Raw genomic sequence first — 115,343 nt, 5'->3', positions numbered from 1 at the left:
CGTCCTCATGCAGCCCGCTGAACACGGAAAACATCGCCTTGCCCGTCGCCGTCGGCCACTGGCGTTCGGTCGGCGGCAGCGGCATGCGGAAGCCGCCGGGTTGGCGAATACGCGCGTTGTAATCGTCGAAGCCGGGAATGGTTTTTTCGATCAGCTCGCGGATCACGTCGTAATCTTCGATCAGCTCATCCCAGGGCACCTTGCTGGCGGGCATCACCGCTTTGGCCATGCCGGCCACAATGGCGGGTTCCGAACGCAGCAGTTCCGACGCCGGTTTTAATTTGCCGGATGACGCATGCACCATCGACATCGAATCCTCCACCGTCACCGATTGCCGCCCGCCGGCCTGCATGTCCAGTTCGGTGCGGCCCAGGCAGGGCAGAATGAGGGTTTCTTTTGCCACCAACAGATGGCTGCGATTGAGTTTGGTGCCGATATGCACGCTTAACTCCAGGGCTTTCATCGCCGGGAAGCTCTGCTCGGGGTCCGGCAATGCTACGGCGAAGTTGCCGCCCAGGCAGATCAACGCCTTCGAGGCACCATCGATCATCGCCTGCATGCATTTCACGGCATCGTGACCATGGGCTTTGGGCGGCGTGAAGCCAAACACCGTTTCCAGCTTTGCCAAAAAATCGGCCGACGGTTTTTCGGTGATGCCGACGGTGCGGTTGCCCTGCACATTGGAGTGGCCGCGCAGCGGGCAGATGCCGGCGCCCGGTTTGCCGATGTTGCCGCGTAGCAGCAGCAGATCGGCGATCAGGCGCACATTGGCCGTCCCTTTATTGTGCTGCGTAATGCCCATGCCGTAGGTCACGATGGTGGCGTTGGATTTTGCGTAGGCGGTGGCGACCCGTTCCAGGTCCTGGCGCGCCAGGCCGCTCTCCGCTTCGATAGCCTCCCAATGGGTGGCCGCCAGATCGGCGGCGAAAGCGGCAAAGCCTTGCGTGTGCTCGGCAATAAAGGCGTGATCCACGGCGTTGCCTTGTGTTTCATCCAGCTGCAGCAGCGCTTTGGCGATGCCTTTGAGCGCTGCGGCGTCGCCGCCGGCCTTGACCTGATAGTAGGTGGACGCGATAGGGGTCGAACTGTAGGTCGCCATTTCGATGACGTTTTGCGGATCGGTGAAACGCTCGAGCGCCCGCTCGCGCAGCGGGTTAAACACGATAATCGGCACCTTTTTACGCGCCAGTTCATGCAGCGTGCCCATCATGCGCGGGTGATTGGTGCCCGGATTGTGCCCGATGGAGATAATCAGCTCCGCGCTGTCAAAGTCGTCCAGCGACACGGTGCCTTTACCGATGCCGATCGACTGGGGCAGGCCAACGCTGGTCGGCTCATGGCACATATTGGAACAGTCGGGGAAGTTATTGCTGCCGAACTCCCGCGCAAACAGCTGGAACAGATAGGCCACCTCATTGGACGCCCGGCCGGAGGTATAAAACTCCACCTGCTCCGGCGGCAGCGTTTGCAAAACGGCGGCGATGCGTTGAAACGCCTCATCCCAGGCCAGCGGGCGCAAGGTGTCCGTCCCGGCGTCATAGCACAGAGGGGTTGTCAGGCGGCCATAGTCTTCCAACTGGTAATCGGTTTTCTGCAGCAGCGACGTTACGGTGTTCTGCGCCAGAAATTCGGGCGTCACGCGCTTGCTGGTCGCTTCCCAGGTCACGGCTTTGGCGCCGTTTTCACAAAACTGGAAGGTAGATCGATGTTCTTTATCCGGCCATGCGCACCCCGGACAATCAAAACCGTCGGGTTGATTGGTGCGCATCAGCGTCACCGGCGCTTCTAAGGTGTCCATCTGCGTGCGCACGGCGATGGCCGTCGCTTTTAGTGCGCCCCAACCGCCGGCGGGCCCATCGTAGGGATGCACCCCGGGTACTGCTCGTCTTTTCGCCATTGTTGATTGCCTCCGACATCGCTTACGATAAATGCAGGTGATTGATTTACTGAAAATATTATTTTTATCGTCCAAGATGGAACGCAAGCGCCGTCGCCGTTAAACGCGAGCCTGTCGATTCAGTATAGATGAGTGAAAAAGGGAGCAACGTCAGTCTGTGCGGGGAGAACGGCGGCCCGGCGTGGCTGAAGCGGGCCGCCGGCGCGTTACTTTTTCACCACCAGTCCGACGCCGCGGCCGCGCGGATCTGATGCGGTTTCCGGCGTGCGGCCATCGATGCGGATAGCCTGAATATCCCCCATGTTCCAGCCCTGGTCTTCGAGGGTGTAACCCATGGCCTTCAGCTCGTCCGCCGGTTTGCCGGTCAGCGGTGCAAAGCTGTCATAGTAGACGGTGTCCTTCGGCAACAGCTGATGGTGCACGCGCTGGGCGGCCACCGCCTGCGCCAGCGGCAGGTGGTAATCGTAGAGGTTGTTGATCACCTGGAAGATCGAGGTGAAGATGCGTGAACCGCCCGGGGTGCCGATCACCAGGGTGACGTCGCCGTCGCGGGTGATGATGGTCGGGCTCATCGAGGAGAGCATGCGCTTGCCCGGCTCGATGGCGTTGGCGTCGCTGCCCACCACGCCGAAGGCGTTGGCGACGCCGGGTTTGGCGCTGAAGTCGTCCATCTCGTCGTTAAGCAGGAAGCCGGCGCCTTTGACCACCACGCCGCTGCCGAAGTCCCAGTTGAGCGTATAGGTGTTGCTGACCGCGTTGCCGGCGGCATCGACGATCGAGAAGTGGGTGGTTTGGTGGGTTTCCAGCCCCGGCAGCACCTTTTCGGTCGGCGAGATCGCCGTCGGGTTGATCTCGGCGGCGCGTTTTTTCAGGTAGTCGGGGGCGATCAGCTGCGCTTCCGGCACCTGGGTGAAGTCCGGATCGCCGAGGTAGTCGGCGCGATCGGCGAACACGCGTTTTTCGATTTCCGCCAGCAGGTGGATGTAGCGCGCCGAGTTCAGCGGCACGCCCTTGAAGTCGGCGGCGCGATCTTCTTTGATCCCCAGCAGCTGCGCCAGCGCGATGCCGCCGGAGCTGGGCAGCGGGGCGGTATACACGGTGTTGCCGCGCCAGCTGATGCGCATCGGTTCACGCCATTTCACCCGATAGTCGGCCAAATCCGCCGCGCCGATCAGCCCGTTGTCGCGCTGCATTTGCGCCACCAGCAGGCGAGCGGTTTCGCCGTGATAAAAATCGTCGGCGCCCGATTTGGCGATGCGCTCAAGGGTGGCGGCCAGCTCCGGCTGCTTGAACACCGTGCCGGGCTTCATGGCGCCGAAATAGTCGCCGAAGTTGGTTTTACCGGCGAACAGCTTGTTGGCGTCTTCACGGTACTGATACTGCTGATCCGCCACGGTGAAACCTTGCCGGGCGTAACCGATCGCCGGCGTCAGCAGCTCGGCCCAGGGCAACTTGCCGAAGCGTTTATGCGCTTCCCACAATCCCAGCACGGTGCCCGGCACGCCGGCGGCGCGGCTGCCCACCAGGCTGAGATTCTCGATCACTTCGCCTTTCTCGTTCAGATACATAGTTTTGCCGGCGGCCTTGGGCGCCACTTCGCGGTAGTCGAGGAAATAGGGTTTGCCGTCGACGTACAGCGTCATAAAGCCGCCGCCGCCGATATTGCCGGCTTCAGGGTAGGTAACGGCCAGGGTAAAGGCGGTGGCGACCGCCGCATCGACCGCATTGCCGCCGGCCTGCAGAATGTGCGCGGCGACCTTGGCGCCATACTGATCCGGGGCGGCGACCGCGCCGGCGGTCAGTTCGGCGGCAAAGGCAGCGGGAACGGTGCAGGCAAGGGCCACGCTCAGAGCTATCGTTTTCAATAAACCGGCAGACATAGAAGATCCTTTTAGCGATGTTCAGTTATCAGGTGAATTCAACTAATGATTTTGAAACAGCAGGTTAGCGCGTTTTCTTCGGGCTGTTGCGACGCTTTATTGAAAGTAGCAGCGGTCAGGCGGGGCCGCCTGACCAGAGTAGCAAATCGTGACGTGGCGCGTTATGCGCCGGCGGGCAGCGCCGACTGCAGCCATTGGCAGAAGTGCCGGGCGAGCGGATTGTGTTCGCTGTCGCGGTGCAGCAGCCACGCCCAGTTGGCGCCGCGCACGCGTTGCTCGGTTAACGGTTGCAGCAGCCCGGCGTCGCGCGCGTGTTGCGCCAGCAGTTGGCTGACCAACGCGATGCCGAGGCCGTTGCAGGCGGCGTCCAGCAGCAGACCAGGATCGGAGAAGTTCAGCCCGCTGTCTCGCTGGCCGACGTGCGCGCCGCCCGCCACTGCCCAGTGGCTCCAATCCATCTCGCGTTCGCCGTGCAAGGTCACGCGCTGCTCCGGCGTCAACGCCAGCAGGCTGGGGTGGCAGGCGGGGTAGAGTCGGTCGGTACAGAGAACGTTAAAGGTGCAGTCCGCCTGCGCGCTGAGATCGTCACGGATCGCCAGATCGATGCTGTCCGTCGCCATATCCGGCGGTTCAAAGCTGGTGAACAGCCACAGATCGATCTGCGGATGCTGCCGATTGAAATCGCCCAGCCGCGGCGTCAGCCAGTGGCGGGCAAAGGCCGGGGTGGTGTTAACGATCAGTTGGTTGGGTTTGCGGTACTGATCCAAACGGCGAATGCCGACGGCCAGCTGTTGCAGCATCACCTGTGCGGTGCTGAACAGATCGTGGCCGGCGTCGGTCAGCGCCACGCTGCGGCCGGTGCGGAAGAACAGCGGTTGCTCCAGAAACGCCTCGAGGCTGCGGATTTGCTGGCTGATCGCCGACTGAGTCAGGTGCAGCTCTTCGGCAGCCTGATGAAAACTGCCCAGGCGCGCCGCCGCTTCGAAACCGCGCAGGGCGCTCAAGGGGGGCCAGTGTTTTAACATTATCGATAAGCCTGTCTAATCAGATATCCGCTAAATATATCGTTTGTCGCGGTGGCAGGGGAAGACTAGCATGGGATTCAAGCGCTGGAGCGTAAAAAAACCGGCTAACAGTTTGAATTTAAATCAATTTAAAGAGGCTATTTATGTCAACGCGTCGCACCTTTATCAAGCAGCTTTCGGCGGTGGCCGGTGTGAGCTTGACGGCATCATTGGGCATCCCGTTACGCGGTCACGCGAAAGCTGCGCTTAATCCGGCCTGGCGGATGCCCGACGAAGGGGAACCGCAACAGCGGGCGTTTCTCGCTTTCGGCGCGCAGCGTGCGATTTGGGGCGGGTTCACCGCGGACGTGCAGGCAGCGCAGGGGCGCATCGCCCGCGCCATCGCCGACTTTCAGTCGTTGACGGTTTTTTGCCGCGGCAATGAACGGCAATTGGCTGAGGCCACCTGCGGCAGTCACAACGTCAGCTATGTTGTCACTGAGCTGGATGATATCTGGATGCGCGACATCGGCGCCAATTTCGTCGTCAATGACGCCGGCGAACTGGGCGCGGTGGATTTCAACTTCAACGGCTGGGGCGATAAGCAGCAACATGCCAGGGATGCGCGTCTGGCAGGGTTTGTCGCCAGGCGATACGGCGTCGCTCAACCGCGCCGCAGCGCGCTGGTAGGCGAAGGCGGCGGCATCGAGGTGGATGGGCACGGCACCGGCATCATGACCGAGAGCAGTTGGGTGAATGCGAACCGCAACCCGGGCTGGAGCCGAGACCGGGTTGAGCAAGAGCTGAAGGCGATGCTCGGCCTGCGCAAAATTATCTGGCTGCCGGGCATTAAAGGCCGGGACATCACCGATGCCCACGTCGATTTTTATGCCCGTTTCGTGCGGCCTGGCGTGGTGGTGGCCAACCTGGATACCGATCCGGCCTCTTATGATCATGCGGTTACCCAAGCGCATCTGGCGATCCTCAAAGCAGCGACCGACGCCGACGGCCGCACGCTGCAGGTACATACGCTTTCGCCGCCGCGGGCACCGCGCGAAAGCCGATTCAGTCGCCGCAACCCCGATTTCGCGGCGGGCTACATCAACTATTTCGTCATCAACGGCGCGGTGATCGCCCCGGAGTTTGGCGACCTGCAGGCGGACAAGGCGGCGTTTGAACTGCTGTCGGCGCTCTATCCGCAGCGCAAGGTGGTGCAGCTGGAGATCGACGCCATCGCCGCCGGCGGCGGCGGCATTCACTGCGTGACCAGCCAATTGCCGGTGCATGGCAAGCCAGACCAGTGAATGTTCAAAAAATGCGCACGCGGTTGTTTGTCGCCATAGGGTGTGATTGGCTGAGTGGAAACATAAGGAGGCCATAATGAACGACTCACCCTTGAGCATTCCCACCTGGTATCGCGATCCGCACGCAGAACAGGCCATGGCCGAAGGCCATGCGCCCATCTGGCGGCATCTGCTGAGCCTGGTGCCGGAACACGAATTGTCCGGCGTCAAGGTGCTGGACTTCGGCTGCAATCAGGGCGGTTTTCTGCGTCTGTTGCACCAAATCCGGCCATTTCGTGAAGGGCTCGGCGTCGATATCGCCCGCCAGTCCGTCGAACAGGCCAACCGCCTGAAAGGAAACCTGCCGATTGGTTATCAGACCGACACGCGGTTGACGGGTTATGAGAACCACTTCGATATCGCCTTCAGTCATGAAGTCATCTACCTGATTGAAGATATCGCGCAGCATGCCGCCGATATGCTGCGGGTGCTGAAACCGGGCGGCGTTTATTATGCGGTGACCGGTTGCCACACCGACAACCCGCTGTGGCCGCAATGGCGCGAAAGGGTGGCTGAACAGACGCATACCGTGGTGCAGGATCGCGCTCTGGACGACTATGCGCGCATTTTCTCCGCCGCGGGATTCCAGGTCTCTGCCCGCCGGCTGGGCTTTTCCGGCTTCGTGCCCTATGAGCCGGACGGCTGGATGCCGAATATCGCAGCGGCGATCGACTACTATTGGCACACCAAAACGGTGTTTAGACTGGTTAAACCCCCAGTGCCGGTGAGTTAACGCGCCGGGCCGATGCCGTAGCGCAGCAGGGCAATGGCGTGGCGGGCGATATCCTCGGCGTTTAGCTGGCCTTTATCCCGTTCGCGCCGCCATTTGGGTGCGGTGGCCAGCGGCAGCAGCGTGATGCCGAACAGCGTAAAGAACAGCAGGGCAGGCTCGAGATCGGGATTGAGTTTACCCTGCGCCTGCCAGCGTGCGATGGCTTGCAACGCGATCTGATGGCGTTCATTACCGAATCGTTCATCCATTCTCTGTTTCAATACGCCACTTTCACTCATGACCTCCCGCAGCCACAGCGGGGCGAACCAAGGGTGTTCCAACGCGATGTCGATAAAACGTTGCGCTAGCTGGGTGAACGCGGTGACGGGATCGTCCGCGTTGGCGTCGAACACCTCGCCGGCCATCTTGCGCACTGGCAGAAAGCGCTCTTCGATCAGCACGTCCAGCAACTGTTCCCGGTTATGAAAGTAGTAGTGCAGCATGGCCGGGGTGACGTTTGCTTCGCGCGCAATGGCATTCAATGAGGTGTCTACGATCCCCTGGCGGGCAAACAGGTTCAGCGCGGTATCAAGCAAATGCTCGCGTTTGTCCGCCCCTTTGGCACCGCCGCTCGGCCGGCCGGGGCGGCGAGGCTTGGCGGGAGTTTGAACGTTTCGTGCTGTCATCGCGATAAGATCCATTGACCGGAAAAAAGGATGACTCATATATTAATTATGCGATTAATTAATTACAAGTGAACTGACTCCGATGACGATTGAAAACCCGACAATCCGGCCCGATCACGGCGGGGCGCCTGCCAAGGCGCCTTCGCTCCCGTTGCTGTTTTCCGCGTTGCTGCTGGTGATGCTACTGGCGGCGCTGGATCAAACCATTGTCTCCACCGCGCTGCCGACCATCGTCGGCGAGTTTGGTGGTCTTGAGAAACTGTCCTGGGTGGTGACAGCCTATCTGCTGTCTTCCACTATCGTGGTGCCGCTGTACGGCAAATTCGGCGATCTTTTCGGCCGCAAGATTGTGCTGCAAATCGCTATTTTGCTGTTTTTGCTTGGGTCGGTACTGTGTGGGCTAGCGCAAAACATGACACAGCTGATTATGATGCGCGCGCTGCAAGGGTTGGGCGGCGGCGGGCTGTTGGTGGTCACTTTGGCGGTGGTCGGCGACGTGATCCCGCCGGCGGAACGCGGCCGTTATCAGGGGCTGTTCGGTGGGGTATTCGGCCTGGCCACGGTGGTGGGGCCGTTGATCGGCGGCTTACTGGTGCAGCATTTTTCCTGGCGCTGGATTTTCTACATCAATCTGCCGCTGGGCCTGTTCGCCCTGCTGGTGATTGGCGCGGTATTTCAGTCGCAGGTTAATCGAGTGCGACATGAAATCGACTTCCTCGGCGCCGGTTACCTGGCGATGGCGCTCACCTGTATCATCCTGTTCACCAGCCAGGGCGGCACGGTAATGGCCTGGTCGGACGGCCAGCTGTGGTGCATTCTGGCCTTTGGCCTGGTGTCGCTGGGCGGCTTTATCTATGAGGAACGTCTGGCCGGTGAACCGATCATTCCCCTCGGGCTGTTTCGCAACCGCACCTTCGTGCTGTGCGGCCTGATCGGCTTTATCGTCGGCATGTCGCTGTTCGGCTCCGTAACTTTCCTGCCGCTGTATCTGCAGGTGGTAAAAGGCTCGACGCCATCGCAGGCCGGGATGCAGCTGCTGCCGTTGATGGGCGGCCTTATGGTCAGCTCGATCATCAGCGGGCGGATCATCAGCAAACGCGGTAAATATCGCCTGTTCCCGATCGTCGGTACCCTGTGTGCGCTGGGGGCGATGACGCTGCTCGGCACCCTGACCAATAACACGCCGGTGCAACAACTGTATCTGTACCTTTGCCTGCTGGGATTGGGGCTTGGCATGGTGATGCAAGTGATGATTTTGGCGGCGCAAAACAGCGTGGAGCCCCGACATATCGGGGTCGCGACGTCCAGCGCCACGCTGTTCCGCTCTATCGGCGGTTCGATAGGCGTGGCGGTGTTCGGGGCAATTTTCACGCAGGTGTTGCACACCCGTTTGGCGGCGCTGTTGCCGGAAGGCGCGCAGCTGCCGCGCGCGCTCGGCGCAGAAGCGGTGCACCATTTGCCGGCGGCGCTGCAGCAGGATTACCTGCAGGCCTTCGGCGGGGCGATCCATTCGGTGTATCAAATTGCCGCCGGGGTGATGGCGCTGGCTTTTGCGCTGACCTGGCTCTTGAAAGATGTGCCGCTGCGGCACAAATAATCCCGATACCGGCCGCTCCGGCCGGCTCAGCCCGACGGACTTTTACCGAATCCTTACGCAACCCTTTCAGAAGCGAATGTCTGCATTCGATATATTGAGAATAGTCATTCTCAATGGGATCGTATTGCAATGCAGAGAAAAACGCTTTTGGTGCTTGGGCTGTCGCTGTTGCTGGCTGCCTGCGATGGGCAAAACGCCGGTGCGCCGACGGGCGCAGGCGGTGAGCAGGAGGTCGGCGTCGTCACGCTGCGCGGCCAGTCAGTGACCCTGAGCAGCGAGTTGACCGGCCGGGTCAACGCCACCATGACTTCCGACGTGCGGCCGCAGGTCGACGGCATCATCAAGCAGCGGCTGTTTACCGAAGGGGCCGAGGTGAAAGCCGGGCAGGTATTGTACCAAATTGACCCCGCCAGCTATCAGGCCAGCTACGATCAGGCCGCCGCCCAGCTGAAAAACGCCCAGGCCACGGTGCAATCCACCCGGCTCAAATCACAGCGCTATGCGGCGCTGGTGAAAGAGAACGGCGTTTCTCAGCAGGATGCGGACGATGCCAAAGCCGCCTATTTGGCGGCCGTGGCGTCGGTGGCCCAGTATCAGGCAGCGCTGGAGACGGCGCGCATCAACCTCGCCTATACCCAGGTGCGGGCACCGATCGCCGGCCGCATCGGCATCTCATCGGTGACGCCGGGCGCGCTGGTCACCGCCAGCCAGACCGATGCGTTGGCCACCATCCGCGCGTTGGATCCGATCTATGTCGATCTGACCCAGTCCAGCGCCCAGTTGCTTAAACTGCGCCGTCAGCAGGCCGCTTTGCAGCGCGGTGCGGTCACGCCGGTCGCCATCAAGCTGGAGGACGGCACGCCTTATGCCCACGCCGGCAAGCTGGAGTTGACCGAGGTGGCGGTGGATGAGGCCACCGGTTCGGTCACGCTGCGTGCGGTGTTCCCCAACCCCAAGCATGAGCTGCTGCCCGGTATGTACGTCCACGCCACGGTGGATAACGGCGTCGATCCCAAAGCCATTCTGGCGCCGCAGCAGGGCATCACCCGCAACGCCAAAGGGGAAGCCACCGCGTTGGTGGTGGACGAGCAAAACAACGTGGCGCAGCGCACCGTCAGCGCCGAACGGGTGGTGGGCAGCAACTGGCTGATCGGCAGCGGGCTGAACGAAGGCGATCGCCTGATCGTCGAAGGCACCGGCAAGGTCACGATCGGCGCCGCGGTGAAGCCGGTTGAGGTTTCAGTCGACAAAACCGAACGCGGGGAGCAGTGATATGGCGCAGTTCTTTATCCGGCGGCCGGTATTCGCCTGGGTGATTGCCATCATCATCATGCTGTGCGGCCTGATGTCGATCAATTCATTGCCCGTCTCGCAGTACCCGGATGTCTCACCGCCGCAGATTTCCATCTCCGCCACTTACCCGGGCGCGGACGCGGAAACGCTGGAAAACAGCGTCACGCAGGTGATTGAGCAGCAGCTCACCGGCCTGGACGGCCTGCTGTATTTCTCTTCGACCAGCAGCTCCAGCGGCTCGGTCAGCATCAACGTCACCTTTGATCAGGGCACCGATCCGGATATCGCTCAGGTGCAGGTGCAAAACAAGGTGCAGCAGGCGGAAAGCCGTTTGCCGAGCGCGGTCACTGCGCAGGGCGTGACGGTCAAGAAATCCCAGAGCAGCTTCCTGCTGATCGTCGGGCTGTATGACGAAAGCGACAAGGCGACAATGGCCGATATCTCCGACTATCTGGTCAGCAACCTGCAGGATCCGCTGTCGCGCATCGAGGGCGTGGGGGACGTGCAGGTGTTCGGCTCGGAATATGCGATGCGTATCTGGCTGGATCCGACCAAGCTGGCGAGCTATGCGCTGATGCCTTCCGACGTGCAGACGGCGATCGAAGCGCAAAACACCCAGGTGTCTGCCGGCAAGGTAGGCGATCTACCGGCCGCCGCCGATCAGCAACTGACCGCCACGGTAAAGGCGCAGTCGCGGCTGCAAACGCCGGAACAGTTTCGCAATATCATCCTGAAAAGCGACAGCAGCGGCGCGCTGGTGCGGCTGGGTGACGTGGCACGGGTTGAGCTGGGCAACGAAGACTACTCCGCCAGCGCGCACCTCAATGGCCACCCGGCGGCGGGGATCGCGGTCAAGCTGGCGGCGGGCGCCAACGCCCTGAGCACCGCCAAACTGGTTAAGGCCAAGGTGGCGGAATACCAAAGCGCGATGCCGCAGGGCTACAAGGTGGCCTACCCGAAAGACAGCACCGACTTCATCAACATCTCGATCGAGGAGGTGGTGAAAACGCTGTTTGAAGCGGTGGTGTTAGTGGTGGTGGTGATGTTCGTGTTCCTGCAAAACCTGCGCACCACGCTGATCCCGACCATCACCGTGCCGGTGGTGTTGCTGGGCACCTTCGGCGTGCTGGCGGCGTTCGGCTATTCGATCAATACCCTGACGCTGTTCGGCATGGTGCTTGCGATCGGGCTGTTGGTGGACGACGCCATCGTGGTGGTGGAAAACGTCGAACGCGTGATGCGTGAAGATAAACTGCCGCCGCGCGAGGCGACGGAGAAATCGATGCGCGAGATCACCGGCGCGCTGGTCGGCATCGCGCTGGTGCTGTCGGCGGTGTTTCTGCCGATGGCGTTCTTCGGTGGTTCCACCGGGGTGATCTACCGTCAGTTTTCAATCACCGTCGTTTCCTCGATGGTGCTGTCGGTGGTGCTGGCGTTGACGCTGGCGCCGGCGCTGTGCGCCACATTGCTGAAATCGACGCATGAAGAACAGACCGACAAAGGGCTGCTGGGTAGATTCAACCGCGGTTATAACCGGCTGCAGGAGAAGTACGCCGACAAGGTCGGCGCAGTGATCCACCGGCCAACGCGCTATCTGCTGCTGTACGGTCTGCTGCTGATCGCCGCGGCCGTGATGTATCTGCGTTTGCCGACCGGTTTCCTGCCCAATGAGGATCAGGGTTCGGTGATGGTGCAGTACACCTTGCCGGCCGGCGCCACCAACGCGCGCACCTCGGCGGTGAGCGAGGCGGTGACCGCCTATTTCCTCGATCAGGAAAAGGCCAACGTCAGCACCATTTTCACCATCAACGGTTTCGGTTTCAGCGGCAGCGGGCAAAACGCCGGCATGGCGTTCGTCAGCCTCAAAGACTGGAGCCAGCGCAGCGGCAGCGAGAACACCGCCGACGCCATCGCCAAACGCGCCATGGCGCACTTCGCTTCGCTGCGCGACGCCCAGGTGTTCTCCATGAGCCCACCGGCGATCGACGGTTTCGGTCAGTCCGACGGCTTCACTTTCGAGCTGCAGGCCAAAGGGGCGACCACCCGCGCCGAGCTGCAGGCGATGCGCGACCAGATCGTCGCCGCCGCCGGCAACAATCCGGCATTGCTGGCAGTGCGCGCCAACACCTTGCCGGACACCCCGCAGCTGCAGGTGGAGATCGACAACAGCAAGCTGCAGGCGCTCGGCCTGAGCGCCGGTGACGTCAACAGCACCCTCAGCAGCGCGTTCGGCAGCACCTACATCAACGACTTTATCGACCGCAACCGGGTGAAAAAAGTCTATATGCAGGGCGACGTGCAGTACCGCGCCAAGCCGGAAGACCTCGACCGCTGGTTTGTGCGCGGCACCAATGCGTCGGGCGCCAGCAGCATGACGCCGTTCTCCGCCTTTGCGTCTTCGCACTGGATCTACGGGCCGGAGAACCTGTCGCGCTATAACGGGCTGTCGTCGTTCGAGATCACCGGGCAGGGCGCCGCCGGCGTCAGTTCCGGTACGGCGATGAGCGAGATGGAGAAACTGGCGGCGAAATACTCCGCCGGCAGCAGCTATTCCTGGAGCGGGCTGTCCTATCAGGAACGGCTGACCAGCGGCCAGGCGTCGTCGCTGTACGCCATTTCGCTCATCGTGGTGTTCCTGTGCCTGGCGGCGCTGTATGAGAGCTGGTCGATTCCATTCGCGGTGATGTTGGTGGTGCCGATGGGCGTGGTGGGCTCGCTGCTGGCGATCACGCTGCGCGGGCTGGAAAACGACATCTACTTCCAGGTGGCGCTGCTCACCATCATCGGCCTGTCGGCGAAGAACGCCATTTTGATCGTCGAGTTCGCCGAGGAGATGCACCAGCGGGGGGAAACGCTGATTGGCGCGGCGGTCCACGCGGCACGCATGCGCCTGCGGCCGATCCTGATGACCTCGCTGGCGTTCACCGCCGGGGTGCTGCCGCTGGCGGTATCCAGCGGCGCCGGCGCCAACAGCCGAATCGCCATCGGTACCGGCATTATCGGCGGTACGATCACCGCCACCGCATTGGCCATCTTTTTCGTACCGCTGTTTTATGTGTTGGTGCGCCGCATGTTTACCCGCCGGCCCACCAACTCGCCGTCTCAGGCAGGAGAATAACGTGTTGCAACGAGTCATGATGTTAACTTTACCGCTGCTGCTGAGCGGGTGTCTGTCGCTGGATCCACACTACCAGCGCCCGGCGGCGCCGGTGCCCGCCAACCTGCCGCAGGGCGAGGCCGCCGGCAAGCAGGCGTTGAGCTACCCGGACGTCGCCTGGCGCGACTATGTGCAGGACGCCAGGCTGCGGCAGGTGGTGGCGCTGGGGCTGGACAGCAGCCGCGATCTGCGCGAGGCGATCGCCAATATCGCCTCGGCGCGCGCCCTGTACGGTGAGCAGCGCTCGGCGCTGTTCCCGACGATCAACGCCACCGCCGACGGCAGCCGCGGGCGTTCGCTGAACGGTAGCGGCAATGCCACCGCCATCAGTCAGAGTTATGAAGCGCAGGCCGGCGTCAGCGCGTTCGAGCTGGATCTGTTCGGCAAAAACGCCAGCCTGTCGCGCGCGGCGTTCGAAACTTACCTGGCCAATTCGGAGGCGGCAAAAAGCACCCGCCTGACGTTGATCGCCGATATCGTCACCGACTGGGTTGCGGTGGCGGCCGAGCGCAGCAATTTGGCGGTGGCGCAGCAGACGATGGAAAGCGCCAAACGGTCGCTGGAGGTGACGCGCAAGAACCAGCAGCACGGCATTGCGTCGCGGGTTGACGTGGCGTCGGCGGAGACCGTTTATCAACAGGCGCGATCGGACGCCGCCAGCTATGCGACCAGCGCCGCGCAGGCGAAAAACGCGCTGGATTTGGCGGTGGGGCAAAGCGTGCCGGAAAATCTGCTGCCGAGCGGTATCGATGGGCTCGGCGAAATCATGCGCAATCTGCCGGCTGGGGTGTCTTCGCAGGTGCTTCTGACGCGGCCGGACGTGCTGCAGGCTGAGCATAACCTGAAATCCGCCAACGCCAACATCGGCTCGGCGCGGGCGGCGTTTTTCCCGTCGATCAGCCTGACCGCCAGCGGCGGCGTGGGCAGCGGTGAACTCTCGTCGCTGTTCAGCCACGGCGCGGGCGTCTGGTCGTTCACCCCGAGCATCAGCCTGCCGATCTTCAGCGGTGGCTATAACACGTCGCAACTGAACTACAGCAAAGCGCAGAGAGATCTGTATGTCGCCACCTATGAGAAAGCGGTGCAGACGGCATTTCAGGAAACCGCCGACGCGTTGGCGCGTAAAGCGACTCTGCAGGAACAGCTGGCGGCGCAAACCGGCTATGTGGCGGCGGCGCAGCAATATTATCGCCTGGCCGAGTTGCGTTACCGCCAGGGCGTGGACAGCTACCTGACGCTGCTGGACGCGCAGCGCACGCTGTACACGGCGCAGCAGTCGCTGATCGCCGCGCAGCAGACCGCGTACGACAATCAGGCCACCCTGTATAAAGTGTTGGGCGGCGGCATTGCCGCCGAGCGGCAGGGGGACGGCGTCATCGCCGACAAGACGACGCTCAGCCGCTAACCATCGACCGCGCGCGCCAGAAGTGTGGCTGCGCGCGGTTTTTTATGGAAAGTGTAAAGAAACAGAAAACCCGCGCGGCGGCCCGAACTCGCCGCGGCGAGCAGAGTCAGACAGAGAACCGCATTCATCTTTATTCATACCGGCTTGAGGTCGTCATGGCAGAAGACATTCAGCAACAGGTCATCGCGCTTATCGCCGCATTCAACGCGCCTGGGCGGCAGAAGAAGGGCGTGGTCATCACCCCGGAAACCGAGATCAACACCGCGCTCAGTCTGTCGTTCAGCGACTCCAACACGCTGATGCGCCGCTACTTCGATACCTTCGGCGTCGACAGCAGCAATTACAACCACGAGCTGTATTTCCAGCCGCCGGCCAACACCGGGCGCTGGTTTTCCCCCTCCGCCTGCAAAGAACACCCCCGGCCGCTGTGCGTGTCGATGCTGGTGCGCTCGGCGCGCGCCAAACGCTGGCTGTACGACATCCATTTCCTGATCGAGCAATTGCGCTAAGCCTGATGCGGCGCTTAATCCGCCTCGGCCGGAGGAAAACCGGCTTCGTCCAGCGCGGCGATGAAGGTAGCGCTGTGTAACAGACTCTCGATGAGCACTTCCCGTTTGGCCGGCTCGGTTTGAATGCGCGCCTGCGGGTCAACGCTCAGCAGCGTCTGGGTGACGGATTTAGCGCAGCCGCCGCAGGTCATGGCGGGAATATGAAAACGAATCATTTTACTCTCCTCGTCGATTACGGTGTTTGATAACGGTAAAGCTTGCCAGCATGGCAGGGTCAAACTCTTTTTACGGCGATTCACGCAGACGCCTTGGTTTCGGCTCGCGCATCAGCCCGAAACGCGGCGTTTGGCGCGGTATGGCGGCGGCTTCCGGCTCCGCCAAATCGGCCAGAATAGGGCAGTCGGGGCGCGCATTGCCGCGGCAATGGCCGGCAAGGCGTTCCAGTGTTTGCGCCATCGCCTGCAGTTCAACAATCTTGGTTTTCAGCACCGCGATATGTGACAGCGCGACGGCTTTAACATCAGCGCTGGCACGTTCGCGGTCGTGCCACAGCAGCAGCAATGCAGATATCTGCTCAACGGAAAAACCCAGGTCGCGTGAGCGCCGGATAAAGCGCAGGCTATGCACCTCAGGCATACCGTAGTGGCGATATCCCGCATCGGAGCGAGCCGCTCTCGGGATCAGGCCTATTTGCTCGTAATAGCGAATCATCTTCGCCGAAACGCCGGATAATTTGGCGGCTTGTCCGATATTCATCCTGTCCTCCTGTTACGATGATGCCGATATCCCGGTGGGGGGGCTGTTTCTGCCACCGCTGCTGCGCGGCTCTCGACGGCCATCGGCGCGTGGAAACGTTTTAGCCGCAGCGCATTGCCAAGGACGAACACGCTGGAAAGCGCCATCGCGGCGGCGGCGAAGATCGGTGAAAGCAACGTGCCGTTCAACGGATAGAGCAGGCCCGCCGCCACCGGGATCAGTATGGCGTTGTAGGCGAAGGCCCAAAACAGGTTCTGCTGAATGTTGCGGATCGTCGCCTGGCTGAGCGCAATGGCGTTCGCTACGCCGCGCAGATCGCCCGACATCAACACCACGTCGGCCGCTTCTATCGCCACATCGGTGCCTGTGCCGATAGCCAACCCAACGTCCGCTTCCGCCAGCGCCGGCGCATCGTTGATGCCGTCGCCGACGAAGGCGACTTTCGCGCCGCGACTGCGGAAGGATTTCAACGCTGCCACCTTGCCCTCGGGGAGCACTTCGGCCGCGATTTCATCAATCCCCAGTTGCCGGGCGATCGCCGCCGCCGTTGCGGCGTTGTCGCCGGTGATCATCGCAACCTTGAGCCCGAGCGCATGCAATGCCGCGATGGCTTCCGGCGTTGTTTCCTTAATCGGATCGGCAACGGCGATCACCGCAGCCAAACGGCCGTCGATGGCGGCATAAAGCGGGCTTTTACCTTGGGCGCCGAGGCGTTCGGCGACGGACTGAAAACTTGTCACATCAAGCCCGAGCCGTGTCATGAAGCGATCCGCACCGACGGAAACCGCCCGGCCGCCGAGGCTGGCCGAGACGCCGAAACCCGGTACGGCATCAAAACTGTCGACGATGGCGAGCGTGAGATCACGCTGTTTTGCCGCCGCGACGATCGCTTCCGCGATGGGGTGTTCGGATCGCGTCTCGACCGCGGCAACCAGGGCCAACACCTCGTCATAGTCGAAGCCCTCTGCGGGTTCGAGGTCGGTCAGCTCCGGGCGGCCTTTGGTCAGCGTGCCGGTTTTATCGAGAGCGATAACGCTGACATCGCGCAGCGCCTGCAGAGCCTCACCTTTGCGGAACAATACGCCCAGTTCGGCGGCGCGCCCGGTGCCGACCATGATCGAGGTTGGCGTCGCCAGGCCCATGGCGCAAGGGCAGGCGATGATCAGCACCGCGACCGCATTGACCAGTGCGAACGTCAGCGCCGGGGTGGGGCCGAGGACCAGCCAGATCAGGAACGTCAGCGCCGCAGCGGCCATCACAGCAGGAACGAACCACATGGTGACCTTATCGACCAGCGCCTGAATCGGCAGCTTGGACCCCTGCGCTTCTTCCACCAGTCGGATGATTTGCGCCAGGACGGTATTCGCGCCGACTTTTGTCGCCCGGAAACTGAACGCGCCGGTTTTGTTGATGGTGCCGCCGACCACGTCGGCCCCCACGATTTTCTCGACCGGCACCGGTTCACCGGTGATCATGCTTTCATCGACATAAGACGCGCCTTCGATGACCTCGCCATCCACCGCGATTTTCTCCCCCGGCCGGACGAACACCACATCGCCGGCAACCACCTGCTCGAGTGGGATTTCGACCGTTTCGCCATGCCGCTGGACGCGCGCGACCTTGGGTTGAAGGCCGACGAGCCGTTTGATGGCCTGCGAGGTACGCCCCTTGGCGCGCGCCTCCAGCACGCGTCCGAGCAGGATCAGCGTGATGATGACGGCGGCGGCTTCGAAATAAACGTTGGCGGTGCCCTGCGGCAACACCTCGGGGGCGAAGGTGGCGACCAGCGAATAGCCGTAAGCCGCCGCCGTGCCGACCGCAACCAGCGAATTCATATCGGGGGCGCCGCGCAGCAGCGCCGGAACGCCTTTGCGGAAGAAGCGCAGGCCGGGGCCAAATAAAACCAAGGTGGTGAGGACAAACTGGATGTACCAGCTCGTCTGCGCGCCCAACACCTGCATGACCCACTCATGTATGGCGGGAATGAGGTGCGAGCCCATTTCCAACAGGAATACCGGCAGGGTAAACAGGGCGGCACCGAACAGGGCGCGCCGCAACGCGCGCGCCTCGTTTTCGCGCTGTTCGGCGGCCTGGTCGCCCGCGCTGGCGCTATCCGCCGTCAAGCGACGAGACGTATAACCGGCACGGGTGACGGCGGCTTCCAGATCGCCTGCGGATACGGTGCCGGCCAGGTAGCGCACCCGCGCGCGTTCGGTCGCCAGGTTGACATTGGCCTCGATCACGCCGGCAACCTGGGCCAACGCTTTCTCCACCCGGCCGACACAGGAGGCGCAGGTCATGTTTTCGATCGCCAGTTCGGCGGTTTCCTCTCGCACCGTATAGCCGGCGCCTTCAATAGCGCGAACGGCTGCCTGCGGATCGGCCTGACCGTTGAACGTGATGTCGGCGCGTTCGGTCGCGAGATTAACCGTTGCCGCCTGTACGCCTTGAATCGCGGTCAAGGCACGCTCGACGCGCCCGACGCATGAGGCGCACGTCATGCCTTCAACCGGCAGGCTCAGACGCGCGGACGAAGGCTGAGGTAAGTGGGTATGGGATGAGTTCATGTTACGTGCCCTTAAAAGAGTAACGGATATCAAAAGGCTAGAGCTTCCCATCGCGGGAAGGTCAAGGTTTACCGCCAACTTTTTTCGCTATGGCCGAATTGCCTGCGCCGCGGCAGTCGCTCATCGCCGTTGCGCACACTTCCCAGCCACCGCCGAGCGCTTTATAGATGCTCACCACGGCAAGCCGCTGCCGGGTGTGTGCGAGCTCCACCGCCCGCCGACTGCTGAAGTCGGCCCGTTCGGCTTCGAGCACCTCCAGGTAAATGCCCTGTCCCGCCGCAAAGCGCAGCCGTGAGAGCCTTGCCGCCTCGCGGTTCGCCGCCGCTTCGAGCAACCGCAGAGCAAGCAGGTCGGCCGCTTCGGCGTAGGCTTTGAAGGCATCATCCGTTTCACGCAGCGCACGCAGCACCGTCTGGTCATAAATCAATAACGCCTGTCGCGCCTGCGCCTCGCTGGCAGCGATCCTGGCGCGCACGCGGCCGATATCAAGAAATGACCAACGAATGATTGGCGCGATGAAGCCAGACAGCACGCCGGCGCCATTTATCGCATCGAGATTGCCGGCGACCAGCCCGATCGAGCCTCGTGCCTCAACATGCGGGTAGAGATCTGCTGTTTCAACGCCAATCCGGGCGGTGGCCGCGGCCAGCTCCCGCTCCGCCGTCGCAATGTCGGCGCGTCGGGCAAGCAGGGCGCCGGGCGTACCCACGGCGATAGTCCGCAGCGCAGGCAGCTGACTCCCCCGTTCGGTGGCCGGAGGACGGAATGTTTGGGGCGTTTCGCCAAGCAGCGTCGCCAATACGTTGACGGCGGCGGATCGGCGGCGTTCCAGTTCCGGCGTCGTCGCCTCGACGCTGAGCAAGAGCGCCTCGGCGCGCAATCGGTCAACTTCGCTGGCGACGCCGGCGCGCATTTGTCTTTCAACCTGCGCCAGGCTTTCACGCTGGCTTTGGTTGATGTCGGCGACCACCTTAAGTTCGGCCTCAAAACCGCGCAGTTCGAACCAGGTGGCGGCCACTTCGGCGGCGACGCCCGCCTGAACGCCCCGCAGCACTGCTTCACGGCTCCCTGCTTGCGCCTGAGCGAGTTCAACCGAGCGCCGAACGCGCCCAAAGAGGTCGATTTCCCATGCGGCGTCAAGCGCGCCGCGGTAGGTTTCCGCATGGCGCGGCTGGGCGGCCATTTTTTCTGCCTCCCCCCGTCGACGCGTCTCATAACTCAACGCGACGTCGCCGCGCGGCAGGAAATCCTGCCGTTGTTCACGCAACAGGGCCTTGGCTTCGTCTAACCGGGCGACGGCGATGCCGACATCATGGTTCGCCGCCAACGCGCGCCGAATCAATTCGGTGAGCGCCGGATCGTCGAAGATGCGCCACCATGCGATCTCGACATCGCCGGCGCCGAGTCCCACCGGCGATGGGCCGAAGCCGGAGAGAGCCCGGGGGGCGGGCGGCGAGTAATCTGGACCGACCGCTGCACACCCGGCTAACAAGGCGATCGCACTCAGCGGCAATAAAAAGGTTCTACGAAGATTTCTCATCAGACTCGCTCCTTACGTTGGCTTTGCCTTTGGTACGGTATTGCTCGAATCGCGCCGTCAGGCCGCGAATCACCACATAAAATACCGGTGTCAGGAACAGGCCGAACAAGGTCACGCCCAGCATGCCGGCGAATACCGCAACCCCCATGGCATGGCGCATTTCCGCACCCGCGCCGCTGGCGAAGATCAACGGAATGACGCCGGCAATAAACGCGATCGAAGTCATCACGATCGGTCTTAACCGCAGCCGGCAAGCCTTAATCACCGCCTCGAGCGTGTTTGCACCTTCATCCTCCAGACCGCGGGCAAACTCGACGATCAGGATGGCGTTTTTGGCGGCCAAACCGACCAGCACAATGAGGCCTATTTGCACGAAAACGTTGTTGTCGCCCCCCAACAGCCAGACGCCAATCATGGCGCTCAACAGACACATCGGCACGATCAGCAGTACGGCCAAAGGCAGCAGCCAGCTGTTGTATTGCGTGGCCAGAATGAGATAAGCGAGCAGTACGCACAGTGGGAAAATGAACAGCGCCGCGTTGCCCGCGAGCTTTTGCTGATAGGTGAGATCGGTCCATTCGACGGTCATGCCTTCCGGCAGCGTCTCTTTTGCCAGTTGCTCCATCAAGGCCACCGCTTGACCGGAACTGACACCTATCGCCGCGCCGCCCGAGATATCAGCCGATGGGTAGCCGTTGTAACGGATGATGCGATCCGGGCCGGAGCCGGGCGTCACGGTAACAAAGGAAGACAGCGGCAGCATGTCACCGGCCGCGTTGCGCACCTGCAGTCGGCCGATGGCTTCCGCCTGCATGCGATGGTCGGCATCGGCCTGGGCGGTCACCTTGTAAGTGCGGCCAAATCGGTTGAAGTCGTTGATGTAAAGCGAGCCGAGGTAAATTTGAAGCGACTCGAACACATCCGCCAGGCTGACACCCTGACTTTTCGCCTGCGTACGGTCGATAACCACATCAAGTTGCGGCGCATTGATGTCCAGGCTGGTCATCAGACCGGCGACCTGTCCCGATTCGGTGGCTTTCACCATCAGGAGCCGCGTGTGCTCAACCAGAGACTCAAGCCCCACGCCGCCGCGATCTTCCACCTGCATCTTGAATCCGCCGGTGGCGCCGAGACCGGGGACGGGCGGTGGCGGAAATACGCCGAGGAAACCATCGGGAATGTCGGCGAACTTCGCCTGCAGCCGACCCGCTATGGCTGACGCGGCCAGATCGGGCGTGGCGCGCTCTTTAAACGGATCGAGCATAACGAACATCACGGCGGCGTTCGGCACATTGACGAAGCCGTTGATAGACAGCCCCGGAAAGGCCACGACGCTTTCCACGCCGGGTTCCGCCAGCGCGATCTTCGACATCTGTTTAACGACCGCATCGGTGCGATCCAGCGAGGCCGAGTTGGGCAGTTGGGCGATGCCGACGAGATAGTACTTATCCTGCATGGGCACGAAGCCCGGCGGTACGGCCTGGAAGCCGAAAAACGTCAGAACGAGCAGCCCGCCGTAAATGGCCAGCGCCACGCCGCTGACGCGCACCGTTTTACGTACGGCATTGGCATACGCGTCCGGCGCGCGTTGGAAAGGCCGGACGGCGGCTTGCAAGATACGCTGAATGCGGCCGGGAGCGCGATGTTTCGCCGGGTGCGGCCGCAGCAGCAAGCCGGCCAGCGCCGGGCTGAGCGTCAGGGAATTGAGCGCCGACAGCAGGGTAGAAATGGCGATAGTCAGTGCGAACTGCCGGTAAAATTCCCCTTGTAAACCGCTCAGGAACGCCGTTGGGATGAACACAGCCGCCAACACCGAGGTGATGGCGACGATCGGCCCGGTGACTTCATCCATGGCGAGCCGTGCGGCTTGCTGCGGCGTTTTACCGTTTTCGATGTGCCGTTCGACGTTTTCCACCACCACGATCGCGTCATCGACGACGATGCCGATAGACAACACCAAACCGAACAGAGACAGCGTATTGAGAGAGAAGCCCATCAAATGCATGATGGCGAACGTGCCGACCAGCGAGACCGGCACCGCGAGCAGCGGAATGAGCGAGGCTCGCCAGCTACGCAGGAACACCACCACCACGATCACCACCAGCAGGATCGCTTCCAACAGGGTCGTCACCACCGACTCGAGCGATGCCCGCACGAAAACCGTGGGATCATAGGCGATTCGTGAGCTGAGCCCGGCTGGGAAGTCGCCTTCCAGGCGTTTGACGGTCGCTCTGACCGCCTGAGCGACGTCCAGCGCGTTGGCGCCCGGGCTCTGAATGATTTGCAGCGCGACGGCCGGCTCGCCGTCGAGCAGGCTGCGCAGCGCATACGCATCGGCGCCCATGTCTATACGGGCGACGTCGCGCAAGCGGGTCACCTGGCCGTCGCTGCCGGTGCGGATGATGATATCGCCAAACTGTTTCTCATCGGCCAGCCGCCCCAGGGTATTGACCGTAACCTGAAATGCGGCATTGGAATCGGGCGCCTGACCGACGGAACCGGCCGCCACCTGCACGTTTTGCTCGCGCACCGCAGCGATCACATCGCCGGCGGTTAGCCCGCGTGCGGCGATCAGATCCGGATCCAGCCAGAGCCGCATGCTGTATTCGCCGGCTCCCCAAACCTGGACATCGCTGACGCCCGGAATACGGGACAACTCATCACGAACCTGCAGGTAAGCGTAATTCGAGATATACAGCGGATCGTAGCGTTGGTCGGGCGACAGCAGATGCACCACCATCAGGATGTCCGGTGAGGTTTTCTGCGTCACCACGCCCTGATGCTGCACCTCTGCAGGCAACCGGGGTAACGCGCGCGCCACCCGGTTTTGCACCTGGATCTGCGCCATGTCGGCATTCGTTCCTTGCGCAAACGTGACGGTCAACGTCATTCGGCCGTCGGTCGCCGCCTGTGAAGACATATAAAGCATACCTTCGACGCCGGTGATGGCTTGCTCCAGCGGCGCGGCCACCGTTTCCGCGATCACATTGGGATTGGCGCCGGGGTAAGAGGCGGTCACTTGGACGGTGGGCGGCGTGACCGCCGGATATTCGCTCAGCGGCAATTGGAACAGCGCCACGATGCCGGCGATCAACGTCAAGATGGAAAGAACAATGGCGAAGATCGGGCGTTTGATGAAGAAGCGGGGAAACGTCATGTCGCATCTCCCATCGTGTTCGGTTGTGTTGCAGGCGTGCCGTCAATCATCGAAGGGCGGGGTGTGATCGCCATGCCGGGGCGCACCAGCCCTTTCACCACGATGCGTTCTCCCGGTTGCAGCCCTCGCTCTATCACGCGCATCCCATCAACAACCGGGCCAAGTTCTACCGGGCGGTATTCGGTCTGGTTGTTTTTATCGACGACCAGGACATAACGACGGCTTTGATCGGTGCCAATCGACAGATCGGCGATCAACACCTTGGCCTGTGGCGCGCCGGTTTCCAGCTTGATCTTGGCGAACAGCCCCGGGGACAGCCGTCCATCGGGGTTATCGATCACCGCGCGCAGGCGTACCGTGCCGGTCGTCCGTTCAGCAGCATTGGCGATAAAGTCTACGCGGCCGGGACGTGAGTATGTTTTGTCGCCGATCAACGCCGTCATGACCTTGATCTCATGCGTTGCCGTCTTGTCGCGCCAGGCGGCCAGCGATTGCAAATAGGTGCGTTCATCGACGTCAAAGTAGATGTGGAGTGGGGTGACGGAAACGATGGTGGTGAGCGCCGTGACGCCGCTGGCGACATAGTTGCCTTCGGTGATGAGCGTCCGCCCGACTCGCCCGGTGATTGGCGCGGTGACGCGCGTAAAGGTCATGTCCAGTTGCGCCGCCGTCAACGCCGCCTTTGCCGCGTTGACCTGCGCTTTACTCACATTCATCGCGGCAGTGGCGGCATCAAAACGCTCGCGGGCGATGACTTTTTGGTTGAACAGCGTTCGGGCGCGCGCAAAGTCGGCCTGGGCGAGCATAGCGGTGGCTTCAGCCTCTTGCAGCCGCGCCGCTGCGGCGTCCAGCGCCGCCTGGAAGGGCCGCGGATCGATACGAAAGAGCGGATGGCCTTTTTCAATGACGCGCCCTTCAGGGACGTTCACGGCCTGTATGTACCCGGCGACCCGCGGCCGCAGCTCAACGCGCTGGACGGCGGTCAGGGAACCGCTGAATTCGACAAAAGGGGTGACCGGACGCATCAGCACCTCGGCCACCGGTACGGCGGGTGGCGGCGGTGCGGTGGCGGACGGTGCGCTGTCGTTGCATCCGGCAACGGCGAAAGCGATGCTTACCGCCGCTGCCGTCGAGAGGAGAGTTTTAGCTTTCATCATTTGACCTTTTCTACCGACGTCGACTGTGGAATTGACTGCATAGCTGCAGCTCATCCTGCGTTATCCGGCTTCCAACGTTGGCAAGGTCAAGCGATTTAGGGCGGGGGCGCTGATACCCGCATGACGAGTGACAATAACCTCGTGCCGCAAGAGCGGTACGAGGTTGCGCGTTTATTGCTGCAGTACCTCGGCGAACTTCGCCAGCCACTGCGGATGCGCCGGCCAGGCCGGGGCGGTGATCAGATTGCCGTCGACGTGGGCCTGATCGATGCCGATCTCCGCATAATGGCCGCCGCCGAGCCGTACCTCCGGCGCGCAGGCCGGGTAGGCGCTGCAGGTGCGGCCTTTCAACACCCCGGCCGCCGCCAGCAGCTGCGGGCCGTGGCAAACGGCGGCGATCGGTTTTTTCGCGGCGTCAAACGCCTGCACCAGCGCGATCACCTCGGGGTTCAGGCGCAGGTATTCCGGCGCCCGACCGCCGGGGATCAAGAGCGCATCGTAGTGCTCTTCTTTGGCGGCGGCGAAGTCGGCGTTCAGGGTGAAACGGTGGCCGGGCTTCTCGCTGTAGGTCTGCGCGCCGTCAAAGTCGTGGATCGCGGTCTGGATGTAGTCGCCGACGGCTTTGCCGGGGCACACGGCGTCCACCCAATGGCCGATCATCTGCAATGCCTGAAACGGCACCATGGTTTCGTAATCTTCGGCGTAGTCGCCGACCAGCATCAGGATTTTTTTCTTGCTCATGATCACAACTCCTGCAGGAGGGGGAATGCCTAAGGTATAGCCCAGCGCCCCTGGGAATGCGAACCGCAAAGTGCTGTGGAATACACGATTAAAAAGCGTAAAAATTGAGTTGACTTTCTTGGCAAGAATAAAGGCCATAATTATCTTGGCGGTCTAATCAGTAATGAATTTGATTTTCGTTTGTTTCCTATGGTAGAAAAACGGCTCCCCACTAAAATGGAAGAGAAATCTGTTAGCACGCTTCATACGAATACTTCAGAGTTCTGTGATTATGACCATTGCGTAATAATGGAAAGCACTTGTTTAATTTTTTTATTATTTTGAAGGAACAAAAAAATGCCTATTTTAAATCGCTGTGCCACAGCCTGCGCACTGGCGCTGAGCCTGCTGGGGAGCTCGGTTGCAGCACACGCTGGGGAACAAGAGGAACTTACCCAAAAACTCGATGAGTCGGTAATGACGTATGCTTACTCTAAGAGTAGTAGCGATATGGACACCATTAATGAACTGATAAAAAATGGCGCTCACCCTACTATTCAAACGTTATGGTATGCCGCCTATTACAAACAGCCGGCGCTGCTCGATCGTTTTCTTGATATGTCGGTGAATGTGAATCAAGCCATCAGTGACAATGGAGAAACCGTATTGTTGTCAGCGTTGGGAAATACCGACAAGTCTGAATTATCCGATGATGACCTTCACATTTTACAGAGCTTGCTAAAAGCAGGTGCCAATACCAACGTCATTGCACAAGGGGGGACTAATACACCACTTATTGCCGCCACCCAAAGCCAAGGAGCCGCGCCCGCGCTGGTGAAACTGTTGCTGCAATTTGGTGCGGATGCCAAGCAGGTTACCCCGCAAGGATTCTCACCGATAATGGGGGAAGGGGCGGCTAATCTGGAGGTCATCAAACTGCTGGTAGCCGCCGGAACAGACCCTTATGGCGTCAGCAAGGTAGGATCAACGCCTTTACACTTTGTTTGCACGCGGGACTCTTCCCAGGACGGCCAGCCGGACCCGCAAGCGGCACAGCGTATCGCCTTGTTGCATAAACCCGGAACCTCTATCGATGCTCAACCGCCCCAGCAACAGGCCTGGCCTGTTGGCACACCACTGCTGGAAAGCCTGACCAGCAATAATCCTGACTGCGTCAAGGCGTTGTTGGCTGCGGGTGCCGATAAAGATGCGCTGGCTTTCCCGGCAGAGTATGTGGCAGCAGATCCAAGCGTAAAAGGTAAAACGGTTCGTCAGAATATACTCGGGTCGGCAGAAAAATATCCCGACCTGTATTCGCCAGAAATCGTGGCCTTGTTTCAAAAATAGGTGAAACGAAAAAGGGGGCTTTCGCCCCCTGAAACAATGGCCCGCTCGCAGGCCAAATAAGCCGGCATCAACCTGGGTAGATGCCGCGCTCTTTACGTGCGGTCAGGATGCGCTCACAAGCCACGATGTAAGCCGCGGTGCGCAGGCTGCACTCTTTCTCTGCGGCCTTGTTCCAGACGTGGACCATCGCGTCGGTCATGATCTTGTCCATACGCTCGTTGATCTCGGACTCGCTCCAGAAGTAGCTCGCCATGTCCTGAACCCACTCGAAGTAACTGACCGTTACGCCGCCGGCGTTACAGATAACGTCCGGAACCACGGTGATGTTACGGGAGCGCAGAATGTCGTCCGCTTCTGGGAAGGTTGGGCCGTTAGCCCCTTCCAGCACCAGCTTGGCGCTGAGGATTTCGGCGCGTTGACGGGTGATCTGGCCTTCCAGCGCCGCTGGGATCAGAATGTCCATGTCAACCGACCAGAACGCTTCGCTCTCGATCTCGCTGGCACCCGGGAAGCCGGCGATCTGCTTGTGCTTGGCCTGGTATTCGGTCAGCGCGACCAGATCGATACCGTTGGCGTTGAACAGGGTAGCGGAGTGGTCCTGGATGGTGACGACGCGCGCGCCGACGCCGACGAACAGACGGGCCGCTTCGCTGCCCACGTTACCGAAGCCTTGTACCGCCACTTTGGCGCCTTCGATCTGCACGCCCAGACGCTTGGCCACTTCGCTACCGGTGACGAACACGCCGCGGCCGGTCGCTTTCTCACGGCCCAGGGAACCGCCGAGGTGGATTGGCTTGCCTGTCACTACGCCGGTGATGGTGGTGCCGTGGTTCATGGAGTAGGTATCCATCATCCAGGCCATCACTTTGGCGTTGGTGCCGACGTCCGGCGCAGGGATGTCTTTCTGTGGCCCGATGATGAAGCCGATTTCGCTGGTGTAGCGGCGGGTCAGTCGCTCCAGTTCACCTTCAGACAGTTTGAACGGATCGACGCGGATGCCGCCCTTGGCGCCGCCGTACGGCAGGTTGACCGCGGCACACTTGATGGTCATCCAGGCGGACAGGGCCATCACTTCGTTCAGATCGACGTCAGGGTGGAAGCGGATACCGCCTTTACCCGGCCCGCGCGACAGGTTGTGCTGTACGCGGAAACCTTCGAAGTGACGGATGGTGCCATCGTCCATCTGCAGCGGGATATCAACAATCAAAGCGCGTTTAGGGTGACGCAGCGTATCAACCCAGCGTGAGAGGTCGCCGAGGTAAGGGGCGACGCGATCGATTTGTTGCAGATATGTAGCCCAAGCGGTGGTGCTGCTGTCTGAAGCGTAGGATAGCTTTTCCATAACCAACCTTTATATTTTAGAGGTATTTATTTCGTTTAACCGTGGATTAGCAAGCGCATAACACTTTGCGACGCTAAATTTACCACTAATTATGCCGGTTGTTAGCCCCCCTCTCATCGGGCCAGCGGACGGTTTTTCGCCGCCTGCAGGGCGGCAAATGAATAGTTAATTACTTTTTGTCGACGGTGAGCGAGCTCATGCATATTTTATGCATATAAAGCGCATAAAAACCCTTTTTATCTATTTTTCAGAAGCTTGAATGTGATCAAAAAGTTTCATTTTATTTAACTGCCATGTTGACAATGGCATTTCCCCTCGCCAGAGTTAAATTAATGTTAAAACGACTCCGGCGTCGTTTTTTTGTTGCACAAGGGAAAGCATAACTATTTGATATTGTAGTATTTACCCACCACGCTCAGGCTATGTTCGCCAAACGTGGGCGATACGACGGCTCACGAGAGCATTTTCTCGGTACCCATTATTATTACCTCCCTGTTACAACGGGGCGGGCAGCGTTCGGTCTCACTTTTTTGCCGGTTAGAACGCTCACGGGCGTTTCACTCCTGCTGCAGCCGCATATCGGTTGCTTAATCGCCTTAATGACGGACAGGTAACACCATGACAAAAAATCACTGCGATCGGCTGAACCCAGGTTCAGCCGAGGGGCCAAACTGTGCCCAAACCTTGCAGCGCGGGCTGAGCGCGCGCCACATTCAACTGATTTCGATCGGCGGCGCCATCGGCACCGGGCTGTTTATGGGCGCCGGGAAAACCCTCGCGCTGTCGGGCACCTCCATCGTACTGACTTACGCCATCGTCGGCTTTTTCATGTTCATGGTCATGAGGGCGATGGGGGAGCTGCTGCTCACGCGGCTCGATTACCGTTCGTTCGCCGATTTCGTCTCCGAATACCTGGGGCCGCGCGCCAGCTTTTTTCTCGGCTGGTCCTACTGGCTGAGCTGGGTCGTGACCTGCATTGCCGACGTGGTGGTGTGCGGCGGCTACGTGCAGTATTGGCTGCCTAACGTCTCGCCCTGGCTGCCGGCGCTGCTGACGCTGGGGTTTCTGTGTCTGTTCAATATGCTGTCGGTCAAGATGTTCGGCGAAGCCGAATTCTGGTTTGCGATGATCAAGGTGGTGGCGATCGTCGCGTTGATCGCCACCGGCGCCTGGATGGTGTTCAGCGGATGGACCTCGCCGGATGGCGTGACCGCTTCGCTGTATAACGTCACCGATCCCGCCATTTTCATGCCGCACGGCATCTTCGGCTTTTTCGCCGGGTTCCAGATCGCCATTTTCTCCTGTACCGGCATCGAGCTGCTGGGCACGATGTCGGCGGAGACCAAAAACCCGCAGAAGGTGTTGCCGAAGGCGATCAACGCGATCCCGGCGCGCATCATCGTCTTCTACGTGTGCTCGATGCTGACCATTATCGCCGTCACCTCGTGGAGCCACATCTCGCCGGACAGCAGCCCGTTCGTGATGCTGTTCGATCGGGCGGGGCTGCCGGCTGCCGCCGCGGTGATCAACTTCGTGGTGCTGACTTCGGCGATGTCCTCGGCCAACAGCGGGGTGTATTCCAGCACCCGCATGCTGTACAGCCTGTCGATGGAAAAGCACGCCCACGGTCAGTTCCGCATTCTGTCTCGCACCACGGCCATTCCGATCCGCAGCCTGCTGTTTTCCTGCTTCTGCATGGTGGCCGGCACCTTGCTGCTGATACTGGTGCCGAACGTCATGACGCTGTTCACCATCGTCTCTACCGTGGCGGCGATCCTGGTGGTCTACAGCTGGGGCATGATTTTGGTCGCCTACCTGGTGTATCGCCAGAAGCGACCGGATCTGCACGCCGATTCCAATTTCAAAATGCCAGGCGGGGTCGCGATGGCCTGGCTGACGCTGGCATTCTTCGCCTTTACGCTGGTGCTGATGGTGTTCGATAGCGATACGCTGATCGCGCTGTGCAGCATGCCGCTGTGGTTTACCACGCTCGGGCTGATCTGGCGCTATCGGGTCCGCGACAGCGTGGCGCGCGAGAGCTACGTGTTTTATCGGCGTGGCACCGAGGCGGAATAACCGGCAAAGGATACGCCGCTTGCTGCCGCTCCACTCGGCAAGCGGCGGCAACTGCGGTATGCTAAGCGGCTGAACAGCAAACCAAACCGGGCCATACGGAGACCCCCAGCGTGCCGAACTCTTCTTCTCAACTCGAACTTTTGCGCTCGGTCGCTGACGGCATCGCGGCGCTGTTTTTCCCGAATGCGGAAGTGGTGATCCACGATCTGGCCACCAACAAGATTGCCTATCTGGCGAACAACCTGTCGAAGCGCAAACCGGGCGACGACGCCGGGCTGGAAGACTTCGAGCTCGATGGCGGCGCCGGCGTGACCGGCCCCTATGAGAAGCTGAACTGGGACGGCAAAAAGATGCGTTCGGTGAGCATTGCCGCACGCGACGAACAGGGCAAGCCCAGCTATCTGCTGTGCATCAACCTGAGCACCGCGATGTTCGAGGACGCCCGCAACGCGCTGGACATGTTCCTGTCGGTCACGCGATTGCAACCTCAGCCACAAGAGCTGTTCAAAGACGACTGGCAGGAGAAGATCAACACTTTCCTGCACGATTGGCTGCGGCGCGAAAACGCCGCGCTCGGCGCGCTGAGCCGCGAACAAAAACGGCGACTGGTCAGCGATCTCTACCATCAGGGCGCGTTCAAGGCCAAAAGCGCCGCGGACTACATCGCCAATGTGCTGTCGATGGGGCGCGCCACGGTGTACAAGCACTTGCGGGAATTGAAGCAGGAGTAAAGGCGGCGGGAAAGGGCACGACGCCCCAGGGCGAATGCCGAGGTAGCGCAATAGCTGCGATGATCGTTTATGAACGGTCTGAGACGACGTCCTGAAGAAGCCAGTCGTGGAAAATTTTCACTTCATCACGCATGACATGTTGCTGCGGGGTGACCAGATAGTAGGACCATCTAAGTGGCCAGCGATGGTCGGGATGGAGATGAACCAACTGCTCGGTCTCGATAAGCTGCTTTACCAGAGCGTTTCGAACGATGGCCACGCCCCTGCCGCTCAGCGCCGACAGGATCACTGCTGAAGTAGAATTGATATGCAGCCCGCTTTCCCGCGTTTCGGGCGCACCGACCGCTCTCAGTACATCACCCCATGATGGAAAATCCGCACCAGGATGCGGCGTGTCATCGTGAATGAGTTTTTGCGTGGCGAGCCATTCACTGCAGGCCATTTTCTCGGGGGGAGCCAGGCGTGGACTGCAGACCAGCACGGCTTCCTCATCCATTAGCCAGGTTTTACTCACGCCGGGCCACTCTCCCTGTCCACAGCGAATGCCGATATCAGCCTCGCCATACGACACGTCCATCAGCTTTTCCGTGACGTTAAGCCGCAGATCGATATTCTCATGCGTTTCCGCAAACCGGTTCAGGCGGTCCATCAGCCAGTTCATCATCAGTACCTGGGACGCCGTCACCACGACCACCGAGCGTGACCGGCGACCACGAAGCTTACTTAAACCGATTTCCAGTTTATCGAGACCTTGAGTGATATCTTGTAGGGCCTCCTGCGCTTCGTCTACCAGCGTCAGTCGCTCCTTGCCGGAGCGGGTGCGGTGAAGAAGCGGGTGTCCGACCCAGTCTTCCAGCGAACGGACCAACTGACCTACGGCGGCGGGTGTGACACCCAGCTCCTGTGCCGCGCCGGTAAAACTGCCATGCCTGGCGGTGGCTTCAAAAGCGTGCAGCCATTTAAGTCGGTTTAACGATCGCATTGTGATCATCCTGATTCATTCTTTTCCTCAGTATACGCCGGCGAGAAAGATTTTCTTTCCTGTGTCGCAATTTCTTCTCAGTCGTCAATCGGTTTTCAGGGTGGCAATCTGGTTTCACACGATGAGAAGCCAGGCTTCTTATTAATGACAACCAGATGAATGTAAAGAGGTTAGCGATGAATACATCTTTTGCTGGCAAAAAACTGTTAGTGGTCGGCGGTACAAGCGGTATGGGCTTCGAAACGGCGAAGCGGGTCCTGAAAAGCGGCGGCAGCGTGGTGCTTGTTGGCCATCGTCAGGACAAAGCCGAGCAGGCCCGTCAGGCGCTGGCTGCAGACGGCCAGGTTTCCGTCATCGTTGCAGACCTTATGAAAGAAGAAGGTCTGCAGCATGTAGTGAACATCATTAACGCCGAACACAAAGATATCAGCCTGCTGGTCAATGCGGCTGGCGTGTTCTTCCCGAAACCGTTTACAGAACATGAAGCGTCAGACTATGACATGTACATGAGCATTAACCGCGCCACGTTTTTTATCACCCGCGACGTAGTGCGCAATATGGTCGAGGCCGATATCAAAGGCGCTATCGTCAATATTGGCTCTATGTGGGCACGACAGGCCATCGGTGCCACACCGTCTTCAGCCTACTCAATGGCCAAAGCCGGTCTGCACGCGCTGACCAAAAACCTGGCTATTGAACTGGGTGAAAAAGGGATCCGTGTGAATGCGGTTTCTCCAGCTGTCGTTCACACGCCGATTTATGAGGGCTTCATTCCGAAAGACGACGTGAAGGATGTGATGAACAGCTTCGACAGCTTTCATCCGATCGGACGCGTGGGTTCACCGGTCGACATCGCGGAAACCATCACTTTCCTGCTTTCTGACAAGACTGGCTGGGTGACCGGCGCTATCTGGGATATCGATGGCGGCGTGATGGCGGGGCGTAACGCCTGATGACCATGCCGCACGAGTTAACCCGCGTGCGGCATGGGGATTGGACAAAGGCGTGGGTTGCAAGGGGCAGCATCTTACGGCCCCTTGCTCATTTTCATTTATCGCCCGAAAACGTCATCAATACCTTCAGAAAAACGCTAACTGACAAACATTACGATGTTGGCCACCCCTTTTTGTTACCAGCGGTAGTTGACCGAAGCGATGATGCTGCGGCCGCTGCCGTAGAAGCAGGCGTACTCGCCGCTGCAGGATGAGACGTATTTCTTGTCCGTCAGGTTCTGCACGTTGAGCTGGAGCGCCGCACCGCGCAGCGCCGACGAAGCCTGGCCGAGGTCATATTTCACCATGGCATCGTACAGCGTGTAGTGCGGCACGTCGTACTGGCCGGTGGCGTCGGCCGGCGCATCGCCGATGTAACGCACGCCGCTGCCGACGGTCAGGCCGTTCAGCGCACCGCTCAGGACGCTGTAGCTGCCCCAGGCGGAGGCCGCGTGGCGCGGGATGCCCGCCGGGCTGTGGCCAATTTCATCCGCCGAGTTGGAGTCTTTGGTCACTACGTCGGTGTAGGTATAAGCGGCGGTCAGCGTGATCTCCGGCGTAGGCTGAGCGTGCACTTCCGCCTCAATCCCTTTGGATTTCACCTCACCGATCTGCTCGTAGGCGGAGGTGAGACGGTTATAAGACGCCACATTGCGCTGGGTAATGTCGAACCAGGAGAGGGTCAGTAGGGTGTTGCCGCCCGGGATCTGGTACTTCACGCCCACCTCGGTTTGCTTGCCGGTGGTCGGCTTGAGCGGATCGGCGCCCGCGGCACTTGGGTACAGGTTAGGATCGAACGAGGTACTGTAGCTGACATACGGTGAAATGCCGTTGTCGAAGGCGTAGAGCAGGCCCGCGCGGCCGGTGAACTGGGCATCGTTATAGGTCTGCTCTTTGCCGCCGCTGGTGCGATCGCGGGTGTTGACCTGCGACCAGTCCTGACGGCCGGACAGCAGCAGGTTCCAGTTATTCCACTCCAGCTGGTCCTGCAGATACACCCCGACCTGATTCAGCGTCTTCAAATCGCTGGAAGCCAGCGCCAACGTGCTGCCATCGATGCTGGGGCGAACCGGGTTGGCCCAGTCGATCGGGTAATCGTTACCGCGATCGCGATACATCTTCGAATCGATATGGCTGTAGCGGTAATCCAACCCGCCCAGCACCGTGTGCTTCACCTCGCCGGTGTCGAACAAACCCTTCAACTGGTTATCCACGCCAAACTCGTTGGTCATCTGCGTTTCATGCTGCGCCATGCGGGTGACGGTGTGGTCGTTGACCGTCGAGTTTACGTTATAAACCAGATATTTATAGTCTTCATCACGGTGGGTGAAGCGCAGGTTCTGGGTAAACGACAGCGCATCGCTGAAGTTATGCTCGAGGCTGTAGCCGATCGACGCCTGTTCGCGCCGCGACTTGTTGAAGCTGGGTTCGCTGACGTTGAAGTCGTAAGGCACGTAGCCCGCGCTGGTCGGGAACAGCGTGCCGGAACGCGGCAGGAAGTTACGCGATCCGGCTTTCGGATCGTTCTGGTAGCTGGTCAACAGCGTAAAGCTGGTATCTTCGTTCGGCAGCCAGGTGAAGGCCGGGGCGATGGCCACCCGTTGCTGCTTGCTGTCTTTGACAAACTCATGTTCGGTTCGGGCGATACCGTTCAGGCGGTAGAACAGGGTGTTGTCGTCGTTAAGTTTGCCGCCAAAATCAAACGCCGTTTCCGCCAGATGGCGGTTGCCGGTGCTGAATTTGACTTCGTGAATGCTCTGGGCGGTGGGGCGTTTACTGGTCATCACCACCACGCCGCCGGGGCTGACCTGGCCGTACAGCACGCCGGCCGGGCCGTGCACCATCTCCACGCGCTCCAGCAGCCAGGGATCGATCTGCCCGGCGCCGCCGTTTTGGCTCGAGAGGCCAAAGTGCAGGCCGTCGAGCAGCTTGGGCGCATAACGGAAGCCGCGGCTGATCACTTCGTCATTGCGGTTGGAGTTGCCGCGGTAGGTGGTGATCACCCCGCTGGTGTAGTTCAGCGCGTCGGCGACCGACGCCGGCTCCTGATCGTTCATCTGCTCGCGCGTGACCACCGAGATGGACTGCGGCGTCTTGCGCAGAGCGGTGGCGGTCTTGGTGCCGGCAGCGCTCTCTTTGGCGACGCTCCCTTTGACCGGCGCGGTCACGCTGTTTTGCGCGTCGGCGGTCACCAGAATCGTCTCGTCCGCTGCGGCGGACGCGTGTGGCGCCAAGGGCAGTAAGGCCAGCGCCGATCCCAGCAACAGACGCTTGGCGGACATCGCCTCCGCGTTCGCGTTTTCTATCCCTTTGTTTTTAGTCTTCATTATCTCTCCTGAATACCTGCTTTTGTGTGTCATGCCACCCTGATAAACCCCGAAATGCCGACAAGCGGTCTTGTCCCGTCGACGTGGAGACGTCGTGTTTGCACGACGGTAAAAATCCGACAAATAGTATTGAAAATGATAATGAGTATCAATACGATTGTCAGGTTTTGTAAAAGACACTCATGTTATGTAAGGGGCGCTATGGAGTTTTTGCCGGAAAAGAGGCCAGAAAACGGTCGTGAGGGATTGGCGGCGCAGTGGCTGCGTGAAGAGGCGGCAGGGCAATCCGCGTGGTGGCAGAAGGTTGCCGCTCAGGGCACGCCTGTCGTCGAACCGCACGATGACAGTCACGTCAAAATGACCTGGCTATGGCGCGATCCCGCCGGCGATGAACGGCACTCGCCGATATGCCGCGTTTACGCCGATATCAACGGCATTACCGATCACCACAGCACGTCCCCCAGCGGCCTGACCCGGCTCCCCGGCACCGACGTTTGGTACGGCTCGGCCGTAGTCGATCGCCGCTGGCGCGGTAGCTACAGCCTGATCCCCATTACCGACCGGGATCTTCCCCCCGCATTCAGCGACGACGAAACGTTGCGCGACCGCCAGCAGCGTGCCTGGTGGGTATCGCTGTCCCCGTTGGCGATTGCCGATCCGCTGAATCGTCTCTCGTTGGGACCGTCTCATCGCCCGCGGCCCGTATCCCTGGCGCAAGGGCCGGATGCCGACGATCAAAGCGCCTGGCAGGCCGTCGATCGGCCACTGGAGGAGGCGCGGCTGCAGCTTTTCCAGTGGCAGAGCGAACGGCTGGATAACCAGCGGCGAGTTTGGCTGTATGCCAGCGGCGACGCGGCGATGAAAGCGAATCGCCCGCTGGTGCTGCTGCTCGATGGCCAAAACTGGATCGAAAAGCACGCGCTGTTGCCGGTGATCGAGCACGAAACCGCACAAGGGCACCTGCCGGCCGCATGTTGGCTGCTGATCGATGCGATCGACGGCGAACACCGGGAAAACGAGCTGCCTTGCAACGCCGCGTTTTGGCAGGCGGTGATCGACGAACTGTTGCCGCAGGCGCAGCGGCGCGAACCGTTCAGCGAGGCAGGGGCGCGCACCGTCGTCGCCGGCCAGAGCTACGGCGGGCTGGCGGCGTTATATGCCGGTTTGCACTGGCCAGAGCGCTTCGGCCACGTGCTGAGCCAGTCCGGCTCCTTCTGGTGGCCTACGGTGCAATTCGTTACCCAGTTCGAAAAACGCCACGAGCTGGAAGAAGGCTGGCTGATACGCCAGGTTCGGCAACGCAGCCCGGCGGCGCCCAAGCTCACCGTGATTCAGCAAGCCGGCGATCGAGAGGCGGACATCGAATTCGTTAATCGCCAGATGCATCAGGCGCTGGCGGCGGCAGGGCACCGCGCCGAATACCGCGTGTTTTCCGGCGGACATGATGCGCTCTGCTGGCGTGGCGGCCTGGTGGACGGCGTGCGCCAGCTGCTTTCCGCAATGAAGTAATCCCACATTTTGACAGACAGGTAAGGCAAATGACTCAGGAACAACAGAACCCGTTCGATGACGAAAATCTCCGTTTCTCCGTGCTGATCAACGCGCAACAGCAGTACTCGCTGTGGCCGCAGTTTGCCGATACGCCGCAGGGGTGGCGCGTGCTGATGGGGCCGGCGTCGCGCGGCGAATGCATCGACTACATCGAAACGCACTGGCAGGACATGCGGCCGGCGGCGCTGAAAGCGGCGGATGCGGCGCGTTAAGCGCCAGGCAGCCACATCGATACATTCCGTTTGAGGGAAAGGACAGACACCATGTCAGAAACGCTTTCTTTACCGGATACTCAGGTCGAGTATCGGGATTATCCGCTGGTTGCGGCGCAACCGGGGATCTGGATCGCCGACCAAATCGCGCTGCGGCGCAACAGCTTCGCCGTGGCGCACTACACCGAATTGCACGGCGCTATCGATCGTTCGGCGCTGGAGCGCGCGATCTGTCAGGGGCTGGCCGAAGCGGATACGGTTCAGGCGCGGTTCTTTGAGGCGCAGGACGGCCAGCCGGTGCAGCGTCTCCCGTTGATAGCCGACCCTGCGCGCGTACAGGCGCCGGAGTGGTTCGATTTCAGCGCGCAGCCGGACGCCGAACAGGCGGCGCTGGCGCTGATGAACGACGATCTGGCGCAGGATTTGCCTGCGGACGGCGAACGGTCGCTTTATCGCCATGCGATAATCCGCGTCAGCGCCGATCGTTGGTTTTGGTACCAGCGCTTTCATCATCTGACCCTGGACGGCTTCAGTTTCGAAGCCATCACCCGCCGGATCGCCGATATCTATCGCGCGCTGCGCCACGGGCTGTCGCCGGTGGCCTCGCCGTTTACCCCGTTCGGCAAGGTAGTGGAAGAGTTTCAGCAATGGCAAACGTCGCCCGCACGTGAGCGGGCGGCCGAATTCTGGCGCCAGCATCTGCGCGAACTGCCGTCGCCGCTGTCATTATCGACGGAAAGCCGGGAGGTTGAACCGGGCGCCCGGCCGCTCAAACAGGTGCTGGTGCTGCCGGAGTCACTGTTTGACGAAGCGCTGCGCGACGACGCGTTGCAGGCGCTGCAACCGGCCGACATCGTCACGGCGGCGCTGGCGATGTATCTGGCGCGCATGAGCGGCGAAACCCGCTTCTCAGTCGGTTTTCCTTTCATGCGGCGGATGGGGTCGCAGGCGCTGGCGGCGGTCGGCCCGGTGGTCAACGTGCTGCCGCTGCTGCTGAACGTGACGCCGGAGCTGTCGCTGGCGGACGTCTGCCAGGCGACCGTAGCGCAGATCAAACAGGCGCGCCGCCATCAACGCTATGAGGCGGAGCAGATCAAGCGCGATCTCGGCCTGGTCGGTGGCCATCAGGAACTGTACGGGCCGGTGATCAACGTCAAGGTCTACCACAGCGCCTTGTCGTTCGACGGCCAAGCGGCCGTTACCCATACGCTGGCGATGGGGCCGGTCGATGACCTGGAGTTTGAGATCGGCTTTCGCAACGGCGTGCTGACGCTGTCTTTGGTGGCCAACCCGGCCAAATACTCGCCGCGCACCTTGCATCATCACGCGGAGCGCATCGGCCATTGGCTGCAGCAGTTGGCGCGACAGCCGCACCAGCCGAACGCTCAACTGGCGCTGATCGGCGAAGGGGAGCTAAGGCAACTCGCGGCCTGGGGGCGCGGCGCCGATCTGACGCCGCCGACGGGCATGGTGTCAATCTTGGATGCGTTCCAGCGCCAGGTTGAACGCCAGCCTGAGGCATTGGCGGTGGCCTGCGGCGACGAGCGCCTCAGCTACCGGCAGCTCTCCGAACGGGTGATGCAGTTGGGGCGAGTGCTAATCGAAAGCGGCATCGGCGCTGAAGACGTGGTTGCCATCGGCATTCCGCGCTCGGTGGACACGCTGGTCGCGCTGTTCGGCGTGTTGGCCAGCGGCGCGGCCTATATGCCGCTCGATCTGGATTACCCGCGTGAACGCCTGGCGCTGATGTGCGACGACGCGCGGCCGGTAATGTTGCTGACCCACCGCGCGACGCAGCTCAATATGCCGGATCTGCCGCAGGTATTGTGCCTGGACGACGCAGCGTGCCTGGCGCGCTGCGCGGCTGCCGAGGCCACGCCGATAACGGACGACGAACGGCGTGCGCCGCTGAACGAGGCGCATCTGGCCTATATGATTTACACCTCCGGTTCGACCGGCAAACCCAAGGGCGTGATGTCCACGCACCGCGGGCTGCTGAACCTGTTCCTGTCGCACCAGGCCTCTCTGTTTGGCCCGGCGATCGAAAAATTCCAGGCTCGCCACGCGCGCCGCTTGCGCGCCGGCCATACCGCCTCGTTTTCTTTCGACTCCTCCTGGGAACCGCTGTTCTGCATGATGATGGGCAGCGAACTGGTTATCTTCGACGAGGAGCTGCGCCGCGACCCCTGGGCGCTTCTGGAACAAACCCAACAGACGCCGATCGATCTGCTGGACATCACGCCGTCGTTCTTCTCACAACTGGTGGACTGCGGCCTGCTGAAGGGGCAGTTCCCGCTGCCGGCGTTCGTGATGATCGGCGGTGAGGCGGCAACGCCGACGCTGTGGAACCTGATGCAGCAGCATCCGGAGGTGGAGATCCACAACTATTACGGCCCGTCAGAATATACCGTCGATACCCTCGGCGCGCCGGTCACGGCCGCCGATCAGCCGGTGATCGGGCGTCCCCTCGCCAATACCGCCGTCTGGCTGCTCGACAGCCGGCTGCAGCCGGTGCCGATCGGCGCGGCGGGCGAGCTGTACATTTCCGGCAAAGGCATCGCGCGCGGTTACCTGCGGCGCCCGGATCTGACGGCGGCGCGCTTTGTCGCCAACCCGTTCGCCGAAGGCGAGGTGATGTACCGCAGCGGCGATCTGATGCGCTGGAGCGCGGAGGGTCAGCTGGTATTCATTGGCCGGACCGATCACCAAATCAAGGTGCGCGGCTTCCGCGTCGAGCTGGGTGAGGTGGAAAGCGCCTTGGCCGCCTTGCCGGACGTGGGGCGGGCGGTGGTGATCGCCGAGCCGATCGGCGCCACCTATCGTTTGATCGGTTACTGCTCGGTGCAGGATGACGCGCGTCGCGCTTCGCCAACGTTGCAAAGCGAGCTGCTGGGGCAATTGGCGCAGCGTCTGCCGGATTATATGGTGCCGGCGATCCTGGTGGTGATGCCGGAGCTGCCGCTTAACGTGAATGGCAAGATTGACCGCCAGGCGCTGCCAAAACCGCAGGAGACGCTGGCGCAAAGCATTCGCGAGCCGGCCACCGAGCAGGAAAGGCTGATTTGCGGCGCCATGGCGCAGCTGCTGGGGATGGATCGCGTCGGCGCCGACGACGATTTCTTCGCGCTCGGCGGCGACAGCATCTCGGCGATGGGGCTGGGTACCGCCCTGCGGCGCAAAGGGTATCTGTTGCGGCCGCGCGAGATCTTCGCGCTGCACACCCCCGCGCGCATGGCGCAGGCGATGCAGCCGCTGGCCGTAGACTCTCAGGCTGCACGCAGCGTACAGCAAGGCCCGATCGACGGGCTGCCGATCCTGCACTGGTTTGCCGAGACGGGCGATATGCATCGCCGCTTCGCGCACGGCGTTTTCCTGCGTGTACCTGCCGAGCTGCAGCCGCAACAGCTGCGTTATGCGTTGGAACAGCTGCACACGGCACACCCGGCGCTGGGCGCGCGGATCCGCGACGGTCAGTTGGTGGTTGAAACCGCCGCCGCCGGTGAGCTGATGCAGGTTAATACCGTGTCCGGTGAGCTGGAATCAGCGGCAGAACAGGCGTTTGATGCCGCGCTTGACCATCTCGATCCGGCGGCCGGCGCCATGATGCAAGCCATCCTGCTGCAGCGCGACGAGCAGAGCCTGGGGCTGGTGCTGGCGATCCACCATCTGGTGGTCGACGGCGTTTCCTGGCGCATCTTGCTCGACGAACTGCGGCAAGTGGCCGACAGCGCCATGCAGGGGCAGCCGATCATGCTGCCGCCGGAAGAAACCTCGCTCTATGAGTGGTCTGCACGCCTACGAGCCGACGTCGAACGCCGCGAAGCCGAGCTGCCGTTCTGGCGGCAGATGCTGGCGGACGACGTGCCGCGTTTGGGCCGGCGCGCGCTGGATCCGCAGACCGATCGCCTCGCCTCGGTGAGCGAACGGCGCACGCTGATCGACAGCCGGCTGACCGCCGCGTTGCTCGGCACCTTGCCGCAGAACTATCGCGCCCAGGTTGAAGAGATCATGCTGTGCGCGCTGGCTCAGGCCTGTCGCCAGCGTTTCCAGGCCGCTTCGCTGCGTTTCTCTCTGGAGTCGCACGGCCGCGCCGAACTGGACGACGGCCTCGATCTGGCCCGCACCGTCGGCTGGCTGACGGCGGAGTATCCGCTGCGCATCGAACTGCATGACGCTGAGCACAATGAGGCCGTGCGCGCGGTGAAACGGGCGACGCGTGCGGTAGCCGATCGCGGCATCGGTTACGGCCAGCTGCGTTATCTGCATCCGCGGCGTGACGAACTGGCGGCGCTGGCGCAGCGCAATGCGCCGGAGATTTTATTCAACTACCTCGGGCGCTTCAGCCAGGACGAGGGGAACTGGGCGCCGCAACGCAGCCAAACCCGCTTCCGCGACGCCTTCGCCGTGGCGCAGGATGCGCAGCAGGCGCTGTCGTATGGCCTGGAGGTGAATATCTTTGTCGAAGAGCGGCGCGACGGCGCCTGCCTGGCGATCAACTGGAGCTGGCTGGAGGGGATTTTCAGCGAGAGCGACATTACGCAGCTGCACAGCGACATCGAGCAAGCGGTGCGTGCACTGTGCGAATTTGCCGAACGGCATCCCGATCGCGCGGCGGCAACGTTGGTGGCGGCCGAGATCGCCCAGCCGGGCGCCGACGATGAGGCGGTGCGCGCCTGGGAGCGGGAGTGCGGGCCGTTAGCCGCGGCGCTGCCGCTGTTGCCGTTGCAACACGGCCTGCTGTTCCATGCACAGACGGCGCAGCAGGGCGGCAGCTATAACTCGCTGACGCGCCTGAGCCTCTGCGGAGAATTGGACGTACATCGCCTTCAGCAGGCGCTGGATGCGGTGATCCGCCGCCATCCGCAGCTGGCCGCCCGATTCAACAGCGAGGGCGAACCGCTGCAGCTGATACCGCAGGAAAGCCATTGGCCGCTGGACAGCCACAGGCTGCTGCCGCTGTCCGACGAGCAAGAAATGCAGGCGCTGAATGAGCTGGAGCAGAAAGAGCTGCAGCGCGATCTGTTCAACCAGCCGGGCGCAATGTTGCATGCGCTGTGGGTCAAACACGGCGATAGCGAACGCCACACGCTGTTCCTCAATGCCCATCACTTGATCGTCGACGGCTGGTCGACGCCGGTAGTGCTCAACGATCTGATGCTGGCCTTGCGTGAAGGCGAGCAGGCGCTGCCGACGCTGCGTTCGAACTACGCCGATATCGTGCGCCGCCTGACCGCGCGGGATGCTGAAGCTTCGCGCCGCATCTGGCGTGATACGCTGCAGGATGTGCGCCCAACGTTGCTGTTCGGTGAAGTGCAGGACGATCGCGTGCATGAGCTGGAAATGACGCTGCCGCCGGCCGAGGAAAGACGCTTGCTGACCCTGTGCCGCGAACGCGGGTTGACGCTCAATACCGTGATGCAGGGCATTTGGGCGCTGCAGCTGGCCAGCTATTGCGGCCATCAGGACGTGGTGTTCGGCTCGCCGGTTTCCGGCCGCTTTGGCCAGATAGAAGGGGTCGAGGAACACGTTGGCCTATTCAGCAACACGCTGCCGGTGCGGGTTCGTCTGCAGCATGACCGTTCGTTGACGGAACAGCTGACCGAACTGCAGCACCGGCAGATTGAACTGCTGGAGCACGACGATTTGGGGTTGGGGGAGATCCAGCACCTGGCCGGGGCGGGCACGCTGTTCGATACGCTGTTGGTGGTAGAGAACTACCCGGACAACGACGCTCTGCTGGGCGGCGAAGGGTCGCTGCGCTGCGACGCCATCCGCAACAAAGGCTATACCCACTATCCGCTGACGCTGTTGGTGCTGCCGGGCGAACGTCTGCGCCTGTTGATGGAGTACCGCGCCTCGGTGCCGCAGCCTGAGCGCTTCGCCGCGCGGCTGATGGCGCTGCTGCAACAGTGGATCGCCCAGCCGGATCTGCCGCTGCCGCGCTGGCAGTTGCAAACCCCGCAGGAACAGGCGCTGATCGCGGCGGTCAACCGCACTGGACAGGCGGTGGCGGACACCACCTTGCATCAGGCGATCGCCGATCAAGCGCGGCGCACGCCGGAACGCATCGCGCTGCAGGATGCCGGGCACAGCCTCAGCTACCGTGACATGCAGCGCCAGGCCGCGCTGTTGGCCGAGCGGCTGACGGCGGCCGGCATTCAGCCGGGCGATATTGTCGCGGTGGCGTTACCACGCTCCGTGCGCCTCAGCCTGGCGCTGACGGCGATTGTGCAGACCGGCGCCGCCTGGTTGCCGCTGGACACCGGCTACCCGGACGAGCGGTTGGCCTACATGGTGGAGGACGCCAAACCACGGTTGATTATCACCGAAAGTGCGTTGGACGCCCGCTTTGCCGCACTGGCGCCGACGCTGCGGTTCGATGTGCTGGACGACAGCGGGCGCGAACCAGCGCCGCGCCCACCGGCGGGGAACGGCGATTATCCCGCCTACGTGCTGTATACCTCCGGCTCTACCGGGCGACCGAAAGGCGTGGTGGTGAACCACCGGGCGATCGTCAACCGCCTGTTCTGGATGCAGCACGAGTATGCGCTCGATGCGCAGGACGTGGTCTTGCAGAAAACGCCGTGCAGCTTCGACGTTTCCGTCTGGGAGTTCTTCTGGCCGCTGATGGTCGGCGCGCGTCTGGTGATGGCGCCGCCGGAGGCGCACCGCGATCCGCAGGCGCTGACGACGTTGATTGACGACTATGGCGTGACCACGCTGCATTTCGTTCCATCCATGTTGGCTATCTGGGTGGAGGCCTTGAACGAGCGGGCGCCACAGCGCGCCGCCGCCAGCCTGAAACGCGTGTTCTGCAGCGGCGAAGCGCTGTCGTGTGAACTGGCCTCCCGCTATCAGGCGTTGGTTACCGCACCGCTGCACAACCTGTATGGCCCGACGGAGGCGGCGGTCGATGTCACCTATCAACCGGCGTCCGGCGCGGCATTGGCGGCGGTGAACGGCGCCGGCGTGCCGATCGGCAAACCGGTCTGGAACACCCAACTGAGCATTCTCGATGCCATGCTGCGGCCGGTACCCGTCGGCTGCGCCGGCGATCTCTACCTGCGCGGCATTCAGCTGGCCGACGGCTATCTGCATCGGCCGGGATTGACGGCGCAGCGGTTTGTCGCCGATCCCGCCGGCAACGGCGCGCGCATGTATCGCACCGGCGATATCGCCCGCTGGCTGGAAGACGGCAGCGTCGAGTATTTGGGGCGCAGCGACGATCAGCTGAAGATCCGTGGCCAGCGTATCGAGCTGGGCGAAATCGAGCAGGCGCTGCTGGCACAGCCGGGGGTAGCGCAAGCGGCGGTGCACGCCATCGAACTGGGCGAGGGCGCGACGGGGCTGGGCGGGGCCGATATGCGCCAGCTGGTTGCCTGGCTGATCGCCCAACCGGGCGTGACGCTGGATACCGGCGCGCTGCATCAGGCGCTGGAGCAACGTTTGCCGGCGCACATGATGCCGGTCAGCTATGTCATGACCGACAGCTTCCCGCTCAGTGCCAGCGGCAAACTGGATCGCAAGGCATTGCCACGGCCGCAGCTGAGCCACCAGAGCGGCCGCACGCCGGAGAGCGACAGCGAGCGCCTGCTGGCAGCGCTGTTCGGGGAACTGCTGGGGCGTGAGACGGTGTATGCCGACGACGACTTCTTCGCGCTGGGCGGCCATTCGCTGCTGGCGATGCGTCTGGCGGCGGAGCTGCGTCGGCGCGTCCCTCGGCCACTGAGCGTCGGGCAGATCATGTTTGCCCGTAGCCTAGAGAAGATGGCGCACCTGCTCGATGACGCGCAGGCCGCCAACTCGGCCGAGAGCCGTGGCGTCGGCGAGTGCCTGCAGCTGCGGGCGGGTCAAGGCCCCGCGCTGTTCTGCCTGCATCCGGCTTCCGGTTTCGCCTGGCAGTACTCAGGGCTGAGCCGTTATCTGCCGGGGAACTACCCGATCATCGGCCTACAGTCGCCAAGGCCGGATGGCGCTATCGCCACCTGCGAGGACATTGAGCAGATGGTCGATCGTCATCTGGCCAATCTGCGCCGCCTGCAGCCGCAGGGACCTTATTACCTGCTGGGCTATTCGCTCGGCGGCACGCTGGCACACTCGATGGCCGCGTGCCTGCAGCAGCAGGGTGAAGAGGTGGCGTTCCTCGGCATGCTGGATACCTATCCGCCGGAAGGCCAGGATTGGACCGGCCCCAGCGAGGAGGACGCGCAGAAAGAGGTGGCGCAGGAGCAGGCCGAGTTTATGGCGGAAGATCATGGCGATCCGGCGCTGATGGCGGAGAAGGCGGCGATGTTCGACAGCATCGTCGCCAACTACCGCGATGCGGTGCGCATTCTGTCTCAGGCGCGCAGCCGGCGCTTCCACGGCACGGCAACGCTGTTTGTCGCCGACCAGACGCTACCGCCGGAGATGGATATCGACGCCGTGTGGGCGCCGTATCTGGATGGATTGATCTGCCATCATCAGCGCTGCGAACACGCGGACATTCTGTCGCCGGCCTCGCTGGAGACGCTTGGGCCGCTGTTGCATTCGCTGCTGACGCGGCAATACGGGTTGGTATAACGCAACCGGGCCGGGGGGCGTGCGTCCCGGCCCGCACTAAAACATGACATGCAGGACACTATGGCCAGACCTTCTTTTTTTCTTGATTTCAGTTTGCTGAGAAGCAATGCGCATTTTCGCGCGATTTTCTGCGCCCGCATGCTGTCGGTGTTTTCCCTCGGCATGTTGGCGGTGGGGGTGCCGATTCAGATCCAGGCGATGACCGGATCCACGTTGCAGGTGGGCGTGGCGGTGGCGCTGGACGGCGTAGGTATGTTTATCGGCCTGATGCTGGGCGGGGTGCTTGCCGATCGCTACGATCGCCGCAAGCTTATCCTGTTTGCGCGCGGCACCTGCGGGCTGGGTTTTGTCGCCCTGAGCCTGAACGCCTTCGCACCGGCACCGTCGTTGTGGGCGCTCTACCTGCTGGCGGCCTGGGACGGCTTCTTCGGCGCGCTGGGTATGACGGCGCTGATGGCCGTGATCCCGCTGCTGGTCGGGCGCGAAAACCTGGCGGCGGCGGGGGCCTTGAGCATGGTGACGGTGCGCATCGGCGCGATCCTCGCACCGGCGCTGGGCGGGATTATCATCGTGTTCGGGGGTGTCGGTCTCGCCTTCGCCGTCGCGGCGGCAGGGACGCTGGGCACCCTGGTCCCGCTGGTGCGCTTGCCGACGCTGCTGCCGCAGCAGCAGGAGCCGGAACACCCGCTGCGTGCGCTCGCCAGCGGCTTCCAGTTTGTCTGGCGCAATAAGGTGGTCGGCTCGGTGGTGCTGCTGGGGATGCTGATGAGCATCGTCGGCGCCGTCAGGGTGCTGTTCCCGGCGCTGGCGCAGGACGCTTACCACGTTGGCGCGTCCTCTATCGGCCTGATGTACTCCGCGGTGCCGCTCGGTGCGATGCTGGGCGCGCTGACCAGCGGCTGGGTGGGGCGATACGCTCGCCCTGGCGTGCTGATCCTGGTCGCCGCTATCGTCGCGTTCACCGCCATCGCGTCACTGGGGCTGTTCAGCCACCTGGCGCCGGCGCTGCTGGCGCTGGTGTGCTACGGCTACGCCAACGCTATCGCCTCACTTCTGCAGTTCATGCTGATCCAGAGCAACACGCCGGATCATTTGCTTGGGCGGGTGAACAGCCTGGGCACCGCGCAGGACGTGACCGGCGACTCGATCGGTGCGCTGGGGCTCGGCGTACTGGGCAGGGTGTTCACCCCGTTGATGAGCGTGCTGTCGTTTGGTGCATTCGCCGCCGTGCTCGGCGTGCTGGTGGCTTTCAGCGTACGTACGCTGCGCCAGTGCCGGCCGGCGGACGCGTTGGTTGAGCACGACGATCCCGCTCCGGCAACCTCAGCGGCGGCGGACAACTAACCCCTCACGGCGCCGGCTGTTCCGGCCGGTGCCGCTCTCCCCAGTCGCACATCATGTCGATCACCGGGATCAGCGAACGCCCGCGCTCGGACAGGCTGTACTCCACCTTGGGCGGGATCTGCGGATACTCCTTTCTCACCACTAGCCGATCTTTTTCCAGCTCTTTCAGCGTCGAACTGAGCGTTTTATACGAAATGGTGCCGATGCAGCGCTGCAGTTCGTTGAACCGCAATACCGGCTTATACAGCGCCAGCCAGTAGAGAATTATCATTTTATATTTGCCGTTGATCACCGACAGGGTGTAGCCATAGCCGGTGTCTTCGAGACTGATGCCCGTTGGGCTGCAGTGAGATTCGGCGGTCATTTTATACTTTCTCCAAGGTAAGTATGTATCGTGAGTGTGCGTATTTTACATTCTGTCAGCATACCCTAAGATGCGCCGAAACACCTGACTGGAGAAATCAGTATGAAAACCTTGGTGATCGTGGCCCATCCCGATATGGCGAACTCGGTGGTTAACAAACGTTGGCTGGAGGAACTGCGTCGCTATCCGGAGCGGTATACCGTGCACGAATTGCATCAGGCCTATCCGGACTGGCAGATCGACGTCGCCAAAGAACAGCAGTTGATTGAAGCGCATGACAACATCGTGCTGCAGTTCCCGATTTACTGGTTCAGCAGCCCGCCGCTGCTGAAAAAATGGCTGGACGACGTGCTCACCTACGGCTGGGCCTACGGTTCCCGCAGCGGCTATAAGATGCAGAACAAGAAACTGGCGCTGGCGGTCACGGCGGGCGTGCGCGCAGAAGATTACGCGCGTGAAGGGCGTTATCGCTACTCGCTGGAGGAGATCTTCCGGCCGTTTGAAGTGACCGCCGATTACGTGCGGGCTGATTATGCCTCGTTCTTTGCCTTTTACGGCAAGGAAGCCGCTTCGGACGGGACGGTGGAACCGCTGCAATCCCACGAATTGGATAGCAGCGCGCAAGGCTATCAGGCATTTCTCGCCGCCCTGAGTTAACGACACTCCCCGGATGCGTCTGATAGTGCTGTTGCGAATGTCCGGGGAGGAATATGATTGCCGTATCCTTTGACTCGCCGGTGATAACCCCATGCCTTCAGCCGAAACGTTTATTGCTTTTCTTGTTGCACTCACCCTTCTGGAACTCTCTCCCGGACCGGACATGATGCTCACGCTGGCCCGGGGTATCGGCCAAGGCCGTCGCATCGCGCTGCTCAATGTTTTCGGCATGGTTTTTGTCGCCGGTATGGTGCAGGTTTCCATGCTGGTGCTCGGCCTCGCCACGCTGCTGCATAGTTATCCGCTGGCGTTGGACGTATTGCGTTGGGTTGGGGCCGCCTATCTGGTCTGGCTGGGGATAAAAATGCTGAAGGTAAGCCGGCAGCGTTCCGATGCCGTGCTGAAACCCCGGATGATGACCGGGTGGCAGGCGGTGAAAGAAGGGGCAATTAACAGCCTGACCAACCCTAAGTCGCTGCTGTTCATGTTTGCTTTCCTCCCGCAGTTTGTTAACCCTGAAACCGGGCCGGTTTGGTTGCAATTGCTCGTTTTAGGTTCCATTCAGAAGCTGGCCGGGATCCTTTCGCTGGGCTCTGTCGCTATGGCCTCCGGCACCGTGGGGCAATGGCTCGCCCGCAATCCTCGGTTGTTGGTGTGGCAGCAGAGATTTACGGGCTTGGTCATGATGGGATTGGGCGCCAAACTCCTCCTCGGGGGCGGCGCTGCGTCAGCGCCGCGATAAGAGGAGCGGTTCGCGCTATTTCAGGTGAATGCTAAAACCGTCTTGCCCCGGCGCGAGATGTGCTTTCAGCGTCAGCTGCGGGATCAGGTAGTCACCGGCGTTCTGCCGCCGAAACGGAATCGGCTCAGTGTGCCACAGATTGTCGAGCCGCTGTCCGAGCTGTTCACACAGGGCGGCGAAGCGCGTCTCGTCGGTCTTTCCGGCACGATAGGTGACAAACGGCGGTAACACCTCGAATCCCGGGTAATGCAGTATGCCGTGCTGGATCGGAAACAGGATATCGTCGATCGGCCCGTTGACACCGCGCGGGGCGTAATGGGATTCCCACCCGCCGGCGCTGACGATCAGCATCGCCCGTTTGCCCGCCAACATACCCTCGCCGTAACGGTCGCCCCAATGCGTATCGGAATGCTCACCGACGCCATAGGCAAAACCATAGGCATAGACACGCTCGAACCAGCCTTTCAGAATCGCCGGCATCGAGAACCACCACAGCGGAAACTGTAGCAGCACCGCGTCCGCCCAGCGCAATTTTTGCTGCTCCCGTTCGATATCGGCGCTCTGCACGCCGTTGGCAAACGCGCGCTGGGAATCCAACGAAGGATCGAAACGGGGCCCTGATGCACCTTCCAGGCTGTCGTTGGCGTCAAGTGCCGCTTTCCACTTCATGGCGTAAAGATCGGACACCTGTACCTGATGACCGGCCTGCGTCAGGCGCTCAACGGCGAAGTTTTTCAGTGAGCCGGTCAGCGACTGCGGCTCCGGGTGGGCGTAAACAATCAGCACATTCATAGCAACTCTCCTTGGTGTGAGAGCTGCAGGTTAGGGCGTCACAAGGTATATTAGAAATGAATTACCGTTATCCCAGGTATAACCATGAATAATTTAAGGCGGCTGGATCTCAATCTGCTGGTGACGCTCGACGCGCTGCTGGCGGAGCACAACGTGACGCGCGCGGCGCAGCGGCTCAATTTCTCTCAGCCGGCGGTCAGCGTGCATCTCGCCAAACTGCGGGCGATCTTTGACGATCCGCTGCTGTTGCCCGGCCCGCGCGGCATGCGTCCGACCGCCAGAGCGGAGCAGTTGCGGGAACCGCTGCGCCAGGCGCTGGCGGCGCTTGAGTTGGCGGTAACGCCGGCGACGCCGTTCGATCCCGCCGTGGCGACCGATACCTGGCGTGTGGCCGCCTTCGACTACGGCGAATCCACCATCGTCCTGCCGGCGCTGAACGGTTTGCGCACGGCGGCGCCCGGCACCCGGCTGGCGGTGCTGGAAACCGCGCCGTCACGCATCGCCAAACTGGCGGAACAGGGGGAGATCGATCTGGCGTTTCACACCCGCGAGGGGTCGCCGCCCGGTTTGCGTCAGCGCACGCTGTTCAGTGAACGCTATGTGCTGGTGGGCAGAGTCGGCCATCCCAAGCTGCATGAAAACCTGACGCTGGCGCAATTTTGCGAATTGGAGCAGGTGATGGTTTCGCCGGACGGCGCCGGTTTCTACGGCATCACCGACCAAGCGCTGGCGGACGTGGGGCTGACGCGGCGCGTGGTGCTTTCTGTGCCGCATTTTCTCTTCGTGATCTCGGTGCTGGCGCAGTCCGATTTGGTGGCGATGCTGCCGGAGCGGCTGGTGCGCAACCAGCCTTTATTGCAACAACTCGAGCCGCCGCTGGCGGTGCCGGGGTTTGAAATGACCATGCTGTGGCACGAACGATCGCATCGAGATCCCGCTCACCGGTGGCTGCGCGAACATATCGTGCGGTCAGTGTAAGCGGGTTAAACAGCGCGGGAAATTACATGAACAGGAAGCGGTCGGCCAGCGGAACGCCGCGTTCGAGGCGCGGTGGCAACGCGTCGTCGCGATCGTCTGGCTGAGTAGCCTGTGGCGCGACATCGTCGGCTTTTTCGATCATCAGCTCGCCGAGCAGGGCCAGAAAACGAGTGAGCTTTTGCATATTCCCTCCGGATCGTTGATTACGTTGAGGGTGATAGTAATCGCCGCTAAACCGAATGGGAAAAACTTAAAACTCATATCCTAAGAACCGGATCGCATATCGCATGACCGGGCGACGGTTGCCCATCGCCCGGTGGATGGCTTAGAAGGTGACGTTAACCTTGGCCCACAGGGTGCGGCCCGGTTCATTCACCGCGCTGTTGGCCGAATAGCCGAAGGCGCTGTTGCCCGCCAGGTTAAGGTGCTCGCTGTAGGTCTTGTTCAGGATATTATCCAGACCGGCGCTCAGCTTGACGTTTTTATTCACCTTGTAAGCGGCGTTGGCGGAGAGCACGCCGAAGCCGGCGCTTTCGGCAAAGTCTTTGCCCACCACGTTGCCTTCGTTGATCGCCACGCGGTTTTGGCTGCTGACCAAACGCCACAGCCCGGTGCCGCTCCAGTCGCCGTACTCATAGGTGAGCCCCAGACGTGCCTCCAACGGCGGGATCTGCGGCAGCGGGCGGCCGTCGCTGGTGTTTTTACCCCAGGAGTAGGCCAGGCTGGCGTCGGTTTTCCAGTGCTCGCTCAGTTGGTAACCCATGCCCATTTCGCCGCCCATGATGTCGGCGTTGACGTTATCGGCCTGGCTGAGACGCGCATTGTGCGGATCGTATTTGAACAGGATGAAATCATCGACGCGGCCCACATAAGCGGAGACCCAGCCGTTGAAGCGCTTGCCGTTGTATTGTGCGCCGATGTCGAGCTGCGTGGTTTTCTCGCTCTTGACGCTGGAGAACGGATCTTTGCTGCCGTTCGGGCCGAGCTTCGGCGAGAATAACTCCCAGTAATCCGGGAAGCGCTCGGTATAACCGACGCCGGCATACAACATCAGCGGCAGGTCGGCCAGCGTATGCTCAAGACGCATAAAGCCGCTAGGCAGGGTGTCTGAACGCTCCCCATCGCTACCGCTGCGGAAATTCTCCACCAGGGTGCGGTCAAGACGCGCGCCGCCGATCAGTTTATCCTGCTCGCTGGTGGACCAGGTCAGCTCACTGAAGGCGCCGTAGCTGTTGAACTGGGCGTCTTTTTCCCAACTGCCGCGGCTCATGCTGCGGTGGGTGTTGGTCTGCGTGTCCAGGCCGCTTTCAAGCTTCACGTCCTGCCACTGCCAGGTGCCCATCACGCGGCCGCCGACGGTGCGGCGATCGAGCTGCATCGTCATGCCGGAAGACATCATGTGCCCGCCGTGACCGCCCATGCTCATACCGCCATGGCCGCCGTGCCCCCCCATGCCACCGCTGCCCGGCGAGCGCAGGGTGACGTTGTCCATCACGTGGTTGGCGTAGTTGTAGTAGACCTGCGCTTCCAGCTTATCCAGCACCTCGCCGATGTTGGATTTTTCCACCCGCATGCCCAGGCTTTCGCGCTTGAACTGCGAACCGTCCATGCTGCGGCCGGCATAGCGCGCTTCGCCGTTGCCGCGGCCCATGGTCACTTCCAGCAGCGTATCGTTGTCCGGCGTCCAGCCGAGCGCCAGATCGCCGTTCCACTTGTCCCAGCGCGACGGCACGCGTGTATTGGTGCCGTCCTGATAATCGTTGGAGCGGGATTTGTTGGCCATCACCCGCAAGTAACCTTGCTCGGCGCCGAGGCTGGCGTCGATATTCTCGTCCCAGCGGCCATTGGAGCCGGTCAGCACGCTGGCGTTGCCCTTGATACCCGGCTCGTCGAAGCGCGGACGTTCACGTTCGAAACGCACGGTGCCCGCCGACGAACCCGGCCCCCACAGCACCGTCTGCGGCCCTTTGGTGATGGTCAGCAGATCGAAGCTTTCCGGCGAGATGTAAGAGGTGGGCGCATCCATTCTCGATGGGCAGGCGCCCAGCATTTCCGAACCGTCGGTGAGGATCTTCAACCGCGAACCGAACATGCCGCGGAACACCGGATCGCCGTTGGTGCCGCCGTTGCGGATCTGAGAAAAGCCGGGAATGGTTTTCAAGTAGTCCGAGCCATCGCTGGCCGGCACCGGCTGGCGCGGAGTTTTCGGTGACGTCACGATGGTCAGCGGAGAGTAGAGCGGTGCGGTAACGGTGATCACGTCGCCATCATTAACCTGGGCGCCGGTAGGGGGTTGATGCGCCTGCGCCGCGTGGCCAGCCAGCAGGAACAACGGCATGGCGGTGGTAATGGCGCGGGTGACGGCGTTCTTTTTATAAGTCGGTTTAAACATCATCTTTCCTTAAGCTAACTCTATTCCGTTCTTGGCCGAGGGATTATTCAGGCGTAGGGCGGCCTGGCGAAAATCACCATCGGTAAATACGGGAGGTTAATTCCATCGACGTGGAAATAACCGGACTAATAATGTCGTCTCGATGATTAACCGTTGGGCGAGTTAATTCCGCCGGGTTGAAGCAATCAACGGCAATACAGAGAACGGCAATGGGTTTGCGGTTAAATCAGAGGAAAGAGACGGGGGGCGCGCGCGGCTGTAATTCGGTGTGAACGACGTGGGCAAACAGGGGAACGAGGTAATGGATCGGCGGCGGGCGTGAAGCCAGCGACTGGGACCAGAACAGCGGGGCGTGGCTCACGTCCAGCAGCGGCGCGTGCAGCAACAGCACGCAGTAGCCGCAGGCGCTGTCGTCCATCATCATCGCCATGTTGTGGTGGCCGCCGCCGTGCTGCATCAGCGCCTGCGAGGCTTTTTCAGGTTCAGACGGCGGCGAGTGCATCCCGTGATGCATCGGCATATCCATGCCGCAATCCGCCATGGCGGTCGTTCCAGCACTTCCGGCGCGTACATGCTCCAGAGATCGCGAGACCACCGGCGCAATGAACAGCATCAGAATGGCAAACATCCCTAACCAGGCGGCGGCCCGATTTCGCGATGCAGAGGGCTGAATTAACGACACAATCAACCTAAAAAAAGGGTTAACACAGGGTAGGGAATTGTACTGGTTTATGTCGAAATGTTAAAACCTTTTATTTCTGGTCAACGCTCTGTTGATGAATATATTATCGGATAAGCGCTTTAATTCTGACCAAAGGCTATTTTTTTGCGCCAATGACATGACGGGGACAATATTAATGACGGAAAAACTGGCGAGCACGATTATTCCGCTTTATGACAATCTGGCTGGCGCAGAGGGATGAGTGACAATGTCACGGGCGAGTTCACCGGAACCCGCCCGTAACCTTACTTCGCGCTGACGCGCCAGACGGTGTTGCCGACGTCATCCGCAACCAGCAAAGCGCCGGTCTTGTCGATCGCCAGGCCCACAGGGGCGCCATAGAGTTCCTTCTCATCATCGGAGACAAAACCTGTCACCACGGCTTTGAGCTTGCCGACCGGCTTGCCTTGTTCAAACGCCTCGTAGCTGACTCGGTAGCCGTTCAGCGGCGAGCGATCCCAGCTGCCGTGCTCGCTGACAAAGGCGCCGCCGCGATACTCGGCCGGCAGAGCGCTCGCGGTGTAGAACAGCAGCCCCAGCGGTGCGACGTGCGAGCTGAGGGCGTAGTCCGGTTTGATGGCTTTCGCCACCAGATCCGGCCGCGCCGGCTGCACCCGACGATCGACGTGCTGGCCGAAATAGCTGTAAGGCCAGCCGTAGAAGCCGCCGTCCTGCACCGAGGTCAGGTAGTCCGGCACCAGATCGGCGCCGATCTCGTCACGCTCGTTGACGATGGCCCACAGCTTGCCGCTGTGCGGTTCCCACTGTAGCCCGGTCGGGTTGCGCAGCCCGCTGGCGAAGATGCGGCTGGCGCCGGAGGCGGTGTCCACTTCCAGTACCGCGGCGCGCCGGTACTCTACGGCCAGGCCATTTTCGGTGATGTTGCTGTTGGAGCCGACGCCAACATACAGCTTTTTGCCGTCCGGGCTGGCCAGCAGAGCTTTGGTCCAGTGGTGATTGATAGTGTTCGGCAGATCGGCCAGCTCTTTACCCGGATCGCTGATGCGCGTTTCGCCCGGTTGATAGGCGTACTGCATGATATTGCCGGTGTTGGCCACGTACAGCGTATTGCCAATCAGCTGGACGCCGAACGGGGAATCGAGCCCCTCGAGGAAGACATGCTTTTCCCAGTTGCCGCCGGCGGTCGGGCGCAGAAGGGTGATACGATTGCCCCCTTTACCGCCTTTACCGGACTGGCCTTTCACCAGGCCGGCGATCAGCTGCTTGGGCGTGCTCACCGCTTCCGTGCCCGGCCCGTTGGCCTCCACGACCAACACATCGCCATTGGGCAGCGCGAGCAACTGACGCGGATGAAGCAAATCGTCCGCCACCTTATCGATTTTCAAGCCTTCCGCCACTTTCGGCGTCTGATCTTGTTGCCAGCCAACGCCCTTAGGCACCTGCATCGGCGGCATCAGAAAGTCTTGCGCCGCCGGCAACGTCGGGTCCGGGCCCATTTGTTGCTCTGGCGAAATGACGGCGCTGTTATCGCAGCCGGCCAAGGCCAATACGGCGGAAAGGGTGAGCGCCAGAGATGAGAGCTTCATGAAAACCTCCTTATTTTGCGCGGGCGCCAAGGGCCAGCAGAATATTCGCCAGGCTGAGCAGCGCGACCACGATCGCAGACAGCACCAGGCCTTGGGGCACCACGGCATACGCATCCCGGCTATGCACGAAAGCGTTGATAATGGCGAGAACGATGGCCAACAGGTTCAGCCAGAAATGGAGTTTGACCGACGAACCCAGCAGCCGGCCGCTGCCGAACCATACTTGCACCAGGTTAATCAGGCGAGGAATGATGGCAAAAATCAGGCCGATGGCGATTAGCCAACTGGCGCCATTAACCCACTGAATATTGGCAGTGCAGGCATAAATGATGTCGAAAATTAGCGCCGCGGTGAAAAATCCATAAGGTATCGGGTTGAGCCATTCATAGACGGCCACTGCGGCCGCTGAGGGCCTTGCTGTCGTTTGCGTGGTCATGCAGGCATCTCCATGAAAAATGATGGGTAAAAAGGCCATTGGCCCCTTAAAGCTTTGTTCAGATCCAGCGATTTGAACAATTTTGATTCTCATTTTTAGCATGCGATGTTAAAACCGAAACCATCACTGCGGCATTATCAATGGCTTAGCAATATCAGGAGGAAGGGCATGAGTATAGAGCGCGTTCAGCGATTTCTGGCCGAGCACGCACCGGAGACGACGGTGACGGTGCTGGCAAAGAACACCGCGACGGTAGCGCTGGCGGCGGAAGCCTTTGGCGTGGAGAGCGGGCAGATCGCCAAGACGCTGTCGTTTCGCGTGAACGATGGCGTGGTGCTGCTGGTGATGGCGGGAACCGCCAGAATCGACAACAAGAAGTACAAGCAATTCTTCGGCGTGAAGGCGCGTATGCTGCCGGCGGAAGAGGTTGAAGCATTAACCGGCTATCCGCCCGGCGGCGTTTGCCCCTTTGCCGCACCGGAAACGGTGAGAATTTACTGCGACCGCAGCCTGTGCAGTTACGGTGAAGTGCTTCCGGCAGGCGGCAGCGATAACTCAGGCGTGAGAATTGCGCCGCAACGTCTGGCCAGCATCACCGGAGCGGAGTGGATTGACGTGACAGGGTAACTATATGTGACCGCGTCACAATTACGTTATGTTAAATAGATTGTATCAATTCTTAATTAATAGACTGTTTTAACAGGGAAAATTACTAATCCATCGGGTGATGGCAAACCGCCTCGATATTGTGGCCATCCGGGGCGATCACAAATGCCGCATAGTAATGGGCATGGTAATTGGGCCGCAAGCCGGGCGCGCCATTGTCTTTGCCGCCGGCGTTTAACGCGGCGTGATAGAACGCATCGACCTGTTCACGGCTGCTTGCGGCAAATGCCAGGTGCAGATGCGCCGGTTTTTCATCGGTCTGAAACAGGCATAATGACACGTTATCTCGATCGCGGCACAGCTCAACGCCATAGTCGGGTTCGCCTTCGGCAACGATCTTTACGCCCAGTGGCGCCAGCGCATTGAGGAAAAACGCTTTGCTGAGGGCAAAGTCGCTGACGCCAAATTTCACATGATCAAACATGGGGAGGCTCCTTGAGCGTGAAAGAATGTTCCCATTCAGTATAGCCAACGCCGTGTTGGACGCAGAAAGCGATGCAAACGCACGCCAATGCGCATTTAACAGGCAAATACTGCCCGTTTAAGTGACGCGTTTGGATGAAATCTGCAGTATCGTAGCCGCCACGTTTTATCAGATTTCACGTAGCGCGATCAAAAAAGCAGAGGATTTCTGGCCAATACCGGCAGGTAGCCGCCATAGAAAATCATGTCCGGTCATCATTACTGGAGCGGGAAATGGCAGAGCGCATACCGGCCGGCATGTTAACGGCAATTCATCAGCAGGCCGGAGCTGCCGGCCAAACCAGCGATTGATACCTTGCTAGAAGTTGAAAGCCTGGCGGCGTTGGATGGTTTGAATGACAGGATGCATGATATGAGAGCTACGCCGCGCGGCGAGAACGGCATAGCCGGCAGGCGTTACTACATCAAGGGAAACGGCAATCATGTATTTACTGCAGTAAGTGAACAGGCGATCCGACATTTGGTGTTCAGAGATTATCTGCGCAAGCATCATGGTGTTGCTCAGCAATATGCGGCAATCAAACGTCAGGCAGCAGAAGACAGTCGGCAAAACCCGGCGGCTTATGGCAGGTTGAAAAACGAATTTGTTCAGCGGCATGAGCAGCTGGCGCTGATATGGTTAACCGCAGGAGAAAGCCCATGATCAGGCCTGGACGGCAGAATCCACATATCACCACCTAGGTGCGCATAATGTATATTATGTTAAATGTAATTACTGGGTACGCACCGGGGTTATCCTGCCCGTCCTTTCTCACCTCACCTTCAAGGCTTATCAGGCTGACATCCTTTTTTATGTTTTAAGCCCATCTGTCAACCCATCTCAGTTTAGCCCTTAGTCGGCGTACCTTGATGAAAGCGCATCTGCCAACCCGCCTTTTCCGTCAGGAGCCAAACCGATGAGCGTTCGGTGCAACGAACGACGCGGCCCTGCGCGTCACGCTGAAAACTTTTATACGTCAGCAACACGGCGCCTTCACTGATTTTCGCCAGCTTAAACCCTTCGGCGAAAATCGGCGGATAATCCGTTTCCATCTCCAGCGCCGCAACGGTTTGGCATTTGTCATAACGTAGGCCTGAACGACCAATCTCTTCAAAGTCTTCATGCAACAATGCCGCGACATGTTTCGGATCGCAGCGCGTTGTTGGCTGGTGCAGTTCAACCTCAAGCGCCTGAATTTGGCTAAGCCACTGTGCAAAATGGGTCAAAATGCCCTCCTTTTTTGATCGCGCTACGTGAAATCTGGCAAACTTCGGCAGTCAATCTACACCAGAATGACACTCGTGAAACCTGACTATTCCCAGGATTCCTTCTCATAGGGTTTTTGCCAGTTCTTTTCCGTGACGGGTACGAGTTCCCCGTTGAACGTATAGGTACAACAGCGGCATCTCACCGGCACATCTTCTGCGGTGAATGCCGGGTTCACTTTCTGCAGTATCCCGTGATCATCTATGCATAGTCCGCTGTAATAGCTCGACTCACCACAGCGGACATAGCTCTGCCAGTTTTTACGGTGCAGCGCCACCAGGTAAAAAATAGGCGCTTCTTTATCCAACCGACTTACCGCTTCGCTATGTACTTCATTCCAGGGTTGGCCCACTTTACTGAGCAGAAATTGAAATAGCGGCGTGTAATCCATGCCATGTTGTATCTGCCCATGCATACTTTCACGCAGTGGCAACTGCTCATCGTCTGCCTGTTTACCATGGCGTTCCCAGCGGTACTTACCACCGCTGGCGATGGGCCCTCTGGATGTAACGCTTTCTCTTCTATAGAGTTTCTTCTTTACATCTCGATGTGCTCTCATCAAGCCTCAATAGTGACATTGTCACACAAAAAGAAATCCTTACGCCGGTTTCCCAGCCAAATGCGACCGCCGAACTCGCAACTCTCCATGCCGCCAGGCGCCGTCTGCCGTGGTGCGATTGTCGATCAGGCGATTCAAGGCCTCCTCGACTAACCGGTCAATGCGTTGGCTGTAGCTGGTCAGCGCCCAATTGGCTGAGCCGGCTTCGTCGATATCGTCGAAACCTACCACGGCCATGGCTGACGACGGTGCTACTTGCCTGAGCGCTTCGAGCGCCCCCAGTGCCAGCACGTCGTTCTCGCAGAACAGCGCTTCAACCCGCTCACTTTCCGGCGTTGCCTGCAGGTATTCACTCATCAGTTGGAAACCGCGCTGGCGATCGTAGTGGCCAGCGGTGAGCACCCGATCCAGCTGAAAACCGGCGGCCATCAGTTTGTCGCGGTAGCCTTCCATACGCAGCAAATGGCTGCTTTGCGTGTCTGGCCCCTTCATGTAGCCAAAGCGCCGATGCCCTTGTTCTATCAGCAACCCAGCGATCTCTTCGCCGGCGCGGTAGCCGTCGATGTTCACCACATCAATGTGTTCACTTTCCGTATTGCGGCACACCTGCACCAGCGGGATCTGATGCAGATCTTGCGCGATCGCCGCCCACTCTTGGGTTAACACCGTCGCCAGGAACAAAATGCCATCGACCTGCAGCTGATCGGCCATCGCCATCACCGCCCGGTAGTTTTCCCCCGCGGTGATGTTCAGCAGCAGCGCCATATAGCCGCGGGTTTGCAGCTGTTTGGTGACCATATCGAGCATCATCATCGAATGCGGGTTCTTCATTTCGTCGATGGCCACGCCGATGATGTGCGTGCGTTTTTGCGACAGGCTGCGCGCCAGCAGATTGGGTCGATAGCCCAGCTCGGCCGCCGCCGCCAGTACGCTTTCACGCGCGCTGTCTGAGATCGACGCGCCGGGCGTAAAGGCGCGCGATACCGTCCATTTAGAGACGCCGGCCTTTTCGGCGACATCGCTGGCGGTGGCTTTGTGGTGTTTCGTCATGGTTGCGTCGATCTCTGCTTCGGTGAAGTCACACTATACCCTGCTCGCTCAGATCCCCTAAGCGCCTGCCGGCATACCTGCTGCGATTATGTCCCGTTTTTGCACCCGATTGCAATTTGTTATGCAACCGGGTGCAAAAGGTAAAGAGTTTGTGATCGTCCGCGCTGTTTTCACCTTTCCCCTGTTGACCAAATTTTCTTCATGGCCGACATTCACGGTGGCATTCAGAGACTCATCGCGGTTTTGTCTCCTGCTTTGCACCCGGTTGCAAAAGAACTGTTTTTACATAACACCTCTCTTCTCAACAGGATACCGTAATGAAAAAAACCAGACTGCTGTTGATGTTAGCCTGCTCGCTGTTTGTCGTGACCGCCCAGGCCAAGACCTACCAGGTCGGCGTGGCGCTGGCCAACTTCGATCTCAACTTCGTCTCCATCCTGCGCAGCCAAATGGCGCGAGAACTGGCTGCGCAACAGCTGCAAGGCCAGTTCGTCGATGCCAAAGGCGATGTCGCCCTGCAGGTGCAGCAGGTAGACGATCTGATTAATCAGGGCGTGGACGCCATTATCCTCAACCCAGTCGATACGCAAGGCGTCCAGCCGATGATAGCGGCCGCCCAACGCGCCGCGGTCCCCCTTATCTTCGTCAACCGCAAACCCGAAGTGCCGCTCAGCGGCGCGACGGCCTACGTCGGCTCCGACTCGGCGCTCAGCGGCCGCCTGCAGATGGAGGCCCTGGCGAAAAAAATGAATTACCGCGGCAATGTGGCGATCCTGATGGGCGCCCTCTCCAACGAAGAAACTCGCGAACGCACCCGTGCAGTGGAAACGGTGATCGCCAAATACAAAGACCTGAAAGTGGTAGAGAAACAGACCGCCAAATGGCAACGCAATGAAGCGGTCGACGTGGTTTCCGGCTGGTTGCTGAACGGCGCGGCGATCGATGCGATCGCCGCCAACAACGATGAGATGGCCATCGGCGCGATCATGGCGCTGAAACAGGCCAAAAAGCGCGACGTGCTGGTTGCCGGTATCGACGGCACACCCGACGGCCTGCAATTTATCAAAAATGGCGACCTGGCGGTGACCATTTTCCAGGATGCCAAAGCCCAGGCGATCGGTGCGGTGCAGGTGACCCGAGCGATGTTGGATCACGCCAAAACCGAGCCCTATAACTGGGTACCCTACGCCACCGTGACGCGAGAAAACTACCCGCAATTTGCACAGATGAATCAGAAATAAGCCGTTGCCACTCTCTTTTTCAACCCACTTTGCACCCGAGTGCAAAACCACAGTATTAGGAGTCAGCATGTTAAATGGTGAAAGAAGCATCCCTCGCCCGCTGCGTTGGGCGATGATCGGCGGCGGCCGCCTCAGCCAGGTGGGCTACAAACACCGTTCCGGCGCACTGCGCGACAACACCGCCTATCGGCTGGTTGCCGGCGCCTTTGATATCGACGCGGCGCGCGGACGTGAGTTTGGCGTCAATCTCGGCGTGCCCGCCGAACGCTGCTATGACAACTATCAACAGCTGCTGGAGCAAGAAGCTAACCGCGAAGATGGCGTTGAGGTGGTGACCATCGCCACCCCTAACGGCACCCACTATGAAATCACGCGCGCCGCGCTGAATGCCGGACTGCATGTCATCTGCGAAAAGCCGCTGTTCTTCACCACGGCGGAGGCGAGAGAAATCAAGGCGCTGGCGGCGGAGAAAGGCCTTATCGTCGGCGTAACCTACGGCTTCTCCGGCCATCCGCTGCTGATGCAGATGCGCGCCATGATCGCGAACGGCGACATCGGCGAAATACGCATGGTCGAATTGCAGTACACCCACGGCTTCAATGCCAACGAAAGCGCGGACACGTTCGAGGCACAAAAGTGGCGCGTCGATCCGAAAATCGCCGGCCCCTCTTTTGTGCTGGGCGACATCTCCACCCACACCTTCTACATCTCGCAGCTGGTGATGCCCGATATGAAGATTGCCTCCCTGCTGTGCGATCGCCAGAGCTTTATTCCTTCCCGCGCCCCGCTGGAAGACAACGCCATGGTGCTCATGCACTACGAAAACGGCGCCGTCGGCCGCATGTGGGCTTCTGCCATCAACGCCGGCGCGATGGACAGCCAAAGCATCCGCGTGGTGGGCTCACGCGCCAGCCTGCAATGGAGCGATTCCACGCCCGGCGAATTACGCTATGAGATCCAGGGGCGGCCCAGCCAAACGCTGCACCACGGCATGCCCTATCTGGACGACAGCGCGCTGGCCGAAGAGCGGCTCGGCGCGCTGCATACCGAAGGGCTGGCCGAATCCTGGGCCAATATCTACCTCAAGTTCGCCATCGCGATCAGCGCCAGTCAGCGCGGCGATCGGCAGACGCTGGCCGCGCTGATCTATCCGGATATCGATGCCGGATTGGAAGGCGTACGCTGGATTGAAAACTGCGTTCGCTCCGCCGACAACGGCGCCACCTGGGTCAATTACCAATAAGGAAAGCACCATGAAACTTTCGTTCTGTACCGACAGCCTGGGCCATTTACCCTTCGAGCCGATGCTGGATCGGCTGCTGGAGCTGGGGGTGCGCGGCGTGGAAATGACCACCGGCGGTTGGTCCCCGGCGCCCCATCTGGATGCCGACGATCTGCTGGCCAATCCCGCCAAACGCCGGCAGCTGCAACAGGCGCTGGCCAGCCGCGGCATGGAGATTGCCGCGCTCAATGTCTCCGGCAATCCGCTCGATCCGGGCGAGCTGGGGCAGCGCCATCTGCGCCAAACCGACAATACGCTGGAACTGGCTGGCCTGTTGGGGGTGAAGAAGATCGTCATGATGAGCGGCCTGCCGCCGGCCAGCCCGCATGACACCATCCCCAACTGGATCACCTATACCGTCAGCTGGCCGCCGACGGTGAAAAACTGTCTGGATTATCAATGGAATGAGGTGGCGATCCCCTATTGGCAGGCACTGGTCGCCCGAGCCAAAGCGTGCGGCGTTGAGCGCTTTGCGCTGGAAAACTTCAGCGCCATGCTGGTGTGGAACCCGGAAACGCTGTTCCGGCTGCGCGAGGCCGTTGGCCCGATGGTGGGCCTGAACCTCGATCCCAGCCATTTGATCTGGATGGGCGCGGATCCCATCGCGGTCGCTCGCGCCCTTGGTCCCGCCATTCACCATGTACACGGCAAAGACGTTCGCCTGGAACGCGGTGTCGTCGAAGTTAACGGACTGCTGGAAACCAAACCGATCGACGAGGTGGCCGGCCGCGCCTGGAACTATGTCGCCGTCGGCTGCGGCCGGGATCTGCAGTGGTGGAAGGAATTCTTCTCGGTGGTGCGCATGATAGGCTACAACGACTGGGTGTCGTTGGAAATGGAAGACTTGACCATGTCGGTCGATGCCGGCATCGTCTCTTCCGTTCAGGCGCTACAGCAGACGATCAGCCAATAACACCCTGCGCGGCGGCCACGGCCGCTGCGCAGAGTTCATCACGTTACGGGGTTATCGCCAACTTAATCACGCCATCGCGCTTTTCGGAGAACAGGTGGTAAGCCTCGGCAATATTCTCCAGTTGAAAACGATGCGTCACGAACGGCGTGAGATCCAAACCGCCATGCTGAATCACGTTCATCATTCTGCGCATCCGTTCCTTGCCGCCGGGGCACAGAGCCGACCGAATCGTATGATCGCCAAGACCATAGGCAAACGCCTCGACAGGCAATTGAATATCGTCGCTATAGACGCCAAGGCTGGACAATGTGCCACCGGGTTTTAAGACTCGCAGCGCCTGATTAAAGGTGGCCTGCGTCCCCAAACACTCGATGCTGGCATCCACGCCGCGCCCTGCCGTAATCTTGAATATTTCATCAATCACATCGGTTTCCTTGTAATTCAACAAGACGTTTGCCCCCATTTTTCCCGCCATCATCAGCTTTTCGGGAGAGCTGCTGATGGCAATAATCAGGCTGGCGCCCCGCAGGCGAGCCCCCGCGGTGGCACATAAGCCGATCGGGCCCTGGGCGAAAATGGCTACCGTATCGCCAATGTTAATGTTGGCATTTTCTGCCCCTTTGAAACCGGTAGACATCACATCCGGGCACATCAGCACCTGTTCATCCGTCAGACCGTCGGGGATGAGCGCCAGATTAGCTTCCGCATCAGGCACCAAGACATATTCAGCCTGAGTGCCGTCGATAACGTTGCCGAAGCGCCAACCCGCCGTGGCTTTATAGCCATGGCAGCGGCATTCGGGTAAATAGGAACCGTCCTGCGCGGGAAAGCCGTCCTGACATGAATAGGAGGTAAAAGAGGGGCAAATAGCCCCAGCCAATGCCCGCTGCCCCTCTTGAAAGCCTTTAACATTGCTTCCCAACTTTTCAATAATGCCGACCGGCTCATGGCCAATGGTCAACCTACGCGGTACCGCATACTCTCCCTTGAGGATATGAATATCCGTGCCGCAGATTGTCGTCGTGGTTATTTTGAGCAAGGCATCGTTGGGACCAGGGGAAGGAATAGGTTTTTCAATGAGTTCTATTCGCCCCTTTTCGATAAAGGCAGCGGCTTTCATCATGCGCATGGCGGAAGATCCTTTGGTTTCTGCCGAAGTGGCTACAGAAAAGAATAATCCAATCGGTCATTTTTTCCGATTTTACCGCCTTGGGAAATAATTAAACACGCCAGTAATCTTTATCGGTAAATAATATAAAAAATATAATTCAATAAAATAACATCCAATAAAATCTGCTTTGTCACGCTGCCGAAAAACACGGTCGATTTATATCGACAGACGCTGCATCATTTCTCTTTCCAAATACTCTACGCTCAGCGAAAATATACGTTATCTGATTGATAAGTCCTGCAGGAAATGCCATGTCACGACTCACCCTCCTCCCGCTGAGCCTGGCACTTGCCGGCTGCGTGCCAATGCAGCCTGATGGCTGTGAAAAAGCCAGTGCGGTGAATGATTGCGTTTATGCCTGGCGTGCAGGCAGCGATGTTCCAACGGCAAAGCAACCGCCTAACTTGGGATGCGACGGACAAGTTTTTTATGAGCGGCCGCACTATTCCGCCTCTGCGAAGGCAGAAAAACGCGAAGGCGAAGTGAGCGCAACGTTTGATGTTGATGATAAGGGTAAAGCCAGAAATATCGTGCTGACGGGCACCCCAGAGTTCTATCGCGACACCAAAAGCGCCATCGCACGCAGCTGCTGGACACCGAGCCGTGTTCATGAAACGGCGTTGTTTACTTTTAAACTCTCTGGTGATGCAGATGCCAACCGATAAGCGAATCTCGGCCGGCGATCAACGCCCTGTTCACTTCGGCGCGTAAATCTCTCTGAGCGTGGCGATCACTTTCGCCACGTTTGGGTTATCGATGCGGTAAAACAAGGTTTGCGCTTCGCGTCGGTACGTCACCAGACCTTCATTGCGCATTTTCGCCAGGTGCTGCGACAGCGCCGATTGGCTTAGCGGCACCAATTGTTGTAGCTCCCCCACGGCAATCTCATCGTGTTTCAATAGCAGGCAAAGCACCAGCAAGCGGTGTTCGTTGCCTATCGCTTTCAACAGCCTGGCGGCTTCAATCGCCCCTTCGATCAGAAAGGGATCTTGGTTAGCTTTTGCATTCATGGTCAATCACGGCCCCGTCATCATTCAGCCGCATTATAGCGGCTTTCAGACGCTGGCACAGCATTATATTAGCACCCTTTAAATTAGATATTGCTAATTTATATAAATCTAATATAACCTTGTATTCATGCCAAGTGGCTCTCCCTGAGGCCGCAGGCCTTCCCCAACACAAGTGAGAATGCATTATGAATATGCCAACCCTGGTACTGCTGGCGTTTGCCGGCTGGACCTTATTGATTCTATTCGGCACCGTCGGCGTTTATCGCTGGTCCAGAATTTTAACCGGCCGTGCCACGGTGAGCGAATGGCAAGCGAACAAACCACAGGGCAGCGATAGCTACCAGCGCGCCATTGCGGCGCATCGCAACTGCATTGAAAATTTGCCGGTTTATACGGCCCTCGTCGTGGCGATAGCTGTATTTCAGGTGGAAAGCACGACGCTGAATGTCTTGTCTCTGGTGCTGCTCGGCGCGCGCATGGCGCAGAGTCTGGTTCACATCGGTTTCGAGCAGACGGAAAACGTCGCCACATGGCGTTTCGCTTTCTTTTTCACACAAATCGTCACGATGTTTTGGATGGGGATAGAGATCGTCGGGAGCCTGCCATGACGATAACGAACCTGGCAGAGCCCCATGAGGTGGCCCATTTCCTCTATGATGCGGATAAACCCAAGGGGCAGCGGGCCATCCTCTACTTTTCCGCCTCCTGGTGTCGCCCCTGCCAGAATATGCAGGGGATCGTTGAACAGCTGCACCGTCACGCCAACGAGATCGCCTTCGGCAGCATTGACGTCGCGCAGGCGCCGACGCTCGCCCCTGCATTCGGTATTAAATCCGTGCCCTCCCTCGCCCTGTTTGAGGATGCGTGCCTCATCGCGATCATTGCGGGCGAGGTTCCCTTGCAACGGCTATCTCACCGGGTGGCGGCGGCATTCGCCGGCGTTACAACATCCACTCAATAGGCAGCCAGCCGGCCACGGTAAGAACGATGCGTTTTACCCAGCCGGCGCCGGGTTCTTGCTGGTGCACCTCGGTATGGCCGTCTTCGAAGGCTTCTTTCCACACCATTTTGCCTTCGGGCGTCAATGCCGGCCGATAGGCGGCGTACTCGAGCGGGCCATCAAACAGTTGGCGGGTGTCGGCCGCCAGCGCCGGGCTGTCGATCAAGAATCCCATTTCGCAGTTCAGGTGCGCCGAGCGCGGATCGAAATTGAACGAGCCGATAAACACCCGCTTATCGTCGATGGCGAAGGTTTTGGCATGCAGCGCCGCGCCGGACAGCCCCAGCGGCTTGAGCTCCTTGCGCCCGGTCGGTTGACCGGCGCGCAGCTTCAGCTCGAACAGTTCGACGCCCGCCTGCAGCAGCTCACGTCGGTATTTGGCGTAGCCCGCATGCACCACCAGCACGTCGGTGGTGTTCATCGCGTTGGTCAGCACGCGAATGGATTTCCCCTGTTTGGCAAGCGATTCAAAGAAAGTCGCCCCTTCTCGCCCCGGCACGAAATAGGCGGAGACCAGATCCAATTGCTGGCTGACGCCGCCGATGATCTTACCCAGTTGCGTCACCATCAAACGATCGCGCGAAGCCTTGCCCAACCCTTTCGCCGGATCGTCGGCCACCAGCTCTACCTGGGTGAATTCCGGCTGTATGGCGCCATCGCGAAAGCGCACCGCGCTGGTTTCCAGCTGCACCGCCAGTTTACGGGCGCGCTCGCTGGTTTCGGTGGCGGCGGCCTGCGTCAGGAAGGCGGAAAGATCGCCTTTTCCCCGGATAATCTGCTCAACGCCGAACACCGAGGCGCTGTTCCAGTAGCGATCGAAGACCTCGGCGGTCTCCGCCACCACGTTGCCGACGCTCAACACGTCGAGATCGAGGAAATAGTTTTCGTCACCGACCTGAAAATACTCGTCGCCGATGTTGCGGCCGCCGATGATCGCCACGGCGCCGTCAACGATGTAGGACTTGTTATGCATGCGCCGGTTCATGCGCATAAAGTCGAAGGCGTAACCGGCCAGTTTCGGCGTACGTACGGTGGACGGATTGAACAGACGGATCTCGACGTTTTCCTGGGCGTTCAGCGCCGCCAGCGTCTCATCCATGGCGACGCCGTTATCGTCCAGCAGCAGCCGCACGCGCACCCCACGTTGGGCCGCGTCATACAGGGTTTTCAGCAGGATCTGCCCGGAGGTGTCGTTATGCCAGATGTAGTACTGAGCGTCGATAGACCTTTCCGCCATCCGCGCCAGCGCCAGGCGGCTGGCGAACGCATCGTGGCCGCTGACCAGCGGCACCACGCCGCTCAGGCCGGAATGTGCCGCCATCTGTTCGGCGGCCCGCGCCGGCAATAGCGCGGTAGGATCAGCCGGCAATGCCGCCTGCGGCAGACGCTGCGAAATATCCGGCAAACGAAAGATGACTCTTGCCGCAATAATGGCGATCGTCACGGCGATAATCAGATACACGACAATTTTTATCACGGGAGGCGGCCTCGGAGGTTGACTGCTTTGCTTTATACGTCATTAGGTTGCTTCAATCTATAGGAGAAGCGCGCTATGCGCGAGGTCCGCTTGGAAAACGAAAAATATCTTACGTTACTATCCAAATCATGCCAGTTGCGCCGTATTGCGCAACTGGCATATCTATCGGCTTTAATTTATTCCAGCTTAGGCATGATGCTTAAATGACGAACATCCATTTCTGTCAGCGCAACGCCATTCAACGGCGAAGCGCCATTGATATCCCTGACGGTACCAACCTCTGGCTTTAAGGGCCAAGGCGGCAGCCCTGCCAATGCCTGATGAAACGCCGGCAATCAGAACAGCTTTATATTCAGACATTTTTTAATCCTTCAGACGTGGAATGGCTTTCGGTTGGCAAGGTTGCCGTTGGGCTCTTTATCCGGAACCAGATAGCATACATAGCAGGCAGGAACACCAGCGTAATAATGGTTCCACCCAGTGTCCCGCCTATCAGGGTATAGGCCAGGGTTCCCCAGAATACCGAGTGGGTTAACGGGATAAAGGCCAGAATGGCCGCCATCGCCGTCAGCAGTACAGGCCTGGAGCGCTGTACCGTTGCCTCAATGACCGCATGATAGGGTTCAAGCCCTTCCTGCTCGTTGTGATGGATCTGCCCAATGAGGATCAGCGTGTTACGCATCAAGATCCCTGACAGAGCAATCAAACCAACCAGCGCGTTGATACCAAAGGGCTGGTTGAAGAGCAGCAAGGTTGGCACCACACCGACCAGCCCCAGAGGTGCGGTCATAAAGACCATCACCATCGCCGACATCGAACGCACCTGAAGGATAATGATCAGCAATGTCATGGCTATCATGATAGGGAATAACGGCACCATCGCTTGGGTAGCTTTCCCTGACTCCTCAATAGAGCCCGCCTGTTCAACCCGGTATCCATTCGGAAGCGTTGTGATGATGGGCTGCAGTTGTTTAAAAATCGCAGTGGAAACATCAGGTGCCTGAAGGGATTCGGCAATATCGCCTCGCACGGTAATGGTTAGCATACGGTCACGACGTCGCAGGACCGGGTCTTCCATGCGCACTTCGACCTCGCCAACCTGCGATAACGGAATACGCTGCCCTGCAGAACCGACCAGGGTGAAACCCTCTATTTTCGCCGGATCAAGTCTGATATCGCCGGCAGCGCGTCCCACGACCTGCACCGAACGGATATCTTCGCGCACCGCGGTGATAGGAACACCCGAAAGCAAGAATTGAAGCTGCTGGGCCACGGCATTTGACGTCAGCCCCACGGCCTGCAGGCGGTCCTGATTCAGGGTGAAATGCAGTGTTGGCACGCGTGAGCCCCAATCCGTGTTGACCGTTCTCATCAGCGGGCTGGCCTGCATCAGCATTTTCACCTTGTCCGCGATGTCTCGTAATACCGTCGGATCAGGCCCTGTGACACGGAAGGCAACCGGATAGGGTGAGTAAGGGCCAAACACCAGTTGGGTCACGCGAACTCGCGCCTCAGGAGCCAGTCCATCAGCCGCAGCCTGGCGAAGACGGAACTTGAGCGCCTCACGGGCTCCCTCACTGTCCGTCAGGATAACAATTTTCGCAAAAGAGGGATCAGGTAGCTCGGGTGCCATGGCGAGATAAAAACGAGGAGCCCCTTGCCCGATATAAGCCGTCACGATTTTTGCTTCTTTCTGGTGCTTCAGCCAGTCCTCAATTTTCGTCACGGCGGCGCTGGTTTGTTCAATGGACGAGCCATACGGCATTTGGACGTCCACAAGGACCTCTGGCCGGTCAGACGTCGGGAAAAACTGTTTTTTCACCAGCGCCATGCCGAGAACAGCAACGGTGAATACCGCAACGACAGAAGCCGCGACCAGCCATTTTCGCGCGATGACCTGCGCCAGCAACTGACGAAAACGGTTGTAGCGGCGGGTGTTGTAGATAGCTGTGTGCCCCCCTTGAACCGTTTTGATATCCGGCAGCATTTTCACCCCAAGGTAAGGGGTGAACACCACTGCCACCACCCAGGAGGCAATCAATGCAATTCCCACAATCCAGAACATATTGCTGGTATATTCACCCGCCGTGGATTGTGCAAAACCGTTGGGCATAAAGCCAACGGCCGTCACCAGGGTGCCTGCCAGCATCGGCGCAGCAGTGTGGCTCCATGCATAGGCTGAGGCTTTGATTCGGTCGTACCCCTCCTCCATTTTCACCACCATCATTTCAATGGCAATGATGGCGTCATCCACCAACAACCCCAGGGCCAGGATGAGCGAGCCCAGGGTAATACGGTCGAAGTTTTTACCTGACGCCTCCATGACCACAAAGACGACAGCCAGCGTCAGGGGCACAGCAGCAGCGACCACCACACCCACACGCCAACCCATACTGAGAAAGCAGACCACCATCACGACCAGCAACGCGACGAAAAATTTGATCATGAACTCATCTACGGCGGAACTGATGTTAACTGACTGATCGGTGACTTTCACGAATGTCATGCCGAGTGGCATGTCCGCATTGATGCTGGCGGCTTCCTTATCCAGCGCTTTACCCAGCTCCAGACCATTCCAGCCCTCACGCATCACGATACCCAGCAGAAGTGCAGGTTCGCCCTGATTACGCACCATAAAGGTCGCCGGATCTTCGTAGCCACGCTCGACCGTCGCCACATCGGAAAGCTTCAGCGTCCTCCCTTGCACCACAACCGGCGTTTCACGAATTTTTTCCAGTGTGTCAAAAGCCCCATCCAGACGGATAAAAACCTGCGGCCCACGGGTATCTATCGAGCCCGCAGGTGTCAGCACGTTCTGGTTGTTCAGGGCTGCAAAGATATCCTGGGCAGAGACCCCCAGGGTTGCCAGACGGTCATGGGAAAATGAGACAAATATCCGCTCGGCCTGCTCACCGATAATATTGACTTTTTTTACCCCGGGAACATGTAATAAGCGCTGGCGTAATGACTCGGCATCGCGCACCAGTAGCCGCTGTGACTCGCCTTTTGCCTTCAGCGCAAAGAGCGCAAACGTGACATCCGAAAACTCATCGTTAACCATCGGCCCAGACACCCCTGCCGGCAAGTTTTTAGCCTCGTCGCTGAGTTTTTTGCGTGCCTGATAGAACGCTTCCTGGACCTCTGAGGGGGGAGTGCTGTCCAACAATGAGAGCATGGTAAAAGCCAGACCGGGACGCGTGTAGGTCTCTGTGCGGTCATACCACTTGAGCTCCTGGAGACGCTTCTCCAGCGGTTCGACCACCTGATCCTGCATTTCCTTAGCCGTTGCTCCAGGCCAGGCGGAAATGATGGTCATCTGCTTGACCGTAAAAGGCGGGTCTTCTGCGCGCCCCAGCCCAAGGAACGAGAGAATACCGGCAACGGTGATCAACAGGATAAGAAACAGCGTAACGGAACGCTCGCGTACGGCGAGCGCGGAAAGATTGAAACGTCCGCGACTCATGGACGACTCCCGACGACACGGATATCGCTCTGCTTCGCCAGCCGGACTGTCTCACCATCATGCAGTAGATGAGCGCCCAGCGCTACGACCTGTTCGCCAGGCTTAAGGCTGCCGGTTACGCTTGCTGCATCATCCCCGAGGCTCACGACCTGCACGGACCGCCAGGTCACTCTGGCGGGATTTCCTGAAATGCTCCAGACCCCCGGACCTTTACCCGCGTCAAAAACAGCCGCTAAAGGCACCTGCAGCAACGGCTGCGATGCTCTGCTCTGCGCAATATGGATGGTGACAGTGGCCCCCAGAGGGGCACCAGACAATGGACCGTCGAGCACGTACCTTGCTTCAAACGTGCGCGTCAGCGGATCGGCTGCATCAGAGAGTAACCGTAGCTTCGCGGAAACAGAGGGTGTATCGCTGCCGTACAGAGAGGCCTGTGCCACGCTTCCAATTACCGGGCGCAGCGTCTCAGGCAGTTGGACGACCGCTTCGCGTTGTCCAGCCCTCGCCAGCCTGATAACTGGCTGTCCGGCACTGACCACCTGACCTGGCTCGGCCAGCGTGTCCATCACCACTCCGTCGGCGTCAGCGACCAGGACTGCATAGCCCATGGCGTTTTGCGCCACATTCGCCTGCGCCTGGGCGGCACTGAGGTCAGCCCTGGCCGTCTCTGCGGCAGCCTTAACCTGATCGTAAGCGGATGCCGACACAGCACCTGTAGTGACCAGACCGCGATAACGCGATTCATCATCCGCTGTCTGTCGGGCTCGCGCTTTTGCTGCGGCGACTGCCTGCTGTTGAGCCTGAGCCTGTAGGCTCAGATCAACCGGATCCAGACGCATTAACGGCTGGCCACGTTTCACGGCCTGGCCGGTATCGACGAGACGTTCCAGGATTTTGCCTTGAACCCTGAAACCAAGGTCGCTCTGAATTCGTGCAACCACCACCCCCGTAAAAGCACGGGAAAAGTCGGTTGCATTGATCGCTGCGGCAGACCTGACCAGAGGTGGCAGACTGCGTGGATCGCGGTTATCGGAAGCCTCACCGCAGGCCACAAGGGCAAACGGCAACAGACAGACAGCAAAGGTGACAGGTTTAAGTCCGAGCATGGGTTCCCTTAATTAATTAACAGGACAGGACAGGAACCCATACTTATACTTGTGACCATTATTGTCAATGGTCACAAAGTCAGGGTGACAAACTTCTCAAGATCAGTGATGGCAGCAACACCGCCGCTGCTTGGATGGTGTCCAAATTATATTGCAGCTGAACCGGGCTGATATAGGGACGCATGACCATAAAAATCGCATCCGCCGCCTCATCCAGTGGCGTTTTTCTTTCGAACTCACCTGCCTGGCGCCCTTCAACAATGATCTGCTCGATTAGCTGCCGCAGGTGCTGCTCATGAGCTTGTGCTGAGGGCCATTTATCACGCACAGCAACAGCCGCAATATCGTGCAACTTACGGTCATGAAAAAATAAATCGCAGCCAGATTCTGACAATGCCTTGAATAACCGCCTTATTTTCTCTGCAGCTGTCGGCGCATCCGCAATCGCTGCGTGGACAATATCCCTTATGATCGCCAGCCGATTAGCGCAGATCACTTCTCCAATCGCCTGCTTGGAATCGAAAAATTTATAGATATAAGCTTTTGAAAAACCAATTGCTTTGGCGAGGTCGGAAACCGTTGTTTTTTCGTAGCCATAGTGACCGAAATGCTCAGTGGCCGCGTCAACGACCTGATCGCGGACACTGTGGTCGGAAGGTCCCCTGGAAGGGGTTTCATTCATCTGTTTAGTCATTTTCCCATCCTAGCTCAATGAAGCCCGGCTGACAACGAGTGACCAATTGGTAATGTGGTCACAATTCAAATTCGGTTCAAGGCTTCTTCCTGTTTGCCCTAAATACACTTGCACTCTGGCAAACTTTTCGCCGGATGATACAGCGCCGCCGGGCACTCCCCTTAATCAACAAAACGGAACATCTCACCATGAATAATGACGTCATCATCATCGGCGGCAGCTTTGCCGGTCTCGCCGCAGCCCTGCTATCAATATGGTTAATGCCCGCGCGGACAGCCTCTCTGATACTCCCTCAGTCACCACGGCGCGATGGCGTGTATCTTCGCTCAGCAGTCGATGCTCACCTGAGTGCAAGCAACAACAATCTCCAAGCGGATCACTGCCATAAGGCTATAGCGTAAAGCGCGAAGGCGAAACGCCAAACAGTTTTTTGAACGCCACCGAATAGGCGCTGTGGCTCTCATAACCGCTTTCGAAGGCGGCGTGGATGATCGAGTTGCCCGCCAGCAGCAGCGGGATGGACGACAACAGCCGTAGACGCTGTTTCCACTGACCAAAGGTGATGCCGGTTTGTTGAGTGAAGTGACGCTGGAAGGTTTTCGCGCTGATCGACAATGAATCCGCCCAGATCTCAATGCCGCGATCGTCGGCCGGCGTGATGACCAACTGCCGGCAAATGTCAGCCATTCTCGCTTCCATCGGCCAAGGGAGATGCAGCGCCAGCTGCGGCTGCAGGCTCAGTTCCTCGAGGAACAATGCTCTGAGCAACGCGTGGCGTTTGGTCTCCTCGCCCTCGGGCGCCAGCGTCGCCAACTGGGCGATCAGCTCGCGCAGCAGCGGCGACACCTGCAAGACGCCGTCGCGCAACGGCAACCGCGCGGCGGTGAATTCATCAACAAAAATCCCGTAAACGCAAATGTTGCTCTGCATGACCAGCTGATGTTCTACCCCCGGCCGCAGCCAGACTGCGGTGGTAGGCGGTACGATCCAGCGTCCGCAGCTCGCCTCGACCGCCATAACACCCTGTTGCGAATAGAGCAAATGGCAGCGTTTATGCGAGTGGTAAGGAATGACAAAGCCCGCCGGGTAGTGTTTCACCAGCCCCGTCACCTCGAACGCAGAGTTTTCGTGGCTGCTGAGGTCGATGCGTTTCGTTTCGGCGTTGTCGACGTCGAATCCCATGGTCGTTTGTCCCTTTTGATAACGCGAATGTCTTTTATTTGATAGAGAGGCCGCATGATCCTCCATATAGTGACGTTCTCGCAAGCCACACCAGGGGCCTTATGCGAAGAAACTCACTATTTACACCAAAATTTCATCGTTCTGCTTAAAACGAAGGCGATGACGTTGCGCATGCGCTGCGCAATGGCGGCTCGTTGCGGGGGCGACGCGGCCGAAAGTGATGGAAAGGGAAAGCGCGGTGGCTTAAATCAGGAGGTATGCGCATCAATCAGCAGGTAGCTCAGCCTGGGGGGCGGCTTAATGCTAAAGGGATAGGGAGAGCGCCTAGGCTCTCCTCCATCCAGAATGGTTATCTCGTCAACGGGCCAACTCGGCGCCGTCCAGCTCGGAAATCGCCAGACAAATCACTTCCGTGATGGCCTGTACCGTATAGGCGGTCTTGGCAGGAATGATTAACATCTCATGGGGTTGCAACGTCTGATCGTCAACCTTCAGTTCACCGCTCAGCACCATCAGTTTCACCCAGCCCGGATGAAAACGCGCCGGTTGTTGGCTGCCCGCATCGAGCTTCAGCAACGCCGTATGGCCAGGCGTCTCCCGTTTCAAAATGTGAAAGTGTACCCCATCGTAAGGCATGTTTTCGTAATGCAGTGACGCCAGTGTTCTCTTATGCATGGTAAGTGTCCTCGTGACCTGTGAGTAGCTGCTCCGCCTTCGGTCGCCGTAAAAACGATTGGCGGCTGTCCCTACCGAAAGCACCGGCTCGCAGCCTCTTGGCGAACGGATTAACTGTCGTACTTGCAGCGGCCAGATCGACCGCCGTTTCATGCCTAACCTGCCTCAGGCATGCTACTAAATATATAAGAGCCTCGCCGACGGCGCAAAAAACCGCTGCAGGGTTGAGCGTATTACGGTGCTGATCCGTAGTCGGGAAACCTGAACGGCGAGACCAAGGCGCCGTCTGCCGGAGATCGCGATGGTCTCCCCCTTCACACCCCATCATTAATAAATCGCGCCGGGCGATAAGCGTGCGGAATGGCGGAATTGACGCCATGCAGCAGCTCGTCGCCGATCAGCCGGCCAAGCGTCGGTGCGCACATCACGGCCGGATGCATCACCGCCACATAGAGGCAGGTGGCGCCCAGCGGCCCAACGATGGGATAACCGTCGCGCGGCCGGGGGCGCATCCCCACCGAACACGCCTGCAGTTGCAAGGGCGCCGTGCCTGGCAGGCGCCCTTCAATCGCCGATTGCGCTTCGCCCTCCACGCGATTTTCATCGCTGTGCGCAGGATAATCTTCCGCCGCCAGCAGATCGCCATTTTGCGCATGACGCACTTCGATGTCGTCGCCCGCAATCAGCGTGTTCACCACCTGCGCCGCCGCGTGATAGCGTAACAAAATGGCCGGCGACGCCTCGATCGGCAGCGAGAATCCGCTACCGTCCAACAGCGCCGAGATCCCCGTGCCACAGGCGAGCACCACCCGATCGGCGGTAATCGCGCCTTCCTCGGTAACGATGCCGATTATCTTCCCGTCTTCACGCAAAAATCCGCTGACGGTTCGCCCCAGGAACAACTCCCCGCCCCACGCGCGAACGCATTCGAGCAACCGCTGTGTCACCTCTTGCGGATCGACGGCGCCGTCACGCGCCGCAAAATAGGCTTGACTATCGGGCTGCCTGAGCCCCGGTTCCAGCGCGGTCACCTCGGCGGAGGGCAAAAGCCGATTATCGGGGTTTTGCGTCGCCGGCGCCTGACCATAGCTGAGCGCGCCGGACCAATTCACCCAGAGATCCGGGATCTCCTGCGCCAGGCGTATCCAGTCAGCCACGATCTCGCGCCGCAGAAACGCGTCGGGCGCGCCCTCAGGCACGCCTTCGCTGATCCAGCCAAACGAGCGGCCTGTGGCTCCCGCCGCGGGATGCGCCTGCTCAACCACGATAACGTGCTGCCCTTGGCGCGCGAGATGATAGGCGATCGATGCGCCGACAATCCCGGCGCCCACGATAACCATGCGTGATGATGTTCCATTCATTTAATGATGTCCGAACCTCATTTCAAGTGTTGTCGCCAAAGCAATCCTGCCGCCAGGCAGGCTACCCCGCCGCCGCAGGCCAACACGGCATAAGACGTGCCCCAGCTCTGGGTGGTATCCATCACGATGCCAAAGGATAACGGGGCGAACGAACCGATGCCGAACCCCAGCAACGATCGCCAGCCCATCACGCTGCCGAGCTGTTGCGGCGGCACGTTGTCCGCCATCGCCGCCGACAGCACGCCGGAGTCGCCAAGAATAAAGAAACTGCCGATGCTGACGAACAGCAGCGTCCAGCCCGGCCCCCAGTTCGCCGACCACCCCATCAGCAGCGATCCCAACGCACCGGCGGCGCCCACAAACGTCAGCACCGAGGCACGATTGAAATAGTCGGAAACGGTGCCGACAATCAGCGTGGCGATCATGCCGGCCAGGTGGATCACCGCCGCGGCGATCAATCCGGCGCTGAGCGGATCCAGAGAGAAACCGCTCAACGCCTCGCTGACCAGGCTGGGTGCCCAGGCCCAGTTACCGAGCAGTTCCCAGCTGTGAGCGATATACCCGATCAGCAACAGCAGGGTCGCATAGGTGATAGCATAGCTTTCTCGTTTCGTCTTCCTCCCCAGCGTGCGCGGTTGCGGTTCCTGATAACCGACCAGGGCCAACGAACCCGCCAGCGCCCCCAGTAGCGCACCGGCGGCGCACAGGGCAAACGCCACGCCGGCGCCCCAGCGCATGGCGCTCCAACCGGCGATGAAAACCGACAGAAAATACCCCAATGAACTGGCCGCCAGGATCATGCCGATGGCGTAACCGCGTCGGGCCGGGCCGTTCATCCCCATCGCTAACAGCAGCGCCGGCGTATAGGCGCCGCCCTGCGTCAGGCCGACGAAGGCCATCAACACCAGTGCGCCGATATACGAATGGGCAAACACGGCGAACAGCATCAGCGCACCGGCACCCAGCCAGGAAAACAGCAGATACACCCGACGCGCGCCCAGCGAATCACACCACCAGGAAGCCACCAGCAACGCCAGGGCGTTGGTCAGGCTGAACACCGTCTGCACTGTACCGGCGGAGGCGGCGTCGAGCTGCCACTCGCTTCTGATGGTCGGCAGTGCGCCGGCGAACATCATGGTGCCCAGGCAGAGGCCGGCCCGGCTCACGCAAAGCAAAAAGAAAGCTCGCATCTCAGGGGCGCCTCCCTGTCAACCGCAGGGTGAGGATAACGCCATTAACACGCATGACCGATAGGCAAAAGATCCGCATCATAAACTCAGCAATCAGAAGGAGATGCCTCATCATAGTGAGCAAAATCAACGGCTGACAAACGATCTTTCCTCCCTCACTTGGTTGAGCTAGACTCAACCTATGAAAAAAATTCACTCCCTGCCGCACCTGTCCGCTTTCGAAGCCGCCGCCCGTCTCGGCAGCTTCAGCGCCGCTGCGGATGAGCTGTTTCTCACCACCGGCGCGGTCAGTCGCCACATCCGCAGCCTGGAAGAACAGCTGGAGCTCAAACTGTTTTATCGCGGACACAAGTCCGTGCGGCTGACGCAGGCCGGCGAGAATTTTTCCCGCACTGCGTCCCGAGTGATAAGCGAATTGTTTTCGGCGGAAAGCGCACTGAAAGCGAGCGTCGGCCGGCAGCGGCTGGTGGTACACAGCCTGCCGACGTTCACCATGCACTGGCTGATGCCGAAATTGGCAGCGTTCAACGAGATTCATCCGGAGGTCGCGATTGATATCACCACCGCCACTGGGGCCGTCGATCGCAATATGCCGTTTGACCTGGCGATCCGGCGCGATCCCGCGCACTTCTCCGGACTGAAAGCGATCCCTTTTTTGCAGGAAGACAGCCTGCTGGTCTGCAGCCAGAGCTATTTGCGCACCATGCCGATCAGCGCGCCAGACAATCTGGCCGGGCATACCGCCATTCGCATCCGCGCCCGTGAGGATTTATGGCACAGCTGGTTGAATACCTATCCGACGGCACTGGACGCCTCGCCGCCGCCGCTGACGCTCGACCATACCTTCGCCGCCATTCAGGCGGCCGAAGACGGCCTGGGACTGGCCGTCGTGCCTTACCTGTTCTGCGCCAAACATCTGTCGTCTGGCCGGCTGGTGTCGCCTTTCCCAGCGTTGACTATCCGAACCGGCGTTTATTCCCTGCTGCTGCGCGATCGGGACGATGAGGTCGTGAGCCAATTCGCCGCCTGGCTGCAGACGTTCCAGGCGTAAGCGCCGTATCGGAAACGCGTCACCCTCCTGGACATGCGCGAGCGTTTCGCGCGTCCAGTCGGTAAACCAGGCAAAGACATTCTCAGGCGTGGAGCGTCAGGCCTTTTATCGCCTTATCCACCGCTTTCTTCGGCCCGCGCAGCGCCAGGCCGACCAAATCCAGATTGTCCGCGTCTTCAGCGAGAAAAACCTGCCGGTTGGCTGCATCGTGCCCGGTCGCAAACATGGCGTACACATAGGGAACCAACGTCAATTCCCGCTCCAGCCCTTTGCGATGCACATTTTGCAGGCCCGGCAGATCCGCGGCAAAAATCAGCATCGGCTGCCCGGAAATGCCGCCGTAGCGTCTGCCTTGCGCATCCACATAACACTCGCCGATGATTTCCGGGGCGGCGGCGGCGATGCCCGTCGCCAGAAAGGCCACCACATTCAGCCGCTGCCAGGTCTGCAGATCGTCGCGTACGATAAACGCTATCTTGGTATCAAACATGTTTCGCTCTACTCCGTTGTGCTCTTAAAATAAAAGCGCATCATCGGCGATGGGCGAATCAGCGGTATAGAACGTTTGTGCACTGACGTTGATAGGCCGCCGGCGATAAACGGTAGGCGCGCTGGAACCAGCGGCCCAAGTGGCTCTGATCGGCAAAGCCCACCTGCATCGCGACCTGCGCCGGTTCTTCCCCCTGCGCCAACAACAAGCGTGCAGCCCGCAGCCTCAGCCGGACCAGGTAAGCATGCGGCGACTGGCCGAAGGCCCGGGTGAACTGGCGAGTCAGGCGGAAGCGGTCCAGGCCGCACTGAAGCGCAAGTTCATCCAGGCTGGGGTTACCCGCCATGTGCTCGTGCAGGTAGTCTCGTAAGCGATTCATCACAATCAAAGCATCATCGCTTTGAGAAGCCGGCCTGACGCGAATATGCCGCGCCAAAAGCGTCAGCAGTTGATCCAGGCTTTGATCGCACGCCAGCCGGCCTTCCCCCTGATGCAGCGCAAAAAAAGCCTGTTGTATCGCGGTCGCCAGCATCGGATCGTCGGTCAACGTGCTGTGGAAGGCGCCTTCCAGCACAGAAACGTCCCCTAATCCGCGGCGGTTCATCGCATCGGAAACCCAATGCTGCGGCAGATAAAGCATGGCATAGGTAAACCCTTCGGCCTGCGGCGCATGACCATCGTGCACCGCGCCCGGCTCGATCAGCATGGCACGTCCCGGCCGGCTGGTATGCAAGGAACGATGACAGTTGAAACGTTGTAAACCTTGCTGCGTCACGCCCACCAGCATTTCGTCATGATCGTGGGGATCGTAGGCATGCCCCTGAAAGTGGGCATTGACGCTTTCGATGCCGGTTTCGTCATCGCGCCGCAGTTCCAGCCAGTCTTTGTGTTGATGATTAGACGCCATGCAGTCAGTCCGGAGTTCTGCCCATAGGAAAGAAGAAAACAGCTTACCCTGAGACGGTCACCGTTTCACGCTCATAACTCGCAGATGGCATAAGTGCCCTTACCGGCCGATTTCGCCTGATACATCGCGCCGTCGGCGCGGGTCAACAGCATCTCCTCCGTCACGTCAGTGTGTGAGGAAATCGCCGCCCCCAGGCTGGCGGACAGGCTCACCGTCTGCTGCCCGATCTGCGAAATATCAGCCAGCCGCGCCAACACGTTTTCGCAAAATTCGCTGACCTCGCGCTGCGGTTCCGCCAACGGCCACAGGATGACCGTGAATTCGTCACCGGCCAGGCGCGAAACGCTATGGCGCTCGCCGGCGCAGGCGCTGAGCAACCTGGCGAACGTCTTGAGGATCAGATCGCCGAAGTCATGGCCATAGCTGTCATTGAGGGCTTTGAAACCATCGAGATCGATGAACACCAGCGCCATTTGCCGCTGTTCGCAACAGGCCTGCACCGTGCTGGACAACCGACGCAGAAAAGCGCGGCGGTTGGTCAACCCAGTCAGCATGTCGTGCGTAGCATCGTACTCCAGCCGTTGCTGCAGGCGCTTCAACTCGGTAATGTCCATGGACAGAATGTAAAACCCCTGAGCCTCGCACGGCACCAGCGTAGTGTGGATCATCAGCAACCCCTTCTGGGTCTGGAGCTCATTTTCGAAGCTCACCATTTCCCCCGCCAGGGCCCTGTCTATCATCGGTTTCGCTATCTGATAAACGTTCTCCCCCATAAAATCGCGCACCGTCATTCCTCTAAGGCGGCTTTCTTCCAGGCCAAACCAGGTTTTATAGGCGCTGTTAGCGAACAGGTAGCGTTCATTACCGTCGATTTGGCTGATCAACGCCGGCATGTTGTCAGTAATGGCCCGCAGGCGTTCCTTCTCCGTGCTGAGCTGATATTCGGCGAGTACCCGGGTTTCAATCTCTTCGTTGAGTTTCTTGACGACCACGTTCAGCTCCCGCGTGCGGATTTCGACGCGTTGTTCCAGCTCGTGTTGCAGAGAGAACAGATCGGCCTCCGCCGCCTTGCGCTCGCTGATATCGACGATAACCGAGATGAAATGATCCGGTTTGCCGTTAGGCAGCCGGTTTAACGCCACCGTCAGCTGCACCCAGACGATCGAGCCATCGGCACGGAAATAGCGTTTCTCAAGCGAGTAAGTACTGATCTCGTTTCTCAGCAGTTGCTGCAGTTTTTCTAGATCGGTGTTGAGATCGAGCGGATAGGTAATGTCCTGAAAGGTGCGATCCATCAGCTCGCGCTCGGAATAGTGTAACATTTCGCAGATGCGCGGATTGACCCGCAGCCAATACCCCTGCAGCGACACCAGCGCCATCCCTACCGCCGCCTGGGCGAAGGTCTGTTCGAACAAGGCTTCCGAGCGTTGCAGGTTGGACTTCAGGTTTTCGGTATAGACATGGCGTTCAATGCTCTGCAGGTACTCTTCCACCACGGCGGCGAAGTCGTGCAGGTCGGCCACCTGTTCCGGAGAAAACGGCTGCGGCTGGCTGTCGATAATGCACAGGGTGCCGAGCGGCAAACCGTCGAGCGACAGCAGCGGTTGCCCAACGTAGAAACCGATTCGCGGCCCGCCGATCACCAGCGGATTGTCGAAAAAACGCGGGTCGTTGGCGGTATCGGGCACCACCAGCGCTTCACGTTGCAAGATCGCATGGCCACAAAATGAGATGTTACGCGGCGTTTCCCGGACATCCAGACCGTAGCGCGATAGAAACCATTGGCGATCCCGGTCGATCAATGACACCAGCGCAATGGTGACGCCGAAGTATTTCGCCGCCAGCCGTGTAATACGATCCAGTTTTTCCACCGAGTTCGAATCCAGCACGTTCAGCGAGTTCAGTACCGACAGACGTTCGGCTTCGTTTTCGGGGAAGCAGGGTTCAAGCATGTTGTCTCCCATTGTGTCACCCACGGATCCGGCGCAGCCAGCCGGCGTGATTCCGTTCAGCCTATCCGTCGGTTAGCGGCAAATATCCTTGTCCATCATAGACTCACTCAGTATCAATCCGATTGCGCATTCTCGCCAGCTTTGCCGGGCGTTGCGTTTGCCACCGCGCTGCGCTACAGTCGTTCACAAGGTGATGGTGTTCCACCTTTCCCAACCGCCGCGTTCGCTCGAACCGGATGATGACGCCTGATATACAACTTCGCTTTATTTTTTAGGCAGGTATGTCAGGAGTCGCTATGAATGAAATCTCACGTATTACCCCTTTTCCGTCCCAGCCTGATCTCGCCGTGCGGGAAATGCCGCTGTACGTTTTCGGCCATAAAAATCCCGACAGCGACAGCATCTGCAGCGCGCTGGTGGTCGCGGACTGGCTCAATCACCTCGGCAAACCGGCCGTCGCTTTCCGCCTTGGCGAATTGACGCCGGAAACCCGCTACATACTGGCCGCCGCCGGCGTACAAACGCCTGCGCTGCTGACAGACGATCTCCGTGACCGCAAAGTCTGGCTGGTGGATTTTACCGACGTCGAACAAGGGCCGGCCTCATTGCCCGACAGCGATGTGGTCGGCGTTATCGATCATCACCGGCTGGGCACCTTGATCACCCGCAACCCGCCCGATGTCTGGATCCGCGCCGTTGGCTGTTGCGCCACCGTGATCCTGTCCATACTGACGTCAGATACGCCGATGCCGCTTTCTTCCGCCCAGGCCACGCTGCTGCTGGGCGCGATTTTGAGCGATACCGTTGCGCTGAGCGCACCGACCACCACCGAACAGGATCGGGTGGCGGTCGCGCGGTTATGCGCAATCTCTCACGTTGACTATGACGCCTTCACCGCCGGATTGCTTGCCGCCAAAACCGATCTTTCGGGGCAATCCGCCCCGCAGTTGCTGCACCGTGACGCCAAGAATTACCGCATCCATAGCGTCTCGCTGCTGCTGTCGCAGATAGAAGTGCGGGCTATGAGCGATATCGATCCGCTGTTGCCCGCGCTGCAACAGGCGCTCGAGCAGGCTAAGCAGGAGGCCGGGCTGGAGATGGCCGCGCTGCTGGTTACCGATATCACCCGCCACCGCTCTACCCTGTATTTCTCGTCGAACCGGGTGCTGGCCATTCGGCAGGTGTCGCTGCCCGGCATGACGAGCCGGAAAAAAGAGGTTTTACCGTGGTTAACCCTACAGATTGCTAACGCAGGGAGATAAGTCATGTCGCTCTATCAACATGCTTTACTGCTGGTGCAGGATGAACGCGACGGCCGGCTGCTGTTGCGCCATGCCGAACGCCTCAATCAGCAGATGAATACGCGCATTACCGTGGCGCACATCAGCGCCGACTATGCCGAGCTGGACTACCTCAGCGATGCACAAACCAAAGATCGCCAGTCCAGCGAGGTGATCGCTGCCAAAGCCATGCTCAGCCGGCTGGTGGAAGACTGCACAATCCCCCTGGAGGTGCGCGCAATTGTCAGTATTCACCGCTTCAAAGACATCGAGGCCCTGATTGCCCGTGAAGGCGTCGATCTGTTGCTGCTCGGCCATCAGAACCGTCCGTTCGGCGTCTTTGCCTCCTTCGGCTTCGAGTTCATTAACCATTTGTCGATCGACGTGCTGATAAAGCACGTGCCCACTCCCTAGAATGAGGTGATCATCCATGAGCTATGAAATTGAAAACGTAACCGCCAGAGAGATCCTGGATTCGCGCGGCAACCCCACCGTCGAAGTTGAAATGACTGCGGCGGGCGTCGTGGCACGGGCTTCGGTTCCCTCCGGCGCCAGCACCGGTTCACGCGAGGCGGTGGAACACCGCGACGGCGATCCGCACCGTTACGGCGGTAAAGGCGTTCAGGAAGCGGTGCAAAGCGTCAAAACGGCGATCAATGAAGCGCTGCGCGGGGTGGATGTACGCCAACAAGGGGAGATTGACCGCCGGTTGATCGCACTGGACGGCAGCGAGAACAAGAGCCGATTGGGGGCCAACGCCCTGCTCGGCGTTTCTCTGGCCGCCGCCCGCCTCGCGGCGCAATTGTCGCAGCTGCCGCTGTATCGTTATCTGGGCGGTCTCGGCGCCAACCTGCTGCCGGTGCCCTGCATGAATATCATCAACGGCGGCGTGCATGCCCGCTGGCAAGGTGCGGACTTTCAGGAATTTATGATAGCGCCGCTGGGCGCGCCGTCGCTGCGCGAGGCCGTGCGCTGGGGCAGTGAAGTTTATCAGGCGCTGCGCCAAATTCTGTTGGAGAAAGGCCTGTCGGTCGGCGTTGGCGACGAAGGCGGTTTTGCGCCGGCGGTTGCCTCGAACCGACAACCGCTGGAGCTGATCGTACAGGCGATAGAGAAAGCCGGTTATCAACCGGGAGACGATATCGCCATTTGCATGGACCCGGCCTCGAGTGAATTCTATGCCAACGGCAAATACCGCCTGCGCAGCGAAAACGCTGAACTGGATGCCGAACAGATGACGGCCTATTACCAGCGGCTGGTGCAAGATTTTCCCATCGTGCTGATTGAAGACGGTTTGGCCGAGGACGACTGGGCGGGCTGGCGCATTCTCAGCGACGCCCTGGGCGATCAGGTGGAACTGGTCGGTGACGATCTGTTCGTCACCAACGTGAAATACATCCAGCGCGGGATTGATGAAAGATTGGCCAATGCGGCGCTGATCAAGCTGAACCAGATTGGCACGCTGAGCGAAACTTTCGCCGCCGTGCAGCTTTGCCAGGCAAATGGCTGGGGCGCCTTTATCTCACACCGCAGCGGCGAAACCGTCGACAGCTTTATCGCCGATATGACGGTTGCGATGCGAGCCGGCCATGTGAAAACCGGCGCGCCGTGCCGCGGCGAGCGGATCGAAAAATACAATCAGCTGATGCGCATCGAAGACCAATTGGGCATCGCGGCGGTATATGCCGGGCGCGCCGCCTTTAAACACCGTTAATCTTTGCAGGCCGGCCACGCACCGGCCTGTTTTTCATTTTTTACGCGGCATAATCCCGCCACGCCGGATTCCAACAGAATACGCCGCGTCGCCATCAACGTCTCACGCTGCTCGTTCAGCGTCGCCATCATCCGCTCGATTTCCGCCAGCCGGCTGTCGACGCCCTGTATCAACCCATCCTGATAGGCGCTGCCCTGCAGCGCCAATACCCCGCGGATCGCCTGCAGCGAAAACCCCAGATTCTGGCCGATTTGGATCAGGTGCAGCCGCTCCAGCGCGCTTTCGCTATACACCCGATATCCGTTAACGCCGCGCACCGCTTTGGGCAGCAGACCCTGCTGTTCGTAGTAACGTATCGCCGACGCGGCCATGCCGGCGCGCTCCGCCAACTCTCCGATTTTCATGCCCTATTGACCTTAAAGTTAACTTTAACCCTAATATAGCGCCATTCCCCCTGCGACAGGAACGTACCCGATGTTTACCCCACTGATTCTGCCCAACGGCAGCCGCTTACCCAACCGTCTGGCCAAGGCCGCGTTGGAAGAAAATCTGGCCGATGAAGGCCAACTGCCCGGCCCCGCGCTATGGCGCCTGTATCGCCACTGGGGTATCGGCGGCGCCGGCCTCATCATCACCGGCAACGTGATGATCGACGGACGCGCCATGACCGGCCCCGGCGGCGTAGTGTTGGAACAGGATACGCCGCTCGAGGCGTTCAAAACCTGGGCGGCGGCCTCGCGCCAAGAAGGCGCGCAGGTATGGATGCAGCTCAGCCACCCGGGCCGTCAGGTGATGGCCAACATGGGCGGCAACGCCTGGGCACCCTCCGCCATCCCAATGGCGATGGGCAAGTACAGCAAGCAGTTTGCCCCGCCGCAGGCCATGAGCGAAGCGCAGATTGCCGAGGTGATCGCCCGCTTCGCCGCCAGCGCGCACGCCGCCGAACAGGCCGGGTTTACCGGCGTGCAGATCCATGCGGCGCACGGCTACCTCATCTCCCAGTTCTTGTCGCCGTTGTCCAACCAGCGCAGCGATCGTTGGGGGGGCGAGCTGGCGAATCGCGCCCGCCTGCTGCTGGAGGTGGTGCGCGCGGTGCGCCAGCGTGTCTCGCCAGGCTTTTGCGTGGCGGTCAAACTGAACTCCGCCGATTTTCAGCGTGGCGGCTTTTCGCCGGACGAGGCCCGACAGGTATTGTTGATGCTCAACGAACTGCCGGTCGATCTGGTGGAGTTGTCAGGCGGGAGTTATGAGAGCCCGGCGATGCAGGGCGAAGCGGCGGACGACAGCACGCTGGCGCGCGAAGCCTATTTTCTGACCTTCGCCCGCGATCTCGCCGCAGTGGCCCGCATGCCAGTGATGACTACTGGCGGCATCGCCCGCCCGTCGGTGGCGCAACGGGTGCTGAACAGCGGCATCGCGGTGGTCGGCATCGCCACCGCCATGGCGGAAATTCCCGATCTGCCGCACCGCTGGCAAACTGGCGAAGCCCCTCATGCGCTGCCCGCACCGGTAAAATGGCGCGATAAAACGCTGACGCTGCTCGCCCGTATGGCGCTGATCAAGCGCCGCATGCACGCCCTGAGCCGCGATCGGACGCGCAACGTGCGTTACTCCCCGCTGTGGTCGCTGCTCATCGACCGGTGGCGCACCCGCCGCACTCTGCGGCGCTATCACGCCTGGTTACGGCAACGTTAATAACCGCGGTGCCGGCAGACTCGCCGGCACCGCACAAAAATCCCGCTTTTTTGATCGCGCTACGTAAAATCTGCAAGAAATCACCACTCTGGGTACTGCGCTTTTAACGCTCGACCGCTTATATTCATCACAAATTTTGTGTATATAACCGCTATAGGACTTAAGGTGGTGAATAGATGAAAATAAGCCGCTATTTTCTATTTATGTTATTAATCGGAAATTCACCTTAATAATAAATGCATTAAAGAAGTAGCCAAAGGAAAGCAGAAAAGGATTTTTACGCAATGTTAAAGAAATGTTGTTTTTTGCTGGCAAAACCAACGGTCAACAAATCAACAACATATTGATGAGCCTAAGAAAAAACTAAACAATTCAAAACAAAATCGGCTATTGAGTCCCAGGCAAAAAAGCCATATATTGGTCGCGCTTTTCACAAGGCAGTTACTTTTCTAATTCATTAATTCAATCGTTGCGTCTTGAGACCTTCGGTTGTAGGAGAGATATGATGACGGATAAAGTCCGTATTGATACTTTAGTTGCAAACTCATTAAACGGAAACAATGAAACCTATTTGGCGCGTCAAGCCGAATTTGAGTCGAATGTTAGGAGTTATCCGCGCAAATTGCCGTTGGCAATTGCGAAAGCCCAGGGCGTTTGGATCACTGATGTTGAGAATAATCAATATCTTGATTGCCTGGCCGGGGCGGGAACGTTGGCTCTTGGACATAATCACCCCGACGTCCTGCAAAGCATCCAAAATGTCATTACCAGCGGCTTGCCGTTACATACTCTCGATCTCACGACCCCGTTGAAAGATCGTTTCTCCGATTACCTGCTCTCTCTGTTGCCTGGCGAAGGCAAAGGGTATTGCCTGCAGTTCTGCGGCCCGTCCGGCGCCGATGCGGTGGAAGCCGCGCTGAAGCTGGCGAAAAAGCACACCGGCCGTTCCGGCGTGATCAGCTTCTCCGGCGGCTATCACGGCATGACCCACGGCGCGCTGTCAGTCACCGGCAACCTGTCGCCGAAGGCGGCGATCAACGGCATGATGCCGGAAGTGCAGTTCATGCCTTATCCGCATGAATACCGCTGCCCGCTGGGCATCGGCGGCGAAGCCGGCGTCAAGGCGCTGACCTACTACTTCGACAACCTGATCAACGACGTGGAAAGCGGCGTGCGTAAACCGGCGGCGGTGATCCTGGAAGCCGTTCAGGGCGAAGGCGGGGTTAACCCGGCGCCGGCCGAGTGGCTGCAGCGCATTCGCAAAGTGACGCAGGAGCATGGCATTCTGCTGATCATCGACGAAGTTCAGGCCGGTTTCGCCCGTACGGGCAAGCTGTTCGCCTTCGAACACGCCAGCATCGAGCCGGACATCATCGTGATGTCGAAAGCGGTCGGCGGCGGCTTGCCGCTCGCGGTGCTGGGCATCAAAAAAGAGTTCGATGCCTGGGAACCGGGCCACCACACCGGCACCTTCCGCGGCAACCAGCTGGCGATGGCCACCGGCCTGACCACCCTGCAGTACCTGAAAGAGCATAAGGTCGCCGATAAAGTGGCCGCTCAGGGCGAATGGCTCAAAGGCAAGCTAACCGAGCTGCAGAAACGTTATCCGGTGATCGGTCACGTCCGCGGTCTGGGCCTGATGATCGGCATCGAGATCGTCAAGCCGAACGAAGCGCAGGATCACATGGGCTGTTACCCGGCCGATGGCGAGCTGTCCGCGCTGCTGCAGAAAAAATGCTTCGAATCCGGCTTGATCCTGGAGCGCGGCGGGCGCAACGGCTGTGTACTGCGCCTGTTGCCTTCCCTGCTGATCACCAATGATGAGCTGGGTATTTTCCTGGATAAATTTGAGCAGGCGCTGTTGGCCGCCGGCGTCAAGCCAGTCTGATTGGAGCGAATGACCGCGATGTCCAAGTTAAACCCGATTCTGGCTTCCTCGGCGCACAGCGCCGAGGCTTACCGCCAGGCGATCGCACAGAGCAGTGAAGCCGTCGTGCAGTGGCTGCAACAGCCCGAGATGTATCAGGGCAAAAGCGTTGCCGAACTGCGCGAGCGCATCCAGCTAGACTTTACCCCGCAAGGCCTGGGCAACCAGGCGGCGATCGAGCGCGCCATCGAGTACTTTTTGAAAGACAGCCTGTCGGTGCACCACCCGCAGTGCGTGGCGCACCTGCACTGCCCGAGCCTGGTGATTAGCCAGGCTGCCGAAGTGCTGATCAACGCCACTAACCAGAGCATGGACTCCTGGGATCAGAGCCCGTCGGCCACGCTGATCGAAATGAAATTGATCGAGTGGCTCCGCGCCCAGGTCGGTTACCCGTCCGGCGACGCCGGGGTGTTCACCAGCGGCGGCACCCAGAGCAACCTGATGGGGCTGATGCTGGCGCGCGACGCGTTCTTCGCGCGTCAGGGCCACTCCGTGCAGCAGGACGGTCTGGTGGGCGATCTGCGCAAGCTGAAGGTGTTCTGTTCTGAAAACGCCCACTTCTCGGTGCAGAAGAACATGGCGCTGATGGGCCTCGGCTATCAGTCCGTCACCCTGGTGAAAACCGATCGCTTCGCCCGCATGGACGTGAACGATCTGGCGGAAAAACTGGCGCAGGCCAAGGCCAACGGCGAGCAGGTGATGGCGATTGTCGCCACCGCCGGCACCACCGACGCCGGTGCCATTGACCCGCTGCGCGACATCGCACGGCTGGCGGCGGAGCAGCAGATTTGGGTGCACGTGGATGCGGCCTGGGGCGGCGCGCTGCTGCTTTCCGAGCAGTACCGCGACTACCTGGACGGCCTGGAGCTGGTGGACTCCATCACCCTGGACTTCCATAAACAGTTCTTCCAGACCATCAGCTGCGGCGCCTTCCTGCTGAAAGACGAGCGCCACTACGAGCTGATGCGCTATCAGGCGGCCTACCTGAACTCCGAGTTCGACGAAGCGCAAGGCGTGCCGAACCTGGTGTCCAAGTCGCTACAGACCACCCGCCGCTTCGATGCGTTGAAGCTGTGGATGGGGCTGGAAGCGCTCGGGCAGAAGCAATACGCCGAGATCATCGATCATGGCGTGACGCTGGCGCAACAGGTGGCGCGCTACATCGCCGATCAAGAAGCACTGGAACTGGTGATGCAGCCGCAGCTGGCCAGCGTGCTGTTCCGCTACCGTCCGGCGCAGCTGGCGGCGAACGGCGATGCGGCCGTCGCGCTGTTCAACCAGCGTATCGGTGACGCCCTGTTGGAATCGGGCCGCGCCAACGTCGGCGTGACCGAGTTCGATGGCGTGACCTGCCTGAAGATGACGCTGCTGAACCCGATCGTGACGCTGGAAGACATCAAGCTGTTGCTGGCGCTGGTCGAGAAAACCGCCCAGCAGCTGCCCGCGTAACCCTCTGCCACTGCGCATTAAAAGCCGATAACCCCAGGTTATCGGCTTTTTTATCGCGCTCACGCCGTGCGCGTATTCAATCCGTTGACATGTTTTCCCAGGATGTCGCTTGTAGGTCCAGATCGATTTCCAGCGTTTCCAAAAAGCGCGCCGTCATCATGTAGTGCCCAATCATTAATGCCAGTTCAGCCAGTTGAACCTCGTCATAATAGCGCCTGACCGCGTTAAATGTGTCGGCAGAGACCTTCACCTGCTTCACGCATTCATCGACAAAATGCAAGATGGCCGTCCCTCTGGCGTCGATGCCCACACCCTGCTCTATTTTCTCGATGTCGTCATCGCGCCACCCCGCAAGGATCGCCAGCGGATAGTGTTGCATACGCTCATAAGCGCTGTGGCTTAACGCGCCAACCCTTAATATGATCATTTCCCGATCTTTATCACACAGTCGCCCGGCCGGAAAAGAAGCGCCCAGGGACAGATATCCCTGCGCCGAACGGCTGGTTTTCAACAGACCCAGCGTAAGATTGGCGGGAAAACGGGCATATTGCTGCTGCTGCTCAGCCGTTAATTCACTCACTACCGGCAGTTTCATTCTGGCCATCGCTTATTCTCCCGCTTGAGCTTCGATAATTGCAATCGGGCGCGCCCAGCCGGCGGATGCCTTATAAACCTTCACCGGCAGACTGATCACGTTAAATCCACAGGGCGGCAGCAATTCAAGATTGCACAGTTTTTCAATCTGACAATAAGGATATTGACTGCCGGCATAGTGCCCTTCCCAAATAAGCGAAATATCGCCGCTTTGTTCAAATTTGGTGCGCGTATGGCTGAATGGCGCGTCCCAGCTCCAGGCATCGGTGCCCACCACCCTGACACCACGTTCAGTAAGATACAGCGTCGCTTCACGGCCCATGCCGCAACCGCGATGAATAAAATCTTCGCTGCCGTAACGCCCGCCGGCCGCCGTGTTGACCAAGACAATATCGCCGGCGGCGATAGGATGGCCGATCCTCGCTAATTCACGCTCAATATCATGCGCAGTGGCCACATAACCGTCGGGAAAATGCCGGAAATCCAATTTGACGCCAGGGCCGATACACCATTCCAGCGGTATTTCATCAATGGTTTTTGATGCAGAGCCGTCGTCCATATGCGAATGGTAGTGATAAGGGGCGTCCATATGCGTTCCCGCGTGGGTGCTCATGCGGACAAATTCCACCGCCCAGCCCTCCTGACGCGGCAGCGCTAAGGGATCCAGGCCGGGAAATGATTCCGCCAGCTGCAACGCTCCGCGCTTGTTGTCAACATACTCGATTTCCGGCAGAAACCGCTCCGGATCGGAAGCGATCCCGCTCATCAGCGGCACCGAAAGATCAATGATTTTACCGTACATATTGTTACCTTTATCCAGGGGAATGACCTGCCCAGAGTAAGCTTTCCCCATAGAATAGAAATGCCGATTATCAGACAACTTATTGTTATAATAGGAAGGCGCAGCCATGAACGGACAGGAAGGCGTCATGAAACCGTCAGAATTGACCGGGGAAATCCCAATATCGATTTGGTTCAGAAATAAATCCTGGCCGGCAGGAACGCAATTCCCTTTACAGGCGTTGCCATGGGGCAAACTGATGTATTCCATGAAAGGGTTGGCGGAAATAAATATTGAGAACAATATTTATTTATCCACACCGGAATATGCCATTTGGCTCCCCGTTAATACCGAACATGAATCCGTAGCAAAGAGTGCAATTGACTATGTCATTCTTCATGTCAGCCCCTCGCTATGCCAATCCTTACCGAGCAGACCGCAAACCCTGCGGCTGAATAAGATCGTCAAAGCGGTGCTGGCCGATTTTTCAGAAAGGCTTATTGGCTATCCGCACACGCCTCAGGACCAGACGCTGGTTACCGCGTTGCTTGAGCAGCTGGCGCTGTCGGAGCGTTTTGACAGCTACCTGCCGCTCGGCAGCGATGACGTTGTCAAGATCATGACCGAAAAGATGAGCGCCGCGCCGCACGATCTCAACACCCTGACACAATGGTCGGGCATGCTGGGCTTGAGTGAGCGTACGCTGTCGCGGCGATTTCTCGCCGCTACCGGCATCTCTTTCAATGAATGGAAGCTGAGAAGCAAAACCCTCATGGCGATGACGCTGTTACAGGAAGGGAAAGCCGTCAAATATGTCGCCTCTACCCTGGGATATAACGATCCGTCCGCGTTTATCGCCATGTTCAGACGGCAAACGGGCCAGTCCCCCTCCGGTTTTTTAGCGGTAAGTCATGGCACAGCGAAAACAGGCTCAGGCATAATGCATGGCGACTGATGCAGCATTCGCACGCACAAACTGCATCGAACGCCTTTCCCCCTATTCAGCACGACAGGATGCGCACGCATGACCGACCCTGATTTCAACCTGCTGATCGCACTCGACGCGCTGCTGACGACGGGCAGCGTTGCCGGCGCGGCGCGGCGTCTCGGTTTAAGCGCCTCGGCGATGAGCCGCACCCTCAGCCGGCTGCGCACGGCCACCGGTGATCCTCTGTTGGTGCGCGCCGGCCGTCATATGGTGCTGACGCCCTATGCCGAAACGCTGCGCGAGCGGGCGCGGCACGCGACGTTCGAAGCCCGTGCGGTGCTGCGTCCGGCGCAGGGAGCATTGGATCCCGCCGCGCTGGATCGTACCTTCACGCTGCGCGCCAATGACGGCTTCGTCGAGGCCTTCGGCCCGGCGCTGATCGCCGCCGCCGCCGAACAGGCGCCGCGGGTGCGGTTGCGCTTTGCGCCCAAGCCGGAGAAAAGCGACCGCCCCCTGCGTGAAGGTCTGGTCGATCTGGAGATCGGCGTGTTGGGTGACATGGGCCCGGAAATCCGCCTGCAGGCGCTGTTCCGCGATCGCTTCGTTGGCGTGATGAGAACCGCACATCCGCTGGCGCAACAGCCAGAGATTGGCGTCGCCGACTACGCCGCCTGCGGCCACGTGGTGGCCTCGCGCAGCGGGCGCATTCTCGGGCCGGTAGATGCCGCGCTGGCGGAGCTGGGGCTGGCACGCCATATCGCCGCCGTGGTGCCAAGCTTTCCCGCCGCGCTGGCGGTGGCGCAAGCCTCGAACCTGTTGGCGTTGCTGCCCACCTCTTTCCTGCAGGCTCAACCTGCCGATGGCCCGCTGCGCGTCTTCGAGCTGCCGGTGAAAACGCCGCCCATTACCGTCTCGCAAATGTGGCACCCGCGCCTGGACGCCGAGGCGGATCACCGCTGGCTGCGGCAGTTGGTGTTGTCGGTTTGTCATCGGGAGGCGCAGCCCTCGGTGAATGACAATGTCACCTAAAAAGCGTTTACGGCCTCTGATGCCGGTTTAAATCGGCCAGATAAGCGCAAAACATGTCCGCCATCGCATCGGCATAAGCCGCGATCTCGGTATCGGTTCGCGGCGTTTCGGAGAATTGCTTGCCCGCCGCCCCCAACGTGCCGACGATCAGATCGCCCGCCAACCGGCGAGTGACCTGCGGAACACCAGGCAACGCTTCGCACATGAAAACCTGCACGATATCCTTGCTGGCTGCCTTTACCGCCTGTGCCTCCGGCGCATCGCGGTAAAGCGGCGCCGCATCATTCAACGCTACGCGCATCTGCGCCTCTTCACATTCCGAACGGATAAACGCCTGCACCAACAACCGCAAGCGCGCGAACGGCGTTTTCTCGCGATCGGCCAAAATACGGCTCAGCATATCCGTGGTCTGCCGCCATTCGTCGCTCTGCAAACGAAACAGGATCGCCGCCTTATTGGGGAAATACTGATAAAGCGACCCGACGCTGACGCCGGCACGCTCGGCCACCCTGGCGGTGGTGAAACGCGCCGCCCCCTCCTGCGCCAAAACCTGAATAGCGGCGGTCAGAATAGCGGACACCAGTTCGGCGGAGCGCGCCTGTTGCGGTTGTTTTCTCGAAGAAATTTGCTTACTGCGGCGTTCAGTCATAGCGGGCGGTCAATGCGAATAGAGGAATGCGAATAGTTCGTCATATTATAACGGCATGCGCTAACGCGCTCCATTTACGACAGGAAATTTGCCATGAGTACCCTGACCACTGCCCCCTTAGCGCCGCTGCTAACCCGTCTGTTCCAACAGGCATCCCGCCGGTCCCCGGCGCTTGCCGCCCTGTTCCGCGACGTGCCGGACGCAGAGCAAAGCCGGCTGATGCAGAGCAAAACCGAGTACCGCGAACTCTACCACCGCCTGAAGGATTTACCGCTGGCCGTGTCGCCGGCGACCGGTGCCTTGCTCTACATGTTGGCGCGGGGTTGTCGGGCGCAAAACATCGTCGAATTCGGCACGTCGTTCGGTATTTCGACCCTGCACCTGGCCGCCGCACTGCGCGATAACGGCGGCGGCCGATTGATTACCTGCGAGTTTGAACCGAGCAAAGCGGCGCGGGCGCGTGACAACCTGACCGAAGGCGGCGTCATCGACCTGGTGGAGATCCGCGTCGGCGACGCCCTGGAAACGCTGCGCGGCGATCTGCCGGCCACGGTCGACCTGCTGCTGCTCGACGGCGCCAAGGGACTTTATCCCGATATTCTCGACCTGCTTGAGAGCCGTCTGCGGCCCGGTGCGCTGATCGTCGCGGACAACGCCGATGACAGCCCGGATTACCTGGCGCGGGTGCGCGATCCGGCGACGGGCTATCTCTCCACGCCGTTCGCGGATGACGTCGAATTGACAATTCGGCTTTAAAATCCCCATCGAGCGAGGGTTGTTCCCCCTCGCTCGATGGGAGAACATAGCGTTCACGATGCCTGACTCAGTGAAACGCCCATGACGCTTCCCCCTCTCTGGCCGGTCTTCGACGGCCATAACGACCTGCTGCTCAATCTGTGGCTGCAGCATGACGACGATCCGGTCGCCGCCTTTTATTCCCGCGTCACGCCGGGCCACCTCGATTTCTCCCGCATGCGGCGCGGCGGATTTTTCGGCGGGCTGTTCGCGGTATTTATTCCTCCGGTCAGCTATATCGCCCAGATGCGTAATCAAACGCAGGACGAGGCGCAGGCCGCCTTCGATCCGCTGGCGATCGCCGAACGGCAGATCGCCATCCTGCAGCAGCTGGAGCAGGCTTCTCAGGGGCAGCTGCGCATCTGTCGCACCGCCACCGAGATAGAACAGTGCCGCCTCAACCGGCAAATCGCCGCGGTGCTGCATATCGAAGGCGCCGGCATGATCGATGCAGAACTGACGCAGTTGGAGGCCTTCTACCGGCTGGGCGTGCGCAGCATCGGGCCATTCTGGAATCTGCCAAACGCCTTTGGTACCGGCGTCAGCGGGTCGTTCCCCGGCTCACCCGATACCGGCCCCGGCCTGACGCCGGCCGGCGAGGCGCTGATCCGTGCCTGCAATCAGCGCCGCATCATGATAGACGTCTCGCACATGAACGAGAAAGCCTTCTGGCAAACCGCCGCGTTGAGCACCGCACCGCTGGTCGCTACCCACTCCAATGCCCATGCCCTCTGCCCGCAGCCACGCAACCTGACCGACGCGCAGCTGGACGCCATCGCCCAGAGCGGCGGGATGGTCGGCGTCAATTTCGGCACCGCCTTCCTGCGGGCGGACGGTAAACGTGACAGTGCAACGACCGGCTTAACAGAAATTGTTAAACACGTTGAGTATTTGATCGCTAAACTTGGTGAAGATCGCGTGGGATTTGGCTCTGATTTTGACGGGGTCAACGTACCGCAACCGTTGGAGGACGCCGCAGGCCTGCCGCGCCTGACGCAAGCGCTGGCCCAGGCCGGGTTCGATAACCGGCTGCTGGAGAAGCTGACCTGGCGCAACTGGCTGAACGTGCTCGCCGCCACCTGGGGTGAATAACCCGGTTACGCTTTAAAGGTTGCGATCTCCGTCACATTTCGCCAACATTGTGCCGGCCGAATGCGAACGTTTCTCATTGGGTTCGACATATTACGATGCATGCTAAGGAGCACCGCTATGACTACCTGGACTAAACCTGAGTTTGTTGACCTGCGTCTGGGGCTGGAAGTAACGCTGTACATTTCCAACCGTTAATCGCCCGTCTGCCCGCCCTTCGCGCGGGCATTTCTTTCCCTCTCTTTCTGGTTTAGACATGCAGATAAAAGTTCTCGGCTCGGCGGCGGGCGGCGGCTTTCCCCAGTGGAATTGCAACTGCGACAACTGTCGGGGCGTTCGCGACCACAGCATCAGCGCCACGCGCCGCACGCAGTCTTCCATCGCTATCAGCGACGACGGTAAAAACTGGGTGCTGTGCAACGTTTCCCCGGACATTTGCCATCAACTGTTGGCCTCGCCCGAATTGAATAACCCCGACGTGCTGCGTGGCACCGGCATCGGCGCGATCGTGCTGACCGACAGCCAGATCGATCACAGCGCGGGCTTGCTCAATTTGCGTGAGGGCTGTCCGCACCAGGTCTGGTGCACGCCTGAAGTACATGACGATCTCAGCACCGGCTTCCCGGTGTTTCCCATGCTCTCCCATTGGAACGGCGGGTTGATTCACCACCCGGTGACGCCCGGCGAACCGTTCCACACGGCGGTCTGTCCGACCGTGCGCTTTACCGCCATTCCGCTGCTCAGCAACGCGCCGCCCTATTCGCCGTACCGCGATCGTCCGCTGCCGGGCCACAACGTGGCGCTGTTTATCGAAGATACCGCACGCGGGGTCGGGCTGCTGTACGCACCGGGCCTGGGTGAGCCGGACGAGGCGCTGATGCCGTGGCTGCGCCGCGCGGACTGCCTGCTGATCGACGGCACGCTGTGGCGCGACAACGAGCTGGCCAACGCCGGCGTGGGCCGCAATACCGGCAAGGACATGGGGCATCTGGCGCTGGCGGAAGAACACGGGCTGGCGGCCCTGCTCGCCACCTTGCCCGCCAGGCGCAAAATCCTGATCCACATTAACAATACCAACCCTATCCTCAATGAAAACTCGGCAGAGCGGCAAAGCCTGACCGCCGCCGGCATTGAAGTGAGCTGGGACGGCATGAATATCGAACTGTAGGGAACCGCCATGACGCAACCACTCCCCCTTGACCCACAGGCGTTTGAAGCGGCGCTGCGCGCCAAAGGCGCTTATTACCATATCCACCACCCGTACCACATCGCGATGCACAACGGCGAAGCGACCCGCGAGCAGATCCAGGGCTGGGTGGCCAACCGGTTCTACTACCAGACCAGCATTCCGATTAAGGATGCAGCGATCATGGCCAACTGCCCACAACCGGAAACACGCCGCAAATGGGTACAGCGCATCCTGGATCACGACGGCTACGGCGGCAGCGAAGGCGGCATCGAGGCCTGGCTGCGCCTGGGCGAAGCCGTTGGGCTGCAGCGCGACACTTTGCTCTCTGAAGAGCGGGTACTGCCGGGCGTGCGCTTCGCGGTGGACGCCTACGTCAACTTCGCGCGCCGCGCCTGCTGGCAGGAAGCAGCCTGCAGCTCACTGACCGAACTGTTCGCGCCGCAAATCCACCAATCGCGCCTCGACAGCTGGCCGCAGCACTACCCGTGGATCGACGCCGCCGGCTACGACTATTTCCGCAGCCGCCTCGGCCAGGCCAACCGCGATGTGGAACACGGCCTGGCGCTGGCGCTTGACTATTGCGACACCGTTGAAAAGCAGCAGCGCATGCTGGAGATCCTGCAGTTCAAGCTGGACATTCTGTGGAGCATGCTGGACGCCATGAGCATGGCCTACACCCTGAACCGCCCGCCTTACCACAGCGTGACCGCCGCGCGGGTATGGCACAACCAGAGGCTGGTGTAATGACGCTGAACCCTGAACACACCCCCGTCTTCCGCCGCGGTTACCGCCTGCAATGGGAGCAGGTGCAAAACAGCCATGTGATCCTCTACCCGGAAGGCATGGCCAAGCTAAACGACAGCGCCGCCGCCATTTTGCAACTGGTCGACGGCCACACTACGCTGAACGGCATCATCGCCCAGTTGAACGCCCGCTTCCCCGGCGCCGAAGGGTTAGCGGACGACGTGCTGGAATTTTTCCAGCGCGCCTACGAACAAAAATGGGTGACCTTCCGTGACTGAACCACGTGCGCCGGCGGTGAATCCGCCGCTCTGGCTGCTGGCGGAGCTGACCTACCGCTGCCCGCTGCAGTGCCCCTATTGCTCTAACCCGCTCGATTTTGCCACGCAGGAAAAAGAGCTGACCACCGCGCAGTGGATCGAGGTGTTTCGCCAAGCGCGGGCGATGGGCAGCGTGCAGCTCGGCTTCTCCGGCGGCGAGCCGCTGGTGCGTAAAGACCTGCCCGAGCTGATCGCCGCCGCCCGCGATCTCGGGTTTTACACCAACCTGATCACCTCCGGCATCGGCCTGACCGAGAAAAAGCTGCAGACCTTCGCCGACGCCGGGCTGGATCACATTCAGATCAGTTTTCAGGCCAGCGATGAAACGTTGAACGCCGCGCTGGCGGGCTCCGCCAAAGCATTTCAGCAGAAGTTGGCCATGGCCAAGGCGGTCAAGGCGCTCGGCTATCCGATGGTGCTCAACTTCGTGCTGCATCGCCATAATATCGGCCAGATCGACCGCATTATCGAACTGGCGATCCAGCTGGACGCCGACGACGTCGAGCTGGCGACCTGCCAGTTCTACGGCTGGGCGCACCTCAATCGCGAGGGCCTGCTGCCGACCCGCGAACAGATCGCCGATGCGGAAACCGTGGTGAAACGCTACCGCGAACGCATGGCCGCCGACGGCAAGCTGGCCAACCTGCTGTTCGTCACGCCGGACTACTACGAGGAGCGCCCCAAAGGCTGCATGGGCGGCTGGGGCGCCATCTTCATGAGCGTGACGCCGGAAGGCATGGCGTTACCCTGTCACAGCGCCCGTCAGTTACCGATCGCCTTCCCGTCGGTGCTGGAGCACGATCTGCAGCATATCTGGTACCACTCATTCGGTTTTAACCGCTATCGCGGCTATGACTGGATGCCGGAGCCCTGCCGTTCCTGCTCGGAGAAAGAGCAAGACTACGGCGGCTGCCGCTGTCAGGCGTTCATGCTAACCGGCAACGCCGACAACGCCGACCCGGTGTGCGGCAAATCGCCGCACCACGGCACCATTCTGGCGGCGCGGGAAGCGGCGAACCGTTCGCAGATCGGTATCGATCAGCTGCGTTTTCGCAATCAGACCAACTCCCGTCTGATCTTCAAGGGTTGACGATGGCACTCGCCGGCGCCTCTTGGCAGCTCGAGAACGGTTTGGCCGTCAAGGCGATAAGCGACCCTGCTGTCGGCTGCGCCGCCGCGCTGGTGCGCATTGAGGCGGGCAGTTTTCAGGCGCCCGTCGCCTGGCCGGGCCTGGCGCACCTGCTGGAGCATATGTTGTTTCGCGGCAGCGCGAACTTCAGCGCGCAAGAGGGCCTGATGAGCTGGGTACCGTCGGTCACTGGCCGACTGAACGCCACCACCCAGGCTACGCAAACCGCGTTTTTCTTCGAGGTGGGCACCGAACATTTGGCGCAGGGGTTGACGCGGCTAAGCGATATGCTCGCCGCCCCACAGCTGGCGACCGAGGCGATTGAGCAGGAGATCGAGGTCATCGACGCCGAATACCGCCTGCTGCGCGCCGAGGTAGAAACCCGCTGCGAAGCGGCGCAGCGGCAGATGTTCGGCGGCCTTGGTGCAATGCATCGCTTTCATATCGGCAGCCGCGCCGCTTTCGGCAACGACATTTCCGCGTTGCAGCAGGCGCTGCGGCAGTTTCACCAGTGCTATTTTCGCGCGCCAAACATGACGCTGTGGCTGCAAGGCCCGCAATCGCTGGCGCAGCTGCATGCGCTGGCACAGCGCTACGGCAGCCGCTTGCCATCGGGCAGCGCCATACCGCACGAAGCCTCACCGCCGCTGACCGCTGCGAAAGATTACACCCTGTCTCTTCCCGGCACGCCACAGCTGAGGCTGGTGTTTGCCCTGTCGCGTTCCCATTCACGCGGTTGGCTGCGGCGGCTGGAGCGCCTGCTGTTGGACGAAGCCCCCGGCGGGCTGCTGGCGCGGCTGCGCGCTCAGGCGTGGTGTGACGCCGTTCGGCTGGACTATTCGCGCTGCAGCGAGAACAACGCCCTGCTGAGTTTTATCTTTACCGTCAATCGCGGTTCAGCCGCTGAAGCTGCCCACATCGAAAGCGCCCTGCTGGCGTGGCTACAGGCGCTGCAGGTGCTGACACCGGCTCAGCTTGCGCATTACGAGCGGCTGGCAAATCGCGATTTCCACCGTTTGGCGCCGCTCGATCAGCTGCAGGCCAGAGCGCTTGGGCTACCGCCGGTGGAGCCGAACGACGATTGGCCGCGGCATATTGCGGCGCTGATTAGCGCGCCGCGCCGTCGCCTGGCCGTGCGGCCTGATGGCCACGGCGAAACCCGTGAAATTCAAGGGCTGCCGCTGGCGCTTGGCCCCTTCGCCGGCGCCGCGCTGACGTCTGCCGCGGAACCTTTCCGCTTTTTCGCCACCTCGGCGGCGCTGCTTAGTCCGACCTTGCCTTCCGGCCTGGCGCCGCTGCGGCATCTGCTCCCCGGCGAAGCGCAGCCTGTGCTGCTGCTGCGGCCGGCGCCGTCGAGCCGCTTCAGCGATGGACAGGCCTACGGCTTACAGGCGGCGCTGCGCACCGGGGCGGCAGAACTGGCGCATCGGGAGGGACATTTGAGCTTCGAGCGCCATCAGGGCGTGTGGCTGCTGCAACTGGCGGGCAGCCACGCGCTGATCTGCCACGGGCTGAGTGAGGTGAACCGAGCGCTGGCGGTGTTGCCGCCGACCGTTCTCAGCGAAGCGGCGAGAAACCTGCGCCATACGCAGCTGAAAGAACAAAGCGATATCGCCATTCGCCGCCTGTTAGCTCAATTGCCGGCGGCGCTCAGTGCGCCAACCGAAGCAGCACAATGGCATGCCACCTTGATCGGCGGCGATGGCGAGTTAAAACGGCAGCTGTCGCACCTGCTGTACGACTTCCCCTATTTCGTGGCCGCGGAGCCGCCGCTGCCGACACATCAACATCATTGCCCCATCACGCTGACGGAAAGCGGCGCCGAAAGTGCCTTACTGCAGTTTTACCCGCTGCAAAACGATGAAGCCGAAGGCCGTTGGGCGCTGCGCGTGCTGGCCCAGCTTTACGCGCCGCGCTATTTTCAGCGGCTGCGCGTGGAACGCAACGTGGGTTACGTGGTGCAATGCGCCTTCCACCGCTGCGCCGATGCCGAAGGCATGCTGTTCGCGCTGCAATCCCCGACGTTCACCGTTGAACAGCTGAGGCAGTTAACCGACGAATTCTTATTGCAGATGCGTCATGAGTTGCCGCACGTTAGCGCGGGTGAACTGGCGCAAATACAACAGGCGACGCAACAAAACTTGCAGCGCCTCAGCATCGAATCGTTGCAGCGCGCCCGAGAAATTGCCTTGGAAGATCGTGTGGCCATTGCTGACGCGGCGCCAGTCACGCTGACCCAACTGTTGCACTGGCAGCAGCGTTTGCTTTCCTCTGATTGATTAACCCGACGGGGAACACCGGCCAGGGGGAATAGGACGCGGAGAAAGTATCACCTCATGCCAAAGAAGGCCGGCTGGCCGCGAAAAAAACCCCCATCGTCACGATGAGGGCTGAATAAAGCGAAGCACGCTAACCGCGATCAGAAGCGCCAGGTCAGACCGGCGTTGACGCTGTTATCCTGGTGGTTGGACGACAGCTGCCCGCCGTAGCCAAGGGACAGGACGGCGTTTTTGTTAATCGACACATCGACGCCCGCTTTCAGAATCGCCCCATCGCGGGAAACCGGCACGCTGTTTACGTCGAACGCCGCATCGGTACGTTTGAACATCAGCTGCGTTTTGCGCTCCAGCTTGCCGTATTGATGCTGCCAACCCAGCTCGCCGCGCAGCGCGATCGCCACACTGTCGGTTTGCCACTCGGTGTCGGCGCGGAGACCCAGCGTCGAGGCGGTGGCGGACTGACTTTGTTTGTCGCCGCGCAGTGCCGCTGCCCCGCCTTGCTCGTTGATCTCCTCGTTACGGTAATGGGTATACGCCAGGTTGGCGAACGGCTCAAGGTTGACCGCATCGCTCGACCAATCGTAGCCGCTTTCGATGAACAGCTGACCGGTACGCGCGTTATACTTGGCCTTCTCGCGATCCGACTGCGCGCCGTAGTTCACCGAGCGCGAGGTGTCGATGCGATGCCAGGTATAGGTGCCGCCTGCTCGCAGGGCCAACGCGCCGAAGCGTTTGTCGCCGTACAGCCCCAGATGGTAGTTGTCGCTGTGGGCATCTGACTGATAACCGCCATCCAGCGAAGTGCGGGTATACCCGGTCATCACCCCAAGCCGGCCGTCGTCAAACAGTTCGCTGTCCAGACCTAACAGTACGCCATAGGTAGAGGTCTGGTAGCCGGTGGCGTTGTCGTTGCCGGAAGCATGCCCCCAGTTGCCCAGCAGTTTCGCCCAGGCCCCATTATCATCCGCCTTGATATCGGAAGCGATACGGCGGCCTTCCGCCTGGCGCAAGCGCTCGGTGGCGGCATCGCGCAGGTAACGGCTTTCGTTAATCTGGGCGGAAGCCATATCCGCGTGGATCTGGCCGGACAGTTGACGGGTCGCCTGTTGCAGCTCTCTGGCCGACGTGAAGCCGAGGAAGCTTTCATACACCGGATGGCCGGTTACGACGCCCGCATCTTCGGTAGCGGCTTGCGCTTTGCCTTCATCACCTTGCAGTGCGCTTAGCGCCTCAGCGGTAGGGGCAGCCACGCTGCGCTTCACCGTTTCCGTGACTGGTTCCGTCGCGTTGAGCGTCTCCACCGCACGAGCTACCGCTTTCTCGTTCTCAGTGCTGGCCAGGCTGTCAAAGCTGGCGTCGGTGCGCGTGATGCCAAGGCCGACGTCATTGCCCTGATAATCCAGCGCGACTTTAACAAACGGATACGATGGATTGGCGTTTTCGAACCGGCCGTTGACGCCGTCCGTCGTGGTCAGGATGGTGTACTTGTTGCCCAGCAGACTCTGCGCCTCATTCTGCGACAGCAGGTTTTGGCTGCGCTCCAGGCTGACATTCACACTGCCGCCGTTGAGAAACGCGCGCCGCGCGGCGATCTTATCGCTGCGGCCATTGTCCGCCACTTCCACGTTATACTGCGAACCGCGATCAAAAATGGCGTCGTGCAACACATGCAGCGTGCCGATGCCGTTACCCGGCGCGACGCTGCCGCCCCGAACCGCTCTGAAGGCGCCTACGGTACCCTCACCGGACAACGTGCCGCTATTTTCGATATAGACGTTGGAGGCCACCGAACCGTTGATCGCCAACACGCCCTGTTTCACCCAGGTATCACCGCGATAGGTGTTATTACCCAACAACGCCAGCGTACCGGCGCCCGTTTTGGTCAAGCCGCCGTGCCCGCTGATGTCGTTACTCCACGAATCGAAGTCGCATTCGCTCGACGTGCAGCGCCGCTCAACAGAGGTACCGGGTTCGACGATATTTCCCAGGCCGGGGATATTCACCACGAACTGTTTTTCACTGTAGGAGCCCGGTACATAATATTCCTGCGGGATATCCTCTTGGGTAATAAACATTTTCGGGCCGTTGATCGCATCGCGTAAATTGACACGTCCCCAGCCGAACAGATTATCAATACCGGCAACACCCAAATCGGTGGCGGTGGTTTTAATTACCGCGGATATTTGATCGGCGCTCATATAAGGGAAACGTTGCATCAATACGGCGGCAACGCCGGTAACGTGCGGCGCCGCCATTGAGGTGCCGGATTTATTGCCGTAGCCGGGATTAACCGACAGCTCGCCCTTATTATAAGCTTCGCGATTCACGGCGCCACCGGTATTGGATTCCAGCCGGCCAACGGTGCTGTAAATATCAGAACCCGGCGCGGAAACGCAGTAGCTGGCCGTTTGTCCGCAGCTGGTCGAGGAAACACTTAACTGATTTTCGTCACTCAGGTTGGTCACAATCAGGTAATTATTCAGTACGTCCGGGAAAGCGTAAGGCAGTGACTTTTGCGCTTCCGGGATATTGTAGTTGTTGTAATTTCCTGCCGAGAAGACGATCAGCTTGCCGTGCCTGGCCGCCCGCAGCAGCGTCGACATGGCGCTGTGCCCGCCGGTGGGCACCGGGTGTTCGCTGCCCCATTCCACGCTGGATTTGCTGCGCATCATCTCGGCGATCACTTCGTTTTTTACAAATGCCACGTAGTCCGGCCTACCGTTCGGCAACCAGATGATATCGCCTTTGGCGTCTCGCCGTATATCTGGCGCGATCCCCCAGCTGTTATTGATGACGCGGGCTGCGCTCTGAATCAGCTCTTCACGGCCGTTGCGATTACCGTAATCATTCAATTTGGTGCCGATAATATCCGCGTCGAAAGCAACGCCGTGCATACCTGCGCCATCTCTTTTAGCCGCCGCGATACCGGCTACGTGCGTGCCGTGATCGCCGAAAGACATATTATCTTGTTTATCATACGAGAAGTTATAACTGCCGTTATCCAGGCGTGTCAGTTTACCGGCGAATTCAGAATGGGAAAGAATGGCGTTATCGATAATGCCGATGGTTATACCTTTTCCGGTATAGCCTCTGGCATAGGCGAATTCGGCGGAAATAGCCTTAAGCCCCCATTGGCGATTAAACTCCGCGGTTTTCCAACTGTCAGGCACGCCCAATCGACCGGGATCCTGATAAGCGGCAAGAGAAGAATGAATGGATAAGCCATAACAACCCAGAAAAACGCAATACGCTAACTTCAATCTTTTATTAAGTATCATTTTACGCTCCATGTTTATTTATACCCAGAAGAAAATTTACGTTTTAACCGCGCTGAAACCTCCTATGATCGTGAAACGACGGATAACACATGCGGGCCCGACGCGGGCCGCGCGAACAGACAGGCTGAGAGATGCAAATGGGCGCAGACAGACAAAGAGATGCCATCGCGCCGGGCGCCTATGGCGCAGACGTTTGGAGAGGAGGCGAATGTACGCTTGCCGGCGCCGTTGCGCCGAAATGCCCCGACCATCGGGTGCGGGCGTAAGGATCAGGCTGTGGGTGCATTTCGCCTCACCATCCAGTTTTGCTAATGATTATCATTCGCGAGGCTATCTTATACGTAAGTAAAGTGTCAACAGATGAAACAAAACATTTCTTGATTTGCATCATAACTTTTCTCTAAACGCCGGGCGACGGTGCTGCGACAACCGCTGAAGAGTGCATAAAATGGCGGTTATTGCCGCCATAAGTGAGATTTTCGTCAGTGAAGACGCATAGCGCCAGCAGAGCAACCGGTGGAAGAGCATAAAAACACCTGAACATTTCATCAAATAGAAACATCAGATTGATTAATTTTTATGGCAAAACCCCATCGTGGTCCGATCACTTATTTTTCGTTGCAATATAAGGGGGGCTTATAAATAACAGGAGTATTCCTAATGCGTTCACGCTGGATGTATTCCATGCTAGCGGGCTGATTTTTAGCCGCGCCCGCTGGCTATTCCCAATTTCATTGGCAAGACTATATTGAAAGAGGCTCTGCTAGAGAGCGAGAATATGGGTAATTTTCCGAGGAAATGCCGCATGACCCTGTTGCCCAAGCAGACCAATAACAAAAATCCGATTGATCTCTATAGCGAAATCGTAGACGACTTGCCCGGTCTGATTTGCTTCGGCAACCGCCTTGGCGGCTACTTCAATAAACAGTGGCGCGACTATACCGGCGCAATCGCCGGTGAACACGGCGCCGCTGATTGGCTCGATACCCTGCACCCCGACGATCGCGAGCGGCTGGCCACACAATGGCGCCAGGCGATCGTTGCCCTCTCCTCATTCGCCGGTGAGGCCCGCCTGCGCGATCGCAGCGGCGCCTACCGTTGGTTTATGTTGGCGTTTAACGCCCGTCAGGACGGCATGGCGCTGGAGCCCAGCTGGTACCTCACCGCCACCGACATCCACCCGCAAATGCTGCAACGTCAGCAAAACGTTCAGGCGCTCTCTATCCAGCAAGACATGCTGGACGCCAGCGTCGACTGCATCAAAGTGATCAATCGCGACGGCACGCTGCGGCACATGAACCGCTCCGGCAGCCTGGCGCTCGGCCTGGATCCGGCGCAAAAAGAGTTTGGCATGCCCTGGCTGGGGCTGTTGTCGCCCGAAGTCCGCCGCCGTGGCAGCAAGGCGCTGCACAGCGTCAGAGCCGGTAAAAATGCGCGCTTCGCGGGATTAAGCGTGACGCCGCAAGGAAAAAAACAGCATTGGGACAACATTCTCTCTCCCGTCAGCGATGAACACGGCGCAGTGGCCGAGATCTTGTGCGTCTCGCGCGACGTGACGTCGCAACGCGTGATGGAACAGCGTATGTTGCTCGCCAGCGAATATGACGAATTGACCGGCCTGCCCAACCGGCGCTTATTCAAGAAAAAGCTGAAGCAAGAGATGAAGCGCGCCCTGCATGGCAACAAGTCCCTCGGGCTGATGCTGCTGGATCTTGACCACTTCAAGCTGGTGAACGACACGCTGGGCCACGCGGCGGGCGACCATCTGCTGCGGGTTCTGGGTAAAAGGCTCAGCGCCTGCATGAATACGCATTCGTTCGTCTCCCGCCTCGGGGGGGACGAATTCGCGGTGGTGATCAGCGACGTTGAAAACGAGCAGGATATTTTCCGCATCGCCAACAAGTTTCTGCTGCAGCTGGAGACGCCGATCACCCACGGTGGCAAGACGCTGCATTGCGGCATGAGCATCGGCGGCGCCATCTACCCCAAAGATGCCCGCGACGCTTCGGAACTGATGAAATGCGCCGATACCGCGCTGTATGAGCTGAAAGACGGCGGCCGCGGCGGCGTCTATATGTTCGATCGCAAGATGATGGACAAGGCCCGCGCACGCGCCAGCCAGCTCAACTACGCGCGCCAGATCGTGCGCGACAACTGCATCCGTCCCAGCTACCAGCCGAAGGTCAGCCTCTCCGACGGCAGCATCGTCGGCTTCGAAGCGTTGCTGCGCTGGCATTGCCCGCAAAACGGCATACAGCTGCCGGCGACGGTCAGCGAAGCCTTCAACGACTACGAGCTGGCGACCAAGATCAGTGAAGCCATGCAGCTGAAGGTCTTCGCCGATATCGCCCGCTGGCGCGCGGCCGGCGTAGCGGTACGCCCTATCTCGCTGAACGTGTCGCCGATCGAATTTTTACGCGACAACTACGCCGAAACCTTCCTGCAGCGCCTGCTGAAATTCCATATTCCCCACCACCTGATCGAACTGGAAGTGACCGAGCACGCGTTCAACAAACATGGCTCCAAGTACGTGCTGCGCGCGCTGCAAATGCTCAAAGAGATGGGCATCCGCATCGCACTGGACGACTTCGGCACCGGCCATTCCTCATTCAGCCATATCATGGATTACCCGCTGGACTGCATTAAGCTGGACTGCGATTTCGTTCAACGCATGAACACCGAACCGGCGATCCTGGCGATCGTAGAAAGCATCGGTATCCTCGGTCAGAAGCTGTCGATCGATATCATCGCCGAGGGCGTGGAAACCGAGCAGCAGCGGCAAACGCTGTGCGAAGCCGGTTTCCATATTGGCCAGGGTTTTCTGTTCAGCCGGGCGGTGGAATCCCAGCGGGTGCCCGAGCTGCTGCAAGCGGTGCCGCAATCTGTCGAGGGCCGTTAAGCCCCCTGCCGTGCGCCAAACGGCGCCAGTTGCATACCGATAAGCGTCACTACGCAGATGAGTGCCCCGGCGTAGAAGGTGGAGGCGGAACCGAACAGCTCCCACAAGGTTCCAGCCCCAAGACTCGCCAGCAGCAGCGCCACGCCGCTGATCAGATTGAACATGCCAAACGCGGTGCCGCGCAGATGAGCCGGCGCTGTATGCGCCACCATCGCCGCCAATAGCCCCTGGGTCATGCCCATGTGCCCCCCCCACAGCGCTACGCCAAACAGCACCCCGCTCCAATGATCGCTCAGCGCCAATACCAGGTCGGCGGCGATCAGCACCAGCAACCCGGCTTTCAGCAATCCTTCATGGCTCATGCGGTCAGACAGTTTTCCGAACGGATAGGCCGAGCAGGCGTAGACCAGATTCATGGCGACCATCACCAGTGGGATCAGCGCCAGCGGCGTGCCGCCCTGCTGCGCCTTCAACACCAGGAACGCTTCGCTGAAGCGCGCCAGCGTAAAGATCGCGCCGATGCTCACCACCCACCAATAGCTGCGCCCCAGCAGCCGCAGGTTGGCGCGGGTGATCGGGTTGGTGCGCTTGTGGGTTATCGCGGCGGTCGGCTCTTTCAGGCCGAAAAACAGCAGCGCAATCGCCAGCGCCGCCGGGACCGTCGCCACCCAAAAGATGGCGCGAAAATCGTTGTGCCACAGCAGCATCAGGCCGACGGCCAGCAGCGGCCCTAAAAAGGCGCCGACGGTATCCAGCGACTGCCGCAGCCCGAAGGCCGCGCCGCGAATTTCCGGCGGCGTCACGTCGGCCACCAGGGCATCGCGCGGCGCCCCGCGGATGCCTTTGCCCACGCGATCCAGCAGGCGCGCGCTCATCACCATGCCGGACGACGATGCGATAGCGAAAAACGGCTTGCTGATGGCGCCCAGCCCGTAGCCCAGCAGCGCCAGCCCTTTACGTTTACCGAGGTAATCGCTGAGCACGCCGGAGAACACCTTGACGATCAATGCCGTCGCCTCCGCGAGCCCTTCGATCAGCCCGATGACGATCACGCTGGCACCGAGCGTCGTCGCCATAAACAGCGGCAGCAGGCTATGGATCATTTCCGAGGAAACGTCCATCAGCAGGCTCACGCCACCCAATACCCACACGCCGCGCGGTATGCGGCCCAACGTAGCGAAACGCGACGACATGCTTCATCCTCGATCGATTCAGCGCCGCCAGAGGCGCCTCATGATTTTTCCAAGATTGGTTAGTTGATTTTGTTCGTTCACAGATCTGCAGCCTTTAGAGATAGTGCAACGACCGTGTGACACCCATAATAATGAAGGTAATTAACATAATGATATATAGCAAAAAGATGATAGTGATTGCGGCGCTGCTGAGTTTTTCCGCCGCCGCCGCACCGGGCGTGGATCTCGTCGCTAACGAAACGCCGATCCACACGGTGAAGAGCGCCGAAGCCGTGGCCAAAATCCCCGCCGGCTTCCGGTTCGTGGAACCCGGCACGCTGACGGTGGCCATTTCCCTGCTGGGCAGCGGCCCGCCGTTCGGCCTGTACGCCCGCGACAATAAAACGGTGATCGGCAGCGAGGCGGACATCGCGCGCCTGGTGGCCGACGGTTTGGGGTTGAAACTCAAACTGGTGCCCACGTCGTGGGAAGACTGGCCGCTGGGGGTGGCCTCCGGCAAATATGACGCCGCGGTTTACAACATCACCGTGACCAACGAACGCAAGACCAAATTCGATTTCGCCACCTATCGGCAGGATACGCTGGGCTTCTACGTCAAGTCCGACAGTAAAATCACCCAGATCAAAACGGCGCCGGATATCGCCGGTAAAAAAATCATCGTCGATTCCGGCACCAATCAGGAAGCGGTGCTGATGGCCTGGGACAAGGAGAACCGCGCCAAGGGATTAGCGCCGCTGCAGCCGGTGTACGTCACCGATAAGGCCGCCTCCACGTTGGCCATTCAGTCTGGCCGCGCCGACGCTACCTTCGGGCCCAACGTCTCCGGCGCTTATCAGGCGCGGCTGACCGGCAAAACCCGGCTGGTGGGCATTGTGCCCGGCGGCTGGCCGAAGACCGCCAACATCGCCGTCACACTGAAGAAAGGCAACGGTCTGGTGGACGCGGTGCAGGCTTCGCTCAACAGCGCCATCGCCAACGGCAGCTATCTGCAGGTGCTGGATCGCTGGGCGGAAAGCGACGAGAAGATTGCCCATTCGGAGATTAACCCGCCGGGGCTAGGGGACTAGAGCATGAACCGGCCCCGCATCGAGGGGCCGGTTATTGATGAGCAATCATGACGTTTCATTCCGCCACCGCTTTCTGCCTCCCCAACTTGCGGTACAGCGTGCTGCGCGAAACGCCCAGCGCCTTCGCCGCCCGGCTGAGATTGCCGCCCGCCCTGTCGATCGCCGTCTGCAGATCCGCCTGGCCGGTATCGGCGTTCTCCTGACGCGGCGCCAGCACCGCGATGGACTGAGGCAGATCGTCCAGGGTGAGCACCGCATGATCGTCCGCCAATGCCAGCAGCACCTTGAGCGTACTCAACAGCTGCCGCACGTTGCCGGGCCATGGATAGCGCGCCAGCATCGCCAGCGCCTCCGGTAACAGGCGAATGTCGCGCCGCTCGCCGCCCAGCTCTCGCCACAGCTGCAAAATGAAAGCCTCCAGCTGCGCCCGCTCTCTGAGCGGCGGGATGCACAGGCTGTATTCCTGTATGCGGTACAGCAAATCCTCACGAAACGCCCCGGCCTCTACCTGCCGATGCAGATCGTGGTGCGTGGCGCAGACCAGCGCGAAATCGACCGGATAAGCGCTGCGGCTACCGAGCGGCGTGACCGTTTTTTCCTGTAACACCCGCAGCAGGCGCGTTTGCAGGCCCGCCGGCATGTCGCCGATTTCATCGAGGAACAGCACGCCGCCGTCCGCCTCGCGGATCTTGCCGATATACCCTTTCGGGTTGGCGCCGGTAAACGCCCCCGGCGCATAGCCGAACAGTTCGGATTCGATCAGCGGCTCAGGCAGCGCCGCGCAGTTGATCGCCACGAAGTTGCCGTTGCGCCAGCGGCTCTGTTGAAACAAGCGTCGGCTGAAATGCTCTTTACCGCAGCCGGTTTCGCCGGTCACGCACAGCGAAAGGCCGGCGTTGAGAATGCGTAGCGCCTTCTGATGCTGTTCGTCATGCCTTTCCGCCGGCGGCGGAACCGACCGCAGGGCGCTAACGCGGCGCTGCGGCGCCTCGAGCAGCGAATAATAATGCCGTTGATTGCCGGCCAGCGTCTGGTGCGGTGCGCCGGAGGGCTGTCGCAGCAGGTCGGGAAACAGCTGGGCAAACTCAACCGAGCCTAATGCGGCCGGTGAAAGCCGGAACTCCAGCATCGCCAGCCGATTGGCGGCGACCAGCACTTCGTCGTGAAACACCAGCAGCAGCTCCTGCGCGCTGCCCAGGCTCCCGGCGTTGGCGTGCAGGCGCAGCGTCCAGTGACGGTCGGCGATCGCGCTTCTGACCCAGCGGTGTTCGATATGCCGCACCGCCTGCATGATCAGGCGCTGTGCATCGCGGTACGGGCGCTGCGCGGGGGCGGAGAGATCCAGTATGCCGGCAATGCGGCCATCCGGCCGATAGATCGGTGCGGCAGTGCAGTTCAATCCGGCATTTTGGTTGAGGAAATGCTGGTCGCCTCGGACCTCGCAGAACGCGCCGAGTGCCAGCGCGGTGCCGATGGCATTGGTACCCCGATCCGCTTCGCCCCACTGGTTGCCCGGCGCCAGCGCAAAGCGCGACGCCTTGTGCAGAAAGTCGGTATTGCCGCGGGTTTCCAGCACCAGTCCGTCGGCATCGGCGATCACCACGATGGCGGGCTGGCGCGTAATTTGCGCGCCCAGCTGCTCGATCAGCGGCTGTACCCGTTGCGGCACCCAGTCATTGCGGCTGCGTAGCTCTTCGAGTAATCCGGCTTTGATAAAAGGGATATGTTGATCGGCGCGCGTCAGGCCGTAGCCCCGGCTGCGCTGCCAGGATTCCGCCAGCGGGCGGGTCAACAAACTGGCGCCCTCGGTGGGCAAGCGGTCATCAGGCAACATGCGTTTCTCCCCCCGTTTACGAGTGTTGCAAATATGTATCACAGATGTGTATCAGGCGTTGCGACACGGAACACAAAAACCCATCGCCGGCGGCGGTACCGCATGATTCGTCACGTCATATCAATTTTTAACGCGTTAATAAATGAGATCTTTTAACGATCATCTTCGCCATTCATCAATCTGGCACGGGCCGTGCTTCTCCGTGCTGCGGCGACATGCCGCACTCACAGGCGCAGCCCAATAGCGCCGGTTATCATCTGCAGAGAGGTGCTTCACATGAAATATGTCCACCCCGGTTTGCCTGGCTCGCTGGTTTCGTTCCGCAAACGCTATGGCAACTACATTGGCGGTAAATTCGTCGAACCGGTATCCGGCAACTACTTCACCAACACCTCGCCGGTGACCGGCCAGCCGATCGCCGAATTCCCACGTTCCGACGCCAAAGACATCGAACTGGCGCTCGACGCGGCGCATGCGGCGGCGGACGCCTGGGGCAAAACCAGCGTGCAAGAACGCGCCAACGTGCTGCTGGCGATCGCCGATCGCATCGAGTCGCGGCTGGAGATGCTGGCGCTGACCGAAACCTGGGACAACGGCAAACCGATCCGCGAAACCCTGAATGCCGATTTGCCGCTGGCGGTCGACCATTTCCGCTACTTCGCCGGCTGCCTGCGCGCGCAGGAAGGCACTGCGGCGGAGATCGACCAAAATACCGTGGCCTACCATATCTATGAACCGCTGGGCGTAGTCGGTCAGATCATACCGTGGAACTTCCCGCTGCTGATGGCCGCCTGGAAACTGGCGCCGGCGCTGGCGGGCGGTAACTGCGTGGTGCTGAAACCGGCGGAACAGACGCCGCTCGGCATCAGCGTGCTGATGGAAGAGATCGGCGATCTGCTGCCGCCGGGGGTGCTCAACGTGGTGCAAGGCTTCGGCGCCGAGGCCGGCGAAGCGCTAGCGCGCAGCAAACGCATCGAAAAAATCGCCTTCACCGGCTCCACGCCGGTCGGCCGCCACATCCTCGCCTGTGCGGCGGAGAACATCATCCCCAGCACCGTCGAGCTGGGCGGCAAATCGCCGAACATTTATTTTGAAGACATCATGCAGGCGGAGCCGGAGTTTATCGACAAGGCGGTTGAGGGGCTGGTGCTGGGCTTCTTCAATCAGGGGGAGGTGTGCACCTGCCCTTCACGCGCGTTGATCCAGGAATCCATCTACCCGCAGTTTATGGAGAAAGTGCTGGCACGCATCGCCACCATCCGCCAGGGCGATCCCTTCGACACCGAGACCATGATCGGTGCCCAGGCGTCAAAACAGCAGTATGACAAGATCCTGTCGTACATCGACATCGCTAAAAACGAGGGAGGCAAAATCGTTGCGGGCGGCGAACCCGCTCAGCGCGGCGACGAAGTGCAAAACGGTTTCTACCTGCAGCCGACGCTGATTACCGGCAACAACAGTATGCGTTTCTTCCGTGAGGAAATCTTCGGGCCGGTGATTGGCGTCACCACCTTCAAGGATGAGGCCGAAGCTCTAGCGTTGGCCAACGACACCGAGTTCGGACTGGGCGCCGGGCTCTGGACCCGCGACATCAACCGCGCCTACCGCATGGGGCGCGCGATCAAGGCCGGGCGCGTGTGGACCAACTGCTACCACCTGTACCCGGCGCACGCCGCGTTCGGCGGCTACAAGAACTCCGGTATCGGGCGCGAAACCCACAAGGCGGCGTTGTCGCACTATCAACAGGTGAAAAACCTGCTGGTCAGCTACGACGCCAAACCGCTGGGCCTGTTCTGAGCCGGGCATAGCGACAAGAAGGCCATCCGCGGGTGGCCTTTTTTAGCGATGCTTATTTCGCCATGCCGAGATCGATCACCATGCGACCGCGAATGGTGCCCGCCTTCATCTCGTCGAAGATGGCGTTGATATCGCCCAATGGCCGTTTGGTCACTTTCGGCGTCACTTTGCCTTCGGCAGCGAACTGGAACGCCTCTTTCAGATCTTCGCGTGTGCCGACCAGCGACCCCACCACCTGAATGCCGTCCAGCACCAGGCGCGGAATGCTCAGATCCATGCTCTCCGGCGGCAGCCCCACGGCCACCACTTTACCGCCGGCGCGCACCGCATTGACCGCCGAGTTGAAGGCGGCTTTCGCCACCGCCGTCACCACCGCCGCGTGAGCGCCGCCGGTTTGCTGCTGAATGATCTCCTCCGCATTTTGCGTTTTGGAGTTGATGGTCAGATCGGCGCCAATCTGTTTGGCGAACTCCAACTGGCCGTCGTTGACGTCGATGGCAATCACTTTGGCGTTAAACACATTTTTGGCGTACTGCAACGCCAGGTTGCCCAGCCCGCCCAGGCCATAGATGGCGATCCACTGCCCCGGCTTGATATCGGAAATTTTCACCGCCTTGTAGGTGGTGACCCCGGCGCAGGTGATACTGCTGGCGGCGAAAGAATCGAGCCCGTCCGGCACTTTCACCGCGTAGTCCGCCACCACGATGCACTCTTCCGCCATGCCGCCGTCAACGCTGTAGCCGGCATTTTTCACCGAGCGGCACAGGGTTTCGTTGCCGCTGACGCAATATTCGCAATGGCCGCAACCCTGGTAAAACCAGGCGACGCTAGCGCGGTCACCCACTTTTAACGAGGTAACGCCCTCACCGACGGCGGAGACCACGCCGATACCCTCATGTCCCAACGTAATGCCCGGCACCTCGCCGAAATCGCCGTTTTTCACGTGCAAGTCGGTGTGGCACACCCCGCAACACTCCATTTTTAACGCCGCCTCGCCGTGCTTCAGCGGGCGCAGCACTTTATCCTGAATGTCTACGGTATGGTTTTTCGTCACTACGGCAGCTTTCATGCTGTATTCCTCCAGCCGGATTATAAAAACGGTCTTGATCACGGTCGTTACTGTCACCCAGGGCGACAATTCACATTCTCTTTTTCCGCTAAACGGTTAGCTTTAAAATATAGCAGAGAAATTTTTTTTATTGAATTAATTGCACGGCATTGCAGAAGCATGAGTGCCATTCACTTAACACAATAAAAACAACGCTCTCTAATTAATGTAACATCACCTGTCACAGAAATACCCTTAGTTCAATAACGACTGAATAAGATTATAATTAACACGCTTAATATCATTGATAAAAAAGTTATTTTATTTATCATCATGATTTTGAAATGGTTTAATTTTATTTATACTTTCATTGACAGAATCAATTACCTCCCCTAGTTTTAACTATGCTGTTTATCTCTGATAAGACTTTTCTTCACCTTCTATTTTTCATCGCCGCTATTTTTAGCGGCGCTACCCACAGCTGTCTAAAAATTCGAGGTTATATATGTCGACGACACAATTTAAAGTTATTAGCGTCAGTTCCGGCTCCACTCAAAGTTTGGATTTTGGTTCACGGGTGATTAATGCTTCCGTCGCCGTTCAGGGGTTTAACGTTTCTTACGGCAACACCGACCACCACCTGAAAACAATCGACGTCTCCAGCGCGATCGCCGGCCTCAGCGGCAGCAGTGTCACGGTGTCCGCCACCTGCTTTATGGAGGACAAATCCAACAATAAAACCTCAGGTACGGTAAGAGTGCTGGTGATCGCCGAATGCGAATCCTGAGACGTTGAGCGGCCGCTGGCCCGCCGTTTGGGCGCAGAGGCGCATCGCCTGGCTTTCAATCGCCCCTGGCGATTGAAAGCCATTTTGTTTCCCTGCGCTTTATCGATGAGGGTATTTAAAAATGAGTGACAAAACCAACGGTCAGATCCCGCCAGTACGGCCAAGCCAATTCGAAAGCAATGAAAAAAACATATTCGAAGACAGCGTC

94 protein-coding genes and 1 riboswitch (1 of these 95 running past the window's edge) are annotated in these 115,343 nt (G+C 59.9%); of the genes, 47 read left to right on the top strand and 47 right to left on the bottom strand.

The features are described from left to right. From ACJ8J4_RS03260 to ACJ8J4_RS03250, 3 genes are all read right to left on the bottom strand, one after another. Positions 1–1,897, bottom strand: partial view of an FdhF/YdeP family oxidoreductase gene (locus tag ACJ8J4_RS03260; protein WP_197835920.1) — the 5' portion only. The gene continues 398 nt to the left of window position 1, outside the view; the window shows 1,897 of its 2,295 coding nt (coding positions 1–1,897); its start codon is at positions 1,895–1,897; its stop codon lies beyond the left edge, outside the window. Between the two features lie 206 nt (positions 1,898–2,103). Beyond that, positions 2,104–3,777, bottom strand: a complete 1,674-nt coding sequence (gene ggt, locus ACJ8J4_RS03255; protein ID WP_264383953.1) for a gamma-glutamyltransferase — start codon at positions 3,775–3,777, stop codon at positions 2,104–2,106. 161 nt (positions 3,778–3,938) lie between these two features. Further along, a complete protein-coding gene (locus ACJ8J4_RS03250; protein ID WP_025302888.1) occupies positions 3,939–4,802 on the bottom strand; it encodes a LysR substrate-binding domain-containing protein in 864 nt (287 codons plus the stop codon). Positions 4,803–4,945: 143 nt separating this feature from the next. Here ACJ8J4_RS03250 and ACJ8J4_RS03245 point away from each other — a divergent pair, with 143 nt between their 5' ends. Together ACJ8J4_RS03245 and ACJ8J4_RS03240 are read left to right on the top strand one after the other, a co-directional pair. Next, positions 4,946–6,085 carry an agmatine deiminase family protein gene (locus ACJ8J4_RS03245; RefSeq protein WP_197835915.1) on the top strand — a complete coding sequence of 380 codons (1,140 nt, stop codon included), beginning with the start codon at positions 4,946–4,948 and terminating at the stop codon, positions 6,083–6,085. 76 nt (positions 6,086–6,161) lie between these two features. Further along, complete coding sequence (locus ACJ8J4_RS03240) at positions 6,162–6,857, top strand: class I SAM-dependent methyltransferase (RefSeq protein WP_099817265.1); 696 nt, start codon at positions 6,162–6,164, stop codon at positions 6,855–6,857. On the opposite strand, the gene ACJ8J4_RS03235 is transcribed toward ACJ8J4_RS03240, so the two are convergent. Continuing rightward, positions 6,854–7,522: a TetR/AcrR family transcriptional regulator gene (locus ACJ8J4_RS03235; RefSeq protein ID WP_225735578.1), complete on the bottom strand. Its 669-nt coding sequence runs from the start codon at positions 7,520–7,522 to the stop codon at positions 6,854–6,856. The genes ACJ8J4_RS03240 and ACJ8J4_RS03235 overlap by 4 nt on opposite strands. A gap of 82 nt (positions 7,523–7,604) precedes the next feature. On the opposite strand from ACJ8J4_RS03235, the gene ACJ8J4_RS03230 reads away from it, so the two are divergent. The 5 genes from ACJ8J4_RS03230 (at position 7,605) to ACJ8J4_RS03210 (ending at position 15,483) form a co-directional block, all read left to right on the top strand. Then, positions 7,605–9,119: an MDR family MFS transporter gene (locus ACJ8J4_RS03230; protein WP_099817266.1), complete on the top strand. Its 1,515-nt coding sequence runs from the start codon at positions 7,605–7,607 to the stop codon at positions 9,117–9,119. Between the two features lie 129 nt (positions 9,120–9,248). After that, positions 9,249–10,391: an efflux RND transporter periplasmic adaptor subunit gene (locus tag ACJ8J4_RS03225; RefSeq protein ID WP_197835913.1), complete on the top strand. Its 1,143-nt coding sequence runs from the start codon at positions 9,249–9,251 to the stop codon at positions 10,389–10,391. A gap of 1 nt (position 10,392) precedes the next feature. Next, entirely contained in the window at positions 10,393–13,530 is a 3,138-nt protein-coding gene (locus tag ACJ8J4_RS03220; protein ID WP_197835911.1) for an efflux RND transporter permease subunit, read from the top strand. A gap of 1 nt (position 13,531) precedes the next feature. Then, positions 13,532–14,974, top strand: coding sequence for an efflux transporter outer membrane subunit (locus ACJ8J4_RS03215; protein WP_149570007.1), 1,443 nt, complete (start codon positions 13,532–13,534; stop codon positions 14,972–14,974). A 155-nt stretch (positions 14,975–15,129) separates the two neighbouring features. Next, a complete protein-coding gene (locus ACJ8J4_RS03210; protein ID WP_025302880.1) occupies positions 15,130–15,483 on the top strand; it encodes a DUF1493 family protein in 354 nt (117 codons plus the stop codon). 14 nt (positions 15,484–15,497) lie between these two features. Here the strand turns inward: ACJ8J4_RS03210 and ACJ8J4_RS03205 are convergent, their stop codons facing one another. The 7 genes from ACJ8J4_RS03205 to ACJ8J4_RS03175 all read right to left on the bottom strand — a co-directional run bounded on the left by ACJ8J4_RS03205 (position 15,498) and on the right by ACJ8J4_RS03175 (position 25,401). Then, positions 15,498–15,698: a heavy-metal-associated domain-containing protein gene (locus ACJ8J4_RS03205; protein ID WP_405051114.1), complete on the bottom strand. Its 201-nt coding sequence runs from the start codon at positions 15,696–15,698 to the stop codon at positions 15,498–15,500. 70 nt (positions 15,699–15,768) lie between these two features. Next, positions 15,769–16,239: a Cu(I)-responsive transcriptional regulator gene (gene cueR, locus ACJ8J4_RS03200; protein WP_049295646.1), complete on the bottom strand. Its 471-nt coding sequence runs from the start codon at positions 16,237–16,239 to the stop codon at positions 15,769–15,771. After that, positions 16,236–18,806 (bottom strand): heavy metal translocating P-type ATPase, encoded by a 2,571-nt coding sequence (locus tag ACJ8J4_RS03195; protein ID WP_197835909.1) that lies wholly within the window; start codon positions 18,804–18,806, stop codon positions 16,236–16,238. Before ACJ8J4_RS03195 ends, cueR begins: the two co-directional genes overlap by 4 nt. Positions 18,807–18,867: 61 nt before the next feature. Continuing rightward, on the bottom strand, positions 18,868–20,346 hold the full coding sequence (locus ACJ8J4_RS03190; protein WP_049295642.1) for an efflux transporter outer membrane subunit: 1,479 nt from the start codon (positions 20,344–20,346) through the stop codon (positions 18,868–18,870). Next, a complete protein-coding gene (locus ACJ8J4_RS03185) occupies positions 20,330–23,503 on the bottom strand; it encodes an efflux RND transporter permease subunit (RefSeq protein ID WP_442515984.1) in 3,174 nt (1,057 codons plus the stop codon). Before ACJ8J4_RS03185 ends, ACJ8J4_RS03190 begins: the two co-directional genes overlap by 17 nt. Beyond that, positions 23,500–24,660: an efflux RND transporter periplasmic adaptor subunit gene (locus tag ACJ8J4_RS03180; protein ID WP_269154095.1), complete on the bottom strand. Its 1,161-nt coding sequence runs from the start codon at positions 24,658–24,660 to the stop codon at positions 23,500–23,502. The genes ACJ8J4_RS03185 and ACJ8J4_RS03180 overlap by 4 nt, the downstream gene beginning before the upstream one ends. A gap of 171 nt (positions 24,661–24,831) precedes the next feature. Continuing rightward, positions 24,832–25,401: a DJ-1/PfpI family protein gene (locus ACJ8J4_RS03175; protein ID WP_142590370.1), complete on the bottom strand. Its 570-nt coding sequence runs from the start codon at positions 25,399–25,401 to the stop codon at positions 24,832–24,834. A 336-nt stretch (positions 25,402–25,737) separates the two neighbouring features. Between ACJ8J4_RS03175 and ACJ8J4_RS03170 the strand changes: the two genes are divergently transcribed. Further along, the gene (locus ACJ8J4_RS03170; RefSeq protein ID WP_264383951.1) at positions 25,738–26,727 is read left to right on the top strand and encodes an ankyrin repeat domain-containing protein; all 990 of its coding nucleotides are present in this window, start codon (positions 25,738–25,740) and stop codon (positions 26,725–26,727) included. 67 nt (positions 26,728–26,794) lie between these two features. On the opposite strand, the gene ACJ8J4_RS03165 is transcribed toward ACJ8J4_RS03170, so the two are convergent. Next, entirely contained in the window at positions 26,795–28,069 is a 1,275-nt protein-coding gene (locus ACJ8J4_RS03165) for a Glu/Leu/Phe/Val family dehydrogenase (protein ID WP_043143546.1), read from the bottom strand. Positions 28,070–28,687: 618 nt separating this feature from the next. On the opposite strand from ACJ8J4_RS03165, the gene ACJ8J4_RS03160 reads away from it, so the two are divergent. Continuing rightward, positions 28,688–30,145 carry an amino acid permease gene (locus ACJ8J4_RS03160; RefSeq protein WP_049204055.1) on the top strand — a complete coding sequence of 486 codons (1,458 nt, stop codon included), beginning with the start codon at positions 28,688–28,690 and terminating at the stop codon, positions 30,143–30,145. A 110-nt stretch (positions 30,146–30,255) separates the two neighbouring features. After that, a complete protein-coding gene (locus ACJ8J4_RS03155) occupies positions 30,256–30,876 on the top strand; it encodes a helix-turn-helix transcriptional regulator (protein WP_016927684.1) in 621 nt (206 codons plus the stop codon). A gap of 67 nt (positions 30,877–30,943) precedes the next feature. On the opposite strand, the gene ACJ8J4_RS03150 is transcribed toward ACJ8J4_RS03155, so the two are convergent. Then, complete coding sequence (locus ACJ8J4_RS03150; RefSeq protein ID WP_049204061.1) at positions 30,944–31,858, bottom strand: LysR substrate-binding domain-containing protein; 915 nt, start codon at positions 31,856–31,858, stop codon at positions 30,944–30,946. A 176-nt stretch (positions 31,859–32,034) separates the two neighbouring features. Between ACJ8J4_RS03150 and ACJ8J4_RS03145 the strand changes: the two genes are divergently transcribed. Then, positions 32,035–32,811 (top strand): SDR family NAD(P)-dependent oxidoreductase, encoded by a 777-nt coding sequence (locus ACJ8J4_RS03145; RefSeq protein WP_049204054.1) that lies wholly within the window; start codon positions 32,035–32,037, stop codon positions 32,809–32,811. A gap of 176 nt (positions 32,812–32,987) precedes the next feature. Here the strand turns inward: ACJ8J4_RS03145 and ACJ8J4_RS03140 are convergent, their stop codons facing one another. Further along, entirely contained in the window at positions 32,988–35,177 is a 2,190-nt protein-coding gene (locus tag ACJ8J4_RS03140; protein WP_141998094.1) for a TonB-dependent siderophore receptor, read from the bottom strand. A gap of 201 nt (positions 35,178–35,378) precedes the next feature. Between ACJ8J4_RS03140 and fes the strand changes: the two genes are divergently transcribed. From fes to entS, 4 genes are read left to right on the top strand one after another with little or no spacing between them, the layout of a single operon-like run. Beyond that, entirely contained in the window at positions 35,379–36,686 is a 1,308-nt protein-coding gene (fes, locus tag ACJ8J4_RS03135) for an enterochelin esterase (protein WP_264383950.1), read from the top strand. A 29-nt stretch (positions 36,687–36,715) separates the two neighbouring features. Further along, the gene (locus ACJ8J4_RS03130; RefSeq protein WP_049295632.1) at positions 36,716–36,940 is read left to right on the top strand and encodes an MbtH family protein; all 225 of its coding nucleotides are present in this window, start codon (positions 36,716–36,718) and stop codon (positions 36,938–36,940) included. 51 nt (positions 36,941–36,991) lie between these two features. Further along, the gene (locus ACJ8J4_RS03125) at positions 36,992–45,502 is read left to right on the top strand and encodes an amino acid adenylation domain-containing protein (protein ID WP_442515983.1); all 8,511 of its coding nucleotides are present in this window, start codon (positions 36,992–36,994) and stop codon (positions 45,500–45,502) included. Between the two features lie 60 nt (positions 45,503–45,562). Beyond that, a complete protein-coding gene (entS, locus tag ACJ8J4_RS03120; protein ID WP_043137289.1) occupies positions 45,563–46,846 on the top strand; it encodes an enterobactin transporter EntS in 1,284 nt (427 codons plus the stop codon). A 4-nt stretch (positions 46,847–46,850) separates the two neighbouring features. Here the strand turns inward: entS and ACJ8J4_RS03115 are convergent, their stop codons facing one another. Next, entirely contained in the window at positions 46,851–47,210 is a 360-nt protein-coding gene (locus ACJ8J4_RS03115) for a winged helix-turn-helix transcriptional regulator (protein ID WP_033643111.1), read from the bottom strand. Positions 47,211–47,312: 102 nt separating this feature from the next. On the opposite strand from ACJ8J4_RS03115, the gene ACJ8J4_RS03110 reads away from it, so the two are divergent. Both ACJ8J4_RS03110 and ACJ8J4_RS03105 read left to right on the top strand, forming a co-directional pair. Further along, entirely contained in the window at positions 47,313–47,867 is a 555-nt protein-coding gene (locus ACJ8J4_RS03110; RefSeq protein ID WP_043137298.1) for an NAD(P)H-dependent oxidoreductase, read from the top strand. Positions 47,868–47,958: 91 nt separating this feature from the next. Next, positions 47,959–48,609: a LysE family translocator gene (locus ACJ8J4_RS03105; RefSeq protein ID WP_072008229.1), complete on the top strand. Its 651-nt coding sequence runs from the start codon at positions 47,959–47,961 to the stop codon at positions 48,607–48,609. 15 nt (positions 48,610–48,624) lie between these two features. Here ACJ8J4_RS03105 and ACJ8J4_RS03100 read toward each other — a convergent pair whose 3' ends face one another. Next, positions 48,625–49,401, bottom strand: a complete 777-nt coding sequence (locus ACJ8J4_RS03100) for an NAD(P)H-dependent oxidoreductase (protein WP_025302865.1) — start codon at positions 49,399–49,401, stop codon at positions 48,625–48,627. Positions 49,402–49,485: 84 nt separating this feature from the next. Between ACJ8J4_RS03100 and ACJ8J4_RS03095 the strand changes: the two genes are divergently transcribed. After that, on the top strand, positions 49,486–50,379 hold the full coding sequence (locus ACJ8J4_RS03095; RefSeq protein WP_049204048.1) for a LysR family transcriptional regulator: 894 nt from the start codon (positions 49,486–49,488) through the stop codon (positions 50,377–50,379). Between the two features lie 22 nt (positions 50,380–50,401). Here ACJ8J4_RS03095 and ACJ8J4_RS03090 read toward each other — a convergent pair whose 3' ends face one another. The 5 genes from ACJ8J4_RS03090 to ACJ8J4_RS03070 all read right to left on the bottom strand — a co-directional run bounded on the left by ACJ8J4_RS03090 (position 50,402) and on the right by ACJ8J4_RS03070 (position 55,475). Continuing rightward, the gene (locus ACJ8J4_RS03090; protein WP_162837924.1) at positions 50,402–50,563 is read right to left on the bottom strand and encodes a hypothetical protein; all 162 of its coding nucleotides are present in this window, start codon (positions 50,561–50,563) and stop codon (positions 50,402–50,404) included. Positions 50,564–50,704: 141 nt separating this feature from the next. After that, on the bottom strand, positions 50,705–52,717 hold the full coding sequence (locus ACJ8J4_RS03085) for a TonB-dependent copper receptor (protein ID WP_343228789.1): 2,013 nt from the start codon (positions 52,715–52,717) through the stop codon (positions 50,705–50,707). A gap of 280 nt (positions 52,718–52,997) precedes the next feature. Beyond that, on the bottom strand, positions 52,998–53,384 hold the full coding sequence (locus ACJ8J4_RS03080) for a DUF2946 domain-containing protein (RefSeq protein ID WP_230203382.1): 387 nt from the start codon (positions 53,382–53,384) through the stop codon (positions 52,998–53,000). A 353-nt stretch (positions 53,385–53,737) separates the two neighbouring features. Further along, positions 53,738–55,039 (bottom strand): PQQ-dependent sugar dehydrogenase, encoded by a 1,302-nt coding sequence (locus ACJ8J4_RS03075; protein ID WP_264383949.1) that lies wholly within the window; start codon positions 55,037–55,039, stop codon positions 53,738–53,740. Between the two features lie 10 nt (positions 55,040–55,049). Further along, positions 55,050–55,475, bottom strand: coding sequence for a DUF2231 domain-containing protein (locus ACJ8J4_RS03070; RefSeq protein WP_025302860.1), 426 nt, complete (start codon positions 55,473–55,475; stop codon positions 55,050–55,052). 168 nt (positions 55,476–55,643) lie between these two features. On the opposite strand from ACJ8J4_RS03070, the gene ACJ8J4_RS03065 reads away from it, so the two are divergent. Beyond that, entirely contained in the window at positions 55,644–56,102 is a 459-nt protein-coding gene (locus ACJ8J4_RS03065; RefSeq protein ID WP_025302859.1) for a YbaK/EbsC family protein, read from the top strand. Between the two features lie 85 nt (positions 56,103–56,187). On the opposite strand, the gene ACJ8J4_RS03060 is transcribed toward ACJ8J4_RS03065, so the two are convergent. Continuing rightward, a complete protein-coding gene (locus ACJ8J4_RS03060; protein WP_025302858.1) occupies positions 56,188–56,565 on the bottom strand; it encodes a VOC family protein in 378 nt (125 codons plus the stop codon). A gap of 312 nt (positions 56,566–56,877) precedes the next feature. On the opposite strand from ACJ8J4_RS03060, the gene ACJ8J4_RS03055 reads away from it, so the two are divergent. Beyond that, the gene (locus ACJ8J4_RS03055) at positions 56,878–57,267 is read left to right on the top strand and encodes a GrpB family protein (RefSeq protein WP_072070374.1); all 390 of its coding nucleotides are present in this window, start codon (positions 56,878–56,880) and stop codon (positions 57,265–57,267) included. A 182-nt stretch (positions 57,268–57,449) separates the two neighbouring features. Here ACJ8J4_RS03055 and ACJ8J4_RS03050 read toward each other — a convergent pair whose 3' ends face one another. From ACJ8J4_RS03050 to ACJ8J4_RS03040, 3 genes are all read right to left on the bottom strand, one after another. Then, positions 57,450–57,830: a nuclear transport factor 2 family protein gene (locus tag ACJ8J4_RS03050; RefSeq protein ID WP_049204045.1), complete on the bottom strand. Its 381-nt coding sequence runs from the start codon at positions 57,828–57,830 to the stop codon at positions 57,450–57,452. Between the two features lie 86 nt (positions 57,831–57,916). Continuing rightward, the gene (locus tag ACJ8J4_RS03045; protein WP_043137327.1) at positions 57,917–58,429 is read right to left on the bottom strand and encodes a hypothetical protein; all 513 of its coding nucleotides are present in this window, start codon (positions 58,427–58,429) and stop codon (positions 57,917–57,919) included. Positions 58,430–58,468: 39 nt separating this feature from the next. Then, positions 58,469–59,479, bottom strand: coding sequence for a LacI family DNA-binding transcriptional regulator (locus ACJ8J4_RS03040; RefSeq protein ID WP_197769604.1), 1,011 nt, complete (start codon positions 59,477–59,479; stop codon positions 58,469–58,471). 317 nt (positions 59,480–59,796) lie between these two features. On the opposite strand from ACJ8J4_RS03040, the gene ACJ8J4_RS03035 reads away from it, so the two are divergent. The 3 genes from ACJ8J4_RS03035 (at position 59,797) to ACJ8J4_RS03025 (ending at position 62,915) form a co-directional block, all read left to right on the top strand. Beyond that, positions 59,797–60,720, top strand: a complete 924-nt coding sequence (locus tag ACJ8J4_RS03035) for a substrate-binding domain-containing protein (RefSeq protein ID WP_049204043.1) — start codon at positions 59,797–59,799, stop codon at positions 60,718–60,720. A 67-nt stretch (positions 60,721–60,787) separates the two neighbouring features. Beyond that, positions 60,788–61,963, top strand: a complete 1,176-nt coding sequence (locus tag ACJ8J4_RS03030; protein ID WP_049204042.1) for a Gfo/Idh/MocA family protein — start codon at positions 60,788–60,790, stop codon at positions 61,961–61,963. A gap of 10 nt (positions 61,964–61,973) precedes the next feature. Further along, on the top strand, positions 61,974–62,915 hold the full coding sequence (locus ACJ8J4_RS03025; RefSeq protein ID WP_264383948.1) for a sugar phosphate isomerase/epimerase family protein: 942 nt from the start codon (positions 61,974–61,976) through the stop codon (positions 62,913–62,915). A gap of 43 nt (positions 62,916–62,958) precedes the next feature. Here ACJ8J4_RS03025 and ACJ8J4_RS03020 read toward each other — a convergent pair whose 3' ends face one another. Further along, on the bottom strand, positions 62,959–64,044 hold the full coding sequence (locus tag ACJ8J4_RS03020; RefSeq protein WP_025302850.1) for an NAD(P)-dependent alcohol dehydrogenase: 1,086 nt from the start codon (positions 64,042–64,044) through the stop codon (positions 62,959–62,961). 293 nt (positions 64,045–64,337) lie between these two features. Between ACJ8J4_RS03020 and ACJ8J4_RS03015 the strand changes: the two genes are divergently transcribed. Continuing rightward, positions 64,338–64,751, top strand: coding sequence for an energy transducer TonB (locus ACJ8J4_RS03015; RefSeq protein WP_071826115.1), 414 nt, complete (start codon positions 64,338–64,340; stop codon positions 64,749–64,751). 30 nt (positions 64,752–64,781) lie between these two features. Here ACJ8J4_RS03015 and ACJ8J4_RS03010 read toward each other — a convergent pair whose 3' ends face one another. Then, entirely contained in the window at positions 64,782–65,096 is a 315-nt protein-coding gene (locus ACJ8J4_RS03010) for an ArsR/SmtB family transcription factor (protein WP_025302849.1), read from the bottom strand. Between the two features lie 185 nt (positions 65,097–65,281). On the opposite strand from ACJ8J4_RS03010, the gene ACJ8J4_RS03005 reads away from it, so the two are divergent. Further along, positions 65,282–65,704 (top strand): MAPEG family protein, encoded by a 423-nt coding sequence (locus tag ACJ8J4_RS03005; RefSeq protein WP_025302848.1) that lies wholly within the window; start codon positions 65,282–65,284, stop codon positions 65,702–65,704. After that, a complete protein-coding gene (locus ACJ8J4_RS03000) occupies positions 65,701–66,057 on the top strand; it encodes a thioredoxin family protein (protein WP_025302847.1) in 357 nt (118 codons plus the stop codon). Before ACJ8J4_RS03005 ends, ACJ8J4_RS03000 begins: the two co-directional genes overlap by 4 nt. Here ACJ8J4_RS03000 and ACJ8J4_RS02995 read toward each other — a convergent pair. From ACJ8J4_RS02995 to ACJ8J4_RS02955, 9 genes are all read right to left on the bottom strand, one after another. Continuing rightward, a complete protein-coding gene (locus ACJ8J4_RS02995) occupies positions 66,038–67,573 on the bottom strand; it encodes a phospholipase D family protein (protein WP_025302846.1) in 1,536 nt (511 codons plus the stop codon). The genes ACJ8J4_RS03000 and ACJ8J4_RS02995 overlap by 20 nt on opposite strands. A gap of 186 nt (positions 67,574–67,759) precedes the next feature. Continuing rightward, the gene (locus ACJ8J4_RS02990; RefSeq protein ID WP_168186807.1) at positions 67,760–67,933 is read right to left on the bottom strand and encodes a hypothetical protein; all 174 of its coding nucleotides are present in this window, start codon (positions 67,931–67,933) and stop codon (positions 67,760–67,762) included. Next, on the bottom strand, positions 67,926–71,036 hold the full coding sequence (locus ACJ8J4_RS02985; protein ID WP_197835897.1) for an efflux RND transporter permease subunit: 3,111 nt from the start codon (positions 71,034–71,036) through the stop codon (positions 67,926–67,928). Before ACJ8J4_RS02985 ends, ACJ8J4_RS02990 begins: the two co-directional genes overlap by 8 nt. Then, positions 71,033–72,142, bottom strand: a complete 1,110-nt coding sequence (locus tag ACJ8J4_RS02980; protein WP_141998080.1) for an efflux RND transporter periplasmic adaptor subunit — start codon at positions 72,140–72,142, stop codon at positions 71,033–71,035. Before ACJ8J4_RS02980 ends, ACJ8J4_RS02985 begins: the two co-directional genes overlap by 4 nt. A 79-nt stretch (positions 72,143–72,221) precedes the next feature. Continuing rightward, a complete protein-coding gene (locus tag ACJ8J4_RS02975) occupies positions 72,222–72,836 on the bottom strand; it encodes a TetR/AcrR family transcriptional regulator (RefSeq protein ID WP_025302843.1) in 615 nt (204 codons plus the stop codon). Positions 72,837–73,226: 390 nt separating this feature from the next. Continuing rightward, positions 73,227–74,018 (bottom strand): AraC family transcriptional regulator, encoded by a 792-nt coding sequence (locus ACJ8J4_RS02970; protein WP_025302842.1) that lies wholly within the window; start codon positions 74,016–74,018, stop codon positions 73,227–73,229. A gap of 357 nt (positions 74,019–74,375) precedes the next feature. Further along, entirely contained in the window at positions 74,376–74,693 is a 318-nt protein-coding gene (locus ACJ8J4_RS02965) for a cupin domain-containing protein (RefSeq protein ID WP_025302841.1), read from the bottom strand. A gap of 314 nt (positions 74,694–75,007) precedes the next feature. Further along, the gene (locus ACJ8J4_RS02960; protein WP_197835895.1) at positions 75,008–76,054 is read right to left on the bottom strand and encodes an NAD(P)/FAD-dependent oxidoreductase; all 1,047 of its coding nucleotides are present in this window, start codon (positions 76,052–76,054) and stop codon (positions 75,008–75,010) included. A gap of 17 nt (positions 76,055–76,071) precedes the next feature. Beyond that, on the bottom strand, positions 76,072–77,244 hold the full coding sequence (locus tag ACJ8J4_RS02955) for an MFS transporter (protein WP_225735576.1): 1,173 nt from the start codon (positions 77,242–77,244) through the stop codon (positions 76,072–76,074). Positions 77,245–77,425: 181 nt separating this feature from the next. Here ACJ8J4_RS02955 and ACJ8J4_RS02950 point away from each other — a divergent pair, with 181 nt between their 5' ends. Continuing rightward, a complete protein-coding gene (locus ACJ8J4_RS02950; protein WP_043137356.1) occupies positions 77,426–78,295 on the top strand; it encodes a LysR substrate-binding domain-containing protein in 870 nt (289 codons plus the stop codon). 82 nt (positions 78,296–78,377) lie between these two features. Here the strand turns inward: ACJ8J4_RS02950 and ACJ8J4_RS02945 are convergent, their stop codons facing one another. The 3 genes from ACJ8J4_RS02945 to ACJ8J4_RS02935 all read right to left on the bottom strand — a co-directional run bounded on the left by ACJ8J4_RS02945 (position 78,378) and on the right by ACJ8J4_RS02935 (position 81,644). Continuing rightward, positions 78,378–78,785 (bottom strand): DUF2000 family protein, encoded by a 408-nt coding sequence (locus ACJ8J4_RS02945; RefSeq protein ID WP_060433060.1) that lies wholly within the window; start codon positions 78,783–78,785, stop codon positions 78,378–78,380. Positions 78,786–78,843: 58 nt separating this feature from the next. Continuing rightward, complete coding sequence (locus ACJ8J4_RS02940) at positions 78,844–79,692, bottom strand: AraC family transcriptional regulator (RefSeq protein WP_197835893.1); 849 nt, start codon at positions 79,690–79,692, stop codon at positions 78,844–78,846. Positions 79,693–79,763: 71 nt separating this feature from the next. Then, complete coding sequence (locus tag ACJ8J4_RS02935; RefSeq protein ID WP_043137367.1) at positions 79,764–81,644, bottom strand: diguanylate cyclase domain-containing protein; 1,881 nt, start codon at positions 81,642–81,644, stop codon at positions 79,764–79,766. A 180-nt stretch (positions 81,645–81,824) separates the two neighbouring features. Continuing rightward, positions 81,825–81,900: riboswitch (Fluoride riboswitch) on the top strand. 40 nt (positions 81,901–81,940) lie between these two features. Here ACJ8J4_RS02935 and ACJ8J4_RS02930 point away from each other — a divergent pair. From ACJ8J4_RS02930 to eno, 3 genes are read left to right on the top strand one after another with little or no spacing between them, the layout of a single operon-like run. Further along, entirely contained in the window at positions 81,941–82,906 is a 966-nt protein-coding gene (locus ACJ8J4_RS02930; RefSeq protein WP_089180902.1) for a DHH family phosphoesterase, read from the top strand. A 3-nt stretch (positions 82,907–82,909) separates the two neighbouring features. Further along, positions 82,910–83,338 carry a universal stress protein gene (locus ACJ8J4_RS02925; RefSeq protein ID WP_025302833.1) on the top strand — a complete coding sequence of 143 codons (429 nt, stop codon included), beginning with the start codon at positions 82,910–82,912 and terminating at the stop codon, positions 83,336–83,338. Between the two features lie 16 nt (positions 83,339–83,354). Further along, the gene (gene eno, locus ACJ8J4_RS02920; RefSeq protein ID WP_049204031.1) at positions 83,355–84,638 is read left to right on the top strand and encodes a phosphopyruvate hydratase; all 1,284 of its coding nucleotides are present in this window, start codon (positions 83,355–83,357) and stop codon (positions 84,636–84,638) included. Here eno and ACJ8J4_RS02915 read toward each other — a convergent pair. Next, the gene (locus ACJ8J4_RS02915; protein ID WP_060447176.1) at positions 84,635–85,042 is read right to left on the bottom strand and encodes a MerR family transcriptional regulator; all 408 of its coding nucleotides are present in this window, start codon (positions 85,040–85,042) and stop codon (positions 84,635–84,637) included. The two genes, eno and ACJ8J4_RS02915, sit on opposite strands and share 4 nt — an antisense overlap. A 70-nt stretch (positions 85,043–85,112) precedes the next feature. Here ACJ8J4_RS02915 and ACJ8J4_RS02910 point away from each other — a divergent pair, with 70 nt between their 5' ends. The 3 genes from ACJ8J4_RS02910 to ACJ8J4_RS02900 all read left to right on the top strand — a co-directional run bounded on the left by ACJ8J4_RS02910 (position 85,113) and on the right by ACJ8J4_RS02900 (position 89,709). Then, positions 85,113–86,333, top strand: coding sequence for an NADH:flavin oxidoreductase/NADH oxidase family protein (locus ACJ8J4_RS02910; RefSeq protein ID WP_025302830.1), 1,221 nt, complete (start codon positions 85,113–85,115; stop codon positions 86,331–86,333). A 505-nt stretch (positions 86,334–86,838) separates the two neighbouring features. After that, a complete protein-coding gene (locus ACJ8J4_RS02905; RefSeq protein WP_197835890.1) occupies positions 86,839–88,221 on the top strand; it encodes a diaminobutyrate--2-oxoglutarate transaminase in 1,383 nt (460 codons plus the stop codon). 18 nt (positions 88,222–88,239) lie between these two features. Further along, positions 88,240–89,709, top strand: a complete 1,470-nt coding sequence (locus tag ACJ8J4_RS02900) for a pyridoxal phosphate-dependent decarboxylase family protein (protein ID WP_043137457.1) — start codon at positions 88,240–88,242, stop codon at positions 89,707–89,709. Positions 89,710–89,785: 76 nt separating this feature from the next. On the opposite strand, the gene ACJ8J4_RS02895 is transcribed toward ACJ8J4_RS02900, so the two are convergent. Together ACJ8J4_RS02895 and ACJ8J4_RS02890 are read right to left on the bottom strand one after the other, a co-directional pair. After that, entirely contained in the window at positions 89,786–90,313 is a 528-nt protein-coding gene (locus tag ACJ8J4_RS02895) for a carboxymuconolactone decarboxylase family protein (RefSeq protein ID WP_197835888.1), read from the bottom strand. A 3-nt stretch (positions 90,314–90,316) separates the two neighbouring features. Further along, positions 90,317–91,234 carry a cyclase family protein gene (locus ACJ8J4_RS02890; RefSeq protein WP_264383947.1) on the bottom strand — a complete coding sequence of 306 codons (918 nt, stop codon included), beginning with the start codon at positions 91,232–91,234 and terminating at the stop codon, positions 90,317–90,319. Between ACJ8J4_RS02890 and ACJ8J4_RS02885 the strand changes: the two genes are divergently transcribed. Both ACJ8J4_RS02885 and ACJ8J4_RS02880 read left to right on the top strand, forming a co-directional pair. Further along, on the top strand, positions 91,233–92,039 hold the full coding sequence (locus ACJ8J4_RS02885; protein ID WP_226905806.1) for a helix-turn-helix domain-containing protein: 807 nt from the start codon (positions 91,233–91,235) through the stop codon (positions 92,037–92,039). The two genes, ACJ8J4_RS02890 and ACJ8J4_RS02885, sit on opposite strands and share 2 nt — an antisense overlap. Positions 92,040–92,108: 69 nt before the next feature. Further along, complete coding sequence (locus ACJ8J4_RS02880; protein WP_197819064.1) at positions 92,109–93,041, top strand: LysR family transcriptional regulator; 933 nt, start codon at positions 92,109–92,111, stop codon at positions 93,039–93,041. Between the two features lie 7 nt (positions 93,042–93,048). On the opposite strand, the gene ACJ8J4_RS02875 is transcribed toward ACJ8J4_RS02880, so the two are convergent. Then, positions 93,049–93,690 carry a TetR family transcriptional regulator gene (locus tag ACJ8J4_RS02875; RefSeq protein ID WP_049207637.1) on the bottom strand — a complete coding sequence of 214 codons (642 nt, stop codon included), beginning with the start codon at positions 93,688–93,690 and terminating at the stop codon, positions 93,049–93,051. 93 nt (positions 93,691–93,783) lie between these two features. Here ACJ8J4_RS02875 and ACJ8J4_RS02870 point away from each other — a divergent pair, with 93 nt between their 5' ends. The 8 genes from ACJ8J4_RS02870 to pqqF all read left to right on the top strand — a co-directional run bounded on the left by ACJ8J4_RS02870 (position 93,784) and on the right by pqqF (position 101,232). Further along, positions 93,784–94,446 (top strand): O-methyltransferase, encoded by a 663-nt coding sequence (locus ACJ8J4_RS02870; RefSeq protein WP_043137382.1) that lies wholly within the window; start codon positions 93,784–93,786, stop codon positions 94,444–94,446. An 81-nt stretch (positions 94,447–94,527) separates the two neighbouring features. Further along, positions 94,528–95,577 carry a dipeptidase gene (locus ACJ8J4_RS02865; protein ID WP_049207640.1) on the top strand — a complete coding sequence of 350 codons (1,050 nt, stop codon included), beginning with the start codon at positions 94,528–94,530 and terminating at the stop codon, positions 95,575–95,577. A 117-nt stretch (positions 95,578–95,694) separates the two neighbouring features. Then, on the top strand, positions 95,695–95,772 hold the full coding sequence (gene pqqA, locus ACJ8J4_RS02860) for a pyrroloquinoline quinone precursor peptide PqqA (protein WP_004937827.1): 78 nt from the start codon (positions 95,695–95,697) through the stop codon (positions 95,770–95,772). A gap of 58 nt (positions 95,773–95,830) precedes the next feature. Beyond that, entirely contained in the window at positions 95,831–96,742 is a 912-nt protein-coding gene (gene pqqB / locus ACJ8J4_RS02855) for a pyrroloquinoline quinone biosynthesis protein PqqB (RefSeq protein WP_049295602.1), read from the top strand. Between the two features lie 9 nt (positions 96,743–96,751). Beyond that, positions 96,752–97,507 carry a pyrroloquinoline-quinone synthase PqqC gene (pqqC, locus tag ACJ8J4_RS02850; RefSeq protein WP_025302820.1) on the top strand — a complete coding sequence of 252 codons (756 nt, stop codon included), beginning with the start codon at positions 96,752–96,754 and terminating at the stop codon, positions 97,505–97,507. Beyond that, a complete protein-coding gene (gene pqqD, locus ACJ8J4_RS02845) occupies positions 97,507–97,785 on the top strand; it encodes a pyrroloquinoline quinone biosynthesis peptide chaperone PqqD (RefSeq protein ID WP_016927749.1) in 279 nt (92 codons plus the stop codon). Before pqqC ends, pqqD begins: the two co-directional genes overlap by 1 nt. After that, on the top strand, positions 97,778–98,914 hold the full coding sequence (pqqE, locus tag ACJ8J4_RS02840) for a pyrroloquinoline quinone biosynthesis protein PqqE (RefSeq protein ID WP_148123432.1): 1,137 nt from the start codon (positions 97,778–97,780) through the stop codon (positions 98,912–98,914). Before pqqD ends, pqqE begins: the two co-directional genes overlap by 8 nt. A 2-nt stretch (positions 98,915–98,916) precedes the next feature. Then, entirely contained in the window at positions 98,917–101,232 is a 2,316-nt protein-coding gene (pqqF, locus tag ACJ8J4_RS02835; RefSeq protein ID WP_264383946.1) for a pyrroloquinoline quinone biosynthesis protein PqqF, read from the top strand. Between the two features lie 140 nt (positions 101,233–101,372). Here pqqF and ACJ8J4_RS02830 read toward each other — a convergent pair whose 3' ends face one another. Then, on the bottom strand, positions 101,373–104,408 hold the full coding sequence (locus tag ACJ8J4_RS02830; RefSeq protein ID WP_151428510.1) for an autotransporter domain-containing protein: 3,036 nt from the start codon (positions 104,406–104,408) through the stop codon (positions 101,373–101,375). A 907-nt stretch (positions 104,409–105,315) separates the two neighbouring features. Here ACJ8J4_RS02830 and ACJ8J4_RS02825 point away from each other — a divergent pair. Then, the gene (locus ACJ8J4_RS02825; RefSeq protein WP_264383945.1) at positions 105,316–107,409 is read left to right on the top strand and encodes a putative bifunctional diguanylate cyclase/phosphodiesterase; all 2,094 of its coding nucleotides are present in this window, start codon (positions 105,316–105,318) and stop codon (positions 107,407–107,409) included. Here ACJ8J4_RS02825 and ACJ8J4_RS02820 read toward each other — a convergent pair. Then, on the bottom strand, positions 107,406–108,602 hold the full coding sequence (locus ACJ8J4_RS02820; RefSeq protein WP_442515982.1) for an MFS transporter: 1,197 nt from the start codon (positions 108,600–108,602) through the stop codon (positions 107,406–107,408). The two genes, ACJ8J4_RS02825 and ACJ8J4_RS02820, sit on opposite strands and share 4 nt — an antisense overlap. A gap of 149 nt (positions 108,603–108,751) precedes the next feature. Here ACJ8J4_RS02820 and ACJ8J4_RS02815 point away from each other — a divergent pair, with 149 nt between their 5' ends. After that, the gene (locus ACJ8J4_RS02815; RefSeq protein ID WP_264383943.1) at positions 108,752–109,669 is read left to right on the top strand and encodes an ABC transporter substrate-binding protein; all 918 of its coding nucleotides are present in this window, start codon (positions 108,752–108,754) and stop codon (positions 109,667–109,669) included. 55 nt (positions 109,670–109,724) lie between these two features. Here the strand turns inward: ACJ8J4_RS02815 and ACJ8J4_RS02810 are convergent, their stop codons facing one another. Continuing rightward, positions 109,725–111,503 carry a sigma-54-dependent Fis family transcriptional regulator gene (locus ACJ8J4_RS02810; RefSeq protein WP_197821865.1) on the bottom strand — a complete coding sequence of 593 codons (1,779 nt, stop codon included), beginning with the start codon at positions 111,501–111,503 and terminating at the stop codon, positions 109,725–109,727. Positions 111,504–111,779: 276 nt separating this feature from the next. On the opposite strand from ACJ8J4_RS02810, the gene exaC reads away from it, so the two are divergent. After that, on the top strand, positions 111,780–113,300 hold the full coding sequence (exaC, locus tag ACJ8J4_RS02805; protein WP_060447184.1) for an acetaldehyde dehydrogenase ExaC: 1,521 nt from the start codon (positions 111,780–111,782) through the stop codon (positions 113,298–113,300). 52 nt (positions 113,301–113,352) lie between these two features. Here exaC and adhP read toward each other — a convergent pair whose 3' ends face one another. Further along, on the bottom strand, positions 113,353–114,369 hold the full coding sequence (adhP, locus tag ACJ8J4_RS02800) for an alcohol dehydrogenase AdhP (RefSeq protein ID WP_004928541.1): 1,017 nt from the start codon (positions 114,367–114,369) through the stop codon (positions 113,353–113,355). A gap of 556 nt (positions 114,370–114,925) precedes the next feature. On the opposite strand from adhP, the gene ACJ8J4_RS02795 reads away from it, so the two are divergent. Continuing rightward, positions 114,926–115,135, top strand: a complete 210-nt coding sequence (locus ACJ8J4_RS02795; RefSeq protein ID WP_049207659.1) for a hypothetical protein — start codon at positions 114,926–114,928, stop codon at positions 115,133–115,135. Positions 115,136–115,343 lie beyond the last annotated feature (208 nt).

Origin of the sequence: Serratia sp. CY47280, from assembly GCF_052168655.1 — a bacterium.
GTDB classification, from domain to species: Bacteria; Pseudomonadota; Gammaproteobacteria; order Enterobacterales; family Enterobacteriaceae; genus Serratia; species Serratia bockelmannii.
Note: the sequence above shows the minus strand (reverse complement) of the source record. Positions and strands in the feature narration are given on the sequence as shown.

Coding starts and splice junctions, on each gene's coding strand:
- ggt (WP_264383953.1), bottom strand. CDS start 3,777: ATGTCTGCCGGTTTATTGAAAACGATAGCTCTGAGCGTGGCCCTTGCC.
- ACJ8J4_RS03250 (WP_025302888.1), bottom strand. CDS start 4,802: ATGTTAAAACACTGGCCCCCCTTGAGCGCCCTGCGCGGTTTCGAAGCG.
- ACJ8J4_RS03245 (WP_197835915.1), top strand. CDS start 4,946: ATGTCAACGCGTCGCACCTTTATCAAGCAGCTTTCGGCGGTGGCCGGT.
- ACJ8J4_RS03240 (WP_099817265.1), top strand. CDS start 6,162: ATGAACGACTCACCCTTGAGCATTCCCACCTGGTATCGCGATCCGCAC.
- ACJ8J4_RS03235 (WP_225735578.1), bottom strand. CDS start 7,522: ATGACAGCACGAAACGTTCAAACTCCCGCCAAGCCTCGCCGCCCCGGC.
- ACJ8J4_RS03230 (WP_099817266.1), top strand. CDS start 7,605: ATGACGATTGAAAACCCGACAATCCGGCCCGATCACGGCGGGGCGCCT.
- ACJ8J4_RS03225 (WP_197835913.1), top strand. CDS start 9,249: ATGCAGAGAAAAACGCTTTTGGTGCTTGGGCTGTCGCTGTTGCTGGCT.
- ACJ8J4_RS03220 (WP_197835911.1), top strand. CDS start 10,393: ATGGCGCAGTTCTTTATCCGGCGGCCGGTATTCGCCTGGGTGATTGCC.
- ACJ8J4_RS03210 (WP_025302880.1), top strand. CDS start 15,130: ATGGCAGAAGACATTCAGCAACAGGTCATCGCGCTTATCGCCGCATTC.
- ACJ8J4_RS03205 (WP_405051114.1), bottom strand. CDS start 15,698: ATGATTCGTTTTCATATTCCCGCCATGACCTGCGGCGGCTGCGCTAAA.
- cueR (WP_049295646.1), bottom strand. CDS start 16,239: ATGAATATCGGACAAGCCGCCAAATTATCCGGCGTTTCGGCGAAGATG.
- ACJ8J4_RS03195 (WP_197835909.1), bottom strand. CDS start 18,806: ATGAACTCATCCCATACCCACTTACCTCAGCCTTCGTCCGCGCGTCTG.
- ACJ8J4_RS03190 (WP_049295642.1), bottom strand. CDS start 20,346: ATGAGAAATCTTCGTAGAACCTTTTTATTGCCGCTGAGTGCGATCGCC.
- ACJ8J4_RS03185 (WP_442515984.1), bottom strand. CDS start 23,503: ATGACGTTTCCCCGCTTCTTCATCAAACGCCCGATCTTCGCCATTGTT.
- ACJ8J4_RS03180 (WP_269154095.1), bottom strand. CDS start 24,660: ATGATGAAAGCTAAAACTCTCCTCTCGACGGCAGCGGCGGTAAGCATC.
- ACJ8J4_RS03175 (WP_142590370.1), bottom strand. CDS start 25,401: ATGAGCAAGAAAAAAATCCTGATGCTGGTCGGCGACTACGCCGAAGAT.
- ACJ8J4_RS03170 (WP_264383951.1), top strand. CDS start 25,738: ATGCCTATTTTAAATCGCTGTGCCACAGCCTGCGCACTGGCGCTGAGC.
- ACJ8J4_RS03165 (WP_043143546.1), bottom strand. CDS start 28,069: ATGGAAAAGCTATCCTACGCTTCAGACAGCAGCACCACCGCTTGGGCT.
- ACJ8J4_RS03160 (WP_049204055.1), top strand. CDS start 28,688: ATGACAAAAAATCACTGCGATCGGCTGAACCCAGGTTCAGCCGAGGGG.
- ACJ8J4_RS03150 (WP_049204061.1), bottom strand. CDS start 31,858: ATGCGATCGTTAAACCGACTTAAATGGCTGCACGCTTTTGAAGCCACC.
- ACJ8J4_RS03145 (WP_049204054.1), top strand. CDS start 32,035: ATGAATACATCTTTTGCTGGCAAAAAACTGTTAGTGGTCGGCGGTACA.
- ACJ8J4_RS03140 (WP_141998094.1), bottom strand. CDS start 35,177: ATGAAGACTAAAAACAAAGGGATAGAAAACGCGAACGCGGAGGCGATG.
- fes (WP_264383950.1), top strand. CDS start 35,379: ATGGAGTTTTTGCCGGAAAAGAGGCCAGAAAACGGTCGTGAGGGATTG.
- ACJ8J4_RS03130 (WP_049295632.1), top strand. CDS start 36,716: ATGACTCAGGAACAACAGAACCCGTTCGATGACGAAAATCTCCGTTTC.
- ACJ8J4_RS03125 (WP_442515983.1), top strand. CDS start 36,992: ATGTCAGAAACGCTTTCTTTACCGGATACTCAGGTCGAGTATCGGGAT.
- entS (WP_043137289.1), top strand. CDS start 45,563: ATGGCCAGACCTTCTTTTTTTCTTGATTTCAGTTTGCTGAGAAGCAAT.
- ACJ8J4_RS03115 (WP_033643111.1), bottom strand. CDS start 47,210: ATGACCGCCGAATCTCACTGCAGCCCAACGGGCATCAGTCTCGAAGAC.
- ACJ8J4_RS03110 (WP_043137298.1), top strand. CDS start 47,313: ATGAAAACCTTGGTGATCGTGGCCCATCCCGATATGGCGAACTCGGTG.
- ACJ8J4_RS03105 (WP_072008229.1), top strand. CDS start 47,959: ATGCCTTCAGCCGAAACGTTTATTGCTTTTCTTGTTGCACTCACCCTT.
- ACJ8J4_RS03100 (WP_025302865.1), bottom strand. CDS start 49,401: ATGAATGTGCTGATTGTTTACGCCCACCCGGAGCCGCAGTCGCTGACC.
- ACJ8J4_RS03095 (WP_049204048.1), top strand. CDS start 49,486: ATGAATAATTTAAGGCGGCTGGATCTCAATCTGCTGGTGACGCTCGAC.
- ACJ8J4_RS03090 (WP_162837924.1), bottom strand. CDS start 50,563: ATGCAAAAGCTCACTCGTTTTCTGGCCCTGCTCGGCGAGCTGATGATC.
- ACJ8J4_RS03085 (WP_343228789.1), bottom strand. CDS start 52,717: ATGCCGTTGTTCCTGCTGGCTGGCCACGCGGCGCAGGCGCATCAACCC.
- ACJ8J4_RS03080 (WP_230203382.1), bottom strand. CDS start 53,384: ATGCTGTTCATTGCGCCGGTGGTCTCGCGATCTCTGGAGCATGTACGC.
- ACJ8J4_RS03075 (WP_264383949.1), bottom strand. CDS start 55,039: ATGAAGCTCTCATCTCTGGCGCTCACCCTTTCCGCCGTATTGGCCTTG.
- ACJ8J4_RS03070 (WP_025302860.1), bottom strand. CDS start 55,475: ATGACCACGCAAACGACAGCAAGGCCCTCAGCGGCCGCAGTGGCCGTC.
- ACJ8J4_RS03065 (WP_025302859.1), top strand. CDS start 55,644: ATGAGTATAGAGCGCGTTCAGCGATTTCTGGCCGAGCACGCACCGGAG.
- ACJ8J4_RS03060 (WP_025302858.1), bottom strand. CDS start 56,565: ATGTTTGATCATGTGAAATTTGGCGTCAGCGACTTTGCCCTCAGCAAA.
- ACJ8J4_RS03045 (WP_043137327.1), bottom strand. CDS start 58,429: ATGAGAGCACATCGAGATGTAAAGAAGAAACTCTATAGAAGAGAAAGC.
- ACJ8J4_RS03040 (WP_197769604.1), bottom strand. CDS start 59,479: ATGACGAAACACCACAAAGCCACCGCCAGCGATGTCGCCGAAAAGGCC.
- ACJ8J4_RS03035 (WP_049204043.1), top strand. CDS start 59,797: ATGAAAAAAACCAGACTGCTGTTGATGTTAGCCTGCTCGCTGTTTGTC.
- ACJ8J4_RS03030 (WP_049204042.1), top strand. CDS start 60,788: ATGTTAAATGGTGAAAGAAGCATCCCTCGCCCGCTGCGTTGGGCGATG.
- ACJ8J4_RS03025 (WP_264383948.1), top strand. CDS start 61,974: ATGAAACTTTCGTTCTGTACCGACAGCCTGGGCCATTTACCCTTCGAG.
- ACJ8J4_RS03020 (WP_025302850.1), bottom strand. CDS start 64,044: ATGCGCATGATGAAAGCCGCTGCCTTTATCGAAAAGGGGCGAATAGAA.
- ACJ8J4_RS03015 (WP_071826115.1), top strand. CDS start 64,338: ATGTCACGACTCACCCTCCTCCCGCTGAGCCTGGCACTTGCCGGCTGC.
- ACJ8J4_RS03010 (WP_025302849.1), bottom strand. CDS start 65,096: ATGAATGCAAAAGCTAACCAAGATCCCTTTCTGATCGAAGGGGCGATT.
- ACJ8J4_RS03005 (WP_025302848.1), top strand. CDS start 65,282: ATGAATATGCCAACCCTGGTACTGCTGGCGTTTGCCGGCTGGACCTTA.
- ACJ8J4_RS03000 (WP_025302847.1), top strand. CDS start 65,701: ATGACGATAACGAACCTGGCAGAGCCCCATGAGGTGGCCCATTTCCTC.
- ACJ8J4_RS02990 (WP_168186807.1), bottom strand. CDS start 67,933: ATGTCTGAATATAAAGCTGTTCTGATTGCCGGCGTTTCATCAGGCATT.
- ACJ8J4_RS02985 (WP_197835897.1), bottom strand. CDS start 71,036: ATGAGTCGCGGACGTTTCAATCTTTCCGCGCTCGCCGTACGCGAGCGT.
- ACJ8J4_RS02980 (WP_141998080.1), bottom strand. CDS start 72,142: ATGCTCGGACTTAAACCTGTCACCTTTGCTGTCTGTCTGTTGCCGTTT.
- ACJ8J4_RS02975 (WP_025302843.1), bottom strand. CDS start 72,836: ATGACTAAACAGATGAATGAAACCCCTTCCAGGGGACCTTCCGACCAC.
- ACJ8J4_RS02970 (WP_025302842.1), bottom strand. CDS start 74,018: ATGGGATTCGACGTCGACAACGCCGAAACGAAACGCATCGACCTCAGC.
- ACJ8J4_RS02965 (WP_025302841.1), bottom strand. CDS start 74,693: ATGCATAAGAGAACACTGGCGTCACTGCATTACGAAAACATGCCTTAC.
- ACJ8J4_RS02960 (WP_197835895.1), bottom strand. CDS start 76,054: ATGAATGGAACATCATCACGCATGGTTATCGTGGGCGCCGGGATTGTC.
- ACJ8J4_RS02955 (WP_225735576.1), bottom strand. CDS start 77,244: ATGCGAGCTTTCTTTTTGCTTTGCGTGAGCCGGGCCGGCCTCTGCCTG.
- ACJ8J4_RS02950 (WP_043137356.1), top strand. CDS start 77,426: ATGAAAAAAATTCACTCCCTGCCGCACCTGTCCGCTTTCGAAGCCGCC.
- ACJ8J4_RS02945 (WP_060433060.1), bottom strand. CDS start 78,785: ATGTTTGATACCAAGATAGCGTTTATCGTACGCGACGATCTGCAGACC.
- ACJ8J4_RS02940 (WP_197835893.1), bottom strand. CDS start 79,692: ATGGCGTCTAATCATCAACACAAAGACTGGCTGGAACTGCGGCGCGAT.
- ACJ8J4_RS02935 (WP_043137367.1), bottom strand. CDS start 81,644: ATGCTTGAACCCTGCTTCCCCGAAAACGAAGCCGAACGTCTGTCGGTA.
- ACJ8J4_RS02930 (WP_089180902.1), top strand. CDS start 81,941: ATGAATGAAATCTCACGTATTACCCCTTTTCCGTCCCAGCCTGATCTC.
- ACJ8J4_RS02925 (WP_025302833.1), top strand. CDS start 82,910: ATGTCGCTCTATCAACATGCTTTACTGCTGGTGCAGGATGAACGCGAC.
- eno (WP_049204031.1), top strand. CDS start 83,355: ATGAGCTATGAAATTGAAAACGTAACCGCCAGAGAGATCCTGGATTCG.
- ACJ8J4_RS02915 (WP_060447176.1), bottom strand. CDS start 85,042: ATGAAAATCGGAGAGTTGGCGGAGCGCGCCGGCATGGCCGCGTCGGCG.
- ACJ8J4_RS02910 (WP_025302830.1), top strand. CDS start 85,113: ATGTTTACCCCACTGATTCTGCCCAACGGCAGCCGCTTACCCAACCGT.
- ACJ8J4_RS02905 (WP_197835890.1), top strand. CDS start 86,839: ATGACGGATAAAGTCCGTATTGATACTTTAGTTGCAAACTCATTAAAC.
- ACJ8J4_RS02900 (WP_043137457.1), top strand. CDS start 88,240: ATGTCCAAGTTAAACCCGATTCTGGCTTCCTCGGCGCACAGCGCCGAG.
- ACJ8J4_RS02895 (WP_197835888.1), bottom strand. CDS start 90,313: ATGGCCAGAATGAAACTGCCGGTAGTGAGTGAATTAACGGCTGAGCAG.
- ACJ8J4_RS02885 (WP_226905806.1), top strand. CDS start 91,233: ATGAAACCGTCAGAATTGACCGGGGAAATCCCAATATCGATTTGGTTC.
- ACJ8J4_RS02890 (WP_264383947.1), bottom strand. CDS start 91,234: ATGACGCCTTCCTGTCCGTTCATGGCTGCGCCTTCCTATTATAACAAT.
- ACJ8J4_RS02880 (WP_197819064.1), top strand. CDS start 92,109: ATGACCGACCCTGATTTCAACCTGCTGATCGCACTCGACGCGCTGCTG.
- ACJ8J4_RS02875 (WP_049207637.1), bottom strand. CDS start 93,690: ATGACTGAACGCCGCAGTAAGCAAATTTCTTCGAGAAAACAACCGCAA.
- ACJ8J4_RS02870 (WP_043137382.1), top strand. CDS start 93,784: ATGAGTACCCTGACCACTGCCCCCTTAGCGCCGCTGCTAACCCGTCTG.
- ACJ8J4_RS02865 (WP_049207640.1), top strand. CDS start 94,528: ATGACGCTTCCCCCTCTCTGGCCGGTCTTCGACGGCCATAACGACCTG.
- pqqA (WP_004937827.1), top strand. CDS start 95,695: ATGACTACCTGGACTAAACCTGAGTTTGTTGACCTGCGTCTGGGGCTG.
- pqqB (WP_049295602.1), top strand. CDS start 95,831: ATGCAGATAAAAGTTCTCGGCTCGGCGGCGGGCGGCGGCTTTCCCCAG.
- pqqC (WP_025302820.1), top strand. CDS start 96,752: ATGACGCAACCACTCCCCCTTGACCCACAGGCGTTTGAAGCGGCGCTG.
- pqqD (WP_016927749.1), top strand. CDS start 97,507: ATGACGCTGAACCCTGAACACACCCCCGTCTTCCGCCGCGGTTACCGC.
- pqqF (WP_264383946.1), top strand. CDS start 98,917: ATGGCACTCGCCGGCGCCTCTTGGCAGCTCGAGAACGGTTTGGCCGTC.
- ACJ8J4_RS02825 (WP_264383945.1), top strand. CDS start 105,316: ATGACCCTGTTGCCCAAGCAGACCAATAACAAAAATCCGATTGATCTC.
- ACJ8J4_RS02820 (WP_442515982.1), bottom strand. CDS start 108,602: ATGTCGTCGCGTTTCGCTACGTTGGGCCGCATACCGCGCGGCGTGTGG.
- ACJ8J4_RS02815 (WP_264383943.1), top strand. CDS start 108,752: ATGATATATAGCAAAAAGATGATAGTGATTGCGGCGCTGCTGAGTTTT.
- ACJ8J4_RS02810 (WP_197821865.1), bottom strand. CDS start 111,503: ATGTTGCCTGATGACCGCTTGCCCACCGAGGGCGCCAGTTTGTTGACC.
- exaC (WP_060447184.1), top strand. CDS start 111,780: ATGAAATATGTCCACCCCGGTTTGCCTGGCTCGCTGGTTTCGTTCCGC.
- adhP (WP_004928541.1), bottom strand. CDS start 114,369: ATGAAAGCTGCCGTAGTGACGAAAAACCATACCGTAGACATTCAGGAT.